The 115,343-nt window shown below is 38.2% G+C and carries 96 protein-coding genes (1 of these 96 running past the window's edge); 50 read left to right on the top strand and 46 right to left on the bottom strand.

What is annotated here, in order from left to right:
• Positions 1-1,612 carry the 5' portion of an excinuclease ABC subunit UvrC gene (gene uvrC / locus G6N06_RS13140; protein WP_163517217.1) on the bottom strand. Its footprint begins 191 nt before the window's first position, so the window shows 1,612 of its 1,803 coding nt (coding positions 1-1,612); the start codon lies at positions 1,610-1,612; the stop codon falls past the left edge of the window.
• 107 nt (positions 1,613-1,719) lie between these two features.
• On the opposite strand from uvrC, the gene G6N06_RS13135 reads away from it, so the two are divergent.
• The 3 genes from G6N06_RS13135 to G6N06_RS13125 all read left to right on the top strand — a co-directional run bounded on the left by G6N06_RS13135 (position 1,720) and on the right by G6N06_RS13125 (position 4,074).
• Complete coding sequence (locus tag G6N06_RS13135) at positions 1,720-2,145, top strand: ATP-dependent zinc protease family protein (RefSeq protein ID WP_163517216.1); 426 nt, start codon at positions 1,720-1,722, stop codon at positions 2,143-2,145.
• A 73-nt stretch (positions 2,146-2,218) separates the two neighbouring features.
• Positions 2,219-3,091, top strand: a complete 873-nt coding sequence (rimK, locus tag G6N06_RS13130; protein WP_163517215.1) for a 30S ribosomal protein S6--L-glutamate ligase — start codon at positions 2,219-2,221, stop codon at positions 3,089-3,091.
• Between the two features lie 11 nt (positions 3,092-3,102).
• A complete protein-coding gene (locus G6N06_RS13125; protein WP_308469758.1) occupies positions 3,103-4,074 on the top strand; it encodes a succinylglutamate desuccinylase/aspartoacylase family protein in 972 nt (323 codons plus the stop codon).
• A gap of 51 nt (positions 4,075-4,125) precedes the next feature.
• On the opposite strand, the gene G6N06_RS13120 is transcribed toward G6N06_RS13125, so the two are convergent.
• Genes G6N06_RS13120 through G6N06_RS13110 form a run of 3 tightly spaced genes read right to left on the bottom strand, consistent with a single transcriptional unit; the run spans position 4,126 to position 6,143 of the window.
• Positions 4,126-4,767 carry a hypothetical protein gene (locus tag G6N06_RS13120; protein ID WP_163517214.1) on the bottom strand — a complete coding sequence of 214 codons (642 nt, stop codon included), beginning with the start codon at positions 4,765-4,767 and terminating at the stop codon, positions 4,126-4,128.
• Positions 4,758-5,825, bottom strand: coding sequence for a hypothetical protein (locus tag G6N06_RS13115; RefSeq protein WP_163517213.1), 1,068 nt, complete (start codon positions 5,823-5,825; stop codon positions 4,758-4,760). The genes G6N06_RS13120 and G6N06_RS13115 overlap by 10 nt, the downstream gene beginning before the upstream one ends.
• A gap of 54 nt (positions 5,826-5,879) precedes the next feature.
• Positions 5,880-6,143, bottom strand: coding sequence for a hypothetical protein (locus G6N06_RS13110; protein WP_163517212.1), 264 nt, complete (start codon positions 6,141-6,143; stop codon positions 5,880-5,882).
• 304 nt (positions 6,144-6,447) lie between these two features.
• Between G6N06_RS13110 and G6N06_RS13105 the strand changes: the two genes are divergently transcribed.
• Genes G6N06_RS13105 through G6N06_RS13095 form a run of 3 tightly spaced genes read left to right on the top strand, consistent with a single transcriptional unit; the run spans position 6,448 to position 8,961 of the window.
• Positions 6,448-7,026, top strand: a complete 579-nt coding sequence (locus G6N06_RS13105) for a 5-formyltetrahydrofolate cyclo-ligase (protein WP_163517211.1) — start codon at positions 6,448-6,450, stop codon at positions 7,024-7,026.
• 39 nt (positions 7,027-7,065) lie between these two features.
• Positions 7,066-8,547, top strand: coding sequence for a PAS domain-containing sensor histidine kinase (locus tag G6N06_RS13100; RefSeq protein ID WP_163517210.1), 1,482 nt, complete (start codon positions 7,066-7,068; stop codon positions 8,545-8,547).
• Between the two features lie 3 nt (positions 8,548-8,550).
• Positions 8,551-8,961, top strand: a complete 411-nt coding sequence (locus G6N06_RS13095; protein WP_163517209.1) for a response regulator — start codon at positions 8,551-8,553, stop codon at positions 8,959-8,961.
• 7 nt (positions 8,962-8,968) lie between these two features.
• Here G6N06_RS13095 and G6N06_RS13090 read toward each other — a convergent pair whose 3' ends face one another.
• The 9 genes from G6N06_RS13090 to panC all read right to left on the bottom strand — a co-directional run bounded on the left by G6N06_RS13090 (position 8,969) and on the right by panC (position 20,301).
• Complete coding sequence (locus G6N06_RS13090) at positions 8,969-9,634, bottom strand: lipoprotein signal peptidase (protein WP_163517208.1); 666 nt, start codon at positions 9,632-9,634, stop codon at positions 8,969-8,971.
• A gap of 248 nt (positions 9,635-9,882) precedes the next feature.
• Positions 9,883-10,266 carry a TraR/DksA family transcriptional regulator gene (locus G6N06_RS13085; protein ID WP_163517207.1) on the bottom strand — a complete coding sequence of 128 codons (384 nt, stop codon included), beginning with the start codon at positions 10,264-10,266 and terminating at the stop codon, positions 9,883-9,885.
• Positions 10,267-10,270: 4 nt separating this feature from the next.
• Positions 10,271-13,759, bottom strand: coding sequence for an isoleucine--tRNA ligase (gene ileS / locus G6N06_RS13080; protein WP_163517206.1), 3,489 nt, complete (start codon positions 13,757-13,759; stop codon positions 10,271-10,273).
• 447 nt (positions 13,760-14,206) lie between these two features.
• The gene (gene radA, locus G6N06_RS13075; protein WP_163517205.1) at positions 14,207-15,565 is read right to left on the bottom strand and encodes a DNA repair protein RadA; all 1,359 of its coding nucleotides are present in this window, start codon (positions 15,563-15,565) and stop codon (positions 14,207-14,209) included.
• A 73-nt stretch (positions 15,566-15,638) separates the two neighbouring features.
• Positions 15,639-16,805: an alpha/beta hydrolase gene (locus G6N06_RS13070; RefSeq protein ID WP_163517204.1), complete on the bottom strand. Its 1,167-nt coding sequence runs from the start codon at positions 16,803-16,805 to the stop codon at positions 15,639-15,641.
• Positions 16,806-16,890: 85 nt separating this feature from the next.
• Positions 16,891-18,030 (bottom strand): alpha/beta hydrolase, encoded by a 1,140-nt coding sequence (locus tag G6N06_RS13065; protein ID WP_163517203.1) that lies wholly within the window; start codon positions 18,028-18,030, stop codon positions 16,891-16,893.
• Between the two features lie 93 nt (positions 18,031-18,123).
• The gene (locus G6N06_RS13060) at positions 18,124-19,086 is read right to left on the bottom strand and encodes a lysylphosphatidylglycerol synthase transmembrane domain-containing protein (protein WP_163517202.1); all 963 of its coding nucleotides are present in this window, start codon (positions 19,084-19,086) and stop codon (positions 18,124-18,126) included.
• A 2-nt stretch (positions 19,087-19,088) separates the two neighbouring features.
• Positions 19,089-19,439, bottom strand: coding sequence for an aspartate 1-decarboxylase (gene panD / locus G6N06_RS13055; protein WP_163517201.1), 351 nt, complete (start codon positions 19,437-19,439; stop codon positions 19,089-19,091).
• 13 nt (positions 19,440-19,452) lie between these two features.
• A complete protein-coding gene (gene panC, locus G6N06_RS13050) occupies positions 19,453-20,301 on the bottom strand; it encodes a pantoate--beta-alanine ligase (protein ID WP_163517200.1) in 849 nt (282 codons plus the stop codon).
• Positions 20,302-20,411: 110 nt separating this feature from the next.
• On the opposite strand from panC, the gene G6N06_RS13045 reads away from it, so the two are divergent.
• The 7 genes from G6N06_RS13045 (at position 20,412) to G6N06_RS13015 (ending at position 31,403) form a co-directional block, all read left to right on the top strand.
• On the top strand, positions 20,412-21,221 hold the full coding sequence (locus G6N06_RS13045; protein ID WP_163517199.1) for a glycogen/starch synthase: 810 nt from the start codon (positions 20,412-20,414) through the stop codon (positions 21,219-21,221).
• A 39-nt stretch (positions 21,222-21,260) separates the two neighbouring features.
• Positions 21,261-22,901, top strand: a complete 1,641-nt coding sequence (gene bamH / locus G6N06_RS13040; RefSeq protein ID WP_163517198.1) for a BamH family beta-barrel-assembly machinery protein — start codon at positions 21,261-21,263, stop codon at positions 22,899-22,901.
• Positions 22,902-22,926: 25 nt separating this feature from the next.
• Entirely contained in the window at positions 22,927-24,774 is a 1,848-nt protein-coding gene (gene glmS, locus G6N06_RS13035; protein ID WP_163517197.1) for a glutamine--fructose-6-phosphate transaminase (isomerizing), read from the top strand.
• A gap of 210 nt (positions 24,775-24,984) precedes the next feature.
• Positions 24,985-27,735, top strand: a complete 2,751-nt coding sequence (locus G6N06_RS13030) for a TonB-dependent receptor (RefSeq protein WP_163517196.1) — start codon at positions 24,985-24,987, stop codon at positions 27,733-27,735.
• Positions 27,736-27,748: 13 nt separating this feature from the next.
• Positions 27,749-29,353: an SGNH/GDSL hydrolase family protein gene (locus tag G6N06_RS13025; protein ID WP_163517195.1), complete on the top strand. Its 1,605-nt coding sequence runs from the start codon at positions 27,749-27,751 to the stop codon at positions 29,351-29,353.
• A 189-nt stretch (positions 29,354-29,542) separates the two neighbouring features.
• A complete protein-coding gene (gene atpD, locus G6N06_RS13020; protein ID WP_163517194.1) occupies positions 29,543-31,051 on the top strand; it encodes a F0F1 ATP synthase subunit beta in 1,509 nt (502 codons plus the stop codon).
• Between the two features lie 76 nt (positions 31,052-31,127).
• Positions 31,128-31,403 (top strand): F0F1 ATP synthase subunit delta/epsilon, encoded by a 276-nt coding sequence (locus G6N06_RS13015; RefSeq protein WP_163517193.1) that lies wholly within the window; start codon positions 31,128-31,130, stop codon positions 31,401-31,403.
• 66 nt (positions 31,404-31,469) lie between these two features.
• Here the strand turns inward: G6N06_RS13015 and G6N06_RS13010 are convergent, their stop codons facing one another.
• Positions 31,470-33,257: a M61 family metallopeptidase gene (locus G6N06_RS13010; protein WP_163517192.1), complete on the bottom strand. Its 1,788-nt coding sequence runs from the start codon at positions 33,255-33,257 to the stop codon at positions 31,470-31,472.
• 251 nt (positions 33,258-33,508) lie between these two features.
• Between G6N06_RS13010 and G6N06_RS13005 the strand changes: the two genes are divergently transcribed.
• The 3 genes from G6N06_RS13005 to G6N06_RS12995 all read left to right on the top strand — a co-directional run bounded on the left by G6N06_RS13005 (position 33,509) and on the right by G6N06_RS12995 (position 36,180).
• Positions 33,509-33,925 (top strand): DUF2007 domain-containing protein, encoded by a 417-nt coding sequence (locus G6N06_RS13005; protein WP_163517191.1) that lies wholly within the window; start codon positions 33,509-33,511, stop codon positions 33,923-33,925.
• A 223-nt stretch (positions 33,926-34,148) separates the two neighbouring features.
• Positions 34,149-34,784 carry a hypothetical protein gene (locus G6N06_RS13000; protein WP_163517190.1) on the top strand — a complete coding sequence of 212 codons (636 nt, stop codon included), beginning with the start codon at positions 34,149-34,151 and terminating at the stop codon, positions 34,782-34,784.
• Positions 34,753-36,180, top strand: coding sequence for a flotillin family protein (locus G6N06_RS12995; RefSeq protein ID WP_163517189.1), 1,428 nt, complete (start codon positions 34,753-34,755; stop codon positions 36,178-36,180). Before G6N06_RS13000 ends, G6N06_RS12995 begins: the two co-directional genes overlap by 32 nt.
• 204 nt (positions 36,181-36,384) lie before the next feature.
• Here G6N06_RS12995 and G6N06_RS12990 read toward each other — a convergent pair whose 3' ends face one another.
• Positions 36,385-36,564, bottom strand: coding sequence for a hypothetical protein (locus tag G6N06_RS12990; protein WP_163517188.1), 180 nt, complete (start codon positions 36,562-36,564; stop codon positions 36,385-36,387).
• A gap of 127 nt (positions 36,565-36,691) precedes the next feature.
• On the opposite strand from G6N06_RS12990, the gene G6N06_RS12985 reads away from it, so the two are divergent.
• Both G6N06_RS12985 and G6N06_RS12980 read left to right on the top strand, forming a co-directional pair.
• Positions 36,692-37,555 carry a cupin-like domain-containing protein gene (locus tag G6N06_RS12985; protein WP_163517187.1) on the top strand — a complete coding sequence of 288 codons (864 nt, stop codon included), beginning with the start codon at positions 36,692-36,694 and terminating at the stop codon, positions 37,553-37,555.
• Positions 37,556-37,619: 64 nt separating this feature from the next.
• Complete coding sequence (locus G6N06_RS12980) at positions 37,620-38,111, top strand: DUF6646 family protein (protein WP_163517186.1); 492 nt, start codon at positions 37,620-37,622, stop codon at positions 38,109-38,111.
• 414 nt (positions 38,112-38,525) lie between these two features.
• Here G6N06_RS12980 and G6N06_RS12975 read toward each other — a convergent pair whose 3' ends face one another.
• A complete protein-coding gene (locus G6N06_RS12975; protein WP_163517185.1) occupies positions 38,526-38,996 on the bottom strand; it encodes a regulatory protein RecX in 471 nt (156 codons plus the stop codon).
• Positions 38,997-39,111: 115 nt separating this feature from the next.
• Here G6N06_RS12975 and G6N06_RS12970 point away from each other — a divergent pair, with 115 nt between their 5' ends.
• On the top strand, positions 39,112-43,662 hold the full coding sequence (locus G6N06_RS12970) for a RemA C-terminal-like gliding motility protein (RefSeq protein WP_163517184.1): 4,551 nt from the start codon (positions 39,112-39,114) through the stop codon (positions 43,660-43,662).
• Between the two features lie 183 nt (positions 43,663-43,845).
• Here G6N06_RS12970 and G6N06_RS12965 read toward each other — a convergent pair whose 3' ends face one another.
• The 4 genes from G6N06_RS12965 to gdhA form a co-directional block, all read right to left on the bottom strand.
• The gene (locus G6N06_RS12965) at positions 43,846-46,257 is read right to left on the bottom strand and encodes a TonB-dependent receptor plug domain-containing protein (protein ID WP_163517183.1); all 2,412 of its coding nucleotides are present in this window, start codon (positions 46,255-46,257) and stop codon (positions 43,846-43,848) included.
• Between the two features lie 16 nt (positions 46,258-46,273).
• Entirely contained in the window at positions 46,274-46,993 is a 720-nt protein-coding gene (gene recO, locus G6N06_RS12960) for a DNA repair protein RecO (protein WP_163517182.1), read from the bottom strand.
• Between the two features lie 20 nt (positions 46,994-47,013).
• Entirely contained in the window at positions 47,014-49,362 is a 2,349-nt protein-coding gene (gene porZ, locus G6N06_RS12955) for a type IX secretion system anionic LPS delivery protein PorZ (RefSeq protein ID WP_240338064.1), read from the bottom strand.
• Positions 49,363-49,501: 139 nt separating this feature from the next.
• Positions 49,502-50,842, bottom strand: coding sequence for an NADP-specific glutamate dehydrogenase (gene gdhA / locus G6N06_RS12950; protein WP_163517180.1), 1,341 nt, complete (start codon positions 50,840-50,842; stop codon positions 49,502-49,504).
• A gap of 303 nt (positions 50,843-51,145) precedes the next feature.
• On the opposite strand from gdhA, the gene G6N06_RS12945 reads away from it, so the two are divergent.
• Entirely contained in the window at positions 51,146-51,952 is an 807-nt protein-coding gene (locus G6N06_RS12945; protein ID WP_163517179.1) for a THC0290_0291 family protein, read from the top strand.
• A 58-nt stretch (positions 51,953-52,010) separates the two neighbouring features.
• Here G6N06_RS12945 and G6N06_RS12940 read toward each other — a convergent pair whose 3' ends face one another.
• Positions 52,011-53,150, bottom strand: coding sequence for a cystathionine gamma-synthase (locus tag G6N06_RS12940; RefSeq protein ID WP_163517178.1), 1,140 nt, complete (start codon positions 53,148-53,150; stop codon positions 52,011-52,013).
• A gap of 97 nt (positions 53,151-53,247) precedes the next feature.
• Here G6N06_RS12940 and G6N06_RS12935 point away from each other — a divergent pair, with 97 nt between their 5' ends.
• The 3 genes from G6N06_RS12935 (at position 53,248) to G6N06_RS12925 (ending at position 55,329) form a co-directional block, all read left to right on the top strand.
• Entirely contained in the window at positions 53,248-53,973 is a 726-nt protein-coding gene (locus tag G6N06_RS12935; protein WP_163517177.1) for a DUF3298 and DUF4163 domain-containing protein, read from the top strand.
• A gap of 116 nt (positions 53,974-54,089) precedes the next feature.
• Positions 54,090-54,446 (top strand): arsenate reductase family protein, encoded by a 357-nt coding sequence (locus tag G6N06_RS12930; protein ID WP_163517176.1) that lies wholly within the window; start codon positions 54,090-54,092, stop codon positions 54,444-54,446.
• Positions 54,436-55,329, top strand: coding sequence for a DMT family transporter (locus G6N06_RS12925; protein ID WP_163517175.1), 894 nt, complete (start codon positions 54,436-54,438; stop codon positions 55,327-55,329). The genes G6N06_RS12930 and G6N06_RS12925 overlap by 11 nt, the downstream gene beginning before the upstream one ends.
• On the opposite strand, the gene G6N06_RS12920 is transcribed toward G6N06_RS12925, so the two are convergent.
• Positions 55,321-55,797 (bottom strand): acyl-CoA thioesterase, encoded by a 477-nt coding sequence (locus G6N06_RS12920; RefSeq protein ID WP_163517174.1) that lies wholly within the window; start codon positions 55,795-55,797, stop codon positions 55,321-55,323. The two genes, G6N06_RS12925 and G6N06_RS12920, sit on opposite strands and share 9 nt — an antisense overlap.
• 211 nt (positions 55,798-56,008) lie before the next feature.
• On the opposite strand from G6N06_RS12920, the gene G6N06_RS12915 reads away from it, so the two are divergent.
• The 3 genes from G6N06_RS12915 to nadD all read left to right on the top strand — a co-directional run bounded on the left by G6N06_RS12915 (position 56,009) and on the right by nadD (position 58,140).
• Positions 56,009-56,866 carry a YicC/YloC family endoribonuclease gene (locus G6N06_RS12915; protein WP_163517173.1) on the top strand — a complete coding sequence of 286 codons (858 nt, stop codon included), beginning with the start codon at positions 56,009-56,011 and terminating at the stop codon, positions 56,864-56,866.
• A gap of 75 nt (positions 56,867-56,941) precedes the next feature.
• The gene (gmk, locus tag G6N06_RS12910) at positions 56,942-57,565 is read left to right on the top strand and encodes a guanylate kinase (protein ID WP_240338063.1); all 624 of its coding nucleotides are present in this window, start codon (positions 56,942-56,944) and stop codon (positions 57,563-57,565) included.
• On the top strand, positions 57,562-58,140 hold the full coding sequence (nadD, locus tag G6N06_RS12905) for a nicotinate (nicotinamide) nucleotide adenylyltransferase (protein WP_163517172.1): 579 nt from the start codon (positions 57,562-57,564) through the stop codon (positions 58,138-58,140). The genes gmk and nadD overlap by 4 nt, the downstream gene beginning before the upstream one ends.
• A gap of 212 nt (positions 58,141-58,352) precedes the next feature.
• Here nadD and G6N06_RS12900 read toward each other — a convergent pair whose 3' ends face one another.
• Both G6N06_RS12900 and G6N06_RS12895 read right to left on the bottom strand, forming a co-directional pair.
• The gene (locus tag G6N06_RS12900) at positions 58,353-60,152 is read right to left on the bottom strand and encodes a hypothetical protein (RefSeq protein ID WP_205334771.1); all 1,800 of its coding nucleotides are present in this window, start codon (positions 60,150-60,152) and stop codon (positions 58,353-58,355) included.
• A 210-nt stretch (positions 60,153-60,362) separates the two neighbouring features.
• Positions 60,363-60,722: a YraN family protein gene (locus G6N06_RS12895; protein ID WP_163517171.1), complete on the bottom strand. Its 360-nt coding sequence runs from the start codon at positions 60,720-60,722 to the stop codon at positions 60,363-60,365.
• 458 nt (positions 60,723-61,180) lie between these two features.
• Between G6N06_RS12895 and G6N06_RS12890 the strand changes: the two genes are divergently transcribed.
• Entirely contained in the window at positions 61,181-62,941 is a 1,761-nt protein-coding gene (locus G6N06_RS12890; protein ID WP_240338062.1) for a chloride channel protein, read from the top strand.
• 6 nt (positions 62,942-62,947) lie between these two features.
• Here G6N06_RS12890 and G6N06_RS12885 read toward each other — a convergent pair whose 3' ends face one another.
• A complete protein-coding gene (locus G6N06_RS12885; protein ID WP_163517169.1) occupies positions 62,948-63,967 on the bottom strand; it encodes a S66 peptidase family protein in 1,020 nt (339 codons plus the stop codon).
• Positions 63,968-64,135: 168 nt separating this feature from the next.
• On the opposite strand from G6N06_RS12885, the gene metG reads away from it, so the two are divergent.
• The 4 genes from metG to G6N06_RS12865 all read left to right on the top strand — a co-directional run bounded on the left by metG (position 64,136) and on the right by G6N06_RS12865 (position 68,135).
• Positions 64,136-66,211, top strand: coding sequence for a methionine--tRNA ligase (metG, locus tag G6N06_RS12880; RefSeq protein ID WP_163517168.1), 2,076 nt, complete (start codon positions 64,136-64,138; stop codon positions 66,209-66,211).
• A 93-nt stretch (positions 66,212-66,304) separates the two neighbouring features.
• Positions 66,305-66,763: an META domain-containing protein gene (locus G6N06_RS12875; RefSeq protein WP_163517167.1), complete on the top strand. Its 459-nt coding sequence runs from the start codon at positions 66,305-66,307 to the stop codon at positions 66,761-66,763.
• A gap of 79 nt (positions 66,764-66,842) precedes the next feature.
• A complete protein-coding gene (locus tag G6N06_RS12870) occupies positions 66,843-67,301 on the top strand; it encodes a copper resistance protein NlpE (protein WP_163517166.1) in 459 nt (152 codons plus the stop codon).
• Positions 67,302-67,511: 210 nt separating this feature from the next.
• Entirely contained in the window at positions 67,512-68,135 is a 624-nt protein-coding gene (locus G6N06_RS12865; protein WP_163517165.1) for a hypothetical protein, read from the top strand.
• Positions 68,136-68,139: 4 nt separating this feature from the next.
• On the opposite strand, the gene G6N06_RS12860 is transcribed toward G6N06_RS12865, so the two are convergent.
• From G6N06_RS12860 to G6N06_RS12845, 4 genes are all read right to left on the bottom strand, one after another.
• Positions 68,140-70,284: an MORN repeat-containing protein gene (locus G6N06_RS12860; protein WP_163517164.1), complete on the bottom strand. Its 2,145-nt coding sequence runs from the start codon at positions 70,282-70,284 to the stop codon at positions 68,140-68,142.
• Between the two features lie 5 nt (positions 70,285-70,289).
• Positions 70,290-71,792 (bottom strand): MORN repeat-containing protein, encoded by a 1,503-nt coding sequence (locus G6N06_RS12855; RefSeq protein WP_163517163.1) that lies wholly within the window; start codon positions 71,790-71,792, stop codon positions 70,290-70,292.
• A gap of 171 nt (positions 71,793-71,963) precedes the next feature.
• A complete protein-coding gene (locus tag G6N06_RS12850) occupies positions 71,964-72,764 on the bottom strand; it encodes a hypothetical protein (protein ID WP_163517162.1) in 801 nt (266 codons plus the stop codon).
• 69 nt (positions 72,765-72,833) lie between these two features.
• The gene (locus G6N06_RS12845) at positions 72,834-73,403 is read right to left on the bottom strand and encodes a hypothetical protein (RefSeq protein ID WP_163517161.1); all 570 of its coding nucleotides are present in this window, start codon (positions 73,401-73,403) and stop codon (positions 72,834-72,836) included.
• A 111-nt stretch (positions 73,404-73,514) separates the two neighbouring features.
• On the opposite strand from G6N06_RS12845, the gene G6N06_RS12840 reads away from it, so the two are divergent.
• Positions 73,515-75,638, top strand: a complete 2,124-nt coding sequence (locus tag G6N06_RS12840; protein ID WP_163517160.1) for a Tex family protein — start codon at positions 73,515-73,517, stop codon at positions 75,636-75,638.
• Positions 75,639-75,642: 4 nt separating this feature from the next.
• Here G6N06_RS12840 and G6N06_RS12835 read toward each other — a convergent pair whose 3' ends face one another.
• The 7 genes from G6N06_RS12835 to G6N06_RS12805 form a co-directional block, all read right to left on the bottom strand.
• On the bottom strand, positions 75,643-76,599 hold the full coding sequence (locus G6N06_RS12835; protein ID WP_163517159.1) for a calcium/sodium antiporter: 957 nt from the start codon (positions 76,597-76,599) through the stop codon (positions 75,643-75,645).
• A gap of 393 nt (positions 76,600-76,992) precedes the next feature.
• The gene (locus tag G6N06_RS12830; protein ID WP_163517158.1) at positions 76,993-77,496 is read right to left on the bottom strand and encodes a hypothetical protein; all 504 of its coding nucleotides are present in this window, start codon (positions 77,494-77,496) and stop codon (positions 76,993-76,995) included.
• 80 nt (positions 77,497-77,576) lie between these two features.
• Positions 77,577-77,942, bottom strand: a complete 366-nt coding sequence (locus G6N06_RS12825) for a hypothetical protein (protein WP_163517157.1) — start codon at positions 77,940-77,942, stop codon at positions 77,577-77,579.
• Positions 77,943-78,039: 97 nt separating this feature from the next.
• Positions 78,040-78,789, bottom strand: a complete 750-nt coding sequence (locus tag G6N06_RS12820; protein ID WP_163517156.1) for a LytR/AlgR family response regulator transcription factor — start codon at positions 78,787-78,789, stop codon at positions 78,040-78,042.
• A gap of 5 nt (positions 78,790-78,794) precedes the next feature.
• Complete coding sequence (locus tag G6N06_RS12815; protein WP_163517155.1) at positions 78,795-81,821, bottom strand: sensor histidine kinase; 3,027 nt, start codon at positions 81,819-81,821, stop codon at positions 78,795-78,797.
• A 157-nt stretch (positions 81,822-81,978) separates the two neighbouring features.
• A complete protein-coding gene (locus G6N06_RS12810) occupies positions 81,979-82,989 on the bottom strand; it encodes a hypothetical protein (protein ID WP_163517154.1) in 1,011 nt (336 codons plus the stop codon).
• Positions 82,990-83,008: 19 nt separating this feature from the next.
• Positions 83,009-83,569 carry a hypothetical protein gene (locus G6N06_RS12805; protein WP_163517153.1) on the bottom strand — a complete coding sequence of 187 codons (561 nt, stop codon included), beginning with the start codon at positions 83,567-83,569 and terminating at the stop codon, positions 83,009-83,011.
• Positions 83,570-83,836: 267 nt separating this feature from the next.
• Here G6N06_RS12805 and G6N06_RS12800 point away from each other — a divergent pair, with 267 nt between their 5' ends.
• A complete protein-coding gene (locus G6N06_RS12800; RefSeq protein WP_163517152.1) occupies positions 83,837-84,739 on the top strand; it encodes a histone deacetylase family protein in 903 nt (300 codons plus the stop codon).
• A 320-nt stretch (positions 84,740-85,059) separates the two neighbouring features.
• On the opposite strand, the gene G6N06_RS12795 is transcribed toward G6N06_RS12800, so the two are convergent.
• The gene (locus G6N06_RS12795; protein WP_163517151.1) at positions 85,060-85,395 is read right to left on the bottom strand and encodes a single-stranded DNA-binding protein; all 336 of its coding nucleotides are present in this window, start codon (positions 85,393-85,395) and stop codon (positions 85,060-85,062) included.
• A gap of 246 nt (positions 85,396-85,641) precedes the next feature.
• Here G6N06_RS12795 and G6N06_RS12790 point away from each other — a divergent pair, with 246 nt between their 5' ends.
• Positions 85,642-85,944, top strand: coding sequence for a monooxygenase (locus tag G6N06_RS12790; protein WP_163517150.1), 303 nt, complete (start codon positions 85,642-85,644; stop codon positions 85,942-85,944).
• A gap of 98 nt (positions 85,945-86,042) precedes the next feature.
• Here G6N06_RS12790 and G6N06_RS12785 read toward each other — a convergent pair whose 3' ends face one another.
• A complete protein-coding gene (locus G6N06_RS12785; RefSeq protein WP_163517149.1) occupies positions 86,043-87,131 on the bottom strand; it encodes a TlpA family protein disulfide reductase in 1,089 nt (362 codons plus the stop codon).
• A gap of 167 nt (positions 87,132-87,298) precedes the next feature.
• Here G6N06_RS12785 and G6N06_RS12780 point away from each other — a divergent pair, with 167 nt between their 5' ends.
• Positions 87,299-87,580 carry a type II toxin-antitoxin system RelE/ParE family toxin gene (locus G6N06_RS12780; protein ID WP_163517148.1) on the top strand — a complete coding sequence of 94 codons (282 nt, stop codon included), beginning with the start codon at positions 87,299-87,301 and terminating at the stop codon, positions 87,578-87,580.
• Positions 87,581-87,591: 11 nt separating this feature from the next.
• Positions 87,592-87,894 (top strand): HigA family addiction module antitoxin, encoded by a 303-nt coding sequence (locus G6N06_RS12775; RefSeq protein WP_163517147.1) that lies wholly within the window; start codon positions 87,592-87,594, stop codon positions 87,892-87,894.
• A 334-nt stretch (positions 87,895-88,228) separates the two neighbouring features.
• Here G6N06_RS12775 and G6N06_RS12770 read toward each other — a convergent pair whose 3' ends face one another.
• Positions 88,229-88,564 carry a single-stranded DNA-binding protein gene (locus G6N06_RS12770; protein ID WP_163517146.1) on the bottom strand — a complete coding sequence of 112 codons (336 nt, stop codon included), beginning with the start codon at positions 88,562-88,564 and terminating at the stop codon, positions 88,229-88,231.
• 183 nt (positions 88,565-88,747) lie between these two features.
• Here G6N06_RS12770 and G6N06_RS12765 point away from each other — a divergent pair, with 183 nt between their 5' ends.
• Together G6N06_RS12765 and G6N06_RS12760 are read left to right on the top strand one after the other, a co-directional pair.
• Positions 88,748-89,392, top strand: a complete 645-nt coding sequence (locus G6N06_RS12765; protein ID WP_163517145.1) for a spermidine synthase — start codon at positions 88,748-88,750, stop codon at positions 89,390-89,392.
• A 50-nt stretch (positions 89,393-89,442) separates the two neighbouring features.
• The gene (locus G6N06_RS12760) at positions 89,443-89,793 is read left to right on the top strand and encodes a hypothetical protein (RefSeq protein ID WP_163517144.1); all 351 of its coding nucleotides are present in this window, start codon (positions 89,443-89,445) and stop codon (positions 89,791-89,793) included.
• 17 nt (positions 89,794-89,810) lie between these two features.
• On the opposite strand, the gene G6N06_RS12755 is transcribed toward G6N06_RS12760, so the two are convergent.
• Complete coding sequence (locus G6N06_RS12755; protein ID WP_163517143.1) at positions 89,811-90,290, bottom strand: CBS domain-containing protein; 480 nt, start codon at positions 90,288-90,290, stop codon at positions 89,811-89,813.
• Positions 90,291-90,401: 111 nt separating this feature from the next.
• On the opposite strand from G6N06_RS12755, the gene G6N06_RS12750 reads away from it, so the two are divergent.
• The 3 genes from G6N06_RS12750 to G6N06_RS12740 all read left to right on the top strand — a co-directional run bounded on the left by G6N06_RS12750 (position 90,402) and on the right by G6N06_RS12740 (position 94,297).
• Positions 90,402-92,702, top strand: a complete 2,301-nt coding sequence (locus G6N06_RS12750; RefSeq protein WP_163517142.1) for a M28 family peptidase — start codon at positions 90,402-90,404, stop codon at positions 92,700-92,702.
• Positions 92,695-93,504, top strand: a complete 810-nt coding sequence (locus G6N06_RS12745) for an SDR family oxidoreductase (protein WP_163517141.1) — start codon at positions 92,695-92,697, stop codon at positions 93,502-93,504. Before G6N06_RS12750 ends, G6N06_RS12745 begins: the two co-directional genes overlap by 8 nt.
• 103 nt (positions 93,505-93,607) lie before the next feature.
• A complete protein-coding gene (locus G6N06_RS12740) occupies positions 93,608-94,297 on the top strand; it encodes a hypothetical protein (protein ID WP_163517140.1) in 690 nt (229 codons plus the stop codon).
• Between the two features lie 75 nt (positions 94,298-94,372).
• Here G6N06_RS12740 and G6N06_RS12735 read toward each other — a convergent pair whose 3' ends face one another.
• Together G6N06_RS12735 and G6N06_RS12730 are read right to left on the bottom strand one after the other, a co-directional pair.
• The gene (locus G6N06_RS12735; protein ID WP_163517139.1) at positions 94,373-96,439 is read right to left on the bottom strand and encodes a M13 family metallopeptidase; all 2,067 of its coding nucleotides are present in this window, start codon (positions 96,437-96,439) and stop codon (positions 94,373-94,375) included.
• A 397-nt stretch (positions 96,440-96,836) separates the two neighbouring features.
• Positions 96,837-97,358 carry a hypothetical protein gene (locus tag G6N06_RS12730; protein WP_163517138.1) on the bottom strand — a complete coding sequence of 174 codons (522 nt, stop codon included), beginning with the start codon at positions 97,356-97,358 and terminating at the stop codon, positions 96,837-96,839.
• Positions 97,359-97,541: 183 nt separating this feature from the next.
• Here G6N06_RS12730 and G6N06_RS12725 point away from each other — a divergent pair, with 183 nt between their 5' ends.
• Entirely contained in the window at positions 97,542-99,980 is a 2,439-nt protein-coding gene (locus G6N06_RS12725; protein WP_163517137.1) for an ATP-binding response regulator, read from the top strand.
• On the opposite strand, the gene G6N06_RS12720 is transcribed toward G6N06_RS12725, so the two are convergent.
• From G6N06_RS12720 to G6N06_RS12710, 3 genes are all read right to left on the bottom strand, one after another.
• Positions 99,958-101,304: a sigma-54-dependent transcriptional regulator gene (locus G6N06_RS12720; protein ID WP_163517136.1), complete on the bottom strand. Its 1,347-nt coding sequence runs from the start codon at positions 101,302-101,304 to the stop codon at positions 99,958-99,960. The two genes, G6N06_RS12725 and G6N06_RS12720, sit on opposite strands and share 23 nt — an antisense overlap.
• A 118-nt stretch (positions 101,305-101,422) precedes the next feature.
• Positions 101,423-101,725, bottom strand: coding sequence for a hypothetical protein (locus G6N06_RS12715; protein WP_163517135.1), 303 nt, complete (start codon positions 101,723-101,725; stop codon positions 101,423-101,425).
• 67 nt (positions 101,726-101,792) lie between these two features.
• Positions 101,793-102,101, bottom strand: coding sequence for a hypothetical protein (locus G6N06_RS12710; RefSeq protein ID WP_163517134.1), 309 nt, complete (start codon positions 102,099-102,101; stop codon positions 101,793-101,795).
• 336 nt (positions 102,102-102,437) lie between these two features.
• Between G6N06_RS12710 and G6N06_RS12705 the strand changes: the two genes are divergently transcribed.
• The 6 genes from G6N06_RS12705 (at position 102,438) to G6N06_RS12680 (ending at position 110,972) form a co-directional block, all read left to right on the top strand.
• The gene (locus G6N06_RS12705; protein WP_163517133.1) at positions 102,438-103,400 is read left to right on the top strand and encodes an NAD-dependent epimerase/dehydratase family protein; all 963 of its coding nucleotides are present in this window, start codon (positions 102,438-102,440) and stop codon (positions 103,398-103,400) included.
• A 274-nt stretch (positions 103,401-103,674) separates the two neighbouring features.
• Positions 103,675-105,309, top strand: a complete 1,635-nt coding sequence (locus tag G6N06_RS12700; RefSeq protein WP_163517132.1) for a hypothetical protein — start codon at positions 103,675-103,677, stop codon at positions 105,307-105,309.
• The gene (locus tag G6N06_RS12695; RefSeq protein ID WP_163517131.1) at positions 105,275-105,925 is read left to right on the top strand and encodes a hypothetical protein; all 651 of its coding nucleotides are present in this window, start codon (positions 105,275-105,277) and stop codon (positions 105,923-105,925) included. The genes G6N06_RS12700 and G6N06_RS12695 overlap by 35 nt, the downstream gene beginning before the upstream one ends.
• Positions 105,926-106,011: 86 nt before the next feature.
• Complete coding sequence (locus tag G6N06_RS12690) at positions 106,012-106,602, top strand: RNA polymerase sigma factor (RefSeq protein WP_163517130.1); 591 nt, start codon at positions 106,012-106,014, stop codon at positions 106,600-106,602.
• A gap of 5 nt (positions 106,603-106,607) precedes the next feature.
• On the top strand, positions 106,608-107,360 hold the full coding sequence (locus G6N06_RS12685; RefSeq protein ID WP_163517129.1) for a tetratricopeptide repeat protein: 753 nt from the start codon (positions 106,608-106,610) through the stop codon (positions 107,358-107,360).
• Positions 107,361-107,747: 387 nt separating this feature from the next.
• Positions 107,748-110,972 (top strand): CHAT domain-containing protein, encoded by a 3,225-nt coding sequence (locus tag G6N06_RS12680; protein ID WP_163517128.1) that lies wholly within the window; start codon positions 107,748-107,750, stop codon positions 110,970-110,972.
• A gap of 296 nt (positions 110,973-111,268) precedes the next feature.
• On the opposite strand, the gene G6N06_RS12675 is transcribed toward G6N06_RS12680, so the two are convergent.
• Complete coding sequence (locus tag G6N06_RS12675) at positions 111,269-113,158, bottom strand: T9SS type A sorting domain-containing protein (RefSeq protein WP_163517127.1); 1,890 nt, start codon at positions 113,156-113,158, stop codon at positions 111,269-111,271.
• Positions 113,159-113,888: 730 nt separating this feature from the next.
• On the opposite strand from G6N06_RS12675, the gene G6N06_RS12670 reads away from it, so the two are divergent.
• Entirely contained in the window at positions 113,889-114,350 is a 462-nt protein-coding gene (locus tag G6N06_RS12670; RefSeq protein WP_163517126.1) for a ferritin-like domain-containing protein, read from the top strand.
• A 359-nt stretch (positions 114,351-114,709) separates the two neighbouring features.
• On the top strand, positions 114,710-115,183 hold the full coding sequence (locus tag G6N06_RS12665; RefSeq protein WP_163517125.1) for a ferritin-like domain-containing protein: 474 nt from the start codon (positions 114,710-114,712) through the stop codon (positions 115,181-115,183).
• Positions 115,184-115,343 lie beyond the last annotated feature (160 nt).

The following is a 115,343-nucleotide window of genomic DNA, read 5'->3' as shown; positions in this document are numbered from 1 at the left end:
GATGATGCTCGATCCCGAACCGATGGGCCTCATTCCGCAATTGCTGAATGACTTTTAAGGTTTCGCTTTTTTTATCTAAATATAGCGGAATTGGATCATCTGGATAAAATAATTCTTCCAAACGTTTCGCAATTCCGATGATCGCAATTTTTCCTCTTAAATTTAAAAGCTCCAGACTTTTTAAGGCTGAGGACAGTTGGCCTTTGCCACCATCAATAATAATGAGTTGTGGCAAGGGCTGCTCTTCTTCCAACAAACGCTTGTATCGTCTGTATACCACCTCTTCCATGGAAGCAAAATCATCAGGCCCATCAACGGTTTTGATATTAAAATGGCGATAGTCCTTTTTACTCGGTTTACCGTTCTTAAACACCACACAGGCCGCCACCGGATTGGTGCCTTGAATATTGGAGTTGTCAAAACATTCAATATGTCGCGGCTCTTCCTTGAGGCGAAGGTCGGTCTTCATTTGAGCCATGATCCGATTGGCGTGACGGTCAGGGTCTATAATCTTGACCTGTTTGAATCGCTCCATCCTATAGTATTTGGCATTGCGTTCAGACAGTTCTAAAATACGTCTTTTATCGCCCAATTTCGGAATACTGACTTTAATTTCTTCACCTAAATCCAATTCGAAAGGCACATACACCTCTTTGCTCGTAGAATGGAACCGCTGTCTGATTTCGGTAATAGCCAACTGCAATAAATCTTCATCAGTTTCATCCAGTTTCTTTTTAATTTCCAAGGTATGAGAGCGAATAATGGACCCATAGGACAACTGTAAAAAATTGATATAGGCATAACTCTCATCAGAAACAATGGAAAACACATCAACATTACTTATTTTCGGATTGACCACGGTAGATTTTGCCTGGTAATTTTCAAGAATATCAATTTTCTCCTTGATGCGCTGGGCTTCTTCAAATTCCATGGCCTCAGCATGAGCTTTCATTTGCTGCTTGAACTGTGCCAATGAATCTTTGAAATTTCCTTTTAAAATTTCTCTGATGGCTGCAATATCTTCTTGATAATCTTCCTCAGATTGATAGCCTTCACAGGGGCCCTTACAATTCCCCAAATGGTATTCCAAACAAACCTTAAATTTTCCGGTGTGAATTTTATCCGGCGCCAAGTCGTAATTACAGGTTCTTAACATATAGACTCCTTTGATGAGATCGAGGAGTGTTTTTACCGTCTTCATGCTCGTATATGGCCCAAAATACTCCGAACCATCCTTGATCACCCGGCGTGTTGAAAATACTCGAGGGAAACGTTCTTTCTTGATACAGATCCATGGATACGATTTGTCATCTTTGAGCAGGACATTGTAACGTGGTTGGTACTTTTTGATGAGATTGTTTTCAAGAAGCAAGGCATCGGTCTCCGTTTGGACCACAATATGTTTGATGGTGGCTATTTTTTTGACCAGTACTTTGGTCTTGCCATCCCGATAGTTATCGGGATGGTTTTTAGTAAAATAAGAACTGACACGTTTCTTCAGATCCTTAGCTTTACCTACATACAATATCTTATCATTGGCATCAAAATATTGATACACTCCAGGTTGATGGGGCAAGGTCTGCAATTGGATTTCTAAGGTAGGCTTACTCATATCCCAAAGATACTATATCTTCAAAACTTTTCAATGGAAAGGATTTTAAGTCTTTCAATAAAGGAACGGATTTTTATTATCTTGCGACCCAATTGTAATTAACACCCATGCCAAAAAAAATCATAGGCAGAATTGACAAGGCAGATTTCCCTGAACTTAATCTTTTTGATATTGACATCAAAATAGATACGGGTGCTTATACCTCTTCCATTCACACCCATAAAGTATGGATAGACAATAATGAGCTGGTGTGTTTATTTTATGAAAAAGGCCATCCTCATTATAGCGGAAAGGAAATCAGATTTAAAGAATACACCTTTGCTAAGGTAAAAAGTAGCAATGGGCTTGTTCAGAAACGCTATAAAGTAAAGACCACCATTATTCTATTTGAGAAAAAATACCGAATTTCACTTACTTTGAGCACGAGAGAAGACATGCGATTTCCGATTTTAATTGGCCGAAAATTTATCAGTAAGAAATTTATTGTAGATGTCACACAAAAACATTTATCTTATAACAACAAAAACAAATAAGCATTGGGGTGAGCACTTTTTGGGCTATCACATTAATTCTTATCGATTAACAACTTAAAGCAAATTAAACCCAATGAACATTATTATTTTATCCAGAAATCCCCATTTATATTCTACCCGACGTTTAGTTGAAGTGGCCAGACAACGCAAACATACTTGCGAGGTTATAGACCCTTTGAAGTGTGATATCATTATTGAAAAGAAGAATCCGGCCATTTTATACAAAGGGCGTATCTTAGAAAATGTGGATGCAATTATTCCACGAATTGGTGCTTCGGTGACCTTTTATGGCACTGCGGTAGTGCGACAGTTTGAAATGATGAAGGTGTTTTCAGTGGTCGAGTCGCAAGCCTTGGTTAGGTCACGCGATAAATTGAGAAGTCTTCAAGTACTTTCGCGTGCGGGATTGGGCATGCCAAAAACGGTATTTTCAAATTACACCAAAGATGCTTCAGAGGTCATTGCGTCAGTGGGCGGAGCGCCATTGGTGATCAAACTTCTGGAAGGTACTCAAGGGCTTGGGGTGGTCTTGGCTGAAACCAACAATGCCGCAGAATCTGTAATTGAAGCTTTTCATGGTTTGCAGGCGCGCGTCATCATACAGGAATTCATCAAGGAAGCCAAAGGTGCAGATATCAGGGCATTTATTGTGGATGGCAATATTGTAGGTGCCATGAAACGCCAAGGTAAGGATGGTGAGTTTAGATCCAATCTCCACCGAGGTGGCAGTGCAGAAATTATTCAATTGACTGACGAAGAAGAGAACGCTGCCCTTAAAGCCGCAAAAGCATTAGGTTTGGGCGTTTGTGGCGTGGACATGTTGCAATCGGCACGTGGGCCATTAATTTTAGAGGTCAATTCTTCTCCAGGACTTGAAGGCATTGAGGCGGCCACCAAAAAGGATATTGCCAAAAGCATCATAAGATATATTGAACGTAATGTCTAACTTTATTGATATTGGAAGAAAATAGAAATATAATCACCATTTTAGGGGAAGAAATTCCATTGGGTGCGTCTCGGGAGATCAATTTTAATATTGCGAAACTCCATACCGCAACAAAAATTGAAATTCCCATAATTATTGAGCGCTCCAAGATTCCGGGACCGACGATTTTATTTTCAGCCGGCATTCATGGTGACGAAATCAATGGTGTTGACATTGTCAGGCAATTGATTGCACGACGCATTAACCAACCAAAGCGCGGCACCATCATTTGCATGCCCATTTTAAATATTTTCGGGTTTTTAAACAGCAAACGTGCCTTTCCCGATGGTCGCGACTTGAACCGGATGTTTCCAGGATCTGCCAATGGGTCCTTGGCAAGCCGAGTAGCGCATAGACTGATGCATGAGATCATTCCCGATGTGGACTTGATTATCGATTTCCATACCGGAGGCGCCAGCCGATTTAATGCGGCACAAATAAGAATCGTCAAAAACCAACCTGAACTGGATGACTTGGCGCGCATTTTCGCAGCACCATTTGTTCTGTATTCCAATCATATTGCGAAATCCTTTAGAAATGCCTGTTTTCAGTTGGGCAAACCAATTTTACTTTATGAAGGTGGAAAATCATTTTTTGTGGATGACAACATTTCTAAAGTTGGCGTAGAAGGTGTCAAACGAATTTTAGCACATTATGGCATGCTGCATCATCGCATTAAGGCCAATGTGCCCAAGTCACCCACTGTTTTTATTGAAGAAAGCAAATGGATAAGAGCCAGACAATCTGGGATGTTTAAAGCTGTAGTTTCTGTAAACACAAAAGTTAAGGTTGATGATGTTTTGGGCCAGATTACGGATCCTTATGGCAAAGTGTACCACGAAGTAAAATCGACACTTGAAGGTTATGTGATTAACGTGAATGAAGCGTCATTGGTCTATCAAGGTGATGCACTTTTTCATATTACTAAACAGATTAGATGGTAAGAGAGATTAAGAATATCTTTACCTAATATTCTATTTATTATAAGGATATCGTCAAGACATTATAAGAGTCTTTGTATATTTTATCACCCAATTATTGTCTATTTTTTCTAATATATATAAACCGACACCACCACCAATGTGTTCAAAATAATTTCCAACAACCACCACGGCACGAGTAAATTCGTCGTTAAATGCAACCTTGGAAAAACTTATAATGCCAGACAAGTTATTCTCTTTTTTTTCTTCAATAGTTATGGTTTGCTTATCCCAAAAAACTATGTCATTATGAACTATCTTATCAAGCTGAGCTTTGTCAATTTTCTCGATCTCTTTAAGCTCCGAAAGCCTCTCTACTAATTTCATATATGAACTATCCAAAATTTTCTCTTGAAATAGTTCATTCGATTTATAAGGTATAAATCTATTAGAAATCCCGTTTATATAGTCAAAATCATAATAAACAAAATTTTCATTAATGGCATAATTAAAAGCAAGTGGTTTTAGTTTTGAGTAATTTATGTTATTTTCTTCTTTAACCTCACTGTTAGGAGGAGGCGGTGGTGGAGGTGGTAACTCTTTAGGAACCATTTTATAGACTGCCGCAATAACAGCTAATTCCTGATTTTCTTGAGATTGATTTGAAGTACAACTCAAGGCTAAAACATACAGTAATATCATTATAATTAGTCGCATGATAAATTGGTATTAGCATTAACTATATCCCTATATATCTCTATTTCGGAAGATTCTTCAATTCCCAATAGATTAGTTACATCCCAATTCCTTAATCCGTCCCAAGCGAATGATTTATAGTAGTCTAGGGGATATCTATTCCCATCCAGTTTCCTCAATGCAGAAGCAATTGGATTGATATAGTTTAGTGTCATATAGGGATGGTCTAAATGTTCTTCCGGTACTTGGGATTCTTTATAAAACTTGTACAACTGAAACATTCTTGCTCTATCATTTGGATCTTCTCCAGTTTTATGCCTTTGAACATATCGGGCTATCTCAGCATGAATGCCTTCATGAAGTATCAAAGCTGCATCCTCTAACACACTTCCCGATAAATAATTTATTTTTATTATGACTTCGCCTGTAGAACTTATATTTTGTGAATTTGTACAAGCTGCAGCATTTTTTGAACACATTCCATTTTTAAATATGAGATCATATTTTGGATCATCAATAAATTTACCTATCGTCTCTTTAAATAGATTACTATTAGAGTTTTCTAATTTTTCGTAAACACAAAGAGCTCTTCCAGTCAGCTCATTAACAACCTTAATATGCTCAGTATCATTACTACCGTCACCCCACTCCCAATTATCATCATCCAAGCTATCGGCTATATCATCTCCGTAATCATCATCCGCCCAATTATCGTCTGCATCTCCCCAGTCCCAGTTTTCTTCTTCATCTTCTTCCATTTTACCACAAGTGTCAACAAATCTAATCTCCCCAGTGCAATAATTCTGCATACCCATATAACAATTGCTACTCCCAGTTGGTCCGAGAAATCCCCAACAATTTGAGGATCTATAATTGCTATTTGGGTCAGTAGTGCTATTTGTCGAAGATATTTGAAAGTATAGCAGAATATTTTCTAAAATTTCTGTTTCTATATTATGATATTTCTTTGTTGACTGGGAATCAGATGCTTTAAAAATTTTAAACTGGACAGAACTCTCATTATAAAAGCCTATCAACAAGTTAATTTCTTTATGTTTTTTGACAGGCAGGATAATCATTGGATGCTTTCCTCCCTTTTCTAAAACTATAAGTACTTTATTGGCTATTCTTCCTTATTTATCTGTAAACCCGACTTCCCCTTTACGTAATTTCCTGTACTCAAATACATTAAGTTTATTTCTCAATTTATTTTTTTGAATTTCGACTTTTGCATTAATTTCAGAAGTAAAAATAGAATCACCATACGTAATACTTTCTTGTGTATTTTGAATGTAATTCGTTTTCTGTTGAATGTTGTCTTTGGAACAATTAAAGAATAGCGTGAGCATGGCGATAATAATAATAATTGGGATACTTGTTGGTTTTTTCTTGGCCATGATATTTTATGTTCAGACTTTTTTATGTGATAAATCATATCATGTAGCTAGAGTGAGTTAAGTATGACTTGTAAAGTTCAAGTGTTTTAACCACTAAATCTCCGTTCACTACGAATTGAAAGTACGAAATTTAGATGAGAAATTAAATATAAAATGAAACCGATGGGTTTATGTTAGCTGTTTATGAGTATCATGTCTTTGCTAAATTTCCACTTAGTTATTACCGTAAAAAATGGTCTCCATTAAAACCACAAAAGCTTCTCTAATCATTTTTCATTCCACAAAAAATATTATTTTTACAATTATGACCAAATCAGAATTAAGACGTCTCTACAAGCAAAAGCGACAGGAACTATCGTTAGAAATGATTGAAACTGAAAGTTTGGCCATTTCCAACCAATTATTACAGTTACCTATTTGGGATTTTTCGTTTTATCATATTTTTTTAAGCATCACTGAACACAAGGAAATCAACACAGATTATATTCTCAATATTTTATCGGGGAAAGATAAAAACATCGTTATTTCAAAAAGTCATTTTAAAAGCTTAAGAATGACCAATTATCTTTTAACGGATAGCACGGTCATTAAAAAGAATTCTTGGAACATTCCTGAACCAGTAGATGGTATTGACATTGATTCTCAGAAAATAGATGTGGTTTTTGTGCCGCTGTTGGCATTTGACAAACGAGGTCATCGCATTGGCTATGGAAAGGGTTTCTATGATAAATTCTTATCGGAATGTAGGCCTGAAACCCTAAAAATAGGGCTTTCATTCTTTGAAGCCGAAGAAATAATTAATGATATATCTGATAGTGATGTGGTCTTGGATTACTGTGTGACCCCATATCAACACTATATTTTCAAAAAAAGTATCGATTAACGGCATATTTATTCGATTAATTGTAAATTATTATTATATTTGGTACAATCAACCCCAACCATCCCCATTTTTATGTATCAAGAACAATTATTACGTGGCTTAATCCAAAATTCTGAGTTAGGATATTGGGAAATAAATGGTGAATATGTAGGCTGGTCCTCTGGGTTTCTTAAAATTACAGGGTATGACATTGAAGATATCGAATTAAACCTCAATTATTTTCTCTACACCTTATTGAATAAGGATCAGCGTGATCTTTTCAGGGATAATTATTTCAATTTATTAAACGATGACCAGGATTTTGAACAAACAATAACACTTACATGCAAAAATGGTCAGCTCCAGGAACTTAAATGCCAATCGTCAAGCACATTCCCTGTCAAAAAAAAGTATCCAAATTCTAAGATCCTAACGTTCAGCCCAGTCAAAATGGCACTCAACAATCGGGTGAAAAACGATAATTTTTATTATCGTGAAACTGCTGAAATGACGTCTTCAGGGAGTTGGTATGTTGATTTGGTAAAGAAGAAAACCTATTGGGACCATGAATGCAGACGCATTCTTGAGTATCCAGAAGATTATATTCCGTCCCTAAGATATGCTTCGCAATATATCCCCGAAGAGTTCTATGACATCTCTTACAATCTATTTTATAATTGTACCATGCGGGGAAAATCCTTCAGCACGGAAATAAAAATGCTAACCGCAAATAACCGCTCATTCTGGGTACGAGCCATAGGCAAGCCTGTCTATAATGACTATAATGACATTGTTGGCATCAGGGGTGTCTTTCAGGATATAGACGACATTAAGATCAAAGAGCTGGATTTAAAAAACACGGCGGAAATCATTTCTTCCCAAAATAAAAGGCTCTTTAACTTTGCTCATATCGTATCCCATAACCTGAGGTCCCATACCAGCAATCTTTCGCTCATTATGCAATTAATGGATGAAACCAATGATGAAGACGAAAAAAAAGATCTCATAGCAAGCATTAAGGATGTTTCTGAAAGCCTAAATGAGACCATACAGCACCTCAATGAAGTAGTTACCATTCAAACCAGGACAGATCACAATAAGATTGAAGTGAGTTTTCAGGACTCCTTGGATCGCGTCTTAAAATCAATCATTAGTCTGATTGTTAAGAATGATGTGACCATCCACGCCGATTTTCAGAAAGTCAAAGTTATTAACTATATTCCAGCTTATTTGGATAGTATCTTCTTGAACCTAATAACAAATGCCATAAAATACGGTCAGAAAAATAGAGCGGTCATCATTGCTATTAGGACTTATACGAAAGACAATAGGATCTTTCTGGAGATCAGCGATAACGGTATGGGTATTGACCTTAAAAAACATGGCCATAAGCTGTTTGAAATGTATAAAACATTCCATCAGAACAAAGATGCGGTTGGTATTGGATTGTTTATCACAAAAAATCAAATTGAATCATTGAACGGGGAGATTTTTGTTGAAAGTGGAATCCAACAAGGCACGACCTTCACAATAAAACTGTAAATCATGAAAAAAAAGACTTCATTGGCATGCATTATTGATGATGACGGCATGTACATTAGGCTCCTTAAAAAAATTATCGAGGCCCGAAAATTATGCGATAACCTTTTAATTTTCAATAATGGGAAAGAAAGTATCGATTATTTTGAAGCCATTTTGAAGAATTTACATGAAGAAGAGGTTCCGGACATAATGTTTATTGACCTCAACATGCCCATCATGGATGGTTGGGAGTTTATAGAGCGCTTCACTAAGATTGAAAATAAGTTTAACAAACTAATTTCTCTATACATTGTCAGCTCATCTATTAATCCAGTCGATATTGACCGTGCGAAATCGCTCTCCAATATTAAGGATTACTTAGTGAAACCGGTTAGAATAACTGAATTGGAAACGATCTTCAAAAAATCCGCCTAGTATATAACTATTGGGATTCTATCCGATTTTGGACTGAATTTTCCTCAGTTCTTTCCTCTTCTTGATGAAATGCCTTTTTATTGAAGACGATCAATAATCCTATCCCAGTACTTATAGCCATATCCGCAACATTAAATACGGGTTCAAAAAAGGTGAAATAATCTCCTCCAACAAACGGAATCCAATTCGGCAAGAACCCTTTCCAAATTGGAAAGTGAAGCATATCTACTACCTTCCCGTGAAATAAGCTATCATAACCCATTTCAGGAAGAAACACCGCCACTTGACTATAGCTGTCGTTAAATAGGATGCCATAAAAAGCGGAGTCAATGATATTGCCCAATGCACCGGCAAAAATCAAGGCAATGGCAACAATAAGAATCTGAGGACCTTTTTTTCTAACCGAAGCGACCAACCAATAACCAATTCCTACTACCGCCACAATTCGAAAGATGGTCAATGCCAATTTTGCCGTACGATCTGAGATCCCTGCGATAAAATCGCTCAGTTTTGTACCCCAAGCCATGCCATCATTTTCAACAAATAAGATATGAAACCAATCAAATACTTCAATGCGATGGTGTAAGGCAAAATGGGTCTTAATGTAAAATTTACTGATTTGATCAATCAATAAGATGGTGACAATTAAAAGGGCAGCTTTTTTTAGGGACATAATACTGAAAGTGGGAATTTTTTTTAATGACAGAGTTACAAATGAAACTCTTCTGATTGAAATTCCGTTAATTTATTTCCAGACAAAGTGCAAAAATAGTATTATTATTGAACAACTTGCTTCAATTACAAAATGAACTAAAACAAAAAACACTTCTGTTTGAGAAGTGTTTTTTGTTTTAAAGCAATTTAAACGACACTTTACGGGAATAATTATCTAAATCCTCGTTTCCCATTTTCATGGGAATTTTACTGTTGCATGTTTTTAGCTTCAATACTTAAAGTTGCGTGTGGTACAAGCTTTAAACGTTCCTTTCCGATGAGTTTCCCGGTTACACGACATACGCCATAGGTTTTGTTTTCTATGCGGATCAAAGCGTTTTTAAGGTCACGAATAAATTTCTCTTGACGAATCGCCAATTGTGAATTAGCTTCCTTGCTCATCGTTTCACTGCCCTCTTCAAAAGCCTTAAACGTTGGCGATGTATCATCAGTACCATTGTTAAGGTCATTCATGTACGCACTCTTTATTAATTCTAAATCTCGTACAGCTTTTTCAATTTTCTCTTGAATCAGTACTTTAAATTCTGCCAAATCTTTATCAGAATACCTGATGTTTGCATCTACTTCCATAATTTTAAAATTTTTTAATAAACAACTTGGTATTTACATCATCAAAAGCAATTTCTATACCGTTATCTAAGTGTTCTAAAATCTCCAACTTTTCGGTTAAGGTTTCGGTTTTTATGTAATCTAAGTTTGTGTTTATTGCGTTAATAATATGTTCATCTTCCTGAAAGTGTACCACAATTCGATCCGTAAGCTCATATCCCGAATCTTTTCTTAAATTTTGGATTCGGTTTACCAATTCTCTTGCAATACCTTCTTTTCTTAATTCTTCTGTAATCGTCACATCCAAAGCTACCGTTAATGGACCTGAACTTGCAACAAGCCAGCCTTCAATATCTTGTGAGGTAATTTCTACATCAGAAAGCTCCAAAATAATACTTTTTCCATTAACTTCCACATCTAAAGTGCCGTTTTGTTCAATTTCCTTGATATTCTTCGCATCAAAACCACTTATTACCTGAGCTATCGCTTTCATATCCTGTCCAAAACGGGGGCCAAGCACCTTAAAGTTGGGTTTTATCTGTTTTACCAAAATATCTGACGCATCTTCCAATACTTCGATTTCCTTGACATTTACCTCAGATTTTATCAAATCGGCCACCGCCAAAATCTCATTTTTCTGAGCCTCACTTGAGATTGGGATCATGATTTTCTGTAGGGGCTGACGCACCTTTATTTTCTCTTTAGCTCTTAAGGATAAAACTAAGGAAGAAATGGTCTGTGCGGCTTCCATTTTTCGCTCCAATTCTTTGTCAATAAGTGTCTCATCATAGATGGGGAAATTTGACAAATGTACACTTTCAAAGGTTTCCTTTTTGGTGACGGCGTTTAAATCAAGATAAAGCCGATCCATATAGAACGGTGCAATTGGTGCACCAAGTTTTGCAATGGTCAGCATGCAAGTGTACAAGGTTTGATAGGCCGAAACCTTATCTTGTTGGTAATCGCCTTTCCAAAAGCGTCTTCTGCTCAATCTCACATACCAATTGCTTAAATGGTCTTGCGTAAAATCTGATATGGCGCGGGCAGCCCTGGTCGGTTCATAATCTGCATAATACTCATCAACCTTTTGAATCAGGGTGTGCAGTTCAGATAAAATCCAACGGTCAATCTCCGGCCGATCTTCCAAAGGTATTTCAGCCTCAGAATAATTGAAATTATCTAAATTGGTATATAGTGTAAAAAAGGAATATGTATTGTAAAGTGTTCCAAAAAACTTGCGTTTCACCTCTTCAATACCTTCCAAATCAAATTTTAGGTTGTCCCACGGATTGGCGTTAGATATCATATACCAACGTGTGGCATCTGCACCATAATCATCCAAGGTGGCAAAAGGATCTATTGCATTCCCCAATCGTTTGGACATTTTCTGTCCATTTTTGTCCAAGACCAATCCGTTAGAAACGACATTTTTATAAGCAACGGAATCAAAAACCATGGTCGCAATGGCGTGCAAGGTATAGAACCATCCTCGGGTTTGGTCAACACCTTCTGCAATGAAATCGGCAGGAAAGGCTTTTTTCTCATCAATAAGCTCGGCGTTTTCAAATGGATAGTGCCACTGCGCATAAGGCATCGCCCCTGAATCGAACCAAACATCAATCAAGTCAGCTTCACGCTTCATTGGTTTTCCTGAAGGAGACACCAGGACAATTTCGTCAACTATGTTTTTATGCAAGTCTATTTTTGCATAGTTATCTTCTGATTGGTTTCCGACTTCAAAATCTTCAAAAATATCAGCTGGCATGAATGCCATCTCAACAGCTTTTTGCATCTCGGCCTTCAATTCTGCGACAGACCCAATACAGATTTCCTCCTTGCCATCTTCGGTTCTCCAGATTGGCAAAGGTATTCCCCAATACCGTGAACGTGACAAATTCCAATCGTTCGCATTGGCCAGCCAATTCCCAAAACGGCCCGTTCCGGTCGATTTTGGTTTCCAATTGATGGTTTCGTTAAGCTCAAACATCCTGTCTTTGACATCGGTCACTTTAATAAACCAAGAGTCCAATGGATAATACAAAATTGGTTTGTCAGTTCGCCAGCAATTTGGGTAACTGTGCTTATATTTTTCGACCTTAAAGGCCTTGTTTTCATTCTTTAATTTGAGTGCCAAACGTTCATCAACACTCAAATACTCTTTAAGATTGGAAATCACAGATTGTAAGCCCACTTTCTGTTTTTCATATTCAGAAACTAGTTCATCATCAGATAAATATTCAGATTTCACGTATTCTCCAGCAAAACCATACAATTCATCATAGACCTCTTTTCTAAATCGTCCTTGCAAGTCTACCAGTGGCACCAAATTCCCGTTTTCATCTTTCACCAACATTGGCGGCACTTCAGGAACGGCCTGTTTTGCCACCAAGGCATCATCCGCGCCAAAAGTTGGGGCGGTGTGGACAATCCCGGTTCCGTCTTCGGTCGTCACGAAATCGCCAGAAATGACCCTAAAGGCATTTTCTGGATGATCGTTTGGAAGTGCGTAGGGCAATAATTGTTCGTAGGTGATGCCAACCAAATCCTTTCCTTTGAATTCCTTGACAATGAAATATGGGATTTTCTCCGTCTTGCCGGCAGGTAGGTTATCGCCCGATCTGTACTTCAACAACTCCGACTTAGCATCAACTCTTTTGAACTTCCCGTCAAATTGATTATTGACCAAGGCCTTGGCAAGGATGACATTTAGCGGCTCAAACGTATATTGATTGTAGGTTTCCACCAATACATAGTCAATTTTTGGCCCAACGGTCAATGCCGTATTACTTGGCAATGTCCAAGGCGTGGTCGTCCAGGCTAAAAAGTAAATATCTCCTTCATCTCGTAAAAAGTGTGGAAGCGATTCGGGATTGGCCTTAAACTGAGCCACCGCCGTCGTATCCGTCACATCCTGATAAGTGCCTGGTTGATTAAGCTCATGACTGCTTAATCCAGTACCTGCTTTTGGAGAATAAGGCTGAATGGTGTATCCTTTATAAATCAGCTGTTTATCATAGATTTGCTTTAACAACCACCAAACACTCTCCATATATTTTGGCTCATAGGTAATGTACGGATTGTCCATATCTACCCAATAGCCCATTTTTTCAGTAAGATCATTCCACACGTCCGTGTAACGCATGACCGCTTTACGACAGGCTGCGTTATAATCTTCTATGGAAATGGTTTTTCCGATATCTTCTTTGGTAATCCCGAGTTCCTTTTCTACACCCAATTCAATCGGTAGGCCGTGCGTATCCCATCCTGCTTTACGCTTCACCTGAAAGCCTTTCATGGTCTTATAACGTGGGAAAATATCTTTAATAGCACGTGCCAAAACATGGTGCACGCCCGGCAATCCGTTAGCAGAAGGCGGCCCTTCAAAAAAGACAAATGGGGTGCTGCCCTCTCTTGTAGTTACGCTTTTGTCAAAAATATTGTTCTCTTTCCAATAATTGCCGATTTCTTCCGCAACTTTCGGCAAGTCAAGTCCTTTATATTCAGTGAATCTCATTATTAATTACCTTAATTCTAATCGAAGTGCGAAATTAATGATTTTTGATAAATTAGAAGTCTTAAATGACGGAAAAAGACAACTCATAAATTTGATCCAAAAATGCATCGATAGATGCCTAAAATGTGTTGGTGAAAAACAGCCTTAAAAACAGAAATCTTTTAGCTACGACCAATCATGCGTTCACATATCCAACCAATGGGTTGATTCATATTCTTAACCAGCTATTCCACGAAGCAAACTTTCAGTCTGTGAATTTAGACTAATGGAATTCCAATCCTTAATAGTCAATTATAGGTCAAAACGGAAGTCGTTAAGCCTATAGAACTCCAACTTTCTTATAAAGGGGAATCATCCACTCAATAGGTTTATAATGGTCTAATTGAATACCCTAATTGCTAAGTTTCATGATTAAGCACCTATTAATTACAAAATAAATTCAGGCTGCTAGACCAAAAAACTCACCAAATCTTCAATTTTCGAAATCAATTGGATTTTGATTCGCGTATTTTTCAAAGCGATTTTATTGTATTTAGAGACAAAAATTGTAGAAAACCCTAGTTTTTCGGCCTCTAACACCCGTTGTTCCACCCGTTGCACAGGACGGATTTCTCCAGAAAGCCCCACTTCAGCAGCAAAACAATAGTCCTTAGGAATGGCAACATCTTCATTGGAGGATAAAACCGAAGCTACCACGGCCAAATCGATCGCGGGATCATCCACTGAAATACCTCCAGTAATATTCAAGAAGACGTCTTTAGCCCCCAACCGGAATCCGGCACGTTTTTCCAAGACCGCAAGCAGCATGTTCAAGCGCTTGGCATTAAAACCTGTTGCGGAGCGTTGTGGCGTGCCATAAACTGCAGTGCTGACCAAGGCTTGCACTTCAATCATCAGCGGGCGCATGCCCTCTAAAGTAGAAGCCACTGCATTTCCCGAAAGCTCTTCGTCCTTCTTGGAAATTAAAATTTCTGAAGGATTTGAAACTTCTCGTAATCCTGAGCCTTGCATTTCATAAATTCCCAATTCATTGGTCGATCCGAAACGATTTTTATGAGCTCTTAAAATCCGAAAGACATGATTTCTGTCGCCTTCAAATTGCAAAACGGTATCCACCATGTGTTCCAAAATTTTTGGTCCGGCGATATGGCCATCCTTGGTAATATGGCCAATCAGAATAACTGGTGTTGCAGTTTCCTTGGCAAATTTTATCAGCTCTGTAGTACATTCCTTGATTTGTGAAATACTCCCGGAAGATGATTCTATATATTCGGTATGCAGGGTCTGAATGGAATCAATAACTACTATATCTGGCTCAAGCGCTTCAATTTGCTTAAAGATATTTTGGGTCTTGGTTTCGGTCAGAATATAGCAGTTGGCGCTATTAGGGTTGATGCGCTCTGCCCGCATTTTGATTTGCTGTTGGCTTTCCTCACCAGAAACATACAGCGTTTTGTAAGGTAATTTCAATGAAATTTGAAGTAAAAGCGTACTCTTTCCAATGCCCGGTTCGCCTCCTAACAAAATCAAGGAGCCAGGAACAATGCCGCCTCCAAGAACCCGGTTGAATTCCTGATCATCGGTTTGCATTCGGGCTTCCTGAGACACGTCAATTTCATTGATCCGCAATGGCTTGGAAGCGCGTTTTACTGCTGAGGTAGGTGTTTTCCAACTGGATTTCTCTTCCTTTTGGATGACCTCCTCAACAATCGTATTCCATTCTTTGCAGGCCGTACACTGGCCTTGCCATTTAGAATATTGACTGCCACAGTTTTGACAGAAAAAAGTTGTTTTAATTTTAGCCATCCTTTAAAGTTTGAGCTAAATTAAAACTATTTGCGGTATTAGTTATGATTATAAATCGTAATTCAAAAGTTTATTAGTCAATATCACTTTCCTTATCGTCACCTGCCAAAGTAAGTCCCTCCACTTTTAAAAGGATAAGATCTTTATTGATATGTGGCGTTGATTCTAAATCCAATGCCGTTTCATACAGTTTTTTGGCGCGTTTGGTTTTGCCAATCCTTTCAGCATGGAGCGCCATATAATAAGTTCCATATGATGTTGTTGGATCTTGTTTGTTGGCCAGTTTCCCAATTTTTTCAAGAGAAGCCAAATCATCGCGCTGTTCGGCCGCTTTCACGATTTTTTCAAATTCGTCTTCTGAAATGGGCTTGGTTATCCCGAACAGATCTTCGATTTTTTTGTAGCGTTTACTGATATAGGTGTCCAAGGTCCCTTCATAAGTAAGAATATCCTCTTTAAATTCTCGATCACTGATGGGTTTATAAAGCTCAAATATTTTATCCAAGGCTTGCGATAAACCGCCAGTTACCAAAGTATAATGAGAGTGACCTTCAAAATCCTCAAAATAATACTTCAAGGCTTTGTTGTCTATCTGTTTCAGTTTTTGATTGGCGTCAAGAATGCCATTTCGAAGAGAGGCTACATCATCACCACTGGTCACCATATAATAAAAGATGTCTTCTTTCAACCATTTTAATCGGCCACTGATATTATCATCCATTTCTCCCTTATAATCGGGACTCAAATTGACATATGCCTTAAATATCGGATCCTCTTTTAAAAGGAAAGCATTCATGAAATTTGCCATGAGATCATGACCAACAGCAACTTTAAATTTACTGGTTTTGTAAGTTCTGTCAAGGTGAGGTATCAGTTCTGTACTTATAAACTCATAAAATCGCGCCCCGAATTCTATAGGCAGTCCTGTAACCTCATCGTGATAAGCATCATAAAAGCGGTCTTTTCCTTGGATCAACCCTACGACGATAGCTTCTGGCATCTTATCAAAGTAAGTTTGAAAAGCCACCTGACCAACAACAGGTTCAAACAGGTAGTCGCCATCAAATACCAAAATCACAGGGTATTTTAAATTGGATGAGGGATCGTAGTTATTTGGTAGCCGAATTTTTAAATCTCTAGTGGCATTTAATTTTCGGGATTCGAAACTTTCATAGATTGTTTGTGCGTTAAAAGACATAGCGCACAGCATGATGAAGAGAAAAAGTAGGGCTTTTTTCATCGTAAGTAGGTTTAAGGTTTGGGACGGTAAATATATACAAATATAGTTGATCTGTATAAATTATTCGATGAAATGCACAAATCTACTAATTTTTATCCTTTATGGTGTAGATTTTATCTAGCAACATATCCTTGTCGATAAAATCAGAAGCTTTTAAAAGTAGGCCAGATTGATAGTTGTGTAAGGCTCTTTTTAAATTGTTTTCATTTTCATAATACATTCCTGTATAATAGGCACTGATCATTGAATCTGGAAATTCTTTTCTCGCCAATCGCGACAATTCTCTCAGGGCGTCCCGATCATCTTTCTTCATGGCAGCTGCCGCGACTGCGCGAATATCGTTCTCAACTACTTTCTTTTCAAAACCGTAAAAAAACTTGATGTCGGCATATTTCTTTTCAAGATACTTATACGGTCCTTCGGGATAGGTCAAAACCAGGTCTGTATACTCTTGTTTGTTGATGGGTTTGTACAAAGAAAAGATTTCATTTAAGGCTTTTGGAATACCCAAGCCCACTAGCGAATAATGGTCGGCGTCATTAAAATTATCAAACCTGTAATGCACCTTCGGATTATCAAACGTTCCCATTTGTGCATTATGTGCAATAATGCGTTCCTTTAAGCCATCAATATCATTTTCGGCGGTGGCTACATAATAGAAGGTATCGGTTTTGATGGTCGAAAGCCGCTCTTGAACCCTAACCGTCATTTCTGGCGCCAAATCTGGACTTAACAAAATAAACGCTCTAAAAATGGGATTTTCCTTAAATAAATAATAATTGATAAAATTTGCGCTTAGATCGTGCCCCGCGACTATCCTAAATTTAGAAACATTGTATTTACTTTCAATATAAGGAATGAGCTCCATCCCTATAAATTCAAAAAAGGACGCCCCTTCATGGGCAGGAAAATAAATTTCCTTGTCATAAAAAAGATCTTTTTCACGACTGTTTCTTTGGTTGACACCAACAACGACAGCATTGGGCATCTCCCCCCAATATGCGTGATAATCTGCATTTCCTGCAAAAGGCTCAAACAGGTAATCACCATCCAAAACGATAATTAAGGGGTATTGCGATTTATCCTCCGGATTATAATTCCTCGGTAACTGAATCTTCAGTTCTCTCCTTTCCCCTAATTTTTCGGAATCAAAAGGTTGATAAATAACCTGGGCCCCCATCGAGGTACTAATGAGAAACATTAGGAGTAGCGTAATCTTGTGCATATAATTAGGGATTAATATTAGCTATGGCAAGGTAAAAAAATATTCGGATTGTTCCGCCTTGCCTTTTAAATGTTTAACAAAGACATCACTTTTCTATTTCAATTTTTGTTTAGCATTATAGATCGGTAAAAACAAAAAAGAAAGACTCCCAAGAACAATAATCATTAACGTTTGGGAAGCCCACATGATCCAACCAAAAGCGATACTTGGGTTTTCTGGAATATCAAAAATTGAAAAGGCGGCTCCAATGGCCAATGGATATACAAAAATACCACCATTAGTGGCTGCAATAGTAAAGCTACCTGCAATAAACCCTATCAATAATGCCCCAATGGACACCCCACTTAAATCATCAACCGCTAAGGTGGTGACATAAAACATCAAAACATACATAGTCCAGATAAAGAGGGTATGAAATATAAAAAGCCATTTTTGCTCCATCTTAAAAATGCTCAAAATACCTTCCAATAAACCCCGCACAAAGTTTCTTGCTTTTAAGGCAATTTTAGAGGCACTATTTTTTAGATATAAAAAAACAAGTATTGACAAAATGACGCCGATAGTTCCAATTAAGACGAGTTTCTTCGGTTGAAAAGCCGATTCCAAGAGCCCATAAATAAAATCAAATTGGATTAAAAGCGTGATGGCTACAATCCCAAGAAGTATCAGCATATCGGCCATTCGTTCTGCTATAATAGTGCCAAATGCCTTCTGAAATGGGACATCCTCATAGTTTGTCAAGACGGCAGCTCTTAGCACTTCTCCAGATCTTGGAATGCCAAAATTGGCCAAATAGGCAATAAAAACAGCCATGATGCTGTTAGGAAGTTTTACGCTATAGCCCATAGGCGCCAGCAAATATTTCCATCGATAAGCTCGTGATAAATTGCTGAGCAGGCCTAAGAGCATGCCCAATCCAATCCAACCATAATTGGCCGATTTGAAATAGGGAATGATCTGATCAATAGGCAGTTTTGAAAAGGTGTACCAACCAAAAAAAGCGGCCAATAAAATCGGGAGCCCGATCCTTAATGTTCTTTTGGTCCTGGCGTTCAATTCTATTTGAGTAAGTTGGTCTCTTCATCCGGAAAAACCAATGAAGGCTTAAACGTCCTTGCCTCTTCCAATTCCATAAAAGCATAGGTAATTAAAATGAGGGTGTCTCCAACAGCGACTTTTCTTGCAGCCGCACCATTTAGAGTTATTTCTCCAGAATTTCTTGGCCCAGGGATAACATAAGTGTCCAGGCGTTCACCATTGTCATTGTTGACCACTTGTATCTTTTCGCCTTGAATAATATTGGCAGCCTCCATTAAATCCTCATCAATGGTAATGCTTCCAATATAATTTAGCTCAGCACCTGTACACTTGACACGGTGTATTTTTGATTTTACAACTTGTATTTGCATTTGGCAAAGGTAATTAATTAAGTGCTATATTGTCAATAAGTCGGATATCACCCGCAAATACGGCAATAAAAGCTCTATACGATTTAGTTTTGGTTTTTCTTCGAACGGTTTTTAAACTCACTTCATCAGCAATTGTGAAATATTCCAAAGTCAACAAGTCATGCTGAGCAAACTGTTTTTCAACCCATTCCGTTATCTTATTTACACTTTCCGTGCCAAAACGTTTTTTGGCAGCTTTTAGTGTTTTGTATATAAATGGCGCTGCCTCTCGCTGTGCTTTGCTTAAGCGTTCATTTCTTGAACTCAGGGCCAAACCGTCTTTGTCTCTAAAAATCTCGACACCTTTCACCTGAACAGGAATTTGATGCTTTTTGATCAATTCTTGAATAATTCGAAATTGCTGAAAATCCTTTTTTCCGAAGTAGGCAATATCTGGTTGAACAATTTCAAACAAACGTTTTACGACCGTCCCAACGCCGTCAAAATGACCTTTTCGAAATCGCCCTTCCATCTGATTTTCCAGTCCACTAAAATCAAAATGTTCTGATACGACCGCATTGCCATAAATATCATCTGCCACAGGTGCATAAACGATGATATCTTTGGATAAGCTCTGCAATAATTCCAAATCCTTTTCTAAGGATCTTGGATACTTCTCCAGGTCTAGGGTGTTGTCAAATTGCGTCGGATTAACAAAAATACTGACTACCATCCGGGAGTTTTCCTCTAATCCCTTCCTGATTAACGACAAATGCCCATCATGCAAAGCACCCATTGTAGGTACGAAACCAAGGGTTTGGTTTTCACGCCTCAGCCCATCTATAGCCCGTCTTAAATCTTCTTTTTTATGGCAAATTATCATTATATAACAAAACATTAACAGCGTGCAAACTTAAGATTTTACTATCAATCTGCATAAAATTTTGTACTTTTGCGTGTTTTAATTTTAATTTTTTTTAAACTCCGTGATTTATGAAAGATAAGAGGATATTGTACGTGTCTTCCGAGGTTGTACCCTATTTACCTGAAACTGAAATTTCTTCAATGTCATTTGAAGCTCCAAGAATGGTGAATAAACAAGGAGGACAAATACGGATATTCATGCCTAGGTATGGAAACATAAATGAGCGAAGACACCAATTGCATGAGGTAATTAGACTATCAGGGATCAATTTGGTCATCAATGACCTGGATATGCCATTGATTATTAAAGTGGCTTCAATTCCTAAGGAAAGAATCCAAGTGTATTTTATTGACAATGAAGAATATTTTAAGAGAAAAGCGACATTGACCGATGAAGATGGAAGTCTTTATCCTGATAACGATGAACGCGCCATATTTTTTGCCAAAGGCGTCATTGAAACGGTCAAGAAATTGAATTGGGCACCAGATATCATACATGTCAACGGATGGTTGGCCTCCCTATTACCTGTTTACCTTAAGGAATATTATAAAAACGAACCGCTGTTCTCCGACAGTAAAATTGTGACTTCCATATACAATCAAAGCTTCGAAGGCACGTTAGATATGGATATGATCAAAAAAGTGAAGTTTGACAATATCGATGAGTCTGCCATTAAAGTCTTAGAGAAACCTAATTTCATCAATATGATGAAGATTGCAATTGATTACTCTGACGCCTTGATAAAAGGGTCTTACGAGCTAGATCAGGAATTGGAAGATTATCTAGAGGCATCAAACAAACCTGTTTTGGACTATTATTCCCAGGAAGATTTTGCTGAGCCATACGCTGAATTCTATAATAACAAAGTTCTTAAATAAAAAAACACTATTCGTTTTTAAATCCACTTACCGATAGTAATGAAAAACAAAAAAATCGCCTTGAAAAACCTATTTATCCTTGCTGTATTGATGACAGCGTTCATTGCATGTGATAAGGACTTTGTATCTCTTGATTCGGATATTTCTGGTCTAAATAATTTTGATGTTGCGGAAAACAAGTATGACGTCATCGCTTATACCAACAAATTGAAACCTATTCAGACCAACAATTTACCATCCAATTTGTTTGGATATTACAAAGACTTGGTTTACGGAAATACTACTGCCAGTTTGGTGACGCAATTGTCGCCAACTACAATGGACCCAACATTTCCCGAAGAGGTCAGATTGGATTCAGTGGTCTTGACCATTCCATATTTCAGCAAATCTACAGGGATCGAGAATGAGGTCACCTCTTACAAATTGGATTCCGTTTATGGTGATGGTTTTATCAACTTTAAACTTTATGAAAATACCTATTTTTTAAGAAGTTTCGATCCAAATGCAGGATTTGATCAGCCTCAAAAATACTATTCTGACCGTTCACTATCAGCTTCAAACCAAATACCCCTGGCCTCCTTACGAGGTACAGTTTTAAAGGCCGTAGATAGTTTTAAACCGAGCAATAAAGAAATCAAACTTATAAAAGGAGAGGAGGTTACGCGTCTGGCGCCTGCATTACGTTTTAAAATGGACACCACATTTTGGAAAAATAAAATCCTTCTTAAAGAAGGTGACCCTGTATTGAGCAACGTCAATAACTTCCAAAACTATTTTAGAGGTATTTATTTTGAAGCGGAGGCGGTCAACAATGACGGCACTATGATGATGCTCAATTTTGCATCATCCAATGCCAATATCACTCTGCATTATAGCTCACCTTCTACATCAACCGCAGCTGATGCCGAGCGGGTAACTGGCACCTATAGATTAAATTTTCCAAGTTATAACCCTACTACCAGCAGTGCGACATATAATATAGTCAACTTTTTAAACAACGATTTCACATTAACTATTCCTGAAGGCAACCCAACTACTGGCGATGAGAGATTATACCTAAAAGGTGGACAAGGCTCTATGGCCGTAATAAATTTATTTGGAGGTACAGATCTCGACACCGATGAAGGCACAATGACTGCTTTTGAAGCCTTTAAAAATGATTATGTTCAAACGGACGCTTCGGGAAAATTTGTAAAAGCGAAGCGATTGATCAACGAAGCCAATTTGGTCTTCTATGTAGATCAAAGCCTTACGCAAGGTCAAGAACCCGATAGAATTTATATCTACGATGCCAAAAACAATATTCCTTTATTGGATTATAGCTTCGATTCCGCTGACAACGGCAGGATCAATCATCTTGGAAAACTGCAACATGTCAGCGACGATGAAAACTCACAAGGCGTAAAATACAAAATCAAGATTACCGAACATATTAAGAACCTCTTATTGAAGGATTCTACAAATGTCAGTTTAGGATTGGCTGTATCCACCAATGTGAATATTGAAGGTTCTGTAGCGCAGGGTTCTATACTCAACTCAGACAACAATTCAATTAAGAAATTACCTATAAGTTCGATTTTATCACCAAAGGGTACCGTGTTATTTGGAAACAACACCTCAGGTACGAATGAAAATAAAAAGTTATATTTGGAGATCTTTTATACTGAACCAAACAATTAATAATCAACCTAATACCTAATACAAGATGTGCGGAATTGTCGGTTACATAGGCCATAGAGAGGCTTATCCCATTGTTTTAAAAGGATTACAACGCTTAGAATACAGAGGCTATGACAGCGCTGGAATTGCTTTGTACGACGGCAAGGATCTCAACCTGTGTAAGACCAAAGGCAAGGTTGCTGACCTAAAGACGCTCTTGGAAAAAGAGATATCCACTAGCGGGAAACTTGGTATTGGGCATACGCGTTGGGCCACTCATGGTGTTCCCAATGACGTGAATTCACATCCACACTATTCCAATTCAGGCAATTTAGTGATCATTCACAACGGGATCATTGAAAATTACGATTCCTTAAAAAAAGAACTCATAAAACGTGGCTATACGTTTCAATCGGATACAGACACTGAGGTTTTGGTCAATTTGATAGAAGATGTTATGACCAATGAAAACATCAAACTCGGAAAAGCGGTGCAATTAGCTTTAAACCAGGTCATCGGTGCCTATGCTATTGCAGTCTTTGATAAAAACAAACCAAATGAGATTGTCGTAGCCAAATTAGGAAGTCCCTTGGCCATCGGTATCGGTGAAGGTGAGTTTTTTATCGCTAGTGATGCCTCTCCTTTCATAGAATTTACTGACAATGCCATCTACCTTGAAGATCATGAAATGGCCATCGTTAGGTTGGACAAAGACATTAAAATCAGAAAAATAGAAGACGACTCTCTGGTGAATCCATATATCCAAAAGCTGCAACTCAATTTGGAACAAATTGAAAAAGGAGGCTACCCTCATTTTATGCTTAAGGAGATCTACGAACAACCTTTGGCCATAAAAGATACCTATAGAGGCCGATTGTTGGCGGATGAAGGTATTATCAAAATGGCTGGCATAGAAGACAATATGAAGCGTTTTTTAAATGCCGACCGTATCATTATTGTAGCTTGTGGCACCTCTTGGCATGCGGGACTGGTTGCTGAATATATTTTTGAAGACTTGGCAAGAATACCTGTTGAAGTAGAGTATGCCTCTGAATTTAGATATAGAAATCCAGTTATTACCGAAAAGGACATAGTGATTTCAATTTCCCAATCCGGTGAAACCGCCGACACCTTGGCTGCCATCAAATTGGCAAAATCAAAAGGAGCTTTCGTATTTGGCGTTTGCAATGTCGTAGGATCATCCATAGCAAGAGAAACCGATGCTGGAGCGTATACACACGCCGGACCGGAAATTGGCGTGGCCTCAACAAAAGCATTTACGACTCAAATAACAGTTCTAACTTTAATTGCATTGCGTTTAGCGAGGGCAAAAGGAACCATGTCAAGTTCAGACTATCGCAGACATTTGCACGAATTGGAACTCATCCCTGAAAAAGTAACTGAAGCTTTAAAAGCCGACAAACATATCCAAGCTATTTCAGAATTATATAAAGATTCAAGAAACATGCTTTATTTAGGTAGAGGATATAATTTTCCGGTAGCCTTAGAAGGCGCCCTAAAGCTAAAGGAAATCTCCTATATACATGCCGAAGGCTATCCTGCAGCAGAAATGAAACATGGACCAATTGCTCTAATCGATGAGAATATGCCGGTCATCATCATCGCCACTAAAAAAGGTCATTACGATAAAGTAGTGAGTAATATCCAAGAAATCAAAGCCAGAAAAGGCAAGATTATTGGCATCGTTACCGAGGGAGACGTAAACGTCAGGGAACTCGCTGATCACGTGATTGAAGTGCCAGAAACTTTAGAGAATTTATCTCCATTGTTGACCACCATTCCTCTCCAACTTTTATCTTACCATATTGCAGTATTGTTGGGTAAAAATGTGGATCAACCACGAAATCTTGCAAAATCAGTCACAGTAGAATAATATTTTTACCGCTGTAAATTCAAAAATTTCACCATTAAACAAGTCTAAAACCCACATAATTGTGGGTTTTAGACATTTTAAACCTTATCAGGCAAATAGTGTTGTGCTTTCTTCCCGAATAATACTATGCACGCATAATTTTTTAAAAAAACAATTCAAAGTATCATTTTATTATTTATATTGGTATCCAAAATTAACTAATCTCCTAAAATGAAAACAATTCTTAAGATTATGATGCTGTTAAGTGTTACGCTCACTTATTCGCAAACCACAGTATCCGGAAAAATAACCGATGGAACCGGTCAACCCTTGCCTGGCGCCAATGTTATTATTGTAGGCACTTCCACTGGAACTATTTCAGATTTTGACGGAAACTACAGTTTAAGCACTTCTCAAGCACCTCCATTTTCCATTCAGGTAAGTAGTGTGGGTTTTGAATCGGTAACCAAAGAAGTGACCTCTACAACACAAGTTCTCGATTTCCAACTGCAGGAAGGCACCTCTTTGGACGAAGTGATTATTTCTGCTTCCAGAACACCAGAACGCGTTTTCGAATCGCCGGTAACCGTGGAAAGATTTGGTCTTAAGGAAATTAAAAATACGGCTTCTGCCGGGTTTTATGACGGACTGGAAAACTTAAAAGGCGTTGATGTCAACACCAACAGTTTAACGTTTAAATCCATTAACACGAGAGGTTTCGCAACTTTTGCCAATACGCGTTTTATGCAGTTGGTAGATGGAATGGACAATTCCTCACCCGCATTGAACTTTCCGATTGGAAACTTAGTGGGAATGAATGAAACCGATGTATTAAGTGTGGAGTTATTGCCAGGTGCTGCATCAGCTTTATACGGGGCGAATGCATTTAATGGTATCCTCTTCATGCAAAGTAAAAATCCTTTCGATTTTCAAGGGATCAGCGGTTATCACAAACAAGGCATCACTTCTCAGGATGCTAGTGGAGATAATACCTATAGAGATTCAGGGATAAGAATGGCCTATAAATTCAGTGATTATTTTGCCGCCAAAGTAAATTTTGGATGGTTGAAAGGAACCGATTGGACCGCTAACAACTACGATGGAAAACCTAGTGGTGGAGCCACAAGAGCCAGCATTGATTACGATGGCTATAACATTTATGGAGATGAAGTATCAACTAACATAAGAGCCGCTTCCGGAGGATTAGGAATTATTCCAGATGTCGTGGTCAGTAGAACAGGATATGAAGAACGTGATTTGACCGATTACAATGCGGAAAGTGTCAAAGCAGACTGGGGATTATATTACAGACCATGGGCCAACGACTTTGAAATTCAGTATGTTGGTAAAATTGGAACAGGTTCCACTATATATCAAGGGACCAACAGATATGCCATTACTAATTTCACGCAACAACAACATAAAATTGAACTTAAGAACGATAATTTCTTCGTAAGGGGCTATGTGGTTGCAGATAAGGCCGGTGATTCCTATGACATGGTTTTTACTGGAATCAATATTAACCGTGCGTGGAAATCAGACACACAATGGTTTGGAGAGTACATTCAAACTTATGCTGGCGCAACTTTAGGTGGCGCAACTGACGCCCAGGCACACGCCGCAGCAAGAGCAGTAGCTGAAACCGGTAGGTTTGAACCTGGGACTCCAGAATTCCAAGCAGCTTTCGACAGAATCATCAAGGATCCAGATTTTGCATCCGGTTCACAGTTTAAAGATCAATCTAAATACTATCATGCTGATGGTAACTACAACTTCAGTCACTTATGGGACGCCATCGATATCCAGGTAGGTGGATCTTACAGAAAATATGAATTGAATTCTTCTGGAACCATTTACACCGATTTTGACGGCTCTATTCCTTATTCAGAATTTGGAATATACACACAGTTGCAGAAAGAATTTGACTTAGGTGCCGAAATGAAATTGAAATTGACAGGCTCCGCACGTTACGATAAATCTGAGTTTTTCGATGGGTTCTTATCCCCAAGAATATCTGCAGGTTTTACAGTAAACCCAAACCACAATATTAGAGCTTCGGTTCAAACCGGTTTTAGAAACCCAACCACCCAGGATTTATTTATTGGTTTAGATGCTGGTCGTGCCATTTTAGTGGGCTCGGCGCCAAGCAACTTAGATCGATACGTCAGAGATTACGATATTAGTGCTGCTGGTCAAATTGGTTTCGGACAACCTGCACAAATCACTCAAACTGGTGGTGCAGCTTATACCAATTCGTATTTAGCATCTTCAGTAACCGCTTTTGCACAATCTGAAAATCCTGCCGATTTGGAGATTGGAAATTCAGCCCTTGTCACTCCAGAAAAGATTACCACCGCAGAAGTTGGATATAGAGGTAAAATCGACAAAGTAATTGTAGATATGAGCGTTTATTATAACAAGTACCAGGACTTTATTTCTGGTGAAGTTGTTGTAGCTCCGTTTTATGGAACTGCTGGCGACAATGGATTATCCATAGCAGCTATTGCCAACGGCGACTATCAAGTTTATCAAACCTATACCAATTCCAAGGCGGATGTCAACTCTTATGGAGGCTCTATCGGTTTATCAACAAAGGTGTTCGGCAATTTTGATTTAGGTGGAAGTTATACTTATACAAAACAGGATTTTGATCAGGCAGCATTCCCAGATTTCAAAACCAGTTTTAATACGCCAGAGCACAAAGCAAAAATCAATTTCGGAAACACAGACCTGTTCAAGAATTTCGGCTTTAATACGGCTTGGAGATGGAGTGACAACTACTACTGGCAAGCTACCTTCGGTGATGGTGCTATTCCAGCATACCACTCACTTGACGCACAGATAAACTTTACCGTCCCTTCCCTGAAGTCAACATTTAAGGCAGGTGCCACCAATGTCCTTGGCAAGGAATACTTTACGGCTATCGGTACAGGTTCAATCGGATCTATGTATTATGTATCATGGACTATCAACAACCTATAAAATAAAATATACAATGAAAAATATAAAATATTTACTACTGTCCGCTATCCTAGTTGCTTTTACAGCGTGTAGTGATGATGACTATGATTACAATCCGGCTCCCGAACCATTACCGGAACTAACCGCTGGTTCTGTAGACTTTTCAAAATACGTTGCGGTAGGTGCCTCTTTCTCTGCTGGATTTACAGATAATGCTCTTTTTATAGCAGGACAGGAAAACTCTTTCCCAAACATATTGGCCAAAACCTTCACGAATGTGGGCGGAACTGGATTTTCACAACCTTTGATGGGTGATAATATTGGTGGATTCTTGGTCAATGGCAATGTTGCTTCTGCGCCGAGATTGTTTTTCAATGGGTCTGCTCCGCAAGTTCTTCCGGCTACGCCAACAACCGAAATCACGAGCCATTTATCCGGTCCATTTAACAACTATGGTATTCCAGGAGTAAAAAGCTTTCATTTAGGAATTCCTGGATATGGAGCGTTAAATCCATATTTTGGACGTATGGCATCTAGCGCAACTGCAACTGTTATTGGAGATGCCGTCGCACAAAATGCGACATTCTTCACACTGTCAGAAATTGGCGGTAATGATGTCTTGGCTTATGCTACTTCTGGTGGTACCGGTGTCTATCAATTGGGCAACATGGATCCTAGTTCTTATGGTTCAAGCGATATTACAGATCCAACGGTGTTTGCCGTTTCCTTTAAAGCGGCTGTCAACGCATTGACAAGTAATGGTGCCAAGGGTGCGGTAGCGAATGTTCCTTATATCACCAACTTAGCCCACTTTACAACAGTACCACATAATCCGTTAAGTCCAACAAATCCTGCTTTTGGTCCTCAAATCCCTATGTTAAATAGCATTTTTGGGGCTTTGAACCAGATTTTCACGGCCATTGATCCGTCAAGAGTGATTGTGTTTTCAGAGACAGCCGCAAGTGCTGTGGTCATAAAAGATGAAAGTCTAACCAATATTGCGCCACAAATTGCAGGCGCTTTAAATGCTAGCCCGACCTTCCCTGCATTTATCGCACAATTTGGTTTGCCTCCTCAAGCCGCACCATTAGTAGCCAATCTGTTAGCCTCAACTTATGGCCAAGCAAGACAAGCTACTGCCGATGATCTATTGGTTTTACCAAGTAGTAGTATCATTGGAACAGTCAATACCGCTTCTGTGGCCGCCCTAATGGCCCAAGGTCTTTCTCAAGAGTTGGCAGGACAATTTTCTGTAGAAGGCGTTACTTTGCCTTTAGCTGATAAATGGGTGCTGATCCCAAGTGAGCAAGCGGATATTAGATCGGCTACTGATCAATACAATCAAACGATTGAAACCATTGCAGCAGAATACGACTTAGCATTGGTAGATTTTAAATCGATTTTACAAACTGCGTCAACTACCGGGCTTTCAGATGGCAACTTTATTCTCACTACCGCTTTGGTGCGAGGTGGTCTGATAAGCTTAGATGGAGTGCACTTAACTTCAAGAGGTTATGCTGCGATGGCCAATGAGTTTTTAAAAGCTATTGATGCCAAATATGGCTCCAATTTTGTTGCGGCTGGTTATAAAGCTGATTTAGGAGCTTATCCAACAAATTATAGCGTGACTTTCAGATAATTCAACTTAAAAATCAAATATTAAAACACCTTTCCAAAGAAGGTGTTTTTTTTTGCTCAAAAAAGCCTGAAAAGCACTTTATATTTAGTTAAATAATCATATCTTTGCAGCGCGAAAAACAGAGTGCCCAACTCTAATGGGTAATTATGTTTTTCTATTATATTTAATTCAACATTAAACAGATAAGTAATGTCAAAAGTTACAGGTAAAGTTGCACAAATCGTTGGCCCAGTAATCGACGTAGCGTTTGAAGCGGGTTCAGAGCTTCCAAAAATCTATGATTCCTTAGAAATAAAAAGACCTGATGGTTCTTTATTGGTATTGGAAGTCCAATCTCATATTGGCGAAGATACAGTTAGAACCATTGCGATGGATTCTTCAGACGGATTAAGCAGAGGCACTGAAGTACATGCTACTGGTGCTCCAATTCAAATGCCAATTGGCGAAGATGTTTATGGACGTTTGTTTAATGTTATCGGTGATGCTATTGATGGTTTGGGTGATTTACCTAAAGCTGGCGAAGCTGGTTTACCTATTCATAGACAAGCCCCTAAATTTGAAGATCTATCAACTTCAACAGAAGTACTATTCACAGGTATCAAAGTAATCGACTTGATTGAGCCATATGCAAAAGGTGGTAAGATTGGTTTATTTGGTGGTGCCGGTGTTGGTAAAACAGTTTTGATCCAGGAGTTGATTAACAATATTGCAAAAGGTCACGGTGGACTTTCAGTATTTGCTGGAGTTGGAGAAAGAACTCGTGAAGGAAATGACCTTTTGAGAGAGATGTTGGAGTCTGGCATTATTAGATATGGTGACGACTTCATGAAGTCGATGGAAGAAGGTGGATGGGACCTATCTAAGGTTGATAAAAACATCATGAAAGAATCCAAAGCAACTTTCGTATTTGGACAAATGAACGAACCTCCTGGAGCTCGTGCTCGTGTGGCCTTATCAGGATTGACCATTGCTGAGTATTTCCGTGATGGTGCTGGTGAAGGTCAAGGAAAAGACGTATTATTCTTCGTTGATAATATTTTCCGTTTTACACAAGCCGGTTCTGAAGTATCAGCTTTATTAGGTCGTATGCCGTCTGCAGTAGGTTACCAACCAACATTGGCAACTGAAATGGGTGCCATGCAAGAGCGCATTACTTCAACAAAAAGAGGTTCTATTACATCTGTACAAGCGGTTTACGTACCTGCGGATGACTTAACAGACCCAGCACCAGCAACAACGTTTGCCCACTTGGATGCAACTACTGTATTGTCTCGTAAGATTGCTGAGTTAGGTATTTATCCTGCGGTAGATCCATTGGATTCTACTTCACGTATCCTAACTGCTGAAATTTTAGGACAAGAGCACTACACTTGCGCACAAAACGTAAAGGAATTATTGCAACGCTATAAAGAATTACAGGATATTATTGCTATCCTAGGAATGGAAGAGCTTTCTGAAGAAGATAAAATGGCTGTTGGGCGTGCAAGACGTGTACAACGTTTCCTATCACAACCGTTCCACGTAGCTGAACAGTTTACGGGGATTCCTGGAGTATTAGTTGATATTAAAGAAACGATCAAAGGATTCAACATGATCATGGAAGGTAAATTAGATCACCTACCAGAAGCAGCCTTCAACCTAAAAGGAACTATTGAAGAAGCTATCGAAGCAGGAGAGAAAATGCTTGCTGAAGCTTAAAAACAAGTTCAGAGTTATGAGTTATGAGTTCAGAGTTGACTTATAACTCATAACTCATAACTCATAACTATAAAAAATGTATTTAGAAATTGTATCCCCAGAAGCCTCATTGGTTAGTGGTCATGTTGAAAGTGTTACTGTTCCAGGTATCGAAGGCGAGTTTCAAATGTTGAACAATCACGCCGCTATTGTTTCTATCCTTGGTAAAGGCCCATTAAAGTTCAAGGGCAACGCAACTATTGCTGAAGGGCAAGAAGCTAACTTTACAAAAGAAGATGGCAATTGGGTGATGTACATTAATAGTGGTACTGTGGAAATGAAAGACAATAAAGTAATTGTATTGGTTGACTAATCACAACTCACTTCATTTAAACTAAAAAATCACGCCCGAAAGCGTGATTTTTTAGTTTTACACCCATTATATTTTAGAATTTAACCAACTCCCACGATTATCTTTTATCTTTTTGTCCAATTCCTTAGAATTTTCTTCCATCAGTTTCATATCATAGGATATATCTGTGGCAATGGTAAGTATGTTTTTATTTTGAGATCCGAAGCGCTCATAAACCACAGCAACCTCCTCTCCCACCGTAAATGTATTTAATATGGAATTGATGCTTGCGTTTCCATCAAATACAATTTCTCCTATTTGGAGAATTTTATCTCCCTTTTGAAATCCTGATTTATACGCAGAAGATCCCATTTTAGGATTGCTCATTATTTTCTGATTTCTAACCGACGCACCAAAATCAATATCGTTTTTGGTTATAAGATTCACGCCTACCTGTTTTAAAAGTTGTTCATAATCCGGCATTCCACTTTTAAAAATGTAATTATTGAAAAAATGATCCCCAAATTCTCTTCCTGCAAACTGATTCAAACTATGATGCAAATCATATACTGTATAGGGAATCTCAGGTTTACCATAGCCATTCCAAACAAAGGCCATGTAGTCATCTAAGTTTAGATTCTTTTCTCTTAACGATAGGTCTAGGGCCAACGCTAACATACTTCCATAAGAATAGTAAGAGATAAAGGTATTTTCCCGGTTAGTATCATCAACCGACCTTGCGGCATCAACAAACGGCGCTTGGTAGCTCATTCCGATTGGCGTGAAGAACTGTCTCCCAGGAGAGGTCCATACGTAGTTAAAAGTTCTAACAAGTCCCTCAATATACTTTTCCTGACCCATAATTCCTGATCTTACCAAAGACAAATCATCATAATAACTGGTAAACCCTTCGGCAAACCATAAATCGCCACTCATATTAGCTCTTGAGAAATCAAAAGGTTCCAAGGATTTTGGACGGAGGCGCTCCACGTTCCATATATGGAAAAACTCATGCGCAACGGTTCCTATATTGATTTCAAGTCCTCCTTTGGATAAACTTCTTGAACTTGGAATGGACGTCGAATTTCGATGTTCCATCCCATCACCAATTGCATTCGGCGTATAACAGGCCAAAAAGGTATATTCGCCATAATCAAAGCGTGGCAATTCACCAAAAACCTGCATTTGTTCTAATACTACCTTCTTAACTTTATCAAAGTAAGCATCCAATTGTTCTTCTGTAGCCGCATCGTCATGTAAAACAAAGGTTATGGTTTGGTCCTTGACCACAAATGAACGTTTTCTGAAATTTGCGATTTCCACAGGACTGTCCATAAAATATTGAAAGTCCTTTGCATAGTAGGTATTATCCTGTCGGTGCTTAAGTTGGGTGGCAATTTTCCAATTTAAATCTTCCCGAACATCAAACGTCACCTCTATTTCTTGTGCTTCGAGTTCTGGAACATAGATGAAGGTTGCAGGCAAATTCAAATGGGCGTGGGTTTCGTCAATCTGTGCATAGGTTCCATCGCCGTGGTTGGCAAATAAGGTATAACTGACGTGTATGGTACCGTCATGACCTTTAACGCTCCAGGAATAGGGATCCGGTCGCGTAACCATAAGTTCCTTTCCTTTACCATCTGTCACTTTTACGTTGTAAACGTTTTTCGCAAACTCATGCAAGGCATATCGACCGGGAGAAGAACGACTCATGGTAAAGAGGACCTCATCTGCTTTCAGATGGTTAAAAGTGGCGTTGATATTTGCTTCGTGATGGATGGCATTTTCAAATGAAATGTTATATTTTGAAGATATTTGGGCCTGAAAAAGGAAAAATGATAGAAAAAAAGTGAGGGAGAAAAGAATACGAATCATGGGTGTGAGATTTTGATTCGTAAATATACGATGATTTTAAAATTTTTAAGACCTGACAGTTTATATACTTAATATACAAAATCCTTCCGCCTTGAATTGATCTCACAGGTTTTAGAAACCTGTGGGCTCTTCGTATCTTTACGAAATGATTGCTATAAGATAATAAACAATATAGGTTTCTAAGATCTGAAAAATACATATCTTTTATCAAACAGATATCATCATTTTATAGAATACACTACCCTTGTCACATGAAAAACGAAACCTTTACAACCGTTGCATCATTCCAATATATAACGGAAGCACAAATTATTAAAGGCCGACTGGAATCTGATGGCATTAAAGTCTTTCTCTCTGACCATCTTACACTTGATACAGATCCGTTGGTAAGTAAAGCTATTGGTGGGATCAAATTGAAAGTACTCTCCTATCAAGCCGTGGACGCCCAAAAGATTCTGAATTCCATTCATAAATATTCTTTAGATGATACAGGGAATTCCATCCGTTGTCCCAATTGCAAGAGTACTTACATTGAACTATTCTCTACCATCAAAGACCTGAAATCACTTTTTGGGTTTCTTTTTGACGTCCTGTTTTCTTCTCGCCCCTTCTATACCAAACATAAGTACAGATGTGAAATGTGTGAGACAGAATTTGATTTAAAATAAACTTGGGTATCGTTATTCACTGTTTTCAAATTAGAAAAGTGTCATCTTTTGTAACAATAACTACTTTTTGACTACCAATAAATGAAAGATAGACCCTCATGTTAGAATCATAATAACTACGAACAGTTAAAAATCATTTTAAGGTGACAACTTTCTATCAAAAACTGGTCTAATATTTTTAAAAGGTCTTATATTTCATTATTCAACTCAAAATTATCAGACTATGATGGAGTGGTTTTCGGATTTAGAATTGTTCGCCAAATTTTATTGGGTGATTGCCCTTATTGGCTCTCTTGTTTTTCTGATCATTGTCATTACGACCCTAATAGGTATTGAAGGCGGAGAGGATTTTGACGATGTCGACACGGCGATTGATGCAGATACCGGAATTGAATTTCAATTCATCTCACTAAAAAATCTCATAGGCTTTTTCACCATTTTTGGATGGTCGGGGATTGCTTGTATTGGCGAAGGACTTTCAAAACCAATCACGGTCCTGATCTCGGTCATTGCTGGTTTGGTCATGATGACCATTATGGCCGCTATGTTTCATTATATGAAAAAACTAACCGATAGTGGTACTCTTGATTATAAAAATGCGATCGGCGCCATTGGAGAAGTTTATTTGACCATTGGCGAAAACCGTTCAAAAATGGGAAAAGTCAGTGTGCGTGTTCAAGGAACACTGAGAGAACTTGAAGCACTTACGGATTCTTTTACAGAATTGAAGTCGGGTACCATTATTAAAGTCGTCGATGTCACGAGCAACGGCATCCTTATTGTCGATCAAACCATAAAACCAATAGAACCCTTAAAACCAAGAACTTATGAAATTCCTGCTGACACAAGAGACGTTTAATTTAGGACTGCCTATTGCAGTCGTTGTTGCGGTACTCTTTATTTTTGTGTTTTTAATTATTCTTATCAGACGTTACAAACGCTGTCCATCCGATCGGATTTTGGTAGTGTACGGTAAAGTTGGGGGCGGACAATCAGCCAAATGTATTCATGGTGGCGCTGCCTTTATTTTTCCTGTGATCCAAGATTATTCGTTTTTAAATTTGACGCCAATGTCCATTGAGGTCAATTTGGTCAATGCACTTTCCAAACAAAACATTAGGGTCAACGTACCTTCCAGATTTACCATTGGTATTTCAACAGAACCGGGTGTGATGCAGAATGCTGCTGAACGTTTATTGGGATTGGCCATGTCTGATGTCCAAGAATTGGCAAAAGAAATTATTTTCGGTCAATTGCGTTTGGTTGTAGCTTCGATGGATATTGAAGAAATCAACAACGACAGAGATAAATTCTTGACGAACATTTCACAAAGTGTAGAGTCAGAATTGAAAAAAGTTGGTCTTAAATTGATCAACGTCAATATTACCGATATAGTTGATGAATCGGGATATATTGAAGCCTTAGGTAAAGAAGCTGCTGCTCACGCTATAAATGCTGCCCGGAAATCGGTAGCTGAAAAAGTAAGGGATGGATCTATTGGCGAAGCCAACGCAGTTCAAGATCAACGGACGCAAGTAGCTGCCGCCAATGCACAAGCGGTTGAAGGTGAAAACACAGCCAAGATTGCCGTTGCAAATTCCGACTCCCTAAGACGTCAACGTGAAGCGGAAGCGGAGCGTGTGGCAACAGCAGCTGAAAAGGTACAAACAGCAAAAGGCTTGGAAGAGTCCTATGCTGCCGAAAAAGAAGCGGAAATAGCAAGAGCGGATCGCGAACGTTCGTCTCAAATGGCCGATATCATTGTACCGGCTGAAATAGACAAACAAAAAGTAGAAATTGATGCTGAAGCTGAAGCCGAACGCATCCGTAGAAGAGCAAAAGGTGAAGCTGATGCCATCCTATTTAAGGCACAGGCAGAAGCCCAAGGTCTGTATGAAGTCTTGACCAAGCAGGCAGCAGGTTTGGACCAAATCGTGAAAGCCGCCGGTAACAATTCGAAAGATGCGGTATTGCTATTGATTGCAGATAAACTCCCAGAATTGGTGAAGACACAGGCGGAGGCGATTAAAAACATCAAAATCGATAAAGTGACCGTTTGGGAAAACGGTGGCAATGGCGATGGCAAATCATCAACAGCCAATTTCCTTTCTGGAATGTATAAATCAGTGCCACCATTGCAGGACATGTTTAATATGGCAGGGATGGATTTACCTGAGTATTTAAAAGGAAAGGACGCCACAGCAATTCAAAAGAATACTGCGGAAACTAAGAGTATTCCAAAAAAGAATGACTAATTCCGCCAGTTGTTAAGAAGCTGTAAGTTGCGTAATTCATGTAGGACTGATCGCTTTGGGATGTACTATCGGGAATTCAGTAAAATACGTATGCCTCTCTGATGCTGTCAAATTAAATAAAGTAGTAAAAGACCTGCACTTTGCATGAAGTGCAGGTCTATTATTACTAAAACCACCCGTGGACTTCCATGCACTTTTCAGAAGTTATTTAAAATCAAATAAGGATTGAAAAGCAGAAGTCCAAAGCTCAGTAATGATATGATGATTTTGAATTATGAGCATTTCGAAAACGGCTACACCATTGCCTAAGCTCAAAATATTCAGATCCTGTATTTCGGAAGGTAACCTCTCGTCATTGGCTAAGACAAATGCCTTTTTTAACATTTTTCATGGCAAAAAGATATAACGGACTGCCCGACCTCGGCATATCGCTGAAACACCCAAATATTTAACATACCTTTTTAAAACTTTAATTGCGATTGCTTAACTTTACAGCCTAAATCTTAATGTATTGGCACTAGATCTACAAGACATCCCTCGTGTAAAAACTATTACCAAAGAGGATTTTATAAAGGACTATTTCAAGCCTCAAAAACCTGTTGTGATTGAGCGCTTTATTGAGGAGTGGCCCGCTTATGAAAAGTGGCGTTTAGACTATATCAAGGAGATTGCAGGCGATAAGATCGTTCCACTCTACGACGATCGTCCTGTTCATCATAAAGATGGTTTCAATGAGCCACATGCCAAAATGAAAATGGCAGATTATATCGATCTTTTGAAGCGTGAACCTACTAAGTTCAGGATTTTTTTATGGAATGCTTTAAAGGAAGTCCCACAGTTACAGAAGGATTATTCCTATCCCGATTTTGGTTTAAAATTGATGAAGGGTCTGCCAATGCTATTTTTTGGAGGAGAGAATTCGCATACATTTATGCATTATGATATAGACTTGGCCAACATTTTCCATTTTCACTTTGAGGGTAAAAAATTGTGCATTTTATTTGATCAGAAGCAAAACAATTATCTCTATAAAATACCACATTCCTTGATTACCCGTGAGGATATTGATTTTTCAAATCCAGATCTGGAAAAATGGCCGGCACTTAAAAAAGCTAAAGGCTATAAAACAGAATTAAACCACGGCGAAGTGTTGTATATGCCTGAAGGCTATTGGCACTATATGAAATATCTTACTCCTGGATTTTCGATGAGTTTACGTGCTATTGCAAGAAATCCAAAAAACTTTGGGAAAGCCGTCTATAACATTGTATTCATGCGATACTTTGATACTTTTATGCGTCGGATTATGGGGCAAAAATGGATCGATTGGAAAAACGAAAAAGCCATTAGCACCACCCTGAAGAGTTTAGGCTAATTACTTAGGACATTCTTAAAAAACATAACTATCTTTGCGCAAAAATTAACACAAATATTTTATCATGAAAAAACTGATCGTAATCTTATGCGTCTTAAGCGTTTCATTTGTAAATGCACAAGCTTTTATAGGGAACACTGATAATAAATTTCAAATAGGTGCCAATTTCCAAGATAATGCAACAGGAATTAATGTCAGTTATGATTATGGTCTTGGTGAAAACATCTCAGTGGGAGTAGTAGGTGCATATGCCTTAGGTGTAAAGGAAGAATTGGATGCGAGTTTCGGGGATCGTTTTGATATCAAAGGCCGATTCAATGCCCATTTGGGAAGCGTTTTGAATGTTGACGAAAACTTCGATGTTTACCCAGGTTTGAACTTGAGTCTAAAGAATTTTGGCGGCCATGTGGGCGCACGTTACTTTTTCTCTGATGGTTTTGGCGTTTTTACAGAAGCTGTTTTTCCAATTGCAAAATATAAAACCAACATCACTAATCCAGCACATTATATCTACAACCAGTTTGTGGTTAATATTGGTGCCTCATTCAACTTGTAAATAACAATTTAATTGATATTTAAAACTGTATGGTTCTTCGGAATGATACAGTTTTTTTTTGGTTGTGGGTTGTCGGTTGTGGGTTGTCAAAAAGTCTTCAATCGTTAATCGCTAATCGTCAATCAGGCATCGTGACTTTCTTAAAACTCAAAGCTCTAAGTTCAGAATTGTTTCCCGCGGATTACGCAGATTTTCGCAGACATCTTCAGAACTTTGTGAACTTGCATGAGTAGTTTGGATTGTTGTAAAAACTTCATTATTCGTGATGATTAATTCATTATTCGTTATTCGTTATTCATTATTCGTCATTCAAAAATCAACAATCGTTAATCGTTAATCATACTTCGCGATTTTTTTCACACACTCTCACCTCTCACCACTAACCCCCAATACCTCATGCCTCATGCCTCCTGCCTAAAACATCTCGTTCACCTTATCATACACCAAGTGGCTTTCCCATCCTCTATAAAAAAGATAATCCGCCAATTTTTTCTTTTTCTTTAAAACATTGGTTTCCTTAATACTTTCTGCCTTTTTATCGGCAAGCGCATGGAAGGTCTCCATATATTCTTGATCGGTTATGGTTTGAAGCGCTATAGTGATTAGTGTTTTTCCGATATCTCTTTGTCTAAGCTCGCGCGCCAACCGTTGTTTTCCCCATTTTTTAATTCTAAATTTTCCACTGACAAATGCTTTGGCGTAGCGCTCTTCATTCAAAAAATTGTCCTGCATCAATTTCACCACAATATGGTCAATGGCCTCAGGAATCATATCCATACCACGTAGTTTTTGGACCACCTCTTTATGACAGCGCTCTTGGTAACTGCAATAGCGTTCCATCCTTTTTAAAGCTTCATCTACGGTATAGGTTTTTTTCGAAAACATATGCAAAAGTAGTTACAATTTACAAATTACCCATAAAACCTAAGGTGTTGGTTGTAAGACATTTTAGCTTATATTTGATAACCTGTGTTAGCAATACGTATTAATTAATTTTGACATGATTAAAAAATACGCCCTCTTATTGGTAGCATTCTTATGCTTTGGTCTGTCCGGGTATGGGCAGGGCTCGGAGAGTTTTACAAATAGTAACGCCACCGCCAGTTATACTAATGGGTCTTATCTTGGAGACAACGGTATAACCTGGACCTACGTACAGTCTCGCAACGAAGGGAGTTTTCCTATCACAGGAAGAGGATTGATGTTGAGACAGGTTTCCGACCATAGCAGAATCACTTCTTCCTTGATACCAAATGGCATTGGAAGTTTTACATGCCGTCTCTTAAAAGGATTTACAGGTGCTGGAAACAGGCAGGTCGAATTGTTTGTCAATGGCGTTTCACAAGGCACTTCTATTGCTTGGGACAATGATACTATCCAGACCTTCACAGTAAATGCCATCAATATCACTGGCGATGTCATCATAGAAATTAGAAACATCACTCCATATCAGGTTGTTATTGATGACATTTCATGGACCGCCGCTTCAACAACCACAGTAGACTACTGCAATCTGCAATTTCCTCAAAATGGAAATATTACGGTTGGGACCGGATTTGATGTCTATGCCCAAGTTTACAAAGCAGGTATTACGGAAGCTGCCGGACCAGATCCTGGAATGGCAGCCTGGATTGGCTATAACACCATAAACAATAACCCGAATTCACCTGATTGGACATGGCTGCCCGCTACTTATAATACACAGATAGAAAATAACCATGAATATGTGGCCAACATCGGTACAGCATTGCCTTCTGGCACTTATTATTACGCCAGCCGATTTCAATTGGATGATGGACCCTACAGATATGGTGGTTACAGCGAATCGGGCGGTGGCTTTTGGGATGGAACTTCAAATCGAAGCGGCGAATTAAGTGTCGATACCGTCGACTTCTGCAACCTGCAATTCCCAGGTATTGGCTCCATCAACTTAGGGGATGATTATGATGTCTATGGACAAGTATATGAGCAAGGCATCACTCCCGGTGCTGGACAGGGTCTGGGCATTATTGCAGAGATAGGCTATAGTCTTACCAACTCCAATCCGAATACATGGACCGATTGGATTCCTGCCACTTATAATGTAGCTTGCTTAGACTGTAACGATGGACAGAATGATGAATATAGCGCTAATTTAGGTGCTGTTATCACCAGTCCTGGCACCTATTATTACGCCACCCGTTTTCGGTTGAATAATGGCATCTGGTTGTATGGCGGCATTTTGGCGGATGGCTCTGCTGGGTACTTTTGGGACGGCACCACTTATATTTCAGGAGCAGTGGAAGTTATGGCTCCTGAAATTAGAGTGGAGGCCAACGTCCATCCTTTTCTGGAAATCGTCAATGGCGACATGACACCCTTTAGTTTAAGAAACACACTGTTTGCGGCACAATACGTGGGGGCATCACAGTCTAAATCCTACAGAATTCTGAACCTTGGGAATTTAGGTTTATCCGTACCAAGTGTGACTATCGTTGGTGCCCATCCTGGAGACTTTACCATCACGGTGCATCCGGCAACGACAATTCTTCCTGGAACATTTTCGATTTTAGAAATTGGATTTTCTCCTTTGGCAGCCGGTGAAAGAAACGCAATCGTATCCATTGTCAACAACGATCCTGATGAAAACCCCTATACCTTTGCGATTAGAGGGACAGGACTTTGCGTTTCCACGAGCAGTATGGCAAGTCCAACAAATGCACCGGCAGGCACCATCGTAACCGTTACCGGATCCAATTTTGACATCTCTACTTCCGCAAGTTTGAACGGCATTGCAATGGCAACCACACTTATTAATTCGACCACTATTGAAGTGACCATTCCAGAAAACGCATCAACAGGCCATATTGCAGTTGTGAACAGTATTGGCTGTACAAGTTCAATTCCTTTTACCGTTATAGATAGTCAAATTGGAGGATGCGAAGGAAGCGCCACGCTTTCCGACCTATTCATCAGCGAGGTTACTGACGCTACGGTAGGCGGATTAAGTTATATAGAAATCTATAATGGTACGGGCGCCACGGTGCCATTGGGAGAGTACTCTTTAGGCATCTACAACAATGGATCAAGTGCTCCCACCAATACGTTTTCACTTCAAGATGTTCCTCTAGCAAACAATACAACCTATGTAGTGGCCATTGGGGTTGCTGCGAATTGGACCAATTCAAACTCCTGTCCACAAATTGGTGGAAGAGCACAGCTGGCCGACCAAATAAGCACGTTAAGCGGCATCAACAAAAAAGATAATGAACATGATGTCATCCGACTATTAAAGTCCAACGGAACGGAGGTTGTCGATGAATTTGGGGTGTATATGGACAACACTTGGATGGATGCTACCATTGTCACCGGTGACCGTGGTTTTAACTTTAGGCGACTGAATACAGCGTCACTCCTACCGAATCCTATTTTTAATTTGAGCGATTGGAATGTTATTGACTGGGTAGGTTCAGGTCCCAGCTCTTGCCATACAAACGATTATTCAGATATTGGACATTTTGATTTTTCAGGTGGTGCATCGCCTACGGTCACCTTGCAACCGATGGCAGCAAACTCAAGCTGTGTTTTGAATGCAACATTAGCTGTGTCGGGTGTTGAAGGTGTTCCGGGTGGGTATCCATTAACCTATCAATGGTATTATAATGCCCCTGGAACAGCGAATTGGGTAGAAATATTAGAGACAAATCTTGATTACTTCGGTCAACAAACTGAGCACTTAATTATCTTAAGCACTCTAAATTTGGACGGCTATCAATATTATGCTCAAATTCGTGAGAATAGCGCCACATGCTATACGGCGAGCAATGCCGTGAGATTAAGACTCAATCAAACCACTTGGGATGGCTTCACTTGGAATCCGTCAATTCCAGACCATAATACAACTGCAATTATTAATGGCAATTATACCACAAGTCCTACATCTGGAAGTTTTACGGCCTGTAATCTTGTGGTCAATTCCGGATTTGCTTTAAACATCACCGAAGATTATTACGTGGAAGTCATTGCGGATGTGATTGTCAACGGTAATTCACCTACAAATTTTGGAGATATCTTTGTTGACAGTAACGCTGCATTTATTCAACGCGGTGACGATGCAAATGCGGGTACCTTTACTTTGGAAATCCCAGCTGCCGCACGTGTGAGAAAACACACAGCCCAAAAACAGAATTGGTATGATTACACCTATTGGAGCTCGCCTGTAACTAATGCAACTGTTGAATCTGTATTGAGCATGGCATCTCCCAGCAGACGATTTTATTTTGAGGCGGCCAATTATGAAGATACCAATGGTGATGATGTAGATGATAATGGCGACGATTGGCAATTAGCTACCGGACGGATGATTCCGGGTGTAGGCTATGCATCTACCTCCAACAACTCTGGAACATTCCCAAGGATTGATACGACGGTATTTAATGGCGAATTCAATACCGGAAATATCTCTGTCACTATTCATACAAATGACATTGAGACCGACAATGACTGGAATTTTATTGGTAATCCATACGCATCTGCTATTGACTTCAAACTAGTGTATAATCAAAATTCAGATGTCATATCTGGTGCCGCTTATCTATGGTCTCAGGCCAGTCCACCTTTAGCCAGTAATCCAGGCAATCAAGTGCTTAACTTCAGTAGAAATGATTACGCCATCATTACTGCTGGAAGTGGAAATATAGCTGGAGGAAAAAACGAAATGCCTTCTGACTTCATTCCTTCAGGCCAAGGTTTTTTTGTTATTGGAATCCATGATGGTGGCACACTGACCTTCAAAAATTCCATGCGAATGGCGGACGACACGAGCAACTCTCAGTTTTTTAGAAATGCTCCTGTAGATGTACCAAATAAATTCTGGATCAATCTCACCTCAGACAATGGCATCTTTAATCAAATTTTGGTAGCTTATGTGGAAGGAGCAACCGATGGGGTTGATGGATTTACCTATGACGCTGAACGCAATCTTTCAACAGGCTTAGGTGCTATCATCTACACAGAAATCCAAGAAAGCAGTAAGAAATATGCCATTCAAGGGAAAGCGGTGAAAAGTTTGAATTTAAATGAAGAAGTCGTTTTAGGTTACAAAACCTCCATTTCACAGCCTACCTTATATAAATTATCAATCGCCCAGCTACAAGGTGAGTTTTTTGATAAAAACGATCTGTTTCTAAAAGATAATTTACTGGATATTTACCATAATCTGTCAGTCTCCGATTATAACTTTACTTCAGCAACTGGCGAATTCAATGATCGTTTCGTTATTGTTTTTAAAAATCGAACCCTATCTGCATCTGATTATATTTTAGACACGAATGAGGTGTCTATTATTGGACTAAGAAACGGGCATGTTGAATTTTCTGTTGGGCAAAACCTCAGCATTAAATCCGTTGAAATAATAGATATACTGGGTAGAACTATTTCTAATTTAAAAGGGAGCAAGGCCACTGAAGTTTATGACCTCAACAATTTAAGTCAAGCCGCTTATATCGCCCGTGTCCAACTCTCCAACGGACAAATAGTTTCCAAACGTTTTGTTCTTAATTCTGGGTTCTGAGTTTCAGGTTTCGAGCTTCGAGTTTCGAGTTTCGAGTTTTGCAATCTAAATTTGATTATTCATTATTCTATGTTATATGCAGCTCTTAATTCAACTATCTTAAAGCATCATTCATCAATCAAAAATCATCAATCAACAATCATCAATCAACAATCGACAATCGACAATCAACAATCAACAATCCTAAAGCGTGTATTTTAAAGAAAGAATTAAATTCCGTCCTGGAGCGGCAATTCCTGAAGAGTATGGTTTATAGCGTTGGTCGGTAATATTTTCCAAGCTTGCCGTTAGAGATATCGCATCACTAAATTCATATTGGGTCCTTAAATTCAGTGTGTACCATGACGGTGAATACGGATTGTCATTGGCATCCAACGCATAGATATAATCCTTGTTTTGCTCTGAAGGTGCCAATTGATGGTAAGACAACGCGGCATTATATTTAACAAAACCATCAATATGAAACTTGTTATTTTGCCATATCAGGTGGGTGGCTCCAAACTGTGGAGCGGCATGGCGCAATGGTTTTTTTTCTCCATCGTTGCCTTCCTCTTCACCTCCAATAATATTATAATGGGATTTCAATTTTAATGCTTTGGTAAAATTGACCTGCATTCCAACTTCAAAACCATAAATGCGGGATTCTGCGGCATTCTGAATGGCCTGAACCGTACTCATCTCGCCATCATAAACAATTTCGGAGGCCCCATTTAATCTAAAATCCCGACGGACCAAGGTATTGTCCAAATGCGTATAGTATGTTGCCATGTCCACAATAAACACATTTTCGAAATTGAGTTTGACACCATATTCAAGTCCGTAGGCATACTCGGGTTTCAAATCGTCATTTGGAACGACAACAGCTCCAGGTTCAGAATCAAAAACTTTTCCAATATCATCAATATTAGGTGCCCTAAATGCCGATGACACATTCAACCTCATATTTAAAGTTTGATTTGGATTCCAATTGGCACCTGCCGTTCCGGTAAAAGCTCCGGTATTGATCTTGGTCGTGGTAAATGGCAATTGGAGATAGACGTTATTTTCAGTAAAGTTGGCATTGATCATCACGTGATTGTAACGAATACCAGTTTGCAATACAAATTTGGGATTGGGTTTAAACTTTAGACTTGTGTAAGCGGCCATAGACTGCCAATCGGATCCGTTGGGATAACGTGATACTGTTGGCACGCTAATTCCTGTTTGGATGTCTTCTTGCATCCCGGTAGATAAGACCTGATTGTAAATATATTCCAAGCCATAAAAGAACTCCATTCTTTTGCCCAATTGTTTTTCGAGATCAAGATTGAACGAAAAGGCATCCACTGCCTCTTCCCTGATATTCCGTTCAGGTTTATTGAAATCCCTATCCATTCTACTTTCCTGAAAGTTCTGATAGGCTACTGTAGATTGAATTTTATCATATAGATTGGAGTTGCTACTCAATTTGGTCACCTGCAAATTTCCCATAAACCAACGCTGTGGTCCATAATTCCATTCGGCTGACCGCAACGTTTCTTTTTTGTAACGAATCAATCTGTCGTATCTCGAATACTTAGAAGTTGTAGTATAATATAATCCCAGATCAAAGCTCCAATCCTCCTTGGGCTCATATCTTACCTTCTGCAAAAAATTAATTTGGTCATAACCTGTAGGGATTTGTATCAAAGGATCGGTATTTGGAACAACCCTATCAACACCGTCAGAAGTCTGCACATATTCTGTTCTGATATAGTCGATAGGGCCATGACTTCCCATTCTTAAATCGTCAAAATCAGTATAGCTCACACTAGTGAGAAAAGCCCACTTTTTAATTCCTAAATTGAAGTCCAAATGGCCTGTTTTCTCTTTATTGGCCGTGGCATATCTTCCAACAACATGTCCTTTAAAATAGATGGAGTCAGAATAAGAGAGTTGAGGCGTCTGGGTGTAGAAGCTCATTACCCCACCAATGGCATCACTTCCGTAAACCACAGAACCTGCTCCTAATGTAACTTCTGTATTGCGAATGGTAAATGGATCTATAGAAATCACATTTTGCAGATTACCGCCTCTAAAAATAGCATTGTTCATGCGTACACCATCTACTGTCATCAACAGTCGATTGGTGGAGAGGCCTCTTATCATCGGACTTCCACCGCCCATCTGACTTTTTTGAATAAATACGTTGCCGCTATTCTCCAACAAATCTGCACTGGTCTGTGGATTTGCAAAAGCGATGGACTTCGCATTGATATTGATGATCTTTTGGGGAATATCACGCTTACTTTGTTGAAATTTTGTAGCCGAGATCACAATTTCATCCAAACCTTCAATTTTAGGTTTCAAATAAATGGTTTTATTGACAAGGTCTGATGCCAGATAACTGTCACTTAAATAAAGTAAGTGTTCTATAAAAATCAATTCATCTGCTGAAAATCGACTTAAATTGGCGACACCATCAATATCAGAGGTGGTAGATTTACTTTTTGAAACATTGTAAATTGCAGCTCCGGCAATTGGAAGGTTTGTGGATTCTTCTAAGATTTTAACATTCTGTGATTGTCCCGAACCAATAATTAGAAGGAAAGCACTTATCAAAAAGAAAAATCTCATAGTGTAAAACTTGGTTTTAGTGAAACACTTCATTAAATACTTGAAGCGATTTTGGTTTTCTAAAATCTGATAGATGTAATTCAAAATAAAGCAGTAATAGATTGAGAAAAGATTGCCGTTGTTTTGAATGCAACTTTAGAGAGTTCAGACTATCAAACTTTATGCCTAACAGCTGCTTCATCAACACTAAATTTTCTCCCGAAATAGTATAAGGTGTCTGCGGTTTGAGTTCAAAACTTCCCGAGCGTAAATTGAAGTATGGAAAATTGGATTGTGAGGTGTCTGGATAAAACCCCAAATGTTTAGAAAGCTCCAATAAAAACAGCAAATGGAAATTTGCAAATTCGGTTTCATGATCCAACCACTGAAGTGTGGTTTCCAAAAACTCATATAAAGATGGATTAGCTTCTTCTTCTTTTAAGGTCGTTGTCAAAATTTCTGACAAAAACATAACCACAGCCCCTTTTAAGATATTGGTGTGCATGTATTGGTACGGCACGCTTAATTTGACATCAGTTATATAATGTAGAGACTGCTTGGGTCGGAAATTTTCTTCAATTTCCAATTGTGATAACGGAAGGTAATACGCAATTTTGGAATTGCTCTTTTTACTCTTTAAAACACCTCGAAGAATGTAGCTGACAACGCCTCTGCTTTTGGTATAACATTTTACAATCACGTCATGGTCTCCATACCTTATCTTGGATAGAACAATGGCATTGGTTTTAGTTAGCATAGTGTGTTCGAATGAATAGGTTACCTGATGATCAATAACTTTAAGACCTTGGTTTCAAAAGAGTCCAGATCTGAAATCAAAATCAAATAGACTCCAGAAGCCACAATATTATTGGCCAAATTTTTACCATTCCAAATTGCAGTTCCGCCATCAATTGCAAAATTATAATTCGAACGAGCTGCTCTTAAATTGACTCTTGATTGCGCTTCCGCAACGAGATTGCCCTCAATATCTGTGATTTTTATATTGACATTTTCAGTGATGCCTCTTATTTTTACACCCTTATTGATGTCATTGAGATTGTTGGCTCCAAGAATATCATATTCTGGTCTAACCGGATTTGGATAAACATAAGCATTCGTCAATTCCTCCTCTGGTTTGGAACCGCCAGAAGAAAAAGACACCAAGCCTTTTGATGTTGCGATATAAACTTTACCGTTTTGCGCATCAATTGAAATATCTTTTATGGAATTGGAAGGCAATGGGGAGTTCTTTGTGGTAAAGTGGTATATGGTCTGTTGCCCGTCTGGTGAGAAATAAAAAACTCCAGCATCCAAAGTTCCAATCCATTTATTGTTGGATCCATCCACTTTTATATCTGTAATATATTGGTTGGACAATAGCTCCTGAGGAATACCATCGTCAAGCACCACAATTTCCTTCACGCTAGGGTTGGCCGAATCAAAAAAGTTACCCGTGTTATATAGCACCCTCAACCCTAGAATGGTACCAATCCATAGTTGATTATTATTATCGACTGCTACCGCTGAAACGACGGTTGAAGGCATATTCTGTTCTTCAGAATTTAAGTATCTTATCTTGCTTCCATTTTCATTGTAACCTATAATACCATTCTTATAAGAGCCTATCCATTTAGTACCATTTCTATCGATGGCCAAATCGCCAAAGCCAAACTCGTCGCTAATAGGGTCTTGAATAATTTCGCTGAAACTATAGCCTCGCCATTGTCCGGTGCTTGGATTGTACGATTTTAAAGCCTTATCAGTAAGACAGGATAGGGTCCACAACAAACCATTTCTATCAAATAGAGACCCCGTTTGCCTAATTGAAGGGATGTTAGGAGCGATTATTTCCAGCCCACTATTATTCTGATCCAACAATACGGTTGGCACCTCGTCATTAAGCTCCAAAATTCCTTGTTGGCAAGCACTTATAAATACCTGGGTTGGATTGAAAGGGTTAACCGCCACATAATTCAAATTTTGAGCCGATAAAAGGTTGTCAAAAGCTGTGTTGATCCAATTGTCCTCAACTAAGTGGCTAAGGCCATAACTGCGCAACGGATAGGGATTGTAGTCCACGGTATAATCACCGTAGGTTACCCACAAATTATTATTGCCGGCTTCAATCTTAAAGGCATCATTCATAAGAGGTCCTTCCGGTACAATTATTTCGTAAGCCGCAGTGTTGGATAAGTTGGTTTTCAACACGCCAAGGCTACTTGTCCCTATAAACACATGATTTTCAGAAATTGTGGCTGCAGTAAATCTTGTGTCCAATTCAGATGGTCGTGTTACCGTGGCTAAAGCAGAAAAACTGCTATTGTACACATACACGTTGTTTTCAGTGGCAATGACTAAGTTATCATTAACGGCTTTCATGTCCAAAGGCAAATTGGAATAAGTGAATAACGCTATGAACCCTCCATTTGAAATTTCATAAACCACTTGATTGGATTGGATGGCATACAATCGGCTCCCAACGCTTTCAACCGAAACAAAACTGCCGTTACCCATGGTTTGCCACTGCCGATAATCTATGAGATTTGAATTTGATAACTCAGCGCTTTTTATCGCGTTATTATTCCCGCAAGCCGCATAAATTGTATTATCCAACACCGTGGTTTGGTTCACATTAATCTGACTGCCACCATTACCAATAAAATAGGAATCGCCAAACTCCAGACGTTCTAAGTTATACACCGAAATTCCATAGTCCGTAGCAATATAAACCAATCCATCATGGACATTGAAATGGTTGATGCGCTTGAGGTTTGGAGGGATGGTTTGTTTATCGAGAATGTCCACCACCGATAATATTTCGTTTTCCGGCCCTGAAACAATCTCAATCAGGCCATTTTCATAGCCAATCAATAAAGTCCCATAGGCTTCACTATAGGCAATGGTAGAGATGGTCTCACCAGACAGCCCATCTATTGTAGTTATGGTTTCTATCAGATTGGTTGACAAATCATAGGTGAAAATTGCATTCTCAGAAGCTCCATATACTTTGTTATCTCCAACAGCCACGTCCTTTATATTATAGAAGGAAAAGTAGCCTTGCCATAATGTTGAAAAATCCTGTGCCTGGATTGAAAACACAAGGAAAAACAATAAAATGGATGTCATCTGTTTTATCATAGCGTACTAATAGATACCAAAGATATTTATTACAAACGACATTTTTAGTCTATTCATATATTTAGAAAATAAATAAGGCTTCAATAATCTCTTATCGAAGCCCTGAAATCATATTTCATTTGATCAATTATACCACGCCTTGTGACAGCATAGCATCTGCTACTTTAACAAAACCAGCAATATTTGCACCCTTAACATAATCAATAAAACCATCTTCCCGTTTTCCGTAAGTTACACAAGATTGATGGATATCTTCCATAATAGTCACTAGTTTTCCGTCTATCTTCTCTCGATCCCAAGAAAGCTTTAAAGCATTTTGGCTCATTTCCAATCCTGAGGTTGCCACCCCACCGGCGTTGGCCGCTTTTCCTGGACCAAATAAAACCCTGGCGTTTTGGAAGGCTTCTATGGCTTCTGGTGTACACGGCATATTGGCACCTTCGGCCACTACCATGACATTGTTTTTTATCAGCATTTTCGCCTCTTCTTCATTTAACTCATTTTGGGTAGCCGATGGCAGAGCAATATCTGCTTTTACTGACCATGGTCTTCCTTCGTGAAACGTCGCCGATTTATAGTTGTCTGCATATTCACTTATTCTTCCTCGTCTTACGTTTTTCAAGTCCATAATAAACGCCAATTTTTCAGCATCTATACCGTCCCGATCATAAATAAATCCTGAAGAATCAGACATGGTCAACACTTTTGCTCCAAATTCGGTTGCTTTTTCACAAGCATATTGAGCTACGTTCCCAGCACCCGAGATAGAAACTGTCTTGCCTTCCAAAGTGTCATTTTGAAGCGCCAACATACTTCTTACAAAATAGACACATCCATACCCAGTTGATTCTGGTCTGATCAAAGAACCACCATAGGACAAGCCTTTGCCGGTCAAAATTCCTGTAAACTCATTTCGCAATTTCTTATATTGCCCAAACATATAGCCGATTTCTCTAAAACCAATACCAATATCGCCAGCAGGGATATCCGTACTTTCTCCAATATGTCGGTACAGCTCATTCATGAACGATTGACAAAAACGCATCACTTCATTGTCGCTTTTCCCTTTAGGGTCAAAATCAGATCCTCCCTTACCACCTCCCAGAGGAAGGGTAGTGAGCGAATTTTTAAAGGTTTGTTCAAATCCCAAAAACTTCAGAATACTGAGATTTACGGTGGGATGAAAACGCAAGCCACCCTTATAAGGACCAATCGCCGAATTGAATTCAACCCTAATCCCCCTATTCACCTGAATCTTACCCTGATCATCAACCCAAGGAACCCTGAAGATAATGGTCCGCTCAGGTTCAACCATGCGCTCCAATAACATTTTATCTTGATACTTAGGGTTTTCGTCTATATAAGGTAATATGGTCTCTGCTACTTCGTGAACCGCTTGTAAGAATTCTGGCTCATTAGGGTTGTTTTTTTGAACATAATCTAAAAAAGATACTAATTTTTCTGTCATTTATTAACTTATTGTCAGTTTTTACTGAGTTTAACCTCACAAATATAACCATATTAAATGTTTTAATGAATTTTTCTCAATCAAATGTTATGTCATTTATCGATAATTATGAAATACGCAATTTAAAGAAGATTCATTAATCTATTTTTATATTTCTATTGGAATTAGAGGTCGGAAAAATTGATATCACAATAGCCGAGATGATTTTTTTTCGATAATCTTCACCTAGCAAATGTTTTGTTTGGAAGTTAAGTCAGTTTTCATATATTTGTTAGTACCAACCTCGTTAAACAACAAAACTATATGGCGCTTAGTTTGAAACAGTTAACCATAGTATCTATATTTATTATGGGTATCTCAACAGGCTTTGCTCAAAATAGGTTTTCCAATGAATTAGGCATTATTGTTGGCCCTGTAGCCTTTCAATCCGATTTTGGTGAACGTCGTAATTTCGAAACCAACTCGGGGAATACAGGTTTTGGTATAGGTATTGTCCATTTTATGAACTTTGAGGATACTCCTGGATATAAACCTTTCGCATATTTCAATGATCATTTCAAACTGCGCAGTGAACTTTCTTATAATACGGCCAAACTGAAACATTTTGGTCAATGGGTAGACCCAGCAAAAACAAGTGTAAATGCCGAAAAATTAAGAGCACATTCAGGAGAAACCCAAAATTTTGATATTGGGGTACAATTGGATTATTTTCCTTTCAGCCTTAGAGAGTTCTCCTATGCAACACATTCTTTCACGCCTTTCGTTAGTTTTGGCGTCCATTTTACCGCATATAATCCCAAGGTTTACACCACCTATGGCGATGGGAACCCAAAAAATCTAGATAATTTTTATGGCCCTTGGTATCGCTATTCTGATGGAACCATTAGAGATACTGAATTTGTAAACGCCCAAAGCGGAACCACTTTTTCCCTTGTGGGAAGCATCGGTACCCGTTACAAAGTATCATTTTACTCAGATTTAATACTCGATTTAAGATGGCAACATTATTTCAGTGATGAGGTTGATGGCTTAAACCATAAGCTACCGTCAAATAAATCTAATGACTATATGTTATGGCTAAACATTGGATACATTCATTACTTTGATTGATCCTAAGGCACTCCACATAACCAAGCTGAACCAGTATTTTAGTTATAAAAGAAAACAATTAGCCTATTGCCTGCTTCAAATCGGCAATCAAATCGTCCTTGTCCTCAATACCAACGCTCAATCGAATTAAGGAATCGACAACCCCTATCTTTTCACGTTCTTCCGTAGGTATGCTGGCATGGGTCATACTCGCCGGATGCCCCGCAAGAGACTCAACGCCGCCTAACGACTCTGCCAAGGTGAATATGCTCAAGTTTTCAACAATCTTGATGGCTTCTTTGTAATTGTTCCCTTTTGTGGTAAATGATACCATCCCGCCAAAGTCCTTCATTTGTGCTTTTGCAATATCATGGTTTGGATGATTTTCAAAACCCGGCCAATACACATTTTCGATCTTAGGGTGCTTGTTTAAATATTCGGCCACAGCCTTTCCGTTCTCACAATGGCGCTGCATTCTGACGTGTAAGGTCTTGATTCCTCTAAGCACCAAAAAACTATCTTGCGGCCCACACACCGCACCACTTGCATTTTGGATAAAATATAATCTATCTGCCAAGTCCTTATCTTTTACAATAAGCGCACCCATAACCACATCACTATGCCCGCCCAAGTATTTCGTAGCAGAATGCATCACGATATCAGCACCCAAATCCAACGGCTGTTGTAAATAAGGCGTCGCGAAAGTATTGTCAACCGCTAATAAAATATTATGTTTTTTTGATACCGCGGCTGTGGCTTTAATATCAATGATATTCATCATTGGATTTGTCGGCGTTTCCACCCAGATCAACTTGGTGTTTTTGTTGACATAGGATTCAATTTTAGAGGCATTCTCCATCCCAACAAACCGGAATTTGACTCCGAAGCCCTCAAATATCTTAGTAAACAAACGGTAAGTACCACCATAAAGGTCATTTGTCGAAATAACTTCATCACCAGGTTTTAGCAGCTTCATCACCGCATCGATTGCTGCCAATCCAGAACCAAAAGCCAATCCATAAGTTCCATTTTCAATACTCGCAAATGAATTTTCCAACGCCGTACGAGTTGGATTGCCACTTCTTGAATATTCATATCCTTTATGGCCTCCAGGAGTAGTTTGCGCATAGGTTGTGGTTTGGTATATTGGCGGCATCACAGCACCATAAGCCTTATCATGCTCTTGATTACCGTGAATGGTTTTTGTATTGAATTTCATGACATTTAATTTTGTTCACAACAAATTTAACCTTTAACTGGTTGGTTACAAAAGGATGTAATACCTTTATTGGCTGTTTAACAAATCAACTGAAACATTGAAAAAAATAAGCATATTGATCACCGCTGCTTTACTGATATTTGCTTGTAAAGAAGATGTCAAATTAACATTTGAGACACGACATATCGAAAAATCGACTGATGCAACAATTGTTGTTAATTATCCGAAAGCCATCGGGACAAAAGCTGTTGCCAATAAAATAAATCAACAGATAGAGCATGTCATTGCCAATGAAATGAATATGGCCAATACTCCAGAAAATGACATTTCCATTGATGAAGCCGTTTCACAATTTGATCAAGAGTACAAATCCTTTAAGAGGGACTTTCAGGATAGCAGCCAGAAATGGGAAGCCAAGGTAGATGGACAAGTGGTTTACGAGTCACCAGAGCTCATCTGTTTAAGCCTTCAGACCTATACTGACACCGGTGGTGCGCACGGTAATGGACGAACAACTTACTTAAATTTCAATCCAGAAACCGGGGATTTATTCGAGCAAAAAGACTTACTCAAGAACTTGGACCAATTCAAAAAAGTTGCTGAAGAGGCGTTTATGGAACAGACAAAACCAAAGGATAAGGATGACACCATGGAAGACTTTTTCTTTGGTGAAGATTTCCAATTACCATCAAATATTGGGTTTACCAACAATGGGTTAGTACTTCTTTACAATAACTATGAGATTGCTTCTTATGTACAGGGCATCACAAAAATCACATTGCCTTACGACCAGATCAAGGACTATTTAAAAGTGAACCCATAGAAATTAACTAAAACATTTAACCTCAGACAAATTTCGAGGAGTTTAAGAAGTTGGCATTGTGATTTATAATGCTTTATTTTGGCGATTAATTTTTTCACCTTCTAATTTCAATTGTTTTGAAAAAAATATATTATTTAAAATCGTGCAGCACTTGTATCAGAATCATCAAAACGCTTGAATTACCTTCTGATGTCGTTTTTCAAGATATTAAGGGTGAACAGATCACTGCCGAGCAATTGGAGGAACTTCACAAGCTATCCGGGAGTTATGAAGCCTTATTCAGCAAAAGGGCACAACGCTATAAAGCTTTGGGACTTAAAGACCAAAATCTTACAGAAGAAGATTTCAAAAACTATATTCTTGAACATTATACTTTCTTGAGCAGACCGGTTCTGGTCTATAACGATCAGATTTTTATTGGCAACAGTGCAAAAACTGAAGAAGCTGCAAAAAAAGCAATTCATGAAGGTTAGAACACTTGCATTCATTGCGGCCTTTATAGTGCAATTGATGTATGGCTTAAATTACACCTTTGCCAAAGATGTGATGGCAGGTGGCTTTGTCAAACCATTCGCATTTATAGTGCTTAGAGTGGGTGGTGCTACTTTACTGTTTTGGTTATTCAGTTTTATGGGGCCCAAAGAAAAAATTGATAAAAAGGATTATATCCATTTCTTTATTGCCGCTCTTTTTGGAATAGCCATAAACATGCTCATGTTTTTCAAAGGACTGGAACATACCACACCTATTCATGCCTCGGTGATTTCAACTATTTCTCCGATTTTAGTGCTGATCATGTCTGCCATTTTCCTAAATGAAAAGCTCACCTCAATGAAGATTTTGGGAGTATTTATCGGATTTGCCGGCGCTATCATCTTGACTATTTATGGAAAATCCCTTCGTAGTGAAGATAATGTTCTTTTAGGGAATACCCTGATATTTATCAATGCCACCTCTTTTGCAATTTATCTTATCCTGGTTAAGAAACTAACGGCCAAATACCATCCGCTGACCTTTCTGAAATGGTTGTTTCTCTTTTCATTTTTTATGGTCGTGCCATTCGGTTATTCTGAACTTATGGAAATTGACCTGCCAAGTTTCAGTCCGTATGTGTTTTTTGCGGTGGCCTTCGTCATCATTGGAGCCACTTATATAGCAAATTTGCTAAATCCATTGGCACTGGTCCATTTACGGGCTTCTACTGTGAGCATTTTTATTTATATCCAACCAGTCATTGCAGGTGTTTTTGCAATCATGATGGGAAGTGACAATCTTACGATGGTTAAAGTCATTGCCTCCGCTTTGATATTTCTAGGTATTTATTTGGTGACGAAAAGACCGAAAGTCTCAACTTAAGTTCACTGGTTTTTTACCAAATTTACGGGTATCCTCTTTAGTAAGAACTTTAAAATCTTTTGATTTTGGAAAAGTATCCATCTCCTCTAAAAATTCTGCTGGTAATCCAGTTAATTGGCGCGTTTTCAAATTAATCCAAGCTCCCAAAAGTTCGCAATTGGCCAAATTTTCGCCCTTATGGTTGTAGATATTATGTTCTATCCTAAAGAACATACCGTCCTCACTCAAACCAGTAACTTCCAGGCTTACGCGTATGGGTGTCCCTAAAAAAGCTTCCTTAAAATAAAAGATATGCTCATAAAAAACGACTGGACTGATTTGAAATTTGGCGAGATTTGTCAAAGAAAACCCATGGTCTTCAAAAAAAGCCACACGTGTATGGCTCATAAAATTTACATAGGCAGAATTGGCCAAATGTCTATTGGCATCAACATCACTCCAACGTATTTCAAAATTCTTTAGATACATATTTTATAGAATATAGAGGATAGATTTTAGAACATGGAGCTGATTTAAGGAATTAAAAAATCACCACTAATTCAATAATCCTATCTCTTGGTTATAAATTAAAGAATGTAAATTTAGAATTTTTAAATGTCTTGGGCACAATTCCATCGACTTATTACCTCAAGAAAACTGATGATTTTCATTACCTTTGTGCAACTTTTAAAATAAGTCCATGATACAATCCATGACCGGGTACGGAAAATCTGTAATTCAGCTTCCTACTAAAAAAATATCTATAGAGATAAAGTCGCTAAACAGCAAAAATCTCGACCTGAATACCAGAATGCCCTCTTTATATCGAGAAAAAGAGTTGGACATTCGCAAATTGATTGCTTCTAAACTGGAACGTGGCAAAATTGATTTTTCATTGTACATGGAAATAACTGGTGAAGAAACCTCAACCCAAATCAATAAGACCGTAGTGAAACAGTACATCAAGCAATTGAAGGAAGTGGTTGATGGCGATGAAACGGAATTGCTCAAAATGGCCATTCGTTTACCAGATGCTGTCACTACCGAGCGCGATGAGATGGATGAAGATGAATGGGAGGAAATTGCAACAGAAATCAATTCGGCATTGGACAAGATTCAACAATACCGTCGGGATGAAGGTAAAAGTTTAGAATCCGAATTTTTTGATCGTGTCAAAAACATATCCGATTTATTGGATGAAGTCATTGCGATGGATCCTGATCGAATTGAAGCGGTAAGAGACCGATTGCACAAAGGTGTGGCGGAGTTAAAAGAAAAGGTAGACGAAAACCGCTTTGAACAGGAATTGGTTTTTTATATTGAAAAATTCGACATTACTGAAGAAAAAGTGCGACTGAAGAACCACTTGGATTATTTTATCAAAGCACTCAAAAGCGATGATTCCAACGGAAAAAAATTAGGTTTTATCAGTCAGGAGATGGGACGAGAAATCAACACCATCGGTTCAAAAAGCAATCATGCCCCGATGCAAAAATTGGTTGTTCAAATGAAGGACGAATTGGAGAAAATTAAAGAACAGTTGCTAAATGTGCTTTAGCAGGTAATATAAGTAGGTGAAAAATAATGACCTTTTTAGTTCAAGGAAAGGTTTGTATCAAAAAATAATTAGTTCGTGACCAAACTTAAAGACATCCCAAACCAAGGGAAACTCATCGTATTCTCAGCACCTTCGGGCTCAGGTAAAACCACACTTGTGAAACATTTGCTGAAACAAGAAGAACTTAATTTGGAGTTTTCAATATCGGCAACTTCCAGAGAAAAAAGAAACAACGAAACCGATGGAAAGGATTACTACTTTTTAGACGCACAGGAGTTTAAGAATCGGATTAAAAATGACGAGTTTTTAGAATGGGAAGAAGTCTATCGTGATAATTTTTACGGTACTCTAAAAACTGAGGTGAAACGTATTTGGGCTAAAGGTAAAAACGTCATTTTTGATATTGATGTTTCTGGAGGCTTACGCATCAAACGAAAATTTCCCGATCAGACCATTGCCATTTTTGTAAAACCGCCAAGTATTGACGAATTGAAGATTCGCCTTAAAAAGCGTCAGACCGAAAGCAATGACAAAATCAATATGCGGATTGCAAAGGCTTCTGCAGAATTGGCTACTGCCCCTTTATTTGATGTGATCGTGGTTAATGATGACCTTGATAAGGCCTTTGCGGAGTCCTACAAGCTAGTCTCCGATTTTGTAAATACCCCAAATCACGAGAAAACAAGTATAGACAAATGAAAATCGGACTTTACTTTGGCACGTTTAATCCCATTCATATTGGCCATCTTATCATTGCCAACCATATGGCAGAATATAGTGATCTTGACCAAGTTTGGTTCGTGGTGACGCCCCAAAGTCCGTTTAAAGTAAAAGCATCCATGCTTGACAACCACGATCGTTTCGAGATGGTGTACCGGGCCACAGCCGACTATCCTAAATTGCGGGCGAACGATATTGAATTTGGGATGCCGCAACCTAACTATACCATCAATACGCTTGCCTATTTACAAGAAAAATTCCCAATGCACGAGTTTGCATTGATTATGGGTGAAGACAACCTCAAAAGCCTCCACAAATGGAAGAATTACGAATTGATCTTGGCCAACCATCATGTTTATGTGTATCCAAGATTATCGGAAGGCAAGGTCGAATCCCAATTTGACCAACATCCAAAAATCCATAAGGTCTCCGCTCCTATTATGGAATTATCCTCTACATTCATAAGAAAATCCATTAAAGAAGGAAAAAACGTCAAGCCGATGTTACCAGAACATGTCTGGGAATATGTGGACGAAATGAATTTTTATAGGTAAACAAATCGCTGCTAAGGCAGGGATCCCAAATAAATTCGAAATAAGCAAAAACCTCTCAGGTTTTAAAAACCTGAGAGGTTTTCAATCTCAATTACCACCTCGTCTTCTGCTTTTCTCCGAAAGCAGAAGCCACTCCTCCTTCAAAAGGAGGAGAATTTAGTTTTTGCCTATTTCTCCAATTCATCCAAATAAAAAAAATTATTTCATCTCGATTACAAAACAGGAATTTCAATCGTATCTATTTCATTCTTATAGATTATAATATCAGATTGAATCTCATTTTTATTTGAATGAAACGTTTCATTAAATAAATTTTGATAGTAGGCAATTCCATCCAATAAATTACTTTTAAACGCCGACCATTTCTTTATGTTTTTGGCTGATAGTTCATCCGTAAACGTTGCAATATCATTTTTTAAATACTCCACATACATTTTCAATTCTTTTACAAACATGTTAGGTCTGTACGTTTCCGAAAGCACAGAAGCTCCTCCATAAATATGCTGTATCATTTGCGATAGCGAGACTTCCTTATCAAAATACGCCAAATTGGGTCCTGGACAAATTACCACACCTTGTTGCTGTCCTTTTATTGGAATCTCGTTTTCAAGATAGGATGCATTCGCCAAACCAACACAAAGACAAGCCTTTTCTGTAATTTTATTTTTAGCGATGTCATAATGTGAAGCGGTCATTGTTTCCTTTTTTGAATCTAGTTCTGACAGTTTCACATCTTGATATTTTTTTGATGCAGTACAAATACCTTCTGGTCCAAACTCCTTACTTAAGGCCAAAAACTTTTTAGGACAAGAACTCCCCGCTTTATTATTATCAATACGAGCTTGCTTATAAAACTCATTGGAGGTGCCTTTAAGCGTATTGAAAGGCACACCTAATGGCGAAATATTACTTAAATATAAATCGTCCTCTTTGGCCTCTGCCATGAGTTGACGTGTTTCATTATCAACAGATGTCGCTTCAGGAACCAATAAGAAAGGAGTTCCCCAACCCACAGAATCGACCTGATAATTATCTATCAAAAAGTCATGTTCAGCCGCGGTGCCAACACCTCCCTGAACCGTGATCTTTATGTCCAAGGGATGCTCAGGAACAGAAAACTGTTTATCAATTAAAGCCTTCACAAAAACATCGTGTGTATCTTGTAGCAATTCGGTTCTTTTGGTTTTAAACTCCTCCAAGATTGGGCCCAACAAAAACCCTTCAGTTGCAAATGCATGACCTCCACAATTCAGACCAGATTCCACTCGGTATTCTGAAACCCACAACCCTTTTTTGGCCAAATATTTGCCTTGGATAATCGCGGAACGAAAATCGCTCACCTTTAATATAATTTTCTTTTTTAGTTGTCCTTCGGCATCGGGATAAAAATCCTTGAAATTCTCAAAGTAACTGTATAATCTTGGATTCATTCCTGCGGAAAGCACTACTGACGACGACAAATTACTATTTGCAAAACCGCGAAGTGACGCATGGGCATCATTGAATTCAACCGGTAACTGTTCAGATCCCTTAAAGTTATCTTTGTCAATCTTGGTCATGATGTTCACATCAATCTGTCCAGCGGACAAATGCGTATCAATATAGGTTTTAATCGTCTCTTTAATGAGCATCCCTTCTTCCAACATCTTTGAAAGCCCCTCTTTTATGCTCGATTTATTAGGAAGCATCCCGACAAAATTCTCCAGGGCAGATTTACTTTCTGATAATTCCTCCTTGAATTTCACAAACTTATCCTTAACAATAGAATCTACTAAATTCAGATAGGCAGTAATGCGCTTAGCGCGATAATCTTCTACTTTTTTCGATATTTCCTGATATGGCAAACTGAATTTCTGACTATAAAAAGCATTCATTTTTTCTATGAGGTCATCATCGATAATTGAAATAACCGAGGAAACTCCAAATTGTGCGACACGTATTGGACTATCTATGGTGTAGGCTAAACCCATGACAGGAATGTGAAAACTATGGACTTGTTTGATGGGTAACATTGCGATTTTCTTAAAAAATTAAGCCGCAAATGTAAAATTATTGAGCCGCTCAAAACATGACAATTGTCACCGTTTATTAAATTTTAATGGATTATATTAGAGGTTTTGCTATTGCCACCCATTGGGAATAAAGGATTTAGCACGCTGTTGGTATAGAAGTTTTCACCTGAAGTCCACTTTTATTTCTGCCAATTGGGCGCCAAACAGACATTAAAAGTGATAAAACGCATTTTCATAATGCGTCAGTTCCTCTTTTGTTTTATTTTTTAAAACAGCAATAATATCAAACCTAGACTCTAAATCAATATTATTTTCAATGATAAAAGCATCCATCGCTTTGACCAATAATTTGATTTTACTTGGCGTCACAAAATCCTGGGGATCACCAAAAAAATCGGAATTCCGGGTTTTGACCTCCACACAAATCATCATATTATTATGCTTCGCTATAATATCAATTTCAGCTTTTTGATAAAAATAGTTTTTGCGCACAATCTCGTAACCCTTCGACAAAAGGTAATCCTCGGCAATTTTCTCGCCTATTTTTCCAAGTTCGTTGTGGTATGCCATGACGCAGATTTCAGTCGCAGTTTTCAGTCTTCAGTTGATTCCTCTGACCATCACTAAAGTAAAACCACTCATTAAAAATTATCAATTTAATACTTCTTTACCAAAAGTCCAATAGAACCACAACGCATCATCGCTTTAATATCATTTTTCACTTTCTGTAGGCAACTCTGAACTTTTAATATAGAATGGCACACTCCTCATGTCACAAAAGAAAATACACTGAATTAAAAAATAGGACATTTGGCCTTCTCATTTTATTTTTTTAGCGAAATTTGCAAGATAGTTTAAAGTCGGAATAAGCTTGGTTTCATCATATTATTGATTGGACAGGCTATTTTAATTTTCAAAATCTTTAAATAGATTCACCACTTCCAATGTACAAGATAAAGAGACTATATGTAGCTTTTTTACAATTCAAAAGAGCATTTATAAATTATCCATATAGAAAATTCAATTTTGTGGAAATCCTTTTATTTTGGATCAACGAGCGTCTGACCCGCTCACAATTTCTGATTCTATCCGGAATTTTAGTTGGGCTAACCGCTGGTTTGGCCGGTGTTCTTCTCAAGATCATTGTGCACCACATTCAGCTTTTCATTAATAATGAAATACCATTTGAAGAGCGACTCTTTATTTATGCCATCTTTCCACTGGTTGGTATCACTTTAACAGCTTTGGTGGTCAAGTACTTTTTTAAAGGAGATGAAGACAAGGAGCTTTCCTTTGTTTTAAAAGATATATCGCAAAACCAGAGTAAAATCAAATCCAACAAAATGTATTCACAAATTGTACAAAGTGGGATTACAGTTGGTTTTGGAGGTTCAGTAGGACTGGAAACACCTATTGCCGTAACAGGTTCTGCAATTGGATCCAACTATGCACAACGTTACAGACTTGATTTTAAAGAGCGTACTCTACTGCTCGCATCAGGAGCTGCTGCCGGAATTGCTGCGGCATTTAACGCACCAATTGCAGGTATCATGTTTGCTTTTGAAATTCTTCTTACCGGATTGGTATTTACTGATTTTATTCCGCTAGTCATTGCCGCCATTTGTGGGAGCTTACTTTCTACCATCATTTTAAATGAAGATGTGTTGTTCAATCTTCGCGCTCGTGAGGCCTTCAATTATCTCAACATTTTTTATTATATCGTCTTAGGTGTATTGACCGGTTTTTACGCACGCTATTTTTTAATGGTCGGACAAAAAGTACATCATTTTTTTGAACGATTTAAAAAACGTATCCTACTAAAAGCCCTTGTTGGAGGTGGACTATTATCGCTCTTATGTGTTGCATTCCCACCACTTTTTGGTGAGGGCTACCTCAATATCAAAATATTGCATCAAGGCAATGTCGAACAATTAATTCATGAAAGCTTATTTCGCTATTTGGGAAACTCACAACTCATCATCCTCATTTTTCTTGCATTGGCCACTCTTTTAAAAGCTTTTGCAACGAGTATTACATTAAGCTCGGGTGGAAATGGCGGTAATTTTGCACCCTCATTGGTAGCAGGAGGCCTTTTAGGATACGTGTTTGGCCTTTCGTTGGAAATGTTAGGGGTTCAAGACGTTCCAACCACAAATTTGATGTTGGTTGGAATGGCGGGGGTGTTGTCTGGAGCTTTATACGCCCCTTTAACCGCAATTTTTCTGATTGCAGAAACTAGCGGAGGTTACGATTTATTTATTCCACTAATGACCGTTTCCGTAATTGCGTATGTGATCAATCGGTTTTTTTCACCCATCAATCCGGTGTTCAATAAACTAGCAGAGGAAGGGAAAATTTTCACAACACGTCAAGATCAAAATATCCTTTCCCAAATTCCATTAAAAGATTGCATCAATCCGGCTTCGTTGGTACTCAGCACAAAAGAAAGCATGGATGAAGTCATGCAAAAATTTAGAAATAGCGACCAGAACAGTATGGCTGTTATTGATAGCAACAATCAGTTTTTGGGAATTTTAAATCGAGAGCATTTGCGCCCTTATCTTTTAGGAAAAAAGTCCACTTCCGAAACAAGTGTAGGCAAGCTCGCCATAAAACCTTCATTTATCATCAATCCATCGGATTCCGTCATGAAAGTCACTAAAATGTTTGATGAGGCCGACGTTTGGCAACTTCCATTATTGGACGAAAACAAGCAGTTTTTAGGTTTTATAAGTCGCTCAAAAATCTTAACCAATTACCGCGCTCTGTTACGAGATTATTCGGAGTGATTTTTGTTAGTTGTCAAAAACAATTACCGATTCATTTTTAGTCACCTTCAGCTCAATATTTCGACCAAAGATCATTGCCCTGTTATCATCTTCATGTCCTGCTGGCATTTTAAACGCAATTGGAAAATCATATTCAGATAATGCATCTAAAATCAATTGTTCAACAGAGCTTCCCCAAGGGGTGGTGTTTTCTCTCATTTTCGAAAAATCGCCTACAATCACACCTTTGCAATTGTCAAAATAGCCTGCACGCTTCAAACTTTGCAACATTCTATCGATATGGTAAGCATACTCTCCAATTTCTTCAATAAATAGGATCTTTCCTGAGACGTCAATACTGGTTTTAGAACCCAACATGGTATGCAATAAGGTCAAATTACCACCAACCAATTGACCAGAGGCCGTTCCTACCTTGTTATATTCTGATCCATCCAAAGTATAAGTTAAAGGCTTTCCAAAAATAGCATCTTTAAAGGTAGCCACTGTTTCTTCCATATTTTTGAGGTCCTTGGTGATACCTGCGGCCATGATGGCATGTACGGATTCAAACCCTTCATTGTGCAATTGGCTATGTAATGCTGTGATATCAGAGTAGCCTATCACCCATTTTGGTTTCTTTTTATATTTGGTATAATCTAGTTTATCCAAGATCCTTACCGTTCCGTAACCGCCACGCGCCGCCCAAATAGCACTAATGGTAGGATCGTCCATTGCCTGTTGAAAATCGGCACAACGCTCGGCATCGGTCCCAGCAAAATGATTGCTATCAGAATACAAGTGCGTTCCCAAAACGGTATGCAAGCCCCAGCTCGCCAACAAATCCTGTGCATTTTGGATCTCTGCGTTTCTGTTTTTAAGAACACCAGAGGGTGCCACAATAGCAACCGTGTCTCCCGCTTTTAAATATGGAGGACGCACAAGCGTTTGCTCTTTCATGGGTGTTGATTTTTCTTGTGCCGAGAAGTCTTGAATTCCTAAAATCAAAACAAGGCAACTTAATACGAGGGTAAATGATATTTTCGACATAATGTAAAAATACATTTTTTTTCCAAATCGAGGTCAAAATGTGTACTTTTGTGGCTTCTAAAAACAAGGCGTCATTGCGAGTGAATTGAAGCCATCTGTCTGTTCAAAAACAGAAGGTTGCTGTTTCGCCTTTTTTCTTGCATTAAAACAAAATTAAATTACTAGTTGATGAATCAACCTAAAAGATATACCATTACCGCAGCATTGCCCTACACTAACGGGGCTATCCATATTGGTCATTTGGCCGGAGTTTATGTGCCTGCCGATATTTATGCCCGATACTTAAGACTCATCGGAAAAGACGTCATCTTTATCTGCGGAAGTGATGAACACGGCGTACCCATTACCATAAAAGCAAAAAAGGAAGGCGTGACGCCACAGGACATTGTTGATAAATACCACGCCATTATCAAAACTTCTTTTGAAGATTTCGGGATCAGTTTTGACAACTATTCACGTACCACGGCTAAAGTCCATCATGAAACCGCTCAAGAATTCTTTAAAACCTTATATGATAAAGGCGAATTTATTGAAGAAATCACCGAGCAACTCTACGATGAAGAAGCTGACCAATTTTTAGCCGACCGTTTTGTTACAGGAACTTGTCCAAAATGTGGCAATGAGGAAGCCTACGGCGACCAATGTGAAAAATGTGGAAGCAGCTTAAATGCTACGGATTTGATCAATCCAAAATCGGCCATAAGCGGTAACGTGCCTACGTTAAAAGAAACCAAGCATTGGTTTTTACCCTTAGACAAGCACGAGGCATTTTTGAGAGAATGGATTTTAAAAGGCCATAAAAAGGACTGGAAACCCAATGTTTACGGACAAGTAAAATCATGGATTGACGATGGCCTACGTCCAAGAGCGGTGACCAGAGATTTAGATTGGGGGATTCCCGTGCCTCTTGAGGGTGCCGATGGTAAAGTCTTATATGTTTGGTTTGATGCGCCTATTGGTTACATCTCCTCCACCAAAGAATGGGCCGAGCGTGTTGGAAAGGATTGGGAACCCTATTGGAAAGATAAAGACACCAAATTGGTACATTTTATAGGAAAAGATAATATTGTTTTTCACTGTATCATTTTCCCAGCGATGTTGAAAGCAGAAGGTTCTTATATTTTACCGGACAACGTCCCGGCGAATGAATTTCTGAATTTAGAAGGTAATAAACTATCCACTTCAAAAAATTGGGCGGTCTGGCTGCCAGAATATTTGGAAGATTTTCCGAATCAACAAGATGTCTTGCGCTATGCCCTGACTGCGAATGCACCAGAAACTAAGGACAACGATTTTACATGGAAAGATTTTCAGGCAAGAAACAATAATGAATTGGTGGCCATTTTCGGTAATTTCATCAACCGTGTCGTGGTACTGACCGATAAGTATTATGATGGCGTTACCCCTGAGCCATCAGAATTCAGTGCTGTTGATCAAGAAACCTTGGCAGCGTTAAAAGCCTATCCAGATGTGATAGCGAGCTCCATTGAACGTTACCGATTTAGGGAAGCAAGTCAGGAACTCATCAATTTGGCCAGATTGGGCAATAAATATTTGGCAGATGAAGAGCCTTGGAAATTGGTTAAAACTGACGAAGCACGTACCAAAACCATCATGTTTGTGGCGCTTCAAATAGCATCGGCCTTGGCAACATTGAGTGAGCCGTTTTTGCCTTTTACGGCGAACAAATTGAAAACCATTCTAAACATCACTTCTGGCGATGTCGAAAATTCATGGACTGATATTTCCTCCAAGAATGTATTGCTTCCTTCAGGACATAAAATAGGGAAAGCAGAACTCTTATTTTCAAAAATTGAAGATGAGGCCATTCAAGCTCAATTGGATAAACTTATTGCTAGCAAGTTATCAAATGAAGCCGCCAATAAAAAAGTAGAGCCACAAAAAGAAACCATCAGTTATGAAGATTTTTCAAAATTGGATATGCGAGTAGGGACCATTTTGGAAGCCGAAAAGATGCCAAAAGCCAATAAGTTATTGGTTTTGAAAATCGATACTGGTATTGATGTACGAACGATTGTTTCTGGAATAGCTGAGAGCTTTACCCCTGAAGAAATCATTGGAAAACGCGTCACCGTGCTGGTCAATTTAGCACCCAGAACTTTAAGAGGCGTTGAAAGTCAGGGCATGATATTGATGACTGAATCTGAAGACGGAAAGCTGGTTTTTGTGAATCCTGATACATCCACAGAAGCTAAAGTACCTAACGGATTGCAGATTAGCTAAATTCACCGTTTTGAGCAAAACAGTTCTTTTATTTTGTATATAGCTTAAAACAGTTCCTTAACTTTGATAATCAAACAATTAAATACGTTCATCATGAAATATATTTTAAGCTTATCATTCCTGGCCTGTATTCTGCTATTTAACTGTAAATCTCAAGTAACACCACAAAAGCCCTCCACTACTGATGAAGTCTCTTTTATTGGCACGAAATGGGTATTGACCAAACTCAATGGAGACGTCCTGAATCTCTCCAATACAGAATTGGAACAACCGTTTATAAGACTTACTGCAAAGGATAATGGTGTTGGGGGCAATGGCGGTTGTAATACCTTTGGGGGCACATTTACCTTAAAAGATGATCAACAAATAGAATTCTCCCAAATGATGGCCACCATGAGATATTGTGAAGGAAGCAGCATCGAAAACGTTTTTATGGGCAATTTGCAAAAGACCAGAAGTTATATTTTAACTGATGGCGAATTGACCTTTAAGGACGAAAATGGCTATGTGTTGGCATCATTCGAGCCTTCTACAGAAAAAGTCACCAATTAACCAGCCTGTTAAAACTTACTTAAATCATTTCCCTTTTTATCAAATTTCAATAGATTAACCCATATTAAAAACACTAAAAATGAAAACCACTATTATCAATTCCCTATGTATTGCCCTTGTTTTATTTGTTACAAGCTGTAATTCCGGAAAGAAAAAAGAAACACAAACTATCGAGGAGCCTCAAATAGAAGAAGTGGACATGGGGCTCACGGGAGACAACAGCATGACTTCTTTAGATTGGGATGGCGTATATGAAGGCGAACTACCTTGTGCCGATTGTGAGGGGATCAAAACCGTAGTTACAATTAACAGTGATAACACCTATCTCATCCAAGAAACCTATTTAGGAAAGGAAACGACGCCAATTGAAACCAAAGGCACCTTTGAATGGGATGACCAAGGACAAAGAATCCTACTATCCAATGACAGAAATCCGTTTTTTGTTGGTGAAAATACGTTGACCTTATTGGACAGTGATGGCAACAAGAACACTGGAGACTTACAAGAACTCTACGTTTTGAGAAAAGTGATGGATTAATTTTAGGGAAACAATATTTTAATAAGGCTGCTCTTTTAGGATAGAGATAATGCTCATGCAGGTCGTGCGTGATAGTCTTTATGAGGTTCCTTGTACATATGATGACAGCACCTTGTTGTCTTTGATAAAAAACGTGAAAAATCAGTAGCGTTTAGACCATCGAACTGAATTTTAGTTTATTTTAGACAGCTAAAACTCAGAGCTAATCGATTGATGTACACGCCTTACGCACGCTTATCAAAATATTTGTCCTTAGCAGCAATGATCCTTATCACCCTTGTTGCCATTTACAATAAAAACATTACTGTATTCTATATTATCTACTTGTTTTGGTGGGATGAATTTGTAAAGACAGTGTTTTATAGATTACGGTATCACTTCAAAAAAAACCTATTCCAAAACCCAGTTCAAGTTCTTAATGGAATAAAGGCGAGATTGTTTTTCCTTTTTATTTATATCGTTTTTATCATTGTGATTTTTGGATTGGTAATCAATTGGAAAGATCATGACTTAATTATCATGAATTTAGAAGTGCTCTTCTTTAAAAACACTTTCTTTAATATTACTTTGCTTACTTTTTTATTAAGAGAAATTGCTATTTATCAAATTGGTTCTGATCAAATTACTTTCAATACATCATTATCAAAAGGAGTTATCACCTTGCACATATCCATAGTTCTCGGAATATTGCTTTGGTTTTTAGTTTCAAAAAAATTCATTTTATTTACAGACCATGCCGTTATTTTTTCTATAATTCCATTCCTATTATTGAAAATATTTTTTGAAGTGATGGAAATTAAAGAAAACACCTCTGAATCTTCATCACACTTTTGAATGGTTACATGGCCGTTTTAAGAATGCCTTGGCTCCAGTATCCTTTACTTTCAATGTTTCCCGATTTATTATAGTAAACGCCCAGTCCCTGTCTTGTAACATTTAATAAATTGCCATAATACGTGGTCATTAGAGATTTATAATAGAGTATCCCCTGACCACTAAATTCACTGTTTCTAATATTTCCAATATAAACATCTCCAGAAACCCAAGTGTAGGCTCCTACATGATTAAACTGTCCATTGGTGAAAAAACCCACATATTTATCATTATTTGAGAATTGGTAATACCCAAATCCGTTCTGGCAATCGCCAATACAATTTCCCACCGCTCGTTTATTGATATAATCTTGGTTCAGCAGGTTGCGCGTTTGTTTTCCGTTCTCATAATACCCCGCTTGAAGCACTTGAGTCCCATTTTTTATATAGCCGTAGCCATGAAGTTGGCCTTCTTTCCACTGGCCAATATAATAGCTTTGATCACTATTCCACGTGTACATTCCGAAACCATCCCGTTGTCCATTCCGGAATTCGCCTTGGTAATATCCAGTTTCATCGTTATAGACTTCTTTGCCATAACCATTGACTTTCCCGCCTGAGAAAAACCCTGTAAGTGTGGAGTGTTGGGTTTTAAGTTCTCCGAAACCTTCAGTGCAATTTCCCGAGACACAGCTTGTACTCGAATCTGTGGATGAAACGGAATTTTGATTATCAGAAGATGCGTTTGCATTGGTTTCTCTAACATCCGTATCTACTTTAGGATCAAAAATATGACCAGAATAAATTTGATTACTTTTCATATTATAATACTCTGGCAAAACATATTTGGGTTCGCCATTTGCATACGCGAGATATCCAAAATCACCAAGTCTTTTAAAATCGGTTTTCGAGATGTCTTTGACCCAAAGACCTTTAAAAATGACTGCAACCGTATTAGAGTTGGCATTAATATAATAATATAGTTGGTCATTATTTTCAGGTAGGATTTCACCGGACACAAAAGTTTTTCCCCGGATATCTTTAAACAAATAAGTTTTTTCCTTCAGTGTTTGGGCATCTTTGGTATAAACAAATAGTCCACCAGTCATAAGTGAGGCCATCTTTTCTTCTGATTTTGGCAAAACTCCCTGTCCTTTGTCAAAAATAAAATACTCATCTTTTGCGTTTAAAAACATTAATACCTCATTGTTTTTTAACAACAGCTCCATTTTAATAGTAGTGCCTTCTGCCAAGGTTTTGTCATAAACATTTTTGGCTAGATAATAGGTTTTGGTCAAATCATCATAAAACAACATATCATTGGTAGATTTCAATGGTGTTTCTAACCAGGTTGAAAAATACTGGCCATTTCTTCTAACTTGAGGTATTATTGAACCGTCATATGACTTTATCATAGCTACAGTGTAGTTCTGTGGCTTGTTTGCATCAGAATAGTAAACAATCGTATAACTAAAAGTATCCGTTAAGGTTCCGCCGTTGATATGCTTATCCTCAACACTGTTACCTTTTGCATCTAATTTTGATTCAACTATTAGTGGGATGTCACTATACTGGTCTTTGACGAGTACTAATCGGCCATCGATATAATGGTTTTCGTTTTTGTAGGGTTCTTTGCCTGCTTCTGTGATCTCCTTAAAAACCTGGATTGCATTCCCCACCTTTTTATAAGTGTAGGTCGTCGTTTTTTTGAGCACATCTGACACATATTTCTCTTCCTTAATGACCCGATCTTGAGCATCATAGACATACTTTGTTAAATTATTTACAGCTGGCGTCTTATAACCTGCAACCCTAGTTTCAGTAGAGGTTAACAATAAGCCTCGGTCATTGTAGGTATAGTCATAACCATTTCGGTAGGTTATAAGTCCCTGATCATTTACTTTAAATGGATTGAAATTGCCGTCACGAGTTAATTTTCCATTCTCATAGATATAGATATTATCACCTCCAATATCTGATTTGGAAATAAGAAATCCCTCTTTATTAAAATAATACTGGGAATTGAAACGATACACATCACCTTTTAAATTAAAATGCTCCAATTTGAATTTAAAAACGATGGGGTTTTCAGGTGCATTTGCCAAATCTACTTTTTGGGCAAATCCCGTTGTTATTAAACAAACAAAGGTCATAAATAGTAACTTTCTCATAAGATCTACATTTTAGTTCTTAATTCATCATTGTCCCAAATACCTGCTTGTTCCGTTCCATCGGCGAATTGGTAAACACCCTGTCCGTGTCGAAGTCCCCTTTCCCAAAAACCCACATATCTATCGCCATTAGGGAACATTAATATTCCTGAGCCCTGAAATTTTTTCCCATTTGCAAAAGCACCTATATAACTATGGCCACTTGAAAGCTTCAGAATCCCTTCTATAGACTGTCCGTTTTTAAAGAAACCTTCGAAAGAATCGCCATTTTCAAATAATATGCTGCCAAATCCATTTTCGCAATCTCCTGTGATGCATCGTACAGAGCCTTGGTTCTTGGCATTACTATATTTTGTTTTGATACTGCCATTTTCAACTTCAGCGATGGTTATTTCTCCGGAATTGTTATAATAGTAGTTACCTGAAATTTTTCCCTCCATAAAGTTGACATACTCAAGCATTCGATTTTTAGAAAACTTGATGGTTTTAACAGGCTGACCAGAATTTGCAATAAGTAGAGTGGTTGTTTCTGGATCGTCGTTTTTGACAGAGAAGCTAAAACCATTAATTGCTGAATTAGAGAAAAAAGCTTTTATATATCGATCTCCTAACAGGTAAGTGCCATACCCATCCAAACAATTCCCGGCCACACATCCTATCTCTATAAAGTTATCGGCATTATTGTGGGCAGGATTATAATAGATGTTTATAAATCGTTTCCCTCCAAAATTATTTCCCAATTTTCTAAATGACGATTCCAAAAGATTGTTCTGTGAATCAAATGTCAAGGTATAGGTGTCCCAAGATTCTTTTACCAAATACCCATTACTATAGGTCTTTACTTCAGTAACCTCATCAGTGCGCGAATCCCCAAAATAGGAATTGCTTATTGTAACTTCGAGAATGGTATCTGAGGTATTGTTATAATGATACACACTTGATTTTGTTGGCTTTCCATTATTAAAGGACTCTTCTTGTATTAACCTATTCAATTTATCGTAAGAATAAGTATCCATTGAAATTGCCTTTTCATCTTTAAATTGCGTACGCTTTGAAAGAAATCCATTGGTGTGATATTCAAATTCATCAGAATATTTGTGTTGTGGATTCTCTTTATTGTCAAAATAAGACGCGATTAGCTGCTTTTTCTTATTGTATTTATAAGTTACAATAAAGATAATTTGGTTTTCTTTTCTATCTGTTTTAGAGGCAACGGTCCTATCATTATTATATAAGTAGGTGGTATAAGTACTTTTTAAAGGTTCTCTTTTATTAACATCAACGGACTGTTCTAATAGACCGTTTGGATTAAAGTGATATTGATCTCTCGTTAACAATGTTCCGTTGAACCCAAAAACCTCGCTGGATTTAAGGTCGCCTATCAATCTAAAATGATTTAAGGTATATGCTAATGGTATCGGGTTATTTGGTGCATTGATCCAATCTATTTTTTGTGGAAATACATTTGCACAAATAAAAAATAAAAAAAGAACAGTTAATTGTCTCATGGGTTTAGGGTTTTATTTTCTGATGGTTTCAACCAAAATATTTCAAAATAATGGTATTGCTTCGGTCTCTATAAAATTGCTCATCCTTTCCCTATCATTAACATAAATGGCTTTGGAAAATTGAAAGACAACTTAATGGGAGATTACAAACCACAGGGTTTTTATAGGATATTATTTCAATTTATATTCGGAAATCGTTCCGTCAGCGTACACCACTCTTCGAAATACAATTTCTTTTTTCCTGTTTATATCACGAGCAATCCAATTGCCCTTTTGGTCCATGGCATAACTACCAGAAAGACCATAATCATTGTATTTATATGCATTGCTTGTTGGTTTTCTGTTTCCAGAAGTACTAACAGATCTTTCCGTGACCTCAACGACAGTACTGTATATGAAATTATAAGTGTATGTTTCAACGGAAAACCCATAATCAGCTTCAATAAGACGATTCTTATCGTCATATTTAAAACTGTAGCTTGGCTTTATATCGTTTAGATCAGATGGCTCTAAATTATCTTTAGAATGTTCCCAAATCTTCGCAACATTGCCCTGATTATCATATTCGTAATATAAGACCCGATTGCCTGAGCTTCCTATGAGACTCGGATGTGAATACACCTTCCCGTCTGGGCTATAAACCACTGGTTTTTTAAAACTCCCATAGTTATCTTTCTTCTCCACATGGGTAATACGATCATTCTCATAATGATATTGAATCAGCTCATTGCTGAATTTGCTAATATATTTTAACAAACGCCCTTGACCATCAAAATAATAAGAAGCATCCCGACCACCATCCATAAAGTTCAGGTGTAGTTCTTTGACATCCTTCGTGCGTTCCACATCTCCAATTCCGTAATAAAGATAATTTGTGAGCACAGGGTAAGAGAATGACTCTAAATCTATTTTTCCTTGGGAGAACCCTGTCGTCAGTGATAAAAGCATCACCATCTGTAGTAATTTTTTCATAATTTCATGTTATTGACAACAAACATAGGTTTCAAACACATTCAACACCATACGACAAATGCCGTATATTTACTTATCAAAAACCAAAACACGATCTTGAAGTTCAAGCTCCTGAAGCGTCTCATCAAAAAGATAATCTTCAAAAGTCACCGTGAGTTGCGTCGTGGTATTCTTTAAACTTTTGACAATTAGCGCATCCTGTCCTTCGGTACTAAATTGGCCATATTCCTTTTCTAAAATCTTATAATAGGAGCCCATCAATCTATAGGTGCAACACCTGCTAAAAAACCCTGTATATTTGGTGTAAATGGTGATATTCTCTTTTTGATAAGCTACCTCATCTGCGATTATGGGATATTGGATTGCAGACATCAGGATCCCTCCCAAAATGCCACGAAACATAAAACCAAACGAAAAAATAACCACTCCCAAAGGGTAAAGCGCAAAATAAAACCGCCGCCATTTTAAGGTCTTGAAAAATCGAATCGCAATCAACAAACCTGAAATAACCACAATCATTTTTATCCAGAATAATAAGGATTGCTGAAATCCAATATCAAAAGCCCATTGCATCAATATATGATGTAGGACGAGCAGGAGTGCTAAAAAGTGGCTAAAAAAAAGAAGTTTCCTAAGCATACTCACAAATTTAAAAACTGTAATACTGTTTTCCTATACGGCATCTGTCGTATCTTTTTATCACATATTATCTAACTATATTTGCAATTCAATAAAATAAAAACCCAAGTCATGCAGCTGATCACCTATATCATTTCCCAAACAAAACTTCCAGAACTCTCCGTAAAAAACACGGTCGAACTATTAAACGAGGATGCCACCATCCCGTTCATTTCTCGATATCGAAAAGAACGTACTGGCAATTTGGATGAAGTACAGATTGGTGATATTGTAAAATTTAAAGAGCAATTTGAAGCTCTCGAAAAGCGTAAAACAGTCATTTTAAAAGCGATTGAAGAGCAAGAGGCCTTAACACCGGAACTAAAACAAAACATTGAAGCGGCCCAAGATTTGACTGCTCTTGAAGATTTATATCTGCCTTTCAAAAAAAGCAGAAAGACCAAGGCCGAAACGGCGCGACAAAATGGATTGGAACCTTTGGCTAAAATTATTATGAGCCAAAATGCTTCGGATTTGGCATCGATTGCTTTTAAATATATTAAAGGTGATATTGCTTCCGCAGATGAAGCTTTGGAAGGCGCACGCCATATTATTGCCGAATGGATCAACGAACGCACCGATATCCGAAACAACATCCGTCATCAGTTGGAGCGTTTTGCGATGATTTCAACAAAAGTTGTAAAATCGAAAGCTGAAAGCGAAGAGGCACAAAAATTCCGCGATTATTTTGATTGGGAAGAGTCACTGAGTCGAATACCATCGCATCGCTTGTTAGCTATTTTAAGAGCAGAAACCGAAGGCTTTATCAAATCCAAAATCACCATTGACGATGAGAAAGCGCTCGCGAAAATTGAAGATCGAGTCATTCGTTCCAATAATGAAAGTACTGAACAGATTCAAATCGCTATTCAGGATGCTTACAAAAGATTATTGCTGCCTTCACTTTCCAATGAAGCCCTTCAAAATGCCAAAACACAAGCCGATGAAGCTGCCATTTCCGTATTTGCAAAAAATTTAAAACAATTGCTTTTGGGATCGCCTTTAGGTGAAAAGCGCATCCTCGCCATCGATCCCGGATTCAGATCGGGTTGTAAAGTGGTATGCCTCGACGCCCAAGGTGGATTGCTTTACAACGAAACCATTTATCCGCATCCACCAAAAAACGATACACTTGGTGCGATGAAAAAAATCAGCTCTCTATCTGAAGCTTACGAAATTGAAGCCATTGCGATTGGAAACGGCACAGCATCAAGAGAAACCGAAGCTTTTATCCGAAAAATCAGATTTAAAAACGACATACAAGTTTTTGTAGTCAGTGAAGCTGGTGCCAGTATTTATTCGGCTTCAAAAATTGCCCGTGATGAATTTCCCAATTATGATGTAACGGTTAGAGGCGCGGTTTCTATCGGAAGACGATTGCAAGATCCCTTGGCCGAATTGGTCAAAATTGACGCCAAGTCCATCGGTGTTGGACAATATCAGCATGATGTGGATCAAACCAAACTAAAAAAGGAATTGGATGTGGTAGTGGAAAGTTGCGTGAATGCCGTTGGCGTAAATCTCAACACCGCAAGTGCCAGTTTGTTGAGTTATGTATCTGGCATCGGTCCTAAATTAGCGGAGAATATTGTCAATTACCGCGACGAACATGGCGCCTTTTCCTCAAGAAAAAATCTCCAAAAAGTACCGCGCTTAGGCGCCAAGGCTTTTGAACAGGGCGCTGGATTTTTAAGGGTGAAATCGGCCAAAAACCCATTGGATGATTCTGCAGTACATCCTGAGAGCTATGCGATAGTTGAAAGCATGGCAAAGGATTTAGGCAAAAAAGTATCTGATTTAATCGGCAACAAAACCGAACTTCAAAGACTGGATTTAAAGAAATACTGTACAGATACTGTCGGGTTGCCTACACTTCAGGACATCATCAAAGAGTTGGAAAAACCAGGATTGGACATTCGCGAGCAAGCCAAAGTGTTTACATTTAACCAAAATATCAAAACCATTAATGATTTAGAGGAAGGTCAATTATTACCGGGAATTGTCAACAACGTGACCAATTTTGGTGCTTTTGTAGATATTGGCATCAAAGAAAGTGGCTTGATCCACATATCCAACCTATCGGATAGTTTTGTTTCTGATGTGAATGCGCATGTTGCATTACACCAACAGGTCATCGTTAAGGTTTTGGATGTGGATATTCCGCGGAAGCGCATCCAACTAAAATTGCATAAATAGGATTTTACTGCAGCTCTTTGGCTACAAGATAGGTGGTGTATCCAATAAAAACCAATAAAAGAAGACCGGCTTCCCATCGGTCCAATGTTTTCTTTTTTCCAGTAAACATAGCCACGAACAAGAATAAAGTTCCGGCCAACAGTAGGTAAATATCGGTATTGAAAACGGAACTGAACGTAATTGGGCGCACCAATGAACTCACTGAAAGGATTAGGAAAATATTAAAGATATTGGAGCCGATTATATTCCCTATGGCAATATCACTATTTTTCTTCATGGCTGCGACTACGGAGGTCATCAATTCTGGCAACGAAGTCCCTGCGGCAATAATGGTCAATCCAATAATTTTTTCGCTCACGCCCAAATCGCTAGCGATGGTCACTGCGTTGTCCACGATCAATTTTCCACCAACAATTAACCCAATCAATCCCAAAACAATCAATCCCCAGATTTTGTAGTTGGATGCCGTCACAATCACAACACTTTGACTTGGATCGTCATTTTTCATCTGTTTATAGATATAAAACAAAAAGAGTAAAAACATTATAAGCAAGACGGTTCCATCAATTCTGGACAATCCGATATCAGAAAACAGATAACCATTGGCTAATACCAATAAGGCTAAAGCTGCCAAAAATGAAATCGGAATTTCCTTCCAAACCGTAGACGATTGAACGGCAATTGGAAAAATAAGTCCTACAATACCCAAGATCATGAACAGGTTAAAGTTATTGCTCCCAATAACATTTCCCAGCACAATATCAGAATGGTTCTCATAAGATGCTACTGTATTTACGACCAATTCAGGAGCGGAAGTTCCAAAGGCAACTATGGTCAATCCAATGGCCAAATCTGGGACTTTGTTCTTCTTGGCCAACAGCGTAGAACCACTGACCATCCAGTCTGCGCCCTTTATTAAAAGAACAAATCCTACAACAATAAGAAAACCAGCGAGCAACATAGCCTATATATTTTTTGTCAAAAGTAGACGATTAATTGATACGAAATATCGCATTGGAAATATTTTTATGAAAGATAAATAGTGTCGGAGAAAAGAAATTGGACGGTTGCGCTAAAAGAATCAAGACTTTAATTTTAAGTTTAAAACATTGACTACACATTATTTAAATCTCTATATAAAATCAAGAAGCACGAAATAAAATCTTTAGTGGGAATAGAACAGAAATGGAGGTCATTTTAAACTAAATATCAGAAAATCCATATTGGTCCAACATTTACCTAATCATTTTAATTTAAAGGCCATAAGAGTAGTAAAAAAACCATCTTCATAATTCTTCCAATCGAAAATGATCAAAAGGTCTATAAGAGATGGTTTTTTATGGGTCAGTACTATTTATGCCGCTACAATATTATTTTTGTTGTATTTATGTTTATTGATCAATGCCAACCATTTTTCGGCACGAGCTACTTCTTGGTTCTGTGAAAAATTATCATCCACATTGAATAGCGTAATGGTCATTGGAGGCTTGTTGGAGACGAAAGTAAACTCTAAATCCAGACGTACCATCTCAGAATAGTGTTTATCGCCATTTTTATAATCTTTATTAATTTTATTGATAACACATTTCCTGACATCGTCCAACTCCACTTTTTCAAATTCAGAATCTGACGTGCTTAAATTGTTATATAATAAAATGTTTTCTTGGTCATCATAACCTAAGCAGTGATTGTTCCAATATTCAACCTTAGTGAATTTTAGATTTTCTGACTGTGCAATTTTTTGGAATGTTTTCTTCTTTTTAGAAACGGCACTTTTTTCTGCCCAGATAAACCAGGCGAAAGGAACGACAACGATGAGTACTACGACGAGCATCACCATATTTAATGATATATCCATTGTTTTATGTTTTTAAATTATACTATAGACTTGAAGAGGTGCTATTGACACCTTTAAGATTTTAAACGAAAAAAATCAGTCTATGTAAAACAATGAAAAGGAAAAATCATATCCTTTATAGTGAAGTTGACCACAATTTGTTGGCCAATAGTATAATAGGAAAGGGAATAGTAGGATGCGGCTACTGCACTTTGATATGCATCAATTGGTTGCGAAAAGGTTTTTACTGATGGTGTTTCATGTGTAGAAGACTGATTGACCTCAAAAACAGCATCCAAAAACAACGGACTATGATCTTGATCGTCTGGGGCAGCAATACTGTCTACAGGCGCATAAGACGCGCTTGGCAATGTCGTGAGATCAGCTGATCCGAACAACACAAACCATCCAAATAAATAGAGTATGGCAGCCTTTAACGCAAACATCATGGTAATTTTATAGTACAAAGATAAACGATTATGATGTTAAAAAAATAATAATTTTTACACCTTAAAGCTTTCTCAGCACAGAGTATAAGTGATAGTCAGCCAAACCTCCATGATTCTAACCATGCATTCGATCCAAAATCTCAATCACTTCCACCTTTTTTCGAACGGACACTGGTACGGTCTCCTTGTTTTTCAATAACAAATAACCACCATCCGTTTTGATGAATGCACTGATGAATTGAATATTGACCAAATGACTCTGATGTACACGTAAAAACTCATAACTGCTTAACATATCTGCAAAATATTTGAGTGTTTTGGTCACAAACACTTTAGGACTATCTTTTAGATAGAAGATGGTATTATTGTTATCGGCTTCACATCGTACGATATCATCAAGATTGACAATAATGATTTTGTCCAAGGTGTGCAACGAAATTTTATCGGGTTTGGCTTCTGGAGCTGCCAAGGTTTCCTTCAAAATACTGAGTCGTTCCTTGTTGGGTTGCAATTGTGCTTTGGCACGTTGAATGGCCTTGTTTAAATCGTCTTCAGAATAGGGTTTCAGGACATAGTCGATGGCGGCAAATTTGAATGCACGAATGGCATATTCGTCACTTGCAGTTACAAAGATGAGTTTGCTTGACAGGTCTGGAAAAATCTCTAAAACATCAAACCCAGTGCCATCACCCAACATAATATCCAAAAACAAGATATCTGGTTGTGATTTTCGAAGAATCTTAGCTGCTTCCACGACACTCTGGGCGGTGTTGATAATATCAATTTCAGGGTGATGCCTTTCAATATTACTTTTAAGTAAGTGAAGTGCGTCTGGATTGTCTTCTATAATAATGGCTGTTAGCATAGTGATTAAAAGTCTGTTTTAAGTGGAATTTGAAAGCGAATTCTCGTTCCTATAATTTGGTTATTTGATGTGATTTCCTCCAATTTAAGTGTGTCTTTCCCAGAAAGTGATTGGATGCGCTCTTTGGTAACGGTCAACGCCATGGATTGATGATCGGTGGCAGTTTTATTGCCTTGCGAATTAAAAATACCACTTCCGTTATCGATGATTGTGCAAGTTAAAATGTCGTTTTCTGTCTTGAATAGGATCTTTAACTCGCCATCTCTCGGTCCTTTCAAAATCCCGTGTCGGATGGCATTTTCAACAAATGGCTGAATCAACATGGGCGGAATCAAAATTTCTTCCGGATCAATATCGGATTCCACTTGAATATTATAAACAAAAGCTTTCGGAGACATCAATTGCTCCACTTCAATATAATGGGTCAAGGTTTTTATTTCCTGCGCTAAAGTAATACTGTCCTTACGGGAATTGTTCAAAACATCACGCAACAGCGTCGCAAAAGTATTGACCGTCGTGTTCATTTTTTGGGGATTGGTGCTTCCCATTGCTTTGATTCCGTTGAGTACGTTAAAAATGAAATGCGGATTCATTTGCAGTTGCAGTGCTTTGTGCTCTAAGGTCAACAAATTGTTTTGGATTTGTAGGCGTTCTTGTGCTTCAATATTCCTGCGTTTTAAACGACGCAAATACATCCAACCAAACATTAAAATCAGAATTAATACCATCCCAATTACCAACCACTGGAACCATGATTTTTCATGTAAAGGTGTTTCAATATTAAAAGGAAATGCAATAACCTCACTATTCTGCCAGCGATAATCCCGTGATTGAGCATAAAAAACATGAGGACCATAGCTCAAGCCTACTAAGTTTTGCTGATTGCTTTTAGACCATGGACTCCAAGAATCGTCATTCAGTTTAAACCGATATTGAATATCTTTAGGATGGGTCAAATCGACCGTTCGATAGGTAAATGATATTTGATTTTGGTCAGGATTCAATTGCAAGACCATGGCATTTTTGTTCGATGTATAATAGGCTATGGAATCAATAGGCTGATAGTCCACTTCAACGGATTCAAAATCGATATTGGGTTTGATGCTCGCTTCTTCAAGATCCTGTCCCATCTCATATTTGGTAAGCCCATAAATGGCTCCAAACCACAAATTGCCCTTATGGTCCATATCCACTGCATTTAAAGTGGTTTCGATACCCAAAAAGCCGTCGTTTCTGCCAAAATGAAAAACATCTACAATTTTGTTTTCCTGATTTAAAACCACCTTATCAACCCCTCTTTCAGAACCAACCCAAAGATTGTTTTCGCTATCAAAAATAAGTTGGTTGCAATTGCTTGAGGTCAATTGTTTATCACCAACCAATTTTTGCAATACCATATTCCCATTAATATCTGTAAACCACACGCCATTTCCTGCCGTTCCCAGATACAGCGTGCTGCCTCGAAATAACAAAGAATTGATGGCCGTATTATCGTCTAAAACTTCACCCAAATCTCTGACAAGATTATTTTCAATAAAACCAATACGTCCAGTTTGCGTGCCATACCAAGGGCGCCCTTGAGCATCCGATTTCAAATCTTTTAGCAAAAGATCCTCAAGTCCATCTTCTTTATCATAGATTTTAAGAATTTCAGGTTTTTGCATGGCCGAATCAAATCGCATTTTTACAATTCCATCACTATAGGTAGCAACCCATACCGTGTCCTTTTGGATATGCAACTGCCTGATCCAATCGGAAGGCAATCCATTGGAGGTATTAATGAGATGGTTTTTAACTTCGGGGATTTGGACGGTATGAAATTTCAGGTTATTAAAATCTGAAAGATTTAAAATCAAACTATCACGCGTGGTTTGCTCACGAAACAGCAATCCTTTTCCATCAGAACCGGCCCAAATATTACCATTCACATCATGGTTAATCGTTTTGATTTTTACATGGTCAAAACCTCTGATTTTTGGAACAGGATGAAGGCCCAAAGAGTCAATTTTCATTAATCCAGCTTCTGAATTGGATAACCATAATGTTTTACCGACCTTGTGGACCGCATAGATATGATTGCCCTGCAAGCCACTTTCACTATCAAAATGGGTGAATTTATCTTCAAAATATTTGTAAAATCCGCCACCACTTGTCGCAATCCAAATAGTGCCCTGTCTATCCATCATACAGTCGCGAATGTGTGACACCGCAAGCCCTGAACGACTATCAATATACTTTTGAATCTGAAAATTTTCCATATCCAAAACGGTGACGCCATCGCCGTCTGCACCTACCCAGAGCTGGTCGTTGATAATGGATAAACTGTTGATGCGCTGTAATTCTTCAATCCATTCGTCATTACCATTTTCGAGATTTTTTATCAGAATTCCGTGGGTAAACGTTGAAGCAATCAACTTGGAATTGAATTGAGCAAGAGATGTGAAATTGTATTTTTCAATCCTCTCAAAATTTGAGTTTTGAGTTAGCGTCTTAGTTTTGAAAAGTCCTTTGTCGGTCGCTATCCAAAAGTAAGAGCCATCAAAGTGCATCGCATTGACTTGGTTGGCATCAATAATGGGATTCAATGTTAACCTTTGCAGTGTTGTTGATGTGGTATAGCGATAGACACCATTTTTCGTTCCCAAATAGGTGTTGTTCTGATCTCGAAAAACATGCATGACTTGCGGACCTTCGAAATTCTTAAGGCCCGATTTCGATTTTATCGAAATTCCGCGTCTGCTACCAATAAATAAAGTGTCGTTGGCAAATTTTAAGGCATTGATATAGTTGGAAATGAGACCATCATTTTCGTTGAAGGTTTTAAAGGTCTCGCCATCAAAACGCGCCAGCCCTCCGCCTTGCGTCCCCAACCATAAATACCCAATGGCATCTTGCTCAATGGCATAAACTTGCGATTGCGGCAAACCATCTTCCAAGGTATATGAACGCAATTGATTGTTTTGTCCATAGCCAATTATAATTGAAATTAGGAACAGAAAAACAATAAAGATTCTGGAATTGGGAAATGTCATAGTTGTGAAATGATACAAACAAATATAAACAAAGTAGGTTTGGAAGTGTTTTCTATTATCTTATTCTAATCGTTTTATTATAATGTGCTTATGAAAGTAGCATTTGAAAATTTAAAAAACCACCTCTCCTCTATACCTACCTCTGTGGCATAACATCCTAAAATTGAGAATACAACCGTGCATGTGTGATATCTGGAGCTGTATATTCTGCAGGTTCATAAGTATTCATCAATGGCATAAGTACGGTGAGGACTGTGGTTTTCCCTTGTATTTTTAAAACATTTCCCTCGCTCCTGCTGGTCCATCGGAATTTTTCCATCGGAATTCCCAATTCGTATAAGACAAAAGAACATTCCTCATTTTCTAAAATATAATCTATTATGCGGTCAGTATTATCCAAATGTGGGGTTTCGGATGCATCCTCAAAAACGAATTCCCAATCAATAGGAATATTAAAACGATATGAATAGATTGCTCCAGACGTTCTTTCTTCTTGGGTATCCAGAGCCGTCAACCAATCGAGGTTTGCGTTTGGATATTTCATGGCTATTTCTTGGGATAGCATCTTGTTTCCCGGGGAATTTGCCGTAGGATAAAATACATAAAATGGCTGTGCCAAATAATGTGAAGCGTACTTACCTTCAAAAACGTTATAGTATTCAGAAGCATAAAGGGTTGGCGTAACATCAGATGAGAATGCCAATTTCAAGCCTTTCATCAAGTTTTTATTTACACCCAATCCACAAGAATGTAAGATGATTTTCGTGTTTTCAGTGATGCCGCCATTCAGTTTTGGCAATGTCCTATTTTTAAGAGACGTTGCAGTAATTCGTACGCCATCTTCAGAAGTGAGCAACGCCATCCCCCGCCATGGATTACTATGGCTCACAATATGGATTTGGTCATAAACTTTAGAGTCAGCATTGTTATTGAGCCATGAAACAATAGCATCAAGAGTATGGAGATCTTTCACAATCGTTATGTTTTGCTGACTAAAATGTGCTTTTGCATTCTTATAAAAAGAGTTGTCACCCTTATCAGTTCCAGCGATAAAAACCACCGATTGTTTTTGTATGCTTTTTGTTGTTTCTTCAAGATAATCAGTTGAAGAATCACCACAGGAGATGATGATAAAACATGATGATAAAAGGATTACAAGTGATTTCATACTTGCTGGGTTTTTATAATTAATACAGTGCAGAAACTTTATGCGAGGTGTCAAAATTATCCTGCCATGCAAATGCTTTTATCACCTCAATATTTTCAATTGAAACCGCATCAGAATACGTAATTTCCAAGGTGATGATATTATTGATTTGCCCCAATGCTTGATTTGGGAATACATAAATCGTTTCAGTTTTCGGGCAATTTTCTTTCCTATTTACAATAGCTGGCAAATCGATGTAGGCCCCACTTTCTTTTACCAAAACGTATTTCGAGATGGTGTAGGCTTGAGGTTCAAAATAGGTCAACTCCATTCTTATTATTTCTTCCACATCGAGCAAACCAGGTTGTTTAAGACTTTGTATGGAAATCATTTTTATGTTTTCTGGAGACATGATTCTAAAGTTGGTCACAACAGTTTCCGGTCGATCGTTAAGAACAACACTCACATTGAAGAGCGTGTGTTCTTTGTCATTGACTATGGGATGTATGGAAGCTTGGTAGGCATCGGTTTTTTGGAATTCCTGAGCGTTTGCAAAGGAAATGCCAATCAACAAAACGAGAAATGGAAGAAGTTTTTTCATGATAAATGGTTTTAATGGTTTGATTTATAGTACTAATGTAATAGCGTTTTGGCCTAAAATTGCGGGTGTTTTAGGATTCGTAGAGGATGAATTAGTATTCGTAAATCGTTGGTAAGGTTTATCAAATGTTGCGCTATACCTTAGTTGCGTTAAAATGGTTTTAATTTGGGATGTGGTTAAATCAAAATTCGCAACAACAGTACTTTTGAAATGCACTTGTGCCTCCATGAAGATGTTTTATCTTTGACAGCTAACTAAGAATGTCTAATGCTCAAAATCGCTTTTCACCCCATTTATAAACACCCATTACCGGCAGGCCACAGATTTCCAATGCTCAAATATGAATTGCTTCGCGATCAATTACTATATGAAGGCACTTGTACGGCTGATAATTTTTTTGAACCTACTGCTCTGGATGATCATTATATCCTGAACGTTCATACGGTCGATTATCTTAACCATTTAAAACATCTCACTTTGGATGCGAGGGCCGCTCGCAAAATCGGATTCCCACTTAGCGAAGCATTGATCCAACGTGAAATAATTATTGCCGATGGTACTGTAAAGGCCAGTGAGTTCAGCATAAACCACGGAATTGCCATGAATATCGCCGGCGGCACACATCATGCCTACGCCGATAGTGGGGAGGGGTTTTGTATTTTGAATGATCAGGCCATTGCAGCGCGCTATCTGCAAGAAAAGCAAAAGGCAGAGAAAATTCTTATTGTCGATCTGGACGTACACCAAGGAAACGGCACCGCTAAAATTTTCCAGAATGACCCCTCCGTTTTTACATTTTCCATGCATGGAAAAAGTAATTATCCGTTTAAAAAGGAAGTCAGCGATTTGGACGTAGCGCTTGAGGATGGTTGTGATGATGACACCTATCTTGCTATTCTGAAAGACAGTTTACCGAAATTAATTCAATCGGAAAACCCAGATTTCATTTACTATTTATCTGGCGTAGATGTGATTGCCTCTGATAGATTGGGCAAATTAAGCCTATCAATTGAAGGCTGTAAAGAACGTGACCGTTTTGTCCTGCAAACTTGTAAAGACCATAAAATCCCAGTAATGTGTAGTATGGGCGGCGGTTATTCACCAGAGATCAAAACCATTATTGATGCACATGCCAATACGTTTAGATTGGCGCAGAGCATATTTTTTTGAAGTTCCAATAATAACCTCAAGACGAGCCAACAAAATATAGCCCAGTAACATCTTTTCCCATTGCTAACCAACCTTCGCAGTCCCTGATTGATGGCTGGCAAGTTAAACCTGAAATCCCACTTTTTAGCGGGATTGTCCCGAGCTATCGGGACAACCATCAAAACCTAATGCGCTTCGCTTTTAAGTTTTGCCTGCCTGTCGGCAGATAGGGTTTACACTTAAAAAATTCCAAATCCCAAAGCTCTTGCATTGGAATTTGGAATTTAAAGTTTGAAATTTTAAACTTGGGATTTGCTTGCCTGTCGGCAGGTAGGAAGTTCTTATTTCCCTCCCAATAGTAGTAGTTCATTACAAAAAATCTCTGTGATATACTGCTTCTTGCCATCTTTGTCATCCCAGGAACGGTTGGTCAATTTGCCTTCAATGGCAATCTCTTTGCCTTTGGAAACATATTTTTCCACGATTTCTACCAAACCACCTCTCACCACAATGTTGTGCCAATAGGTGCGTTCCACCTTGTTGCCATCTTTGTCTTTATAGCTGTCGTCTGTGGCCATGGTGAATTTTGCCAATTTGTTCCCATCAGGAAAGCTTACGATTTCTGGATCTTGTCCTAATCTTCCAATCAACTGTACTGTGTTTCTTAATGCGCTCATGATTTCTAAAATTTAAAGGTTAAACAGTTAATACTATTGAATATCATTCGGTCAATTCAACATCACAAAGATGCAATGGCTTCCTAATGCTATTCGGTAATTAACTATTTAAACTCGTTTGTAAATGTTTGTAGTCGTTTGGAAACGGATAAAATTCAGTTAAAAAACCAGTTTCTTGAAGGGAACTCATAGTTGAAAAACAATTACTTATCTCTAACTTTACAATCAATTTAAAACTAAAATATTATGGCTGTAATCATGCATGTCGATTTTCCACATAAGGACGTTTGGGGAAAAGAAATGGCAAGTCAAATGAAAGAACTTGCACAAAGTATTAACAAGGAACCTGGTTTCATCTGGAAATTCTGGACAGAAAGTAAGAAAGACAACATGGCCGGAGGTGTTTATATGTTTGATACTCGGTACAATGCAGAGAACTATCTCAAAATGCATTCAAAAAGATTGGGAGAATTTGGTTATTCAGAAATTAGAGGAAAAGTGTTTGAGATAAATGAAGAGCTTTCTAAAATTTGCAAAGCGCCGTTTTAATTGATTTCTATACCTATTACTATTCAATTTTCTTATCAAGCTTATCATAACTCCATGTCATGATGAGACCTATACATCTATTCTGAATAGTCAATGTACTATTGAACTCGCCTAAGCACCTCAAAAAGTGCTTTTGCTTTCTTGCCTTCGATAGTACCCCGTTCTGAATAGACTATGGTGCCCCCACTATCGATAACAAAATATGATGGAAATGAACGCAAATCATAATTTTTATCAAAAATGGCATCACCTTGTAATACAATATAATTGAGTCCTTCAGATTTAACCGTTTGCTTGGTTTCATTTAGGTTGTAATCAAAATTCACCGTAATGACTTTAACCTTGTCGCCAAATTCATTTTCTATTTCCTTGACTTTTGGAAGGGAAGCCATACAATGATTACATGAAGAGGTCCAGGCTTCCAAAAATATCGGAGAACCCCGAAAATCATTCAAAGACACCTTTTTACCATTCAAATCGAACAAGTTCCAATCGGGTGCTTTTACATTGAGCATTGGCTCTTTTTTAATGCCGAAAACAGAGGAGACATATCCTTCCTTCTCCTCATGAGTAAAAACATCTTCATCCATGGGCTCATTAAATACAAGTGCGTCATAGACAATTTCTTTTTTAGCTGATGTCCCATTGGCTATCTCAAGTTTTAAAGGAGCCGCTAATTTGGCGTCTAACCAAATTTTGTATTTATCAAAGGTATAAACATAGGCTGGCCTGTCATTAAAGCTTGTTTGTTCAACGTAGACGATGTCATCTTTGAATTGATTCATTAGTCTTGCCGTGAGCAATAGATTGTCATCATCCCCCATATAGGCCTCCAAATATCTTGGAATGGAGCGGTCTTTGCCATAATCAAAGATGGTGATTTTATTCTTTTTATCTTCAACCACAGCCAAAGAAGCGAGTTTGTAATAGATGGCTGTTTCTTGATTCATTTCCTTGAAAAAGAACAGTTTTAAATGAGGCTCATAATTAACTCTCTTTAATTTGTATACGGTTTGTGTGGTCGGTCTGGTCGGATTGGTTGTGGTCGCAGTAAAACTTAAGGTCTCCCAGGTAGTGAGTTTTTCCGAAGCCTTTGACAATACCTCATCAGGAGATTGTAAATTCTCATTTCCTGCACAGGAAAATAAATTAATAACAACAGATAAAGCAAGAATATATAATTTCATAAATCTCAAATTTTTCCAAAAAATGAAATTTACAGCCTTATTTACGATTAAAAAAACCAATGCTAATTCTTTTGGAATTAAAGGTTGATTTATGGGATAGGTTAGGCAACATTTGGAAAAAATAAACCTTATACTTACCTTTGACGTTAGCAACGTAAAGTGAGACTATGATTATTTCCTTTGCCTCGAAAGAAACCCAACAAATTTGGAACGGAATCCGAGTTAAAAAAATGCCGATTGAAATTCAGAACGTTGGACGACGGAAATTGAGAATGCTGAATAATTCGCAGAACATTGCCGATTTACGAATTCCGCCATCTAATCGACTTGAAAGACTCACTGGAAATTTAAACGGATTTTACAGCATTCGAATAAATAAACAATGGCGGATTATATTTCAATGGGACAAAGGGAACGCAAGCGAAGTGGAAATAATAGATTATCATTAAAAAATAGAAAAATGGAAAAATTAGCAAATGTACATCCTGGAGAAATCTTGAATTACGAATTTCTTGAGCCGTTGGAAATCACTGCATACCGACTTTCTAAGGACTTGAGAATCCCACAGACCCGAATTTCTGAAATCGTGAAAGGAAATCGCAGAATTACTGTGGACACAGCTTTACGATTGAGTAAATATTTCGGAAACTCGGCAAAATTCTGGCTTGGACTTCAAGACGATTATGACATCGAAGAAGAAAAAAAATCTAAAAAAGCGGAACTGAACGAAATCAAACATTACAGAAATGAAAACGTTGTCTAACAGTGTGTATTGGCAATGCCTTCTCCTTACCTGCTTGGGATCCCAATAACTATCGGGAGCGGATTTTCCACAGGCAAGTACCTTCTTAGAATTGTCAGTGACGTCCCATGCCACTGCCCATAAACGAAACGATATGGAAGGTGGAAAACCTCAATCAAGAACTATGGATCAAGCTTGAGAGGTATGAACACGGAACAATTTTTTCGATCGAGACAAATATTGAAGCCAAAAAAACCACTGGTGGAATCAAAAAAATTCCAAATTCCAATGTTCTTGCATTGGAATTTGGAATTTTCTACCAGTCAGCAGACCAGGAAATCTGGAATTTTAATTCCTACTTCCCGCCCAAGAGCAACAGACCATTACAGTGGATCTCTGTCATATACTGTTTCTTGCCGTCTTTGTCATCCCAAGAACGGTTGGTCAATTTGCCTTCAATGGCAATTTCCTTACCTTTGGCGACGAACTTTTCTACGACATCTACCAATCCCCCTCGGACCACTACGTTGTGCCAATAGGTGCGCTCCACTTTGTTGCCATTCTTATCTTTATAGCTGTCGTCTGTAGCCATAGAGAATTTCGCCAACTTGTTCCCGTCTGGAAAGCTTACAATTTCAGGATCCTGTCCTAATCTTCCAATCAACTGTACTGTGTTTCTTAATGCGTTCATGATTTCTAAATTTTAAAGGTTAAACAGTTAATACTATTGAATATCGTTCGGTCAATTCAACATCACAAAGATGCAATGGCTTCCTAATGCTATTCGGTTATTAACTATTTAAACTCGTTTGTAAGTGATTGTAGTCGTTTGTAAACGGATATTTTAAATGCCAAAAAAGCTTATATTTGATGTATGACCAAACTTCTAAGCTACCTCTATCCCATTACAAAGAAAATTCAGTCTGAATTTAGTGGCGTCTTGGAAATTACCTGGTACAACGGCAAAAAGCATCTCAATACCAAAAACGCCAATTATTCTTATGGCTCCCTCCAACGGATTTTGAAGTTTGGATTAAAGTATATCGATTTAAACAAAGTGAATTCTGTTCTACTTTTAGGTCTTGGCGGGGGAAGCGTTATTGAAACCCTTCGGAAGGATTTTTTCTATTCCAAACAGATTACCGCAGTAGATATCGATCCAACTGTCATAGACATTGCCAAGAATGAATTCGGTCTCAAAGAAGATGAAAAATTAAAAATTGTTTGTGAAGATGCCTTAGTTTTTATGCAGTTAAATAGCACTCCATTTGATTTGATCATCATCGACTTGTTCATTGATACCGATGTACCCAAGGCATTTTTAATGATACCCTTTTGGAAGGACATTCTGAAAGCTTCATCAAGTAATGGTGCTATTTTATTTAATGCTTCATTGGCCAAAAGAAAAAGCCATGCTCTAAACGAGGTCATCGAATTTTTAAAATCCCATAAATTTCAGACAGAGGTATTTGAAAAAGTGAATAATACCAATACCCTTATTCTGTCAAAAGGCTTATAAGTTATCCAATAGGAATAATTTGTATCTTGTTGTTTGTTAACTTCTAAATTATGAGCAAAAAGTGTTTAGAATGTGGTGAGAAAATTGTTGGGAGAGCCGATAAAAAATTCTGCAGTGATGCCTGTAGAAATTCCTACAACAACACCATCAACAAGGATAATAAAAACCTGATCAGAAATACCAATAACAGGTTGCGTAAAAACTATCGGATTTTGGAAAGCTTAAATCCCGAGCAAAAAACAAAAGTTTCCCGAGGGAAACTGATTGAAAAAGGATTTGATTTTAATTATTTCACAAGTATCTACACCACTAAGGTTGGCACCGTGTATTACTTTGTGTATGATCAAGGCTATTTACCGCTTGAAGGAGATTTTTATGCGTTGGTAAAACGGGAGAGTTAAAAAAACTCTCAAACAGTCTACTTCTCTTTCGGATTCCAGGTATGGCCTTTCATCTCCAAAGCTGCTTTTAAAACATCTTTTTGACTGATCTGTCCTACTAATTTCCCATCTTCAAGAATCGGAAACCTACGGTGTTTGGATTCTAAAAAAATTCTGGCCGCGTCAAAAACATTCATATTGCCATCTAGAGTATCCACATTGGTCATCATCCGATCCCCAACCGTATCTTTTTCTACGGGCATATTGTAATATCTGTTATCGCTGATTTGTTTTAAGCAATCGCCTTCAGAAATAATCCCTACCAATTCATTGTTTTCGTTAACCACAGGGCCTCCTGAAATTTTATGTTTGATCAAAATCTCGACCACCTCAAATATCTTCTGATCCGGTCTGAACGTGATCAAATCTCTTGTCATATAATCACACACTCTAAACGGCAACTGCTCGGTGACTTTTTGTTGTTGCCTTCGTGAACCTTGAAAACTCTTGATAGCCATAACCTTATATTTTAATGAACTTTAAATTTAACAAAAATTCGTCATTTAACCTAACACTCTTTTACACCAAATTTATTTTGTAGTTTTATCATGCCAACTAAACCTTTCCCTATGCTCAAAAAAGCTATTGCCGTCGTCTTAATTGTTTTAGCCATTTATTGGAGTTTTTTCGCATTGATGCCCTCTCAGATTTCCGATTTAAACACTGAATCCACAGCCTTTTCTTCCGAACGGGCCTTGGTCCATCTAAAAAATATAACCAAAAAACCACATTATGTCGGTTCTGAAGAACATGAAGTAGTCAAAGATTACCTGGTCAAGGCATTGAACGATTTAGGTCTCGAAACTCAAATTCAGGAAGCCTATAGTCAAAACAAAAAATGGGGAAGTATTGTCAAACCCAAAAATATTTTAGCACGAATTAAGGGTAGCGAAAATTCCAAAGCCTTAATGTTGCTCACACATTACGACAGCAAATCGCATGCGTCTTATGGCGCAAATGATGCCGGATCTGGCGTGGTCACTATTTTGGAAGGGATCCGCGCCTTTTTAAGCGAAGGAAAAAACCCTAAAAATGATATTATCATCCTTTTTTCAGATGCCGAAGAACTCGGGCTGAATGGTGCCGATATTTTTGTAAACCAACACCCATGGGCCAAAGATGTAGGGCTCGTATTGAATTTTGAAGCCCGTGGCAGCGGAGGACCAAGTTATATGTTGATTGAAACCAATGGTGGCAATCAAAATCTGATCAACGGATTTAAAGCCGCAAATCCTGATTATCCTGTAGCCAATTCTTTGGCCTATAGCATCTATAAAATGTTGCCCAATGATACGGATCTGACCTATTTTAGAGAAGATGGTGATATTGACGGTTTGAATTTTGCCTTTATAGATGATCACTTTGACTACCATACGGCCTTAGATACTTATGACCGATTGGACAGAAATACTTTAGAACATCAAGGCAGTTATTTGATGCCGCTGCTCAACTATTTCTCAGATGCCGACCTCAGCAGTTTAAAGAGTGATAAGGACGCGGTCTATTTTAATGTCCCACTTTTTAAAATGATCACTTATCCAAATTCATGGATAGTTCCAATGCTGATTTTGGCCTGGATTATATTTTTAGCTTTGGTGTTTTACGGCATCCAAAAAAGGAGATTAAACTCAAAACATATGGCATTAGCTTTCCTTCCGGGGATTGGTGCCTTGCTCATCAACGGCATTATTGGCTATTTTGGATGGAAATTACTTTTGCTTATTTATCCGCAATACGCTGAAATCCTTCACGGCTTTCCGTACAATGGCCACCTCTATATTTGGGCATTCGCCCTGCTTTCTACAGCTGTGTGCATGTGGCTTTACAATAAAGTTTATAAACCAGAAAACACAGCAAGCTTAGCGGTTCCACCATTATTGTTATGGCTAATTATATGTACCGCTCTGGCATTTATACTTAAAGGCGCCAGCTTTTTCATCATCCCGGTATATTTTGGATTGATCAGTCTTTTTGTTCTGGTAAGACAAAAACATCCCAACATTCTTTTGATGACCTTTTTGCTCTTTCCGCTTTTAATGATCATGTCGCCATTTCTTAAAATGTTTCCGGTAGGACTGGGTCTTAAAACCATTATTGCCACCACGCTGTTGATATCCATCATGTTTTCACTGTGTATTAGCGTCTTCGGATTTTCGCGATATAAAAATCGATGGGCTTACCTTCTGTTGATTGCTGCTGTTGGGTTTTTTATTGCGGCACATACAACCTCAAATTTTAACGAAGAGCGTCCTAAACCAAACAGCCTCATCTATCTGTACGACGCCGATAATGACACAGCACAATGGGCAACCTACGACATAACCTTGGACGATTGGACCAAGGCACACTTAACGGATAAGCCTGAGCCCTTTGACGCTTCGAGTATCAACTTTGACAGTAAATATGGCACCAAGTTGTCTTACAGTAAAGAAGCCACTGTAAAACCGCTCAAAAAACCTTACGTTGATATACAGAAAGATACTATTATTGAGAACGTAAAGCAGCTCCAAGTCTTTATCTCGCCACAACGTGCGGTCAACACCTTAGAGTTTTATGCTGATGCGTCCAACATCTTTCTAAGCTTTAACATCAACGGATTGGAAATTGCAAAAGGAGAGGATGAAACCCAGGTTTTTAAAGATCGTATCAAAAACAGATTGTTCAGTTATATGGTTACCGAAGAGAAGGCCATCGAATTGAATTTTACCGTTCCTGCATCACAAAAAACCACCTTTGAGATTTTTGAGGTTTCTTTTGACTTATTGGAGAACGATTTGTTCAACATCGCAAAACGACCAAAAACAATGATTCCAAAACCATTTGTATTGAATGACGCCATCATCATAAAAAAAACCATCACTCTTGAATAAATATATCAGTATTATTGGATGTGGTTGGTTAGGACTGCCGCTTGCCATCGAGTTATTTAAACATGGTTATACCGTAAAAGGCTCAACAACTTCTGCTGACAAAATGGAGGTCTTTAAAAAAGAAGGCATCCTTCCATTTCTGGTTTCTATTTCTGAAGCAGGCATCACGGGTTCTATTGTCGACTGTTTAAAGGAAAGCGAGATCCTCATCGTCAATATTCCGCCCGGATTACGCAAGAATCCTGAGGCAGACTTTGTAAAACAGATGGAAATGCTCTGTAAATATATTGAACGTTCCACGGTAAAGAACGTGCTTTATATCAGTTCCACTGCAGTTTATGAAGATGATATTTCGATGCCGATAATTACAGAAGAAAGCCCAACAAATGGGCAATCGGCATCTGCCAAGCAGCTTATCGGCGCAGAACAAGTTTTTAAAACAAATGTCCATTTTGAAACGACCATCTTAAGATTTGGTGGTTTGATCGGTGACGGTCGCAATCCGGCTAAATTCCTTTCGGGCAAAAACATGGTAAAAAACCCGGATGGTCCAGTCAATTTAATCCATCAAGACGACTGTATTGCCATTATAAAAACCATCATTCAAGAAAAGCATTGGAATACCGAGTTCAATGCCGTTGCCCCTCAGCATCCTTCGCGGAAAGCGTATTATACTTCACTTTGTAAAACCCATAACCTTCCAGTTCCACAATTTGATCCATCCAGTCAGAGCCAAGGAAAAATAATTTCCAACGAAAAAGTGGAACAGATTTTGAAATACAACTTTCAACACCATCTGTAACAATTATAAAGCTTTTAAGAGTTTGTTTTATTTATTTTTATAGATTTGGCTCAATTAACTAAATAATGGCCTGATTTTAAAGGCAAGAATATCTAATTTGAAAATGAAAAAATTAATACTACTTGTGGTTGTGATGAGTTCTTTAAACCTCGCTGCCCAAACCAAGACAGAACTTCAAAAACACTTTGAAAAATACTACGAGCAAATGAAAAAGCAAGGTGATATTCAAGGGGTCATCAACGCCATGACCCACTTGGACGTGCTTGCTCCAAGTCAGGCCAGAAAAGACACTTTAGCTTATGTATATGTTTCTGAAGGCAGAAACATAGAGGCTCTCAATACTATTGGAATAGAGTCAAGTGCTACAGATTCTGACTTAAATACAGAAATTAAAGCTATTGCCTTAAATGCTTTGGGTGAACGTACACGTGCTTTGGAATTTTATAACAAACTGTATAAAAAAGAACCAAGTCCGATTTTGGCGTATGAAATAGCCGATTTATTACTGCAAACCGGCGATATAGCTGGTGCTCAAGAAAAAGTGGATTATGGCTTGGCGAATGTCACGGATGACATGAGACGTACATTCTATGAAACCCAACAGCCTTATCAAACCTCTCTGAGAGCCGGGTTTTTATATCTAAAAGCTATTCTTACCTTTAGTGAAGACAAAGATGCCAATCAGGAAATTGCGATAGCAACTTTAAATCGTGCGCTTGCCATTGACCCTAATTTTAATTTGGCAAGAATCAGTAAAGAAGCTTTATTATCACGTACCAAGGGAGAGGATTAATAACATTATACAATATAAAATGAAAAAGCAGCCTCATGACGAGGCTGCTTTTTATTTATAATCGTATTCAGAATTTTACCAAATTCTCACACGTTTTTCAGGTGCCACATACATTGGGTCACCTTCCTTGATATCAAAAGCTTCATAAAACGCATCAATATTTTTTAAAGGCTGTGTTGCTCTTTGAACACCAGGGGAGTGTGGATCAGTTTTTATCTGGGTTCTTAAGGCATCTTCCCTGATTAAGGTTCTCCAAACTGTGGCCCAACTCATGAAGAAACGTTGTTCTGGCGTAAACCCGTCGATGTTTTCCGGACGTCCGTGTTTGGCAAAGTGCAATTGCAAACCATCATATGCTCCAAGAACACCGCCAAGATCGCCAATGTTTTCACCCAAGGTAAATTTGCCGTTAATGAAGACGCTGTCCAAGACCTCAATACCGCTGTACTGTTCTGCCAAGGCATCAGCACGTTTGGTAAACTCTTCCAAATCTTTATCCGTCCACCAATTTTTCAAATTCCCATCTCCGTCAAAACGTGCGCCCGAATCATCAAATGCATGGGAAATTTCATGTCCGATAACAGCACCTATCCCACCATAGTTGACGGCATCATCAGCCGTATAATTATAAAAAGGAGGTTGTAAAATAGCCGCTGGGAATACAATCTCGTTGTTACGTGGATTGAAATAAGCATTCACGGTTTGTGGTGCCATACCCCATCTTTTTTTATCGACTGGCTCGTTGATTTCTGAGAAATTCTTTTCTCTCGCCCATTTGCCAACCGCTCTCATATTTTCAGCATAAGTATTGCCTTCTTTTATTTCGAGTTTTGAATAGTCCTCCCACTCATCTGGATAAGCAATCTTAACCGTAAATTTATCTAACTTTTCGATGGCTTTTTCCTTAGTCTCTTCAGTCATCCAATCCAGCTTTTTAATTCTATTTTGGAAAGCCTCAATAACATCAGCAATCATTTCCTCCGCTTTAGCTTTAGCTTCTGGTGGAAACTTCGCTTCCACATACAGTTTTCCAATAGCTTCACCCACGGCACGATCAACGGTTTCTAAAGCGCGTTCCTCGGCTGGCCGTTGCTTTTGTGTGCCATTAAGCGTTTTAGCGTAAAAATCCCAATTTGCTTTTTCAATTTCAGTGGATAAATAATTTGCAGAACCATTAAGTGTATTCCAAACCATCAAGGATTTAATATCCTCAATCGGGGTTTGCTTTAAAAAGTTTTGCATGGATGCCATATATTTCGGTTGCATGACGTTGACCGTATCGATCTTTTTATCGATGCCCAAATCATCCACCAATTTTTGCCAGTTTATCGCTGGTGTCATTTTTTGTAGATCTGCAAAAGGAATTGGATTATTATAATTGCGCGCATCTCTCATGGCGACTTTATCCAATCTTGGTTCAGCCAATTTTGTTTCCATGGCCAACACTTTTTTAGCCGTTGCCTGTGCTGTTGCTTCATCATAATCAATAAATTGAAGCATTCTGGCAATATGATCAACATATTGTTGTCTGATTTCTTTTGATTTGGCATCTTGATCCAAATAGTAATCTCTCTGTAATCCAAGACTTCCAGGATAGATCCAAGCCATATTCATACTGCTATTATTAAGATTCGGTGACGCACCAAGTCCTGCAAACGGTGCGCCTACCCCATCCACAGTGGCGTAAACAGTTTGCATGTCATTCAAGTTTTTGATGCCGTCAATGGCTTCCAACAATGGTTTGATAGGTTCAATACCCGCTTTATTTCTTGTTACTGAGTCCAATTCACTTTGAAAAAGCAATAAGGCTTTTTTCTGGTCAGTGCCATCTGCATAGGTGCCTAATTTGTGGGCATTCTTTACAATGTCGAGAACATCTTGACGGGTTTCTTTTCGCAAGACCCCAAAACCGCCCCAACGGGTTTCATCATCCGGAATGGTATTATTTTTTGCCCAATTTCCATTGACATAATTGTAAAAATCGTCTTTTGGACTCACAGTGGTGTCCATGTTTTCGAGAACGATTCCTGGAATTTTTTCTTCTGCCATGGCGGTGTCTTTTTTTGGTTCTTCTTTACAACCAACAATGGTTACAAATACTAACCCAGTAGTCGCCAATGCATACTTAAGATTGGTTTTCATAGTGTTTAAATGTTTAATTTGAATAAAATTAGTTATTAATATGAAGCTTGATCAAGCCAATTGTTACATATTAACAAAAAATTAAGAGAAAAGAGGAAGGTTTCGAGTTTCAGGTTTCAAAAATCAACGGTTCGTGTTCAACGTTTCGAAACATCCCTGATTAGAGTTGATCATAGTTCAAAAATCAACAATCTTCAATCATTAATCACTCATAATCCTCTTTCTATACTGTCTATTCACTACCCTCTACCCTCTAATCCCTCTATTTCGATATTCAACATTCTGTATTCAATATATTCAAAACTTCTCTGGACAAAAATCTAAATTATCTTCAACATCTAACACCCATCTCATCTCTCACCACTCACCACTAATCCCCATAAAAACAAATCATCGGCTAATTCGTTTTAACGGGAAGCTCAATCTGCTGTGCCTCCTTTTCAAACTTTTTGTTTATTTGAAGGATAAGGTTCACATTGGCCACAAGCAATTCTTTAATGCTCTCCAAAAGATCTTTTTTCTTAATATTATCAAGATTGACAAGGTCCTGCAGTCTTAGTATACTGGTCTCCAAAACGGTCATTCGCGATCGTATTGCTGGTGTTATAACATTGGGAGGCTGTTGAATTTTCAGCTCCACAATGAACTCTTCCATAATTTTTTTCTCAACCTTAAAAAAAGATAGGTCTCCGGTTTTCACAAGCTCTATCTGCGCCTGTAAGTCTTGAAATTTTTGCCAATCCAAAATGGCCTGATGGCTATCTGGACTTAATATATAATCGGTATAATCTAATTTTGCAATATCCTCTGCGGTAATAACATAAGATTCTTCCTGATTTTCAGCAGTTATTTCATCTGTCTTTGGCTCAGATTTACAACCCATAAAGATTAAAATTGCTACTAACAAAAGCTGTTTCATAAAACAAGGAAAATTTGAAAATACATGATTAAAGACCAAAGGTAATTAAACTAAACTTATCTCCTTTTATTGGCATTTTAATTATTGGTCAAACTTGAATATTTATTTTTTAAACATATAACTGTTTAATGGCATCAGCTTTGACGGACATTTTTTATCTTGCTTTACCGTTTCAATATGTTTATGAGATCATCTAACAGAAAAATCACTTTTAAGGTCCTTTTCGGATATATCGCTCTAGGGGTCTTAGCGGCAATTTCCGGATGGCTGGTCTTTTCTGAATTGGGAAATTTTACCGCTACCCAAACGGACGATTTGAAGGAACGCCATAAGCTCATCAAAATAAGTGGCTTGGTGGCCGATATATATGAAAATGAAAGCCTCGCCCGTGCAGCACTGCAGCTTAATACTACCGAAAAATTCAATGCCTATATTTCGCAAAACGACAGTCTGATTACCACTATCGATACCTTGCGCGTTCTGGTCAATAACGATTATCAAAAAGCCTTGCTGGACAGTGTCAAGGTGATATTTGACAAGAAACAGCGCGACTTAAACGAATTGCGCCGTCTTAAGGACAATAACAACTCTGAAAAATCAATTGAACAGACCATCGCCAAACTGAAGAGCATAGATCCTATTTTAGGAAAGTTAACCTTAGAAGACTATGTGGAAAATCCGACCGAAATCAATCCGAAAGTAAAAGAAGTCTTAGAGGGTTTTATTCAATTCTCAAATGAATCTAAAGCAAAGGATTCCGTAAGCAAGGTCGATCAAAAACAAATTGATTCCATTGTGACCACCTCCCGGAACATGCTTCAGAAAATTCAGCAAGAAGTCGCTGCACAACGACAGTCGTTAATGCTTAAAGAGCGCGAACTGGTTGAAAATGATTTAAACACCTCCCGACAATTACGCAACTTACTCCGCACATTAGAACGTGAGATGGTGGCATCGTCCCAAAGTATTATTGCTCAACGCCAGAAAGCATTAGATCGCGGTACCAGCATTATTTATATGGCCGCCATAGTCAGTTTTATATTAATGGTGGTCTTTTCGATAGTTATTTTAAATGACTTTTGGAAAAGCCAACGCTATCGGGAGGAGCTTGAAAAATCTAATGCCTATACCAATTCCCTTCTAAAAAGTAGGGAACAACTGATCAATATGGTAAGTCACGATTTAAGGTCGCCACTGAGTACCATTTCCGGATATAGTGAGCTGCTTCAAAAAACCGCACAAAACGCCAAAGAAGACAACTATTTGGATCATATCAAAAGCGCCTCTGCCTATATGAGCCAATTGGTAGATGATCTTCTGGAATTTTCAAAATTGGAAGATGGTCATATTACCATCGAAAGCATTCCGTTTAACCTAAAAACTGTCTTGGATGAAACCAGTACAAATATCAAAGCTATCTATGCCGATAAGCCTATTGCTCTCCTCATAAAACATGATCCAGCCCTTGATATCACTATTGTTTCCGATCCATTCAGAATCAAACAAGTGCTCTACAACCTTATTGGCAATGCTTATAAGTTTACCGAGGAGGGCAGTATCAGCATCACGACAAAACTACACTCATCGAATAGCAGTTACAAGGTTTCCATCACCATTGCTGATACTGGAATTGGCATTAGTAAAGAAAAACAAAAAGATATTTTTAATGCTTTTACCCAAGTCAACCAAACCAGTAATGCCAAGCACTCTGGATTTGGCTTAGGCCTGGCCATTTCAAAAAAATTAATGAATCTGTTAAAAGGTTCATTGACATTGAACAGTATTCCAGGAGAAGGAAGCACTTTTGAAATTTCATTTCCCGTTAAGCTGTCCTATCAGGATTTGGACGTCAAACCTATTATCTCCGAAAACTCCAGTTTTAAATTAAAGGCTGTTGTTGTGGATGATGACCCGTCACTACGCCAACTCATCGCCGATATTTTAGAACAACACCAAGTTACTAGCTACACTTTTGAAGATGCCAAGGCAGCACTTGCGGCTTTAGAAAGCCTCTCCTATGATCTGATCATAACGGACATTCAATTGCCAAAAATGAATGGCTTCCATTTTATGGAAACCGTCAAAAAATTGCCATTCTATAAGCAACAACCCATTATTGCAATGACTGGGAGAATGGATATCAATACCGAAGACTATATAGAAAGCGGATTTTCTAAAGTGGTTTACAAACCATTTGAAACCCACATCTGGTTTGATATTTTAAGTGAATTGTTTCCTGAAAGGATTACAAAGCTGGAAGACAAAAATAAAAAAACTTCTTTTCGCTCTGATTATTTTGATACGCATTCCATTGCTGGATTCTTAAACCATGATGAGGATGCTCTTAAATCGCTGTTGGAACTATTTTTAAGCGATACCAAAAAACATATGACCGAATTAAAGTTGGCACAAGAACAAAACGACCTCAAAACCATTAATGATTTGAGCCACCGAATGCTGACCATGTTCAAGCAATTAAATGCCACTTCAGTGGTACCACATTTAGAAGTTTTGGAACATGCAACAGCTGTGGACAGTGCAGTTTTGGACGCTTTGGAGACGGAGCTCAAAGCTTTTTACGAAAACATGCAGGCGTACATTACTCCAGATTATACTCCTTAAGTTTGTTATAGAGGGTTTTTCTTGAAAAATTGAGAAGTTTAGCTGCTTTGGTTTTATTGTTGTTGGCCTCTTGAAGAACTTTGATGATCAGATCTTTTTCGTTCGATTTGACCGAAAATGAAGGTGGTTCCGCATCTTTTGAGGGCGCAGCAGACAATTCAGGAGGCAATACCTCTTTTTGTATCACCTCTCCAGTAGTTAGCAAAGTAGCACGTTTGATAACATTGGAAAGTTCACGCAAATTACCTGGCCACGTATAACTTTGGAATATTTTCAAGACCTCCGACGAGAATCCGATGATGGATTTGTTCAATTGCTGATTGGCGTTCTCCAAAAAGAAATCCGCATAAAGAATCAAATCATCTCGGCGTTCTTGCAAATTGGGAACTTTTATAAAGAATTCGTTGAGCCTGTGATAGAGATCTTCCCTGAAATCGCCGTCCTCAACAGCTTTCAATAAATCTTCGTTAGTTGCGGTCAACAATCGGATGTCTACTTCAATTTCGTCATTACTTCCTATCGGCTTGATCCTTCTTTCTTGGAGGGCCCGCAATAATTGTATCTGATTCTCATAAGATAAATTCCCGACTTCATCCAAAAAAAGTGTTCCGTGATTGGCAGCTTCAAAATGTCCAATCTTATCGTTAATAGCTCCGGTAAAAGAGCCCTTCTTATGTCCAAAAAACTCACTGGAAGCAATCTCTTTTGGAATAGCGCCACAATCAACCGCAATAAAGGGTTTGTTTTTTCTCGAGCTTTTTAAATGAATGGCTTTGGCGACTACCTCTTTGCCCGTACCACTTTCGCCAGAAATCAAAACCGACATACTTGTAGGTGCTACAAGATTGATATGATCATACAATACCTTTGAGGCGGCACTTATACCAGTTACGAATCCAGATGCAGCTGTAGTTGGAGGTTTTGATATTGTATCTGCTTCTTCTTTCGGCTTTTTTATATCCTGCTTCTCCTTCAGTGCGTTTTTAACCACTTGCAAGACCTCTTCAGGATTAAAAGGTTTGGAAATATAGTCAAAAGCACCTTCCTTCATGGCCTTCACGGCTGTGGATACTTCGGCATAACCCGTCATCAGCACTACAGGGACAGAGGCATCCTTTGTTTTGATATGGTTCAACAAAGCAATCCCATCGCCATCAGGAAGCCTGAGATCGGCAAAAACTAAATCGAAAGACGATTTATTGACCTTGATTTTGGCATCTTCAAGCGTATATGACAACGACACCGAATGATGGTGCCGCTCCAAAAAACGCCGTAACATCTCAGAAAAACTCACATCATCTTCAACCAAAAGAATGGCACTCATAGTTTATTCGTTTTTACAAAAATATCAAGTTAAACTTAGTAAACCCTTTAAAAAAAACATAAAAAAAGGACGCTTCCTTAAAAACGTCCTTTTTCTGCTTAAATAAGAGATGAAACCTTTATTCTTTTTCAATCCAGTTTCCATCCTTGTCAGCATATACTGTTGATGCCGCTCCATCAATAGTAATTTCCAATTTGTATTCTTGCTTATCATTTACATAAGCTTTATTTAGAGTGGCGGTCTGAAAATCCTTTGCCAAAGCATCTTTCACTGCTTGTGGAAGCGTTTCTGCTTTGATCTCTTTAAATTCTTCCTGAGCAACCAGTTCGAATTTTTCTGTTTGGTCCATAGGAAATGCAGGAGTTGCATAAGTTGATAATCCTCCTAAAACGATTGCTACTGTTAAAACTATCTTTTTCATAATATTTAATTTTTTAAAAATTTTCTTTACTATTTAAATGTGAAGTATTCGGGTAATAAGATCAACCTTATTGCTTTTCAATCCAATTGCCGTCCTTATCAGCATAAACCGTAAGCTCTTCTTCGCCAACTGTGATCTCCAACTTGTACTCTAACTCTTGCTTCTCATTGACATAAGCCTTTTTGAGAGTGGCCGTAGGGTAATCTTTTGCCAATGCATCCTTCACCGCTTGTGGAAGCGATTCAGCTTTGATCTCTTTATACTCTTCTTGTGCTACCAGCTCAAATTGAGGTGATGGATTCATTGCAAACCCTGAAGTTGCATAAGTTGATAATCCTCCTAATACAATGGCTACTGTTAAAACTATCTTTTTCATAATGTTTAAAATTTAAAAGGTTATTTGTTATTCTGTTGTGCTATTATTCTAATAAGAAATAAACATGCCATTGAAAACATTGGAGTAAGCTTCAGTGTTATTTTGCTATATATCAGATGATTACGGAAATAATGTGCGTTTTTAAATTTGTATAATATGTGTAATTCGTGGGCATTGGGTCCACAGATCGTGTAAATTCTATACAGTTTATACCGTAATCATGTTAGCAGCCCCAGTTTTGTTTTTTCCTGAAATTCTAAAAAGAGAAATTCATTCCAGAAAACAGTTCATTCTTCCTGAAAAAACTTTGTACTTTTGCATTAAAATCATACAACAATGTCTCAAAAGATTCTCATTATTGGAGCTTGTGGTCAAATTGGCTCAGAATTAACTTTCAAGTTACGCAGTATTCATGGTGATGAAAATGTCATTGCATCTGACATTGGTTATAACAATCTTGATGTAGTCAATTCAGGTATTTTTGAAATTGTCGATGCCCAAGATTATGGTTCCATTTTACATTGTGTGGAAAAATATAAGATAACCACTATTTATTTAATGGCGGCCATGTTAAGTGCCACGGGAGAAAAGTACCCAATGAAAGCTTGGAATCTGAATATGGACTCTTTGTTTCATGTGTTGAATCTTGCAAAAGCTAAATTTATAGAGAAAATATTTTGGCCTTCCAGCATTGCGGTATTTGGTCCAACAACGCCCAAACATGACACACCCCAACATACCGTTATGGCCCCAACAACCGTTTACGGAATTACCAAACAAGTAGGCGAACGTTGGTGCGAATATTATTTTGACAAGTATGGCGTTGACGTACGAAGTTTACGCTATCCCGGAATTATCAGTTGGAAAACACCACCAGGTGGCGGTACGACCGATTATGCCGTAGAAATTTACCACAGAGCCATCACCGATGGGCATTATTCAAGTTTCCTTTCAGAGGATACGGAATTGCCCATGATGTTTATGGATGATGCCATTGATGCTACCATTCAAATCATGGACGCTCCGGCCAATCAATTGTCCATAAGATCTTCCTATAATTTGGCAGCAATGAGCTTTACACCTAAGGATATTGCCGCCGAAATCCAGAATCATGTCAAGGATTTTATCATCACCTACAATCCCGACTTTAGACAACAAATTGCCGATTCTTGGCCAAAATCAATTGATGACAGCGTTGCCAGAACCGATTGGAATTGGAAGCACAAGTTTGATCTCAAAAAAATGAGTCAAGAAATGTTGACGCAATTAGGCAAAAAGTACGCTACCACCGAGAAGTGAAAGGAGTGGTGAGAGACGAGACTTTAGAATTGAGAGTTATTATATGTCATTGAGAATTGGGAGGGGAACCTGAGAATTTTTAATGAAACCTAATTCTTTGAGTCTATTCAACTCTTGATAAATCCTAAAATTACGACTCTGACTCCCTGTCCGCAGTCTTAGCAATGGCCGGAACTCATAACTTCGATTTTTTTTTTTCAAAAAAGTGATGACATTTTAATAATTAGAAGATGTACCTGTAAACAGGGTATAAATCTCATAAAATAAATGTCTCATGAAATCTAAGTTAACACCCATCATTCTTGCCTCCATAGGCGCACTGCTTATCATTGGCAGCTTTTTTATCAATGATCTCTTTAGATCCGGAGATCTTGATGTGACGATTGAAAAAGCAGATTTTATTATGCCAGCAGCCCATCGGGTATATGCCAATCCGCAGGCTTTAAATGGCAAATATTATCTTTTCAAAGCAAAAATCACCAATAACACCAACCGCACCTTGGAAGATGTCACGGTCAAATATCAAATTCCAGGATATATAGATTGGACGGAATTGACCGTTTCTGGAGAAATGTTTCCAGGACAAACATTGGTAGTGCCATGTTATCCTAAGTTTGAAGATAAGATAACCGAAAAGACAACAGAATCGGTAGAAAAAGCTCAAATACATATTTCTTGGGATGGTGCCACCAAAGATGATACCGTAGAAGAAGAATTTTCCTTTAAACTGACCAATAGAAACGAATACGTTTATACTGGGATAAAAAGAGACGAAATCAGCACGTGGTCAGATATGTTTGACAATGATGCCTTGATTGCCTGCTTTGTCACACCAAATGATCCCATAGTCAAATATTACACTCAAAACCTTCAAGAAAAGCTCATGAAAGGTGAAAATGCTTCTGTAAGCAATAAACCAGAAGATGGCATACGCTTGTTAGCTAGTATTTATGAAGGCACACGGAAATCGCATATGGTCTATAGTGGTACCAAAGGTATTCCACAGTCTACTGAAGATGTACAGTCCATTGTACAACAAGTGCGATTACCGCGTGAAGTCATCACAGGAAATACGGGTTTGTGCATTGAATTGAGTTGTCTTTATGCCAGTGTGTTATCGGCTGCTGGAGTAGATCCTATTATTTATTTAATTCCAGGACATGCTTATCCAGGATTTAAAATGCAAGGGCAATATTACGCAATTGAAGCCACGGGAATCAACGGAGAAGGGCTGGGAGGAATATTGGATGCAGAAGCCGCTTTCAAAAAAGGATCAGAACAATTGGCTGAGTTTTTTAAAGCTGCCCAGAATGGGGATCCTAGGTACACGCTGGTGGATATTCATGCCGTAAATCAAGATGGGGCAACAGCTATGGACTTAAGAGACGATCAGTTTTTAAGAGGAAAGGTAGATCAAGTCGTCGCTTTATGGTCTGGAGGAACACCTGTCGATAATAATCCTAACCAACAACCCGATACACGAGGTCCAGGCAATAACACTATTGTAATTCCTGATGATAATATTAGAACAAGTGCGCTTTCTTTCACGATTCCCAACGGATGGCAGACCTACATGAAACCGCTTCCGGAGATGCCTATTTTAACAGCTCAAGTGATGGCACCGGACCAATTGACTACGGTTTCCATATATGATATTCCCGTTGGTAGTGCACAACAGGCCATGAGTACCATTGAACAGTATTTTAGTAATTATGGCATGAGTAGTCAATATCAAATTAACGGCAGCACCATTGCCGGACAAACTTATTCTAACAATGGTACTTTTAATTGGGTAGGAAAGGCATTGCGAGCAAATGGCGGCATCAGGATTGTAGCCGTTGGCGCGCCAGATTACGCCTATAATCAGAAAACAAATGAGATCAACAGAATTTTTAATAGCATCAGATAATATGAAAACTCTAAAATTTTTATTCACAGTCTTTATTGTTATGGCCTTCATGAATGTCCATAGCCAATCTCAGCAAAAAATAGATATGAAATTAGATGCCGTCGGCAATTCCAAACTGACAATATCCATGACCATGAATGGCCAACAATGGCAAATGTGGCTACAAAGCTTGGGCAATAACCCCGCGGCATTAAAACGTGAGGCACAGCGTTCAATGCCGGCGTATTTCCTTGATGATTTCAACCTTGAGAAAAATGACATGGAACGTAGCTTTGTGCTATCATTAAACGCATATGGCGCTTGTAAGGTCGATAAAAGAGGTAATTGGATTTTGGAGACCGACCAAAAAAACGCAAATCTAACCGAAATTACGAGCCACAAATATATGTTGGTAAGTAGCCCACCGGAATTTGGAGGAACAGTTCAACAAACCTTCACCATTGAATTTCCAGAAGAGGCAAGAAATATTACGGTAGAAAAGGATGCTTTTGGGAAGAGTATTTTCAAATTTCAAATGAAGAACTCCACGGCAGGCTTTAACATCATGCTTTGGGCAGGAATCCTTTTTTTGGTTATGGGTGGAGCGTGGTTAGTAAAGAACTTGGCGCAAAAGTAATTGGTCGTGTAAATACCTCATTTGGTGGACATGCTGTTTGAAGTAAATTGAATATATTGTATATTCCTCGTGTTTTGCTATAATTTATGGAACACGTTTACAATATCGATTCACAACTTCAACTTCTCGACGCCATCAAGGCCAACAACTCCGTAGTTCTAAAGCAACTTTACACTGCCAATTATTATAAAATTGAAGCTTTAGTCCTAAAAAACAATGGATCCAAGGAACACGCAAAAGATGTTTATCAAGATGCATTTATTGCTGTTTGGAAAAACGTAAAGAACGATCAATTTATTCCTGAGAACGAAACCGCCTTACAAGGGTATTTGTATCAGATAGCTAAAAACAAATGGATGGATATTTTACGATCACCAAGTTTTAAAAAAACGAAAACGATTCAACATGAGCTTAATGTTTTAGATAAGAACATTGATCAAAATGGCCATGAAAAAAATGAGGAACAAGAGTTTTACAGAAAGAGATTAGAACAAACCATGGAAGCTTTTAAAAATCTCGGTGCACCATGTAAAGAATTATTGACTGCCTTTTATTTTGACAAAGCCTCCCTACGTGACATAGCAGATAAATTAAAGATTGAGGAAAATAGTGTAAGGACGAAAAAATACAGATGTATGGAAAAACTTCGTCAGTTGGCATTAGCCTCGAAAAAATAAGAAAATTGAAAAATAATAGCAACTTTACCCCAGAATTACTTGAAGCGGTTGAACGTTATGATAACGGATCAATGACGCCAGAAGAACGCATATCCTTTGAAAATCAACTAAAGGACATTGATTTCAAAGCTTTGGTAGAAGACATTAGAATGACCCTTTTAAGCATAGAAACACAAGCTTTAAAAGAACGACTCGATGAGTTTCATAAAGATATTCCTGAAAATCGTCCGGTTGAGAAGAGTACAACAAAAGTTCGTTTTTTAAGTTTCAGCAAAATAGCCATAGCCGCAGGTATCATCATAGCGCTAGGCATATTTTGGATGTTCAGCGGTTCATCTAATGAGAAGCTCTTCAACCAGCACTTCAGACCAGATCCCGGACTGCCTACTACGATGAGTTCTTCAGACAGTTTCGTCTTTTATGATGCCATGGTCAACTACAAACAAGGCGATTATAAAACTGCCATTTCAAAATGGCAGAAATTAGCAGTCAAAACTCCAGAGAACGACACTATCAATTACTTTTTGGGCGTAGCTTATTTGGCAGATAAAAATGCAGATAAAGCCATTCCTTTTTTGAATAAAACCATATATAACACAGAAAGTGTATTTTTAGAAGACGCTCATTATTATTTGGGAATGGCCTATTTAAAATCGGATAGAAAAGAAGAAGCCATCCGGGAATTTAAAAAAAGCGGCTCTGAGAAAAGCAATGACCTATTAAAGGACTTACAAGATGGTGTTTCAAGTTATAAATAACCCGTTGTTTTATTCGTCTATTCTGGCTTCTTACCGCCAACTCCCAAAATCAATAGCTAAAAACTCTTAGATGGTCTTGTTTCAAAAATTTTGAAAAGACAAGATGTTTAACCCGATTAAATTCGTCCAAGCTAACGAATAAGAAGGTATTAAACCTGATTCCGGCTATTGGCAGCTCTTCATGGCACATGAGACTACACTCCAATTCAAATAGAGGTTTCGCTATCCATATTCCTATAAATTCAGCTAGATTTTACTTGTCAGATCGTTTATGATTGACAATAGAAAAGATTAAAAAGCAGAAATGACTCTAAATTTTAGTATATTTAATTCTGATTATAGCAAAAACCTCTATTTAAACTTCATTCTAATAACTCCAGCCTGATTATGAGGGACTTATTATGCTATGTCAACTATGCCTTATTTTTGGCACTTTTTTTCATACAATCGTCATCTTTAGCTCAAGAAAAGGATCTCCTAAATACCAAGATTATTGATTCGTTCATGTTGAACAAGCGAATTCAAAAAGCAGATTCGTCATTAAAGGCTCAAATAACCTATTTACAAAATAAAAACCTCAACGATTCTTTGCATAAATACCCCTATTATGTGGGTAAAATCGAACTGCAAAAATCCAATTCAACAGTTGCCTCTGTCAAGGCTGATGCATTTTTAAACACCATATTCTTAACCACCAATAATCAAAGGACCCATTATAAATCGCTCCTAAGCCTGTCCAACTTTTATGATGAAATAGGCCATAATGCAAAATCGTTGGAATTGACCAAATCAGCATATACCGCCATTCAGAAAGTGAAGGACGCTACTCCAGAAGAGGTTGGTAAGGTGGAATATAATGTTGGCGCCACCTTACTTGCCTTAGGCAATATCAGTGAAGCTGAAACTTATTTTAAACGTGCTCTAAAAAACTTTGAATCGTACAAAGCAACTGACAAAGGCCAACTTTCAGATGGTTATAATGCCGTAGGCGCAACAATGTGGATGTCAACAAAATTGGACAGTGCCAAATATTTTTACACAAAAGCATTGAAGACCATTGAAATTGCCGAAGGGAATCCCTTATATAATTCATATTTGGCAACTGTTATTAAGTCCAATCTATCTTTATTGGAATATTCACAAGGTGATTTAGCGGAAGCGGTCACCATTCAAAATGACGTCATCACCAATTATGAAAAGGTCATCCAGAACTATACAGACGAGAATGTCGTCTCCAAGGCCAAACGATTTCAGGCGCGGGCAATTTCGAATTTAGCTGTTTTTTATAATGAGCAAGGTGATTTGAAAAAAGCAAATGACGTTCTCATATATGCCTTTAACAAAAGGAAAAAACTTGTAGAGACCAATGACTCCAGTTTAGGCTCGTCGTGGATTCAAATTGGACAATCGCAAATTTCACTCCGTGAATATGATAAGGCCATCGAGAGCCTCACTTTGGGACTGGATCAATTAAACCGTATTGAAGATGACAACCCGTATTGGAAAGCTGCCGGATTACACGGCTTGGCCGAGGCTTATAGTGCTAAAAACAATACCGCTTTGGCCGCTCAGTATTATTCAGAGAGTGAACCTCTTTTCAAGAAAGCATTGGATAACGTTTACGATAATGAGTTTTTAAATTTTTTGCGAAATAAATCCTACTTCTTAGCGGATAACGGCGAAGCCGAAAAAGCAGTTGCCTTTGCCACAGACGCCTATCAATATGTTATAAAGCATGGCGGAGATGATAATTTTTCTGAATTCAAACAGTTGTTGAATTTGGCGCAGGTCAATTATAAGATCCACAATTATGTCAAAGCTCTACAATGGGTGCAAAAAGCCGATGATTTTTTGAATGAGCGTTCCCATAGAGCCGATTCTATCCAGATTGAGTTTCACAAACCCCAATTGATTCTTTTAAAAGCTCAGGCAGAATACAAGTTAAAGCATCAAATGGATACCGTATTTCTACAGGAACAGCTCAACAGTTTGGATAAAGCTACGGATATATTGGAGCGACGTAAAACCACCCTTTACAAATACGAAGACATCAATGTTTTAGTATCAAACTACCAATCGATTTCTTCCTTGGCAATTGAACTGAATTTAAAATTATTTGATGTTACAAAGAATCCAAGGTATTTGAATCAGATGATGAAATTGCACGAATCCGGAATCTATAATAGAATCCGTTCACGTCTGAACCTTCGCAACAATATCGCTTTCAGTGATGTTCCTAAAAGCACCCTGCAACGTGAAATTCAACTTAAAAATACCATGGCGAGTTCACTTGAGGACAGCGAAAACATGACCGCTTTTTTTGATTCAAATTCAGATTGGAAACACTTTTTGGATTCTTTGAAGCAACATCACCCAAAATATTATAAAATGCGCTATGCTACTATTGAAGAACCTCTTAATGAGCTTCAAAAGAACATACCAGCCAACACTACGGTAGTCCGTTATCTATATGTTGACACCGTGCTATATGCATTTGTTGCCGATAAAAATGACATCCAGTTATTTAAGTTAAATTCTGAAGGAATAGAGCAGCATATTGCCGATTTAGGTGAAAATAATCACAAATTCTCAAAAACCGCTGATTTACTTTCAAAACTTTATGCACAACTTTGGTTTCCATTCGAAACAAAAATGACCAATAAGCACGTTATTATAGTTCCTGATGCTGTACTATTCAATTTAAGCTTTGAAAGCTTGACTCCCTCAAAAATAATAAAACCGAAAGATCTTGCAACCAAAAGTTTGTTATCAAAACACATCATCTCATACAACTATAGTTTACTTTTATTAAATAAAAATCAGCAAGCTAATTCATTTGAAAACAATTTCGTGGCGTTCGCACCAGAGTTCAACGATACCATGAAAAGAAACTACAAAAAAGCCATTTCTGATTCGTTGACTTTAGATCATAGCTATTTGACCCTATTGCCACAACCCTTCAGTATCAATTTAGCCAAGAAATATTCAAAAGAATTCAATGGAACATATTTTGTGAATGACATGGCTTCGAAACGCAGTTTTACAGAACACGCAAAGAACCATAAAATCATCTATATCGGCACCCATGCCGAATCCAACAACCTGTCGCCCGAGCTTTCGAGATTGGTATTTGCTAAATCACTGGACAGTTTAAATGCTGAGGATAATTCGCTCTATAGTTACGAAATTTACGATACTGATTTAGAATCCAACCTTGCCATTTTAACGGCTTGCGAAACCGGAAAACCAAGTTATCAAGCTGGGGAAGGCATGATCTCCTTGGCACACGCCTTCAATTATGCAGGAAGCGAGAGCATATTGACGAGTCTTTGGAAAATAGATGAACAATCGAGTGCCAAGATTATTGAGTCATTTTATAATTATCTCAAAAAAGGTTGGACCAAAGACAAAGCTTTACAACAAGCTAAGCTCGATTATATTTCTACTGCCGAAGGACGTACAGCACATCCTCAATATTGGGCGGGATTGGTTCTTATTGGTGATACGAGCCCTATTGACTTACAATCCTCTGCAAACCCCATCTATTGGATCCTGGGCGGCTTGTGTATCGTCATTACTATTGTCTTTTTAAGAAGACATCGGAAAACATAAATAAGAGCCATTATTTCTAATGACTCTCAAATTAGAATAAACCAAAAAACAATCCCCTGAATTAACAGTGTTTGGCTTATTATAGGGTCATCGGAAAATTCAAGAATTGTCAGCATAAAAAAGCCACCAACCGGAATTGATGGCCTTTTTGGAAAAAACTAAAAAACAAAAACTAATTCAATATTATATTCTTTGATAATGCGTTTGACAATGCTCACTTTAAAAATACTCGAATGCTCAATCAATTGCCTCAACCCTATACGATGTAAACCTCTTTTAGAGAGCTTGACTTAATTTCAATTAGAAACAAGAATTTTCTTATGCAACCTAAGATTAGAGTTCTCGTCACGAAGTTTCAGCACATACCAACCAAGAGCAACTTCATTCAAATCAATCGATAAGTCCTTACCTTTAATTAGCCCTTCTTTCACCATTTGCCCAACAGAATTAAGTAATTGCCAATTTCCATCTATAACGGCACCAAGTTTAATATAGAGAATATCATTTACCGGATTGGGATATATCGCAACAGAATGTTTATCCATTTCCGGTGTATTCAAGGTAGCCATCGGACCATTTAAATATAACTTGTTGTCTTGACAGACCACATCAAATGTGAATTCTGTACCTTCAAAACTTCTAGTGATTTGCGATGGAAAATTACATGAAGTTAAGGTTGTTGCAGTCACGATTACGAAGCTGGCATCATCATCGGGCAGATAGCCTAAAATGGGGTTTAGAATTCCATCCAAAACGGCTTCATTACTGATGATAATTTGATCGTATTCTGTTCCAGCGCTTGGTCCATCAATTTCTATATTGAAAACTGCACCGGATCCAGCTGTTACATCCCCTACAAAGGACAATATACCCGGAGAATTGCCTGGGTTTAAATTTCCATTTAAAATATGTCCCGGTGGCAACTGGAAACTGCCACTCCCCGTTAGAGTTCCGCCCGTACCATTTAAAGTTTCTCCAAACGCCAAAGTACCTTGATGGCTTTCAATAGTACTGTCATAATTTGCAAACTCATCTAAGTTAATGGAAGAAACACCCGATCCGTTTGTTTTTCTGATGATGGCACCAAAAGAGTTGTTGAACCGATGCCTGCCTGCTCCTATATATCCGATAGTAATATTGTCATCATTGATATTAAATACTGAACCTTTAGAATTCTGTAGCCCTCCATTGTTGATATTCAGCGTACCCTGATTGAATTCTATAGTACCATAATTGGTGATCCACATGGTATTCTCGATCGCTTTAATTTGAGGGCTGTTGATATTGATTGTACCGTAATTATCAAACCAAGAATACGGTGCATCTGCATTTTTTCTTGAAATAGCGCCCCCGTTCCAATCGATAGTACCTGCAGCATTATTATTGATACGAAGGAAGACCTTAAGATCGCCATTAATAGCCAAGGTGTTGTTATCACCAATGGACAAAGAATACACTTCAATCAGGCCAGAAGCGCCAGTTTTGCAATACCCTCCAGAGGGCAAGTTAATTATGACTCTATCATCGGCTGTTGGGACGCCGTTAGGACTCCAATTGGCGGCCGTGGTCCACATATCATCCCCTGCTTCACCATCCCATATTTTAGCAGTTGTATAGTGGATATCTGACACTGTTTGCAATATTCCATCGGTTTGGCATTGCACCCCTAATATGATATCAAACCCAAAGTTACGTCCAAAATAAGTATATGTAGTACTTATATCACAGGCACCAAACGATCCTTCAACAACTTTGAAACTATTTCCTATTTGCGGTACATAAAGCGTAAAACTCAAATCCACCCTTCCGCTTATATAGTATTTACCACCCACGACCACTTTTGAGTATCTATTCAAATCGTAAATAGAAACTCTGAGAGTAGCGTCATAATCTATTGTAAGGTCGCCAGAAATAATCAACTCTTCGTTATTGGGTGATAACGTTAAATGAGCAAAACCCAAAAGCTGTAAAGATCCCAACTCTGGTACTGGTTCATTAATTTGAATAAATTCGGTTGACCCGTTGACCTCAATAATGACATGGGATCCGGCAGTTGGTACGCCACCATCCCAGTTTGCAGCTTGTTCCCAAGAATAGCCATCACCTCCGCCTGTCCATTGAATTTGTGCTTGGATTGAACCAAAAGAAAAGCCTAAAATCGAAATAAAAAGTAAAATTTGTTTCATGACATATTGTTTTATATTGGTACATCGGAAAGGTTTTAAAATGTGAGCGGCTTTTATAAAAAATATAACGTGCTTGGTAGAAAACCAATATAGACGGTACAATATAGCCAGATTAAAAATCAAAAGGCTGCCATTTCTGGCAACCTTTTCCCTTAAATAAACCCTAAATTTCCCAAGCTGATCAATAGCATTTTGAGGTTTACTTTTAGGGCATCGATCAACTATGGAAATGTCAGCAGGTATTTTTGAATAAATTTCAGTTTTAACTAAAAAATCGCAACGGTTATAGCGCATTATCGAACAATTACCTGATCACTACCAAAAGCTGTTAGCACTTAGAACTTGGGGATTAAGGCATAAGTAAACAGCAAAGGCCTTAGATCTCCCTAAAAAAAACAGTAGAGTCTCAAATTCAAGTGGCTTTTATAGAAATCAGTATGAGTATAAGGAAGATTTGCATTAATCGGCTCTGCATAGATCGTTTTCAAAGTAAGATAAAAGAGTAACATGAAATCAGAGTCCAATCCATTGTCCGCCAACAGCTGCACATCTCCATCATTTTTCTCTGGTACCATAGCGCGTCATTGATTGTGCTTGTTTTCAATCGAATTGCCCGAATACTATACTATTTTAAAAAACACAATCGTTAACCCTTTCCCAAATGTGAATTTTTTAAGAGAATTTGGGATATAAATCCTTATGTTATCCTTTAACCCAAAAACTACTAATAGTGAAAACAACTTTAGAAAGAGCTAGACAAAAAACAAATAAAAATAATATTGACGTTTTACAAGCAATTATAGAAAAGAACTATGACGCGCGAAAAGGCTACAGAAAAGCAATGATGGATATACAGGATCCTGAATTAAAAAGTTTTATGCAGCAACAAGCACTTGAGCGCAGTAGCTTTACCACTGCAATTGATCAGGAAATTCGAAATTTAGGTGAAACGCCAATAGAAAACGGCAGTGTGACTGCAACTTTACATCGTACTTGGATTGATATTAAAAGTCGCATAGCAGACAATGCAGATGACATTATTATTGAAGAAATAATTCGCGGAGAGAAAGCTAAAGTTAAAGAGTACAAAGGGGCATTAAAAAATAATTTATTGGCACCAGAAACTCATAATCTTTTGCAATCTCAATTAAAATCGATCAAAAACACCCTAAAGGAAGTAAAACAGCTTTAATACCAATTAAACATTTTAAGGTCTAAAACGCTACAACTTCCAAATTGGAAGTTTTTTTATGCTTAAAAGCTTCTAATAGGTACATATATAAAGGACATGTATCGGGCTTTTTTTATAAAAAATAGTCGCCGTTACTGATTTTGAAAAGAATTATTATGACCAATTCCCTAAAATATGATCTGCTTTAATTTTGATTAATTACTTCACCCCAGTCTTCCGGAGGGACGTGATCAGAGAGGTATTAACACTCTTTAAGAAAATCAATTCTCAACGTTAATCCTATCCTAAATAAGATTTCCTTAAGACAATTTTAGGTTTGATAATTGTAATTTAGAGATGAACTTAAAAATTATAGAATCATGAAAACCTCATTAGAAGAAGCAAGAGAGCAAACACATAAAGATACCGTCAATGTTTTACAAGGTATCATAGAAAAGAATTACGACGCCGAAAAAGGTTATAAAAAAGCAATGCAGGATGCTAAAAATCCAGCGTTGAAAAACTTTTTAAAACAGCAAGCATTGCAACGTAGTACGTTCGCGACAGCAATTGATAAGGAATTGCGTGACTTGGGCGAAGAACCAAAAGAAAGCGGAAGTATTACCGGATCATTGCACCGTGCGTGGATTGACATTAAAAGCTCTGTAGCTGGAAATGACGATGAAGCTGTGTTGGAAGAAGTGATCCGCGGAGAAAAAGCAAGTGTGGATGAATATGAAGACGTGATGAAAAAACATACCTTGGCGCCAAAAATTCAAAACGTCCTACAGTCGCAATTAAGAGACATTCAAGGGACGCTTAATCGCGTAAAAACGCTTGAAGATATTGCGTAATTGTAAATTGTAATTTCAAATTGAAGGAGGCTGTCTGAAAAGGCAGTCTTTTTTTTGCAATTTTTCTAGTAAATTCTTAACTTTAAGAATGAGCAGAAAAATAGTTTTTAAGACCTATGACCAAGACCAGTTAAGTCTTTTACCACCAAGTTATGATGAT

It is taken from the genome of Gelidibacter japonicus (assembly GCF_010725055.1).
Taxonomy (GTDB): domain Bacteria; phylum Bacteroidota; class Bacteroidia; order Flavobacteriales; family Flavobacteriaceae; genus Gelidibacter; species Gelidibacter japonicus.
Note: the sequence above shows the minus strand (reverse complement) of the source record. Positions and strands in the feature narration are given on the sequence as shown.

Coding starts and splice junctions, on each gene's coding strand:
- G6N06_RS12790 (WP_163517150.1), top strand. CDS start 85,642: ATGGCTGTAATCATGCATGTCGATTTTCCACATAAGGACGTTTGGGGA.
- G6N06_RS12920 (WP_163517174.1), bottom strand. CDS start 55,797: ATGTATCTAAAGAATTTTGAAATACGTTGGAGTGATGTTGATGCCAAT.
- recO (WP_163517182.1), bottom strand. CDS start 46,993: ATGCTAACTAAAACCAATGCCATTGTTCTATCCAAGATAAGGTATGGA.
- G6N06_RS13005 (WP_163517191.1), top strand. CDS start 33,509: ATGAAAAACGAAACCTTTACAACCGTTGCATCATTCCAATATATAACG.
- G6N06_RS12750 (WP_163517142.1), top strand. CDS start 90,402: ATGCTCAAAAAAGCTATTGCCGTCGTCTTAATTGTTTTAGCCATTTAT.
- porZ (WP_240338064.1), bottom strand. CDS start 49,362: ATGACATCCATTTTATTGTTTTTCCTTGTGTTTTCAATCCAGGCACAG.
- G6N06_RS13015 (WP_163517193.1), top strand. CDS start 31,128: ATGTATTTAGAAATTGTATCCCCAGAAGCCTCATTGGTTAGTGGTCAT.
- G6N06_RS12675 (WP_163517127.1), bottom strand. CDS start 113,158: ATGAAACAAATTTTACTTTTTATTTCGATTTTAGGCTTTTCTTTTGGT.
- G6N06_RS12895 (WP_163517171.1), bottom strand. CDS start 60,722: ATGGCATACCACAACGAACTTGGAAAAATAGGCGAGAAAATTGCCGAG.
- G6N06_RS12845 (WP_163517161.1), bottom strand. CDS start 73,403: ATGCTTAGGAAACTTCTTTTTTTTAGCCACTTTTTAGCACTCCTGCTC.
- atpD (WP_163517194.1), top strand. CDS start 29,543: ATGTCAAAAGTTACAGGTAAAGTTGCACAAATCGTTGGCCCAGTAATC.
- G6N06_RS12700 (WP_163517132.1), top strand. CDS start 103,675: ATGAAATCTAAGTTAACACCCATCATTCTTGCCTCCATAGGCGCACTG.
- G6N06_RS12735 (WP_163517139.1), bottom strand. CDS start 96,439: ATGAAAACCAATCTTAAGTATGCATTGGCGACTACTGGGTTAGTATTT.
- G6N06_RS12690 (WP_163517130.1), top strand. CDS start 106,012: ATGGAACACGTTTACAATATCGATTCACAACTTCAACTTCTCGACGCC.
- bamH (WP_163517198.1), top strand. CDS start 21,261: ATGAAAAACAAAAAAATCGCCTTGAAAAACCTATTTATCCTTGCTGTA.
- G6N06_RS12725 (WP_163517137.1), top strand. CDS start 97,542: ATGAGATCATCTAACAGAAAAATCACTTTTAAGGTCCTTTTCGGATAT.
- G6N06_RS13000 (WP_163517190.1), top strand. CDS start 34,149: ATGATGGAGTGGTTTTCGGATTTAGAATTGTTCGCCAAATTTTATTGG.
- G6N06_RS12810 (WP_163517154.1), bottom strand. CDS start 82,989: ATGAAATCACTTGTAATCCTTTTATCATCATGTTTTATCATCATCTCC.
- G6N06_RS12800 (WP_163517152.1), top strand. CDS start 83,837: ATGCTCAAAATCGCTTTTCACCCCATTTATAAACACCCATTACCGGCA.
- G6N06_RS12855 (WP_163517163.1), bottom strand. CDS start 71,792: ATGAGACAATTAACTGTTCTTTTTTTATTTTTTATTTGTGCAAATGTA.
- G6N06_RS13045 (WP_163517199.1), top strand. CDS start 20,412: ATGAAAGATAAGAGGATATTGTACGTGTCTTCCGAGGTTGTACCCTAT.
- G6N06_RS12740 (WP_163517140.1), top strand. CDS start 93,608: ATGAAAAAATTAATACTACTTGTGGTTGTGATGAGTTCTTTAAACCTC.
- G6N06_RS13070 (WP_163517204.1), bottom strand. CDS start 16,805: ATGAAAAAAGCCCTACTTTTTCTCTTCATCATGCTGTGCGCTATGTCT.
- G6N06_RS13115 (WP_163517213.1), bottom strand. CDS start 5,825: ATGATTATCCTGCCTGTCAAAAAACATAAAGAAATTAACTTGTTGATA.
- gdhA (WP_163517180.1), bottom strand. CDS start 50,842: ATGACAGAAAAATTAGTATCTTTTTTAGATTATGTTCAAAAAAACAAC.
- G6N06_RS12925 (WP_163517175.1), top strand. CDS start 54,436: ATGAAGGTTAGAACACTTGCATTCATTGCGGCCTTTATAGTGCAATTG.
- G6N06_RS12940 (WP_163517178.1), bottom strand. CDS start 53,150: ATGAAATTCAATACAAAAACCATTCACGGTAATCAAGAGCATGATAAG.
- G6N06_RS12870 (WP_163517166.1), top strand. CDS start 66,843: ATGAAAACCACTATTATCAATTCCCTATGTATTGCCCTTGTTTTATTT.
- G6N06_RS12760 (WP_163517144.1), top strand. CDS start 89,443: ATGAGCAAAAAGTGTTTAGAATGTGGTGAGAAAATTGTTGGGAGAGCC.
- G6N06_RS12665 (WP_163517125.1), top strand. CDS start 114,710: ATGAAAACCTCATTAGAAGAAGCAAGAGAGCAAACACATAAAGATACC.
- glmS (WP_163517197.1), top strand. CDS start 22,927: ATGTGCGGAATTGTCGGTTACATAGGCCATAGAGAGGCTTATCCCATT.
- rimK (WP_163517215.1), top strand. CDS start 2,219: ATGAACATTATTATTTTATCCAGAAATCCCCATTTATATTCTACCCGA.
- G6N06_RS13010 (WP_163517192.1), bottom strand. CDS start 33,257: ATGATTCGTATTCTTTTCTCCCTCACTTTTTTTCTATCATTTTTCCTT.
- metG (WP_163517168.1), top strand. CDS start 64,136: ATGAATCAACCTAAAAGATATACCATTACCGCAGCATTGCCCTACACT.
- G6N06_RS13065 (WP_163517203.1), bottom strand. CDS start 18,030: ATGCACAAGATTACGCTACTCCTAATGTTTCTCATTAGTACCTCGATG.
- G6N06_RS12795 (WP_163517151.1), bottom strand. CDS start 85,395: ATGAGCGCATTAAGAAACACAGTACAGTTGATTGGAAGATTAGGACAA.
- G6N06_RS12805 (WP_163517153.1), bottom strand. CDS start 83,569: ATGAAAAAACTTCTTCCATTTCTCGTTTTGTTGATTGGCATTTCCTTT.
- radA (WP_163517205.1), bottom strand. CDS start 15,565: ATGGCTAAAATTAAAACAACTTTTTTCTGTCAAAACTGTGGCAGTCAA.
- G6N06_RS12875 (WP_163517167.1), top strand. CDS start 66,305: ATGAAATATATTTTAAGCTTATCATTCCTGGCCTGTATTCTGCTATTT.
- G6N06_RS12820 (WP_163517156.1), bottom strand. CDS start 78,789: ATGCTAACAGCCATTATTATAGAAGACAATCCAGACGCACTTCACTTA.
- G6N06_RS12990 (WP_163517188.1), bottom strand. CDS start 36,564: ATGTTAAAAAAGGCATTTGTCTTAGCCAATGACGAGAGGTTACCTTCC.
- G6N06_RS12860 (WP_163517164.1), bottom strand. CDS start 70,284: ATGAGAAAGTTACTATTTATGACCTTTGTTTGTTTAATAACAACGGGA.
- G6N06_RS12705 (WP_163517133.1), top strand. CDS start 102,438: ATGTCTCAAAAGATTCTCATTATTGGAGCTTGTGGTCAAATTGGCTCA.
- panC (WP_163517200.1), bottom strand. CDS start 20,301: ATGATAATTTGCCATAAAAAAGAAGATTTAAGACGGGCTATAGATGGG.
- G6N06_RS12840 (WP_163517160.1), top strand. CDS start 73,515: ATGCAGCTGATCACCTATATCATTTCCCAAACAAAACTTCCAGAACTC.
- G6N06_RS12995 (WP_163517189.1), top strand. CDS start 34,753: ATGAAATTCCTGCTGACACAAGAGACGTTTAATTTAGGACTGCCTATT.
- nadD (WP_163517172.1), top strand. CDS start 57,562: ATGAAAATCGGACTTTACTTTGGCACGTTTAATCCCATTCATATTGGC.
- G6N06_RS12755 (WP_163517143.1), bottom strand. CDS start 90,290: ATGGCTATCAAGAGTTTTCAAGGTTCACGAAGGCAACAACAAAAAGTC.
- G6N06_RS12830 (WP_163517158.1), bottom strand. CDS start 77,496: ATGGATATATCATTAAATATGGTGATGCTCGTCGTAGTACTCATCGTT.
- G6N06_RS12765 (WP_163517145.1), top strand. CDS start 88,748: ATGACCAAACTTCTAAGCTACCTCTATCCCATTACAAAGAAAATTCAG.
- G6N06_RS12720 (WP_163517136.1), bottom strand. CDS start 101,304: ATGAGTGCCATTCTTTTGGTTGAAGATGATGTGAGTTTTTCTGAGATG.
- panD (WP_163517201.1), bottom strand. CDS start 19,439: ATGCAAATACAAGTTGTAAAATCAAAAATACACCGTGTCAAGTGTACA.
- G6N06_RS13110 (WP_163517212.1), bottom strand. CDS start 6,143: ATGGCCAAGAAAAAACCAACAAGTATCCCAATTATTATTATTATCGCC.
- G6N06_RS12965 (WP_163517183.1), bottom strand. CDS start 46,257: ATGAGATTTTTCTTTTTGATAAGTGCTTTCCTTCTAATTATTGGTTCG.
- G6N06_RS12710 (WP_163517134.1), bottom strand. CDS start 102,101: ATGAAAAAGATAGTTTTAACAGTAGCCATTGTATTAGGAGGATTATCA.
- G6N06_RS12980 (WP_163517186.1), top strand. CDS start 37,620: ATGAAAAAACTGATCGTAATCTTATGCGTCTTAAGCGTTTCATTTGTA.
- ileS (WP_163517206.1), bottom strand. CDS start 13,759: ATGAGATTCACTGAATATAAAGGACTTGACTTGCCGAAAGTTGCGGAA.
- G6N06_RS13120 (WP_163517214.1), bottom strand. CDS start 4,767: ATGCGACTAATTATAATGATATTACTGTATGTTTTAGCCTTGAGTTGT.
- G6N06_RS12885 (WP_163517169.1), bottom strand. CDS start 63,967: ATGTCGAAAATATCATTTACCCTCGTATTAAGTTGCCTTGTTTTGATT.
- G6N06_RS13085 (WP_163517207.1), bottom strand. CDS start 10,266: ATGGAAGTAGATGCAAACATCAGGTATTCTGATAAAGATTTGGCAGAA.
- G6N06_RS13135 (WP_163517216.1), top strand. CDS start 1,720: ATGCCAAAAAAAATCATAGGCAGAATTGACAAGGCAGATTTCCCTGAA.
- G6N06_RS12850 (WP_163517162.1), bottom strand. CDS start 72,764: ATGAAAAAATTACTACAGATGGTGATGCTTTTATCACTGACGACAGGG.
- G6N06_RS13105 (WP_163517211.1), top strand. CDS start 6,448: ATGACCAAATCAGAATTAAGACGTCTCTACAAGCAAAAGCGACAGGAA.
- G6N06_RS12695 (WP_163517131.1), top strand. CDS start 105,275: ATGAGATCAACAGAATTTTTAATAGCATCAGATAATATGAAAACTCTA.
- G6N06_RS12715 (WP_163517135.1), bottom strand. CDS start 101,725: ATGAAAAAGATAGTTTTAACAGTAGCAATCGTTTTAGGAGGATTATCA.
- G6N06_RS13090 (WP_163517208.1), bottom strand. CDS start 9,634: ATGTCCCTAAAAAAAGCTGCCCTTTTAATTGTCACCATCTTATTGATT.
- G6N06_RS12775 (WP_163517147.1), top strand. CDS start 87,592: ATGGAAAAATTAGCAAATGTACATCCTGGAGAAATCTTGAATTACGAA.
- G6N06_RS12785 (WP_163517149.1), bottom strand. CDS start 87,131: ATGAAATTATATATTCTTGCTTTATCTGTTGTTATTAATTTATTTTCC.
- G6N06_RS13095 (WP_163517209.1), top strand. CDS start 8,551: ATGAAAAAAAAGACTTCATTGGCATGCATTATTGATGATGACGGCATG.
- G6N06_RS13030 (WP_163517196.1), top strand. CDS start 24,985: ATGAAAACAATTCTTAAGATTATGATGCTGTTAAGTGTTACGCTCACT.
- G6N06_RS12815 (WP_163517155.1), bottom strand. CDS start 81,821: ATGACATTTCCCAATTCCAGAATCTTTATTGTTTTTCTGTTCCTAATT.
- G6N06_RS12975 (WP_163517185.1), bottom strand. CDS start 38,996: ATGTTTTCGAAAAAAACCTATACCGTAGATGAAGCTTTAAAAAGGATG.
- G6N06_RS12780 (WP_163517148.1), top strand. CDS start 87,299: ATGATTATTTCCTTTGCCTCGAAAGAAACCCAACAAATTTGGAACGGA.
- G6N06_RS12835 (WP_163517159.1), bottom strand. CDS start 76,599: ATGTTGCTCGCTGGTTTTCTTATTGTTGTAGGATTTGTTCTTTTAATA.
- G6N06_RS12680 (WP_163517128.1), top strand. CDS start 107,748: ATGAGGGACTTATTATGCTATGTCAACTATGCCTTATTTTTGGCACTT.
- G6N06_RS12915 (WP_163517173.1), top strand. CDS start 56,009: ATGATACAATCCATGACCGGGTACGGAAAATCTGTAATTCAGCTTCCT.
- G6N06_RS12945 (WP_163517179.1), top strand. CDS start 51,146: ATGGCGCTTAGTTTGAAACAGTTAACCATAGTATCTATATTTATTATG.
- G6N06_RS12970 (WP_163517184.1), top strand. CDS start 39,112: ATGATTAAAAAATACGCCCTCTTATTGGTAGCATTCTTATGCTTTGGT.
- G6N06_RS12900 (WP_205334771.1), bottom strand. CDS start 60,152: ATGTTACCCATCAAACAAGTCCATAGTTTTCACATTCCTGTCATGGGT.
- G6N06_RS13025 (WP_163517195.1), top strand. CDS start 27,749: ATGAAAAATATAAAATATTTACTACTGTCCGCTATCCTAGTTGCTTTT.
- G6N06_RS12770 (WP_163517146.1), bottom strand. CDS start 88,564: ATGAACGCATTAAGAAACACAGTACAGTTGATTGGAAGATTAGGACAG.
- G6N06_RS12730 (WP_163517138.1), bottom strand. CDS start 97,358: ATGAAACAGCTTTTGTTAGTAGCAATTTTAATCTTTATGGGTTGTAAA.